The organism is Cobetia sp. MMG027, assembly GCF_027947415.1.
Taxonomy (GTDB): Bacteria; Pseudomonadota; Gammaproteobacteria; order Pseudomonadales; family Halomonadaceae; genus Cobetia; species Cobetia marina.
Map to the genome: position 1 here is coordinate 57,149 of NZ_JAQJIO010000010.1, position 115,343 is coordinate 172,491.

Genomic DNA, 115,343 nt, shown 5'->3' on the forward strand with positions numbered 1-115,343 from the left:
GGTGCCGGCGGCCTCTCGCTGTTCATGCCTGCGCGACGCGTCAGCCGCGCTCGCCGACCTGGAGCACTTCGGTCAGGGCATCACGCAGGCGCGTCTGGCGCTCTGGGTCGGTGATCGGCTCACCGGCGCGGTCGGTGATGAAGAAGATATCCTCGACGCGCTCGCCCAGGGTGACGATCTTGGCGGCATCGATGGCGATCTCGTGCTCCATGAACACGCGGCCGATGCGCGCCAGCAGACCCGGGCGGTCAGAGGCGATCACTTCCAGCACGCTGCGGCCATTGGTGTAGTCCTGGCTGAGCGTGATGCGTGGCGCGATGCGGAAATGCTTGAGCTGACGCGGCGTATGGCGATTGACGATCACCGAGTAGTCATCCGGATCATCCAGCTCTTCGACCAGATGGGTGCGGATGTCGGCGAGACGTGCGGCATCGCGGATCGGCTCACCGTCGTCATCGAGCAGGATGAAGGTGTTGAGCGTCCAGTTGTGGCTCGAGGTGGCGATGCGTGCATCGTGGATCGAGAGCCCCAGCTGCTCCAGTGCCGCCGCCGTGGCGGCAAACAGGTTGTCCACCGAGCGGGTATGGATGAAGACCTTGGTGCCGCCTTCGGTCATCTCTTCGGTGGGTGCACTGGTCAGCACCAGCGGCAGAGGTTCGCCATGCTCGTCCAGCTGGGGCGATGCCTGACGTGCCAGGATGCCCTGTGTGTGCCAGGCCACCTCGCTGGGCGCGTAGCGTACGAAGTAGTCGTCACCGAGGCTGGCCCACAGCGCTTCGGCGTCGCTGCGTGAGGTGCCCATGCCGGCCAGCAGTGACAGGGCTTCCTCCCGGGTCTCGGCGATCCATTCGTGGCGTTCCGGCGGATGCTCCAGGCCCCGTCGCAGCGCCCGGCGCGTCTCCATGTGCAGCTGACGCAGCAGCGCCGCTCGCCAGCCATTCCACAGCGAGGGGTTGGTGGCATTGATGTCGGCCACCGTCAGCACGTAGAGGTAGTCGAGATGCGTCTCGTCGCCGACGATCTCGGCGAAGCGCGTGATGATCTCGGGGTCGGCGATGTCCTGCTTCTGCGCGGTCATCGACATCAGCAGATGGTGACGCACCAGCCAGCTCAGGGTGCGAGTGTCGCGCTGACTGAGATCGTGACGGCGGGCGAAGTCCTCGATTTCCAGTGCGCCGATCTCGGAGTGATCGCCGCCGCGTCCCTTGCCGATGTCATGATAGAGCCCCGCGATCCACAGCAATTCCAGCTTGGGCAGTTCACGGATCAAGGCGGCGGCGACGGGGAATTCCTCTTCCGCGTCAGGGGCGCGGAATTCCTGGGCGACCTTGAGCAGGCGCAGGGTGTGGGCATCGACGGTGTAGACGTGGAACAGGTCATGCTGCATCAGGCCGACGGCACGACCGAAGGCCGGCAGGTACTTGCCGAGGATGCCGTAGCGCGCCATGCGCTTGAGGACGCGTGGCACGTTGCCGCCGGAGCGCATCAGCTCCATGAACAGGCTCTGGTGACGGACGTCGTCACGGAAGGCGTCATCGATCTGGTGACGATGATCACGCAGTGCGCGGATGGTGTCGGCGCGCACGCCCTCGATCTCGGGGTGCTGGGCCATGAGCAGGAACAGCTCCAGCAGCGCGGCGGGGCGACGGCGGAACACGCCTTCCTCGCGCAGGCTGATGTAGCCGCTGCGAATCTCGAAGCGCGGATTGAGCGGCACGATGTTGACCGGCTCGTCATGGCGCAGGATGGCCTCATCGAAGTGCTGCAGCAGCATGTCGTTGAGGCCCGCCAGGGCGGTGACGTGACGATAGTAGCGCTTCATGAACTGCTCGACCGCCAGGTGCTCGGGCGTGTCCTGGAAGCCGAACAGCTCGGCGATGGTGCGCTGGTGGTCGAACAGCAGCCGGTCCTCGGCGCGCCCGGCCAGCATGTGCAGCGCGAAGCGCACCTGCCACAGGAAGGCCTGGCCCTGGCTGAGGATGCGCAGCTCGGCGTCATTCATGAAGCCCAGCTCGACGAGGTTGTCGTAGCGCTCGACCCCGAAGTGACGCTTGGCGACCCAGCCGATCATCTGGATATCGCGCAGGCCACCGGGGGATGACTTGATGTTGGGTTCGAGGTGATATTCGGTATTGGCGAACTTGTGGTGGCGAGCGATCTGCTCCTGCCACTTGGCCTCGAAGAAGGCCTCGGCCGGCCACAGACGGTCGGTACCCAGGCGCTCGCGCATGGCCTCGCGCAGCCGCTGCGGGCCGGCGATGACACGGGATTCCAGCAGGTTGGTGATCACGGTGACGTCGGCACGGGCCTCACGTTCGCAGTCACTCAGCGAGCGCACCGACTGGCCGATCTCGAGCCCGATGTCCCACAGGAAGGTGATGAAGGCGGACAGCGCCTCACGGTAGGGCATGTCATCGTCCTGCTCCAGCAACAGCAGCAGGTCGATGTCGGAGTGCGGGTGCAGCTCACCGCGGCCATAGCCGCCCACGGCGAGCAGGGCGATGCCATCATCCGGCCAGGCCTGGCGTTGCCAGGCGATGGCCAGCAGGCGATCGATGGCGCGGGCACGGCCATGGATGAGGTCGCGGATGTCGGCACCCGCCTTGAAGCGGGCCTCGAGACGCTCCTGTACCTGTGCCAGAGCCCGCTTGAACAGCGGGATGGGCGTCTTCGTCGTGGCCAGCTCGCCGTCGAAGGTGACGGCATCGTAGAGCGCTTCACGCTCGACGAAGTGGTAGTGGTGCAGGAGCATCGTGATCAACCCTCGAGGAAGGAGAGGTCCTCTTCCGTGCGACGTGTCAGCACCTCGACGCCGGTGGCGGTGACCAGCAGGGTGTGCTCCCACTGCGCGGACAGGCTCTTGTCCTTGGTCACGGCTGTCCAGTCGTCCTTGAGTACCTTCACCTTGTAACCACCGACATTGACCATCGGCTCGATGGTCAGGCACATGCCTTCCAGGAGCTCGGCGTCGGCACGGGCTTCGTAGCCGTCATAGTGCAGCACCTGCGGGTCCTCATGGAAGCCGGCGCCGATACCGTGGCCGCAGAAGTCACGCACGACACTGTAACCTGCCGCTTCGGCATGCTTCTGGATGGCGCGACCGATCTCGGAAAGACGCACGCCCGGGCGTACCAGCTCGATGCCCTTGTAGAGACATTCCTGGGTGATGCGGCACAGGCGCTCCGCCTGGATGGTCGGTTCCCCGACGATGTACATCTTCGAGGTGTCGCCGTGATAGCCGTCCTTGATCACGGTGATGTCGATGTTGAGGATGTCACCCTTCTTGAGCTTCTTGTTGTCATCGGGAATGCCGTGACAGACCACGTGATTGATCGAGGTGCAGATCGATTTCGGGAAGCCGTGGTAGTTGAGCGGTGCCGGAATGCAGCCCTGAACCTCGGTGATGTGATGGTGAGCGATGCGATTGAGCTCGCCCGTGGTGACACCGGGACGGACGTGCTCGTCGAGCAGCTCCAGCACTTCAGCCGCCAGACGGCCGGCGACGCGCATCTTGTCGATTTCTTCAGCTGTCTTGATGGGAATGTTCATGAGGACTCGAGGCAGGAGATAAGAGGGATGAAACGCCGCCAGGCCGCGCGTGGCGGGGGAATGGCGCGACGCATCGCGTGCCGTGTCGGGCAGTCGCGACTTCATATCGTGGTCGAGCTATGGTATAAAGCCGCGCGCTTTCCTGCAAATTCTCCTCGATCGGCCACCTCCGGGCATCTGGCCGAGGCGACATTGAAAGGACTGACGTACATAACCCCAATCCACACACGTTCCGTCACATGGTCCCGGGTGCCGCGCAAGCGGTCGGATCCATGGGGGACGTGGAGGCCCAACCCGATATCCAGGAGATATTCACATGGCGCAAGTCAACATGCGCGATCTGCTCAAGGCAGGCGCACACTTCGGTCACCAGACCAAGTACTGGAACCCGAAGATGTCCAAGTTCATCTTCGGCGCTCGCAACAAGATCCACATCATCAACCTCGAGCACACCCTGCCGGCGCTGAACGAAGCCGTGTCAGTGGTCGAGAAGATGGCTGCCAATGGCAACAAGATCATGTTCGTGGGCACCAAGCGCGCTGCCGGCAAGATCATCAAGGAAGAAGCTCGCAAGGCTGGCCAGCCGTACGTCAACCATCGCTGGTTGGGCGGCATGCTGACCAACTTCAAGACCATCCGTCAGTCCATCAAGCGCCTGCGCGAAATCGAGCAGATGCATGAAGACGGTACCTTCGCGAAGCTGACCAAGAAAGAAGTCCTGATGGCCACTCGTGAGCAGGACAAGCTCGAGCGTTCCATCGGCGGTATCAAGGAAATGGGCGGCCTGCCGGACGCCATGTTCGTGATCGACGTTGACCACGAGCGCATCGCGATCAACGAAGCCAACAAGCTGGGCATCCCGGTCATCGGCGTCGTCGATACCAACTCCAACCCGGACGGCGTGGACTACGTCATCCCGGGTAACGATGACTCCATCCGTGCCATCCAGATCTATGTCCAGGCAATTGCAGGCGCCTGTGGCAAGAACAAGGAAGAAGAGCTGGCCGGTGAGTTCGTCGAAACTGCGGCTGAAGAAGACGCAGCAGAGTGATCCTGGCGGCTTGATCTGACTGTCACACACGCTGCGCTACACTAAGTGCGGCATGGCCTAGCCAAGCGGCAGTCAGGTCAGGCAATGAGGGGGCCACGGCCCCCTCATTTGCGACCGCTCAAGCGGTCGTGACCGAATTCCCGTATTCAAAGACGTCGACACGACAGAGGTTTCATCCCATGGCAGCTATCAGCGCATCTATGGTCAAGGAACTGCGTGAGCGTACTGCGCTCGGCATGATGGAATGCAAGAAGGCTCTTACCGAAGCCGGTGGCGACATCGAGCTCGCGATCGAGAACCTGCGCAAGAACTCCGGCCTGAAGGCCGCCAAGAAAGCTGGCCGTGTGGCCGCTGAAGGCGCCATCGTCATCAAGGTCGCCGACGATGCCAGCTATGGCGTGATGGTCGAAGTCAACTCCGAGACCGACTTCGTCGCTCGCGATGACAACTTCCAGGCCTTCACCAAGCTGATCGCCGACCGCGTGTTCGAGACCAAGAACACCGATATCGCTTCCCTGATGGAAGGCGAGCTGGAAGACACTCGTGGTCAGCTGGTTCAGAAGATCGGTGAGAACATCTCCGTGCGTCGCGCCGAGCTGGTCGAAGCGCCGGCCGGTGGTGTCGTCGGTGGTTACGTCCACGGCGGTCGCATCGCGGCTCTGACCCTGCTGCAGGGCGGCACCGCTGACGCGGCCAAGGACGTCTCCATGCACGTCGCAGCCGTGAACCCGGTCTGTGCACGTCCGGCAGACATGCCGCAGGAACAGATGGACGCCGAGAAGGCCATCATCCTTGCTCAGCCGGACATGGCTGGCAAGCCGGCGGAAATCGCCGAGAAGATGTCCCAGGGCCGTCTGAAGAAGTACCTGGCTGAAAACAGCCTGACCGAACAGCCGTTCGTCAAGGACCCGAACCAGACCGTCGCCGAGTTCGTCAAGGCTGCCGGCGGTGAAGTGGTATCCTTCGTGCGCATGGAAGTCGGTGAAGGTATCGAGAAGGAAGAAGTGGACTTCGCAGCTGAAGTCCGTGAGCAGGCCAGCCGCGCGTAAGGGCTGACTGTTTTCGCTTCTCACGATGGCGTGCGCTTAGTCGCACGCCATCGTGTATCTGGCCCCCGCCTTCGGGCCGCCCCGTCCCCGTATGTCAGTATCAGGAGAAATTCGCATGGCCACCATTTCCGCTGAACGCAATGCCAAGTACAAGCGCATACTGCTCAAGCTTTCCGGTGAGGCCCTGATGGGCGATGGCGAGTTCGGCATCGACCCCAAGGTGCTGGATCGCATGGCGCTGGAAATCGGTCAGCTGGTGGGCATCGGTGTCCAGGTCGGCATCGTGATCGGCGGCGGTAACCTGTTCCGTGGCGCGGCCCTGCAGGAAGCCGGCATGGAACGCGTGACCGGCGACCACATGGGCATGCTGGCCACCGTCATGAACGGTCTGGCGCTGCGTGATGCACTGGAGCGTTCCAACATCCGCTCTCGCGTCATGTCTGCCATCCCGATGAGTGGCGTGGTAGAACATTACGACCGCCGTACCGCGATCCGTTATCTGACCTCGGGTGACGTCGTCATCTTCTCCGCCGGCACCGGCAACCCGTTCTTCACCACGGATTCCGCCGCCTGTCTGCGTGGCATCGAGATCGATGCCGATGCCGTCATCAAGGCGACCAAGGTGGATGGTGTCTACGACAAGGACCCGGTCAAGTTCCCGGATGCCGTGAAGTACGAGAGCCTCAGTTATGACGACGCGCTGGAGCAGAAGCTCGGCGTGATGGATTTGACCGCCATCTGCCTGGTGCGTGACCATGACATGCCGGTACGGGTGTTCAACATGAACAAGGTAGGCGCGCTGCTCAACCTGGTGGTGGGTGGCAAGGAAGGCACGCTGATTGATAGAGGGTAAGATTGTGATCAACGATATCAAGAAAGACGTCGAAGCACGCATGAAGAAGACCATCGAGTCCCTCGGTGCCGCCTTCAGCAAGATTCGTACCGGTCGTGCGCATCCGAGCATTCTCGATGCCGTGACGGTCGACTACTACGGTAGCCAGGTGCCGCTGAATCAGGTGGCCAACATCACCACCGAAGATGCGCGCACCCTGACTGTCGTGCCGTGGGAAAAGCCCATGGTGCCGAAGGTCGAGAAGGCCATCATGACTTCTGACCTGGGTCTCAACCCGTCCACCGCCGGTGACGTGATTCGCGTGCCGATGCCGATGCTGACGGAAGAGACGCGTCGTGGTTACACCAAGCAGGCGCGTGCAGAAGCGGAAAACGCCCGCGTGGCGCTTCGCAATGTGCGTCGTGACGCCAATGGCGACATCAAGAGCCTGCTCAAGGACAAGGACATCTCCGAAGACGATGCACGTCGCGGAGAAGACGAGATCCAGAAGCTGACCGACAAGTATGTGGCGGAAGTCGACAGTGCTCTGGAGCACAAGGAAACTGACCTGATGCAGGTCTGATCGGGTCTGCCGCCGGCACCCTGTCGGCGGCATCCGGTGCTCGTAGCGAGACCCCATGACGTCACCGAATTCCCTCTCCACGCCACGCCATGTGGCGATCATCATGGACGGCAACAACCGCTGGGCGAAATCCCGCGGCTGGGCTGGTATCCGTGGCCATCGTGCCGGTGCCGAGACCGTCCGCAGTACCATCCGTCGCGCTGCCGAGCAGGGCGTCGAGGTACTGACCCTGTTTGCTTTCTCCAGCGAGAACTGGAAGCGTCCGGCCAATGAGGTCAGTGCGCTGATGGAGCTGTTCCTCATGGCGCTCAAGCGTGAGGTCAAGAAGCTTCATCGACACGACATACGCCTCTCCGTGATCGGGGAGCGCAGCCGCTTCTCAAGCTCCATCCAGAAACATATCCGCAGTGCCGAAGAGATGACGCGCGACAATCGCGGCATGCATGTGGTCATCTGCGCCAACTACGGTGGCCGCTGGGACATTGCCGAGGCTGCCCGACGTCTGGCGACGCAGGTCGAGCGAGGCGAGCTCAAGGCCGCGGATATCGACGAGTCCCGCCTCGGGGCCGAGGTCTGTCTGAGTTCGCTCCCGGAAGTGGATCTGTGCATTCGCACCAGTGGCGAGCAGCGTATCTCCAACTTCCTGCTCTGGCAGCTGGCCTACGCCGAGTTCTACTTCTCGCCGGTGCTGTGGCCTGATTTCGACTCGGCGGCCTTCGATGAGGCGCTCGATGCCTATGCCCAGCGTCAACGGCGCTACGGCATGACCAGCGAACAACTCGACGCCGAGGGGCTCTAGTGCTCAAACAACGAATCATCACCGCGCTCATTCTCGCCCCGCTGGCGCTGTGGGGGCTGTTTGGCCTCGACGGTGCCGCCTTTGCGGTCATGACCGGGGGCGTGGTGGCACTGGCCGCCTGGGAATGGGCCAATCTTGCCGGCGTGCGTGCCGGCGCGGCGCGTCTGCTGTTTCCTGCCTGCATGGCGCTGGCGATGCTGCTGGTGTGGTGGGCGGATGCCTCCCAGGCTCGCTGGCCGCTCTATCTGGCGGCGCTGGCATGGGCCGTAAATCTGCGCTGGGTGATGCATTACCCCGAAAAGCGTCAGGAATGGCATGCCACCGGCATGCGACTGGGTGTCGGGGTCCTGGCACTGTTGCCGACCTGGTTCGGCTTTCTCCAGCTCAAGACCAGCGGTGGCGAGTGGCTGCTGTACGTGCTGCTGATGGTGTGGGCGGCGGATATCGGTGCCTATTTCTCCGGCAAGCGATTCGGCAAGCGCAAGCTGGCGCCACGTGTCAGCCCGGGCAAGTCCTGGGAAGGTGTCTACGGCGGGCTGGTCGCCACCGGATTGCTGGCCACCGGCTATGCGCTGGCAGGGCAGGCCGACTGGCTGCCGCTGCTGCTGGTCACGCTGGGCGTCACTGGCGTTTCGGTGCTGGGAGACCTGCTGGAAAGCATGTTCAAGCGCGAGCGTGAGATGAAGGACTCCAGTCAGCTGTTGCCGGGGCACGGCGGCATCATGGACCGCATCGATAGTCTGACGGCGGCCGTGCCGTTGTTTGCGCTACTGTTGCCCTGGGTGCTGGGAGGTGGTGCGTGATGGCGGGTGACATGTCCTCCAATGCGCCGGTGCAGCGCATCACGATTCTGGGGGCCACCGGCTCCATCGGCTCCAGCACGCTGGATGTGATCTCGCGCCATCCGGAGCGCTATGTGGTGCATGCATTGAGTGCCGCCACGCGCCATGAGGCGTTGCTGGAGCTGTGCCTGGCCCATCGACCTCAGGTGGCGGTGATCGCCTCCGCCGAGGCGGCGCTGTGGCTCGGTAAGGCGCTCGAGGGCGTCGAGAGCTATCAGGGCACGCCCATCGAGGTACGTCACGGTGAGCAGGCGCTGGTGGACATCAGCGAGGCCCCCGAGGTCGACAGCGTGATGGCGGCCATCGTGGGTGCTGCCGGGCTGCTGCCGACTCTGGCCGCGGTGCGTGCGGGAAAGCGCGTCCTGCTGGCCAACAAGGAGGCGCTGGTGTGTGCCGGCCAGTTGTTCATGGATGCGGTGAAGCAGCACGGTGCGACGCTGCTGCCCATCGATTCCGAGCACAACGCCATCTTCCAGTGCCTGCCGCCCGAGCATCGCGATGGGCTGGCCCCCATCGGGGTCGAGAAGCTGCTGTTGACTGCCTCGGGTGGCCCGTTCCGTGACGAGGCCGAGTGGCCTGCCGAGCGCCTGGCGACGGTGACGCCGGCCGAGGCCTGCGCGCATCCCAACTGGTCGATGGGGCGCAAGATCTCCGTCGACAGTGCCACCCTGATGAACAAGGGGCTGGAACTGATCGAGGCCTGCTGGCTGTTCGCCTGTGGGCCCAACGACATCCAGGTCGTCGTGCATCCCCAGAGTGTCATTCACTCGATGGCGGCTTACAGTGATGGTTCGGTGCTGGCCCAGATGGGCAATCCCGACATGCGCACGCCCATCGCCTACGCGCTGGCCTGGCCGGAGCGCATCGATGCCGGCGTCGAGCCGCTGGATCTTTTCCAGGTGGCGCGACTCGACTTCCGTGCCGCTGATGAGACGCGCTTCCCGTGTCTGCGTCTGGCGCGTGAAGCCATCGCGGCAGGCGGTACCTGGCCTGCAGTGATGAATGCCGCCAATGAGGTGGCAGTGGCAGCCTTTCTCGAGGGCCGCCTGGCCTTCGATCGTATCCCGGTGGTGGTGGAAGCCGTCATGCAGGCTCGCCCGCCCCTGGCGGTGGATGGTCTCGAGGTGATCCTGTCCGAAGATGCCGCGGCACGTGAGTTGGCAGCCGCCCAATTGGCCCTCGTCGGGCCCTGAAATCCTATCTTGCACTGTCTTGTCACTTTCCTTGTGGGCGTGACAGGGCAGGCTGCCCATCTCGGGCACCAATTTCCAGGAGCGCGTGATGGGTGTGATCCAGAATATTCTTGCCGTGATCGTCGTGCTGGGGGTGTTGATCACCATCCATGAGTACGGTCATTTCTGGGTCGCGCGTCGTTGCGGCATCAAGGTGCTGCGCTTCTCCATCGGTTTCGGCAAGCCGTTCTGGTCGTGGACGGACCGCCACGGCACGGAATACGGTGTCGCGGCCATTCCATTGGGCGGCTACGTCAAGATGCTGGATGAGCGCGAGGGGCCAGTCGACCCGTCGGAGCGCCATCTGGCCTTCAATACCAAGTCCGTCTGGAAGCGCATCGCCGTCGTCTCGGCAGGGCCGCTGGCCAATTTCCTGCTGGCGATTCTGGCGTACTGGGCGCTGTTCGTCGCCGGTACCACGACCGTGGTGCCGATGGTCGGAGCGGTGGCGCCGGACTCTCCTGCAGGGCGTGCCGGGCTGACGCCCGATGCGGAAATCGTCGCCATCAATGATCAGCCGACACCAAGCTGGGAGGCGATCAATCTGCGCCTCATCGGCGCGATAGGGGACGACCAGCTGACGATCACCACCCGTGCTCCGGGCGCCAGTGCCTCGCGTGAACAGACACTGGATGTCGAGCGCTTCCTGGTGGATCAGGATCCGCCGCGTCCGCTGGTCACGCTGGGCATCACCGCCTGGCGGCCCCAGCTGCCGGCGGTGCTGGGGCGAGTGCTGGAGGACGGTGCGGCGCAGGCTGCCGGCTTGAAGGCGGGAGACCGTATCGTCAGCATTGATGGCGTGCTGGTGGTGGACTGGATCGACTTCGTCGAGCGGGTGCGCGGTGCGCCGGGCGAGACGCTGTCCGTGCTGGTGGCGCGTGATGGCAAGGAAGAGACGCTGTCACTGACGCCCGCGAGCAATGCGCTCGATGACGGGCGTGTCGTGGGGCAGGTCGGCGCCGGTGTCGAGAATGTCAGCTGGCCGGAAGAGTATCAGCGTGAGCTCAGTTATGGGCCCCTGGCTGCCGTAGGGCAGGCGGTGAGCAAGACCGGCGAGATGACGGTGCTGACGCTGGACTCCATCCGCAAGATGCTGGTGGGCCTGATCGCGCCCTCCAATCTGTCCGGACCGATCACCATCGCGCGGATCGCCGGTGATACGGCTCGCTCCGGGCTTGAAGCCTTCCTGGGCTTCATGGCGTATCTGTCCATCAGTCTCGGGGTATTGAATCTGCTGCCGATTCCGGTGCTGGATGGCGGGCATCTGCTGTTCTATCTGGTCGAGGCGGTGCGCGGCAAGCCACTGTCCGAGAAGGTGCAGAATGCCGGGCTCAGGATCGGCATGGCGCTGGTCGGGTCGTTGATGTTCATGGCGATCTATTTCGACCTCATGCGTCTGTGGTAACCACCAGGATGGCGAAGACGGGGTGCCTCAGGATTGCCTCGCGTTTCCTGCAAGATGAACCAGAGCTGAACTGTCGCCCCTCATGAGGGTCAATTCATTGCACGGGCTGGCCAACATGGCCAACTCCCGTCATCATGCCCACACGACTTCGGCCCCGATTGCCGACCCCCAGGGGTGCTGTCTTGTCAGTAGCCAGGGGTTGTGTATAAGGTGCCTGTTTATCCAAGCGGGCGGAATCCAGAGAAGCGAAGCGACTGCATGAAACTCAAGACCATTGGATTGGCAGCTGCGCTGCTCGGGGCCAGTCAAGGCGCCTTGGCCGCGTCTTTCAAAGTATCCGACATCCGGGTAGAAGGCCTTCAGCGCGTGTCTGCGGGCACCGTGTTCAACGCCTTCCCCGTCTCCGCTGATCAGACCGTCGAGGATGATGATCTGTCCTCCGCGGCGCGCCAGCTGTTCGACACTGGCCTGTTTGATGATATCCGCCTCAAGCGTGATGGCGATGTGTTGATCATCGACGTGGTCGAGCGCCCGACGATCTCCAAGATCGAGATCGACGGCAACTCGCAGATTCCCGACGAGGACCTGCGCAAGGGCCTCAAGGAAGCCGGGCTGGCCGAAGGTCAGGTGTTGCAGCGCTCCACGCTGGAAGAGATGCAGCGTGAGCTGGAGCGCGTCTACCAGGCGCAGGGCCGCTACAGCGCTCGCATCGAGACCTCGGTGGAAACCCTCGAGCGCAACCGTGTTCAGGTCAATATCGACGTCAAGGAAGGTGCGGTCGCCAAGATCCACCAGATCAACATCGTCGGCAACTCCGCCTTCGATGACGAGACCCTGCGTGAACAGCTCGAGCTGGAAGACCGCCCGAGCTGGTTCTTCGGCTGGTTCTCCGACGACGAATACTCGCGCGAGAAGCTGACCGGGGACATCGAGACGCTCAAGTCCTGGTATCTGGATCGTGGTTACGTGAACTTCCAGGTGCGCTCGACCCAGGTGTCCATCTCGCCGGACAAGTCCGAGATCTTCGTCACCATCAATGTCGACGAAGGCAAGCCGTACAAGATCGGTGAGATCGGTTTCGCCGGCGACATCAAGATGAAGGAAGAGCGGGCGCGTGATCTGGTCAAGCTCGCTCCGGATGCCCTCTATTCCCAGCGTGATGTGACGGCTTCTAGCGAGGCCCTGCGTCAGGCATTGGGAGCCGACGGCTTCGCCTTCGCCAAGGTCAACGCCGTGCCTGAGGTCAATGAAGAGAGCGAGACGGTGGATCTGACCTTTGCGGTCGACCCCGGCAAGCGCGCCTACGTGCGTCGCATCAACTTCAAGGGCAATACCACGACGGCCGACGAGGTGCTGCGTCGTGAGATGACCCAGCTCGAGGGTGCGCCTGCCTCGACGGACAAGATCAAGCAATCCAAGCAGAAGCTCGAGCGCCTCGGCTTCTTCAAGCAGGTCGATGTGGACACGCGTCCGGTCGCCGGCGAGCCGGATCAGCTGGACGTCAACTACAACGTCGAGGAACAGCCGTCGGGCTCGATCTCGGCGTCGGTCGGCTTCTCTCAGGGTGACGGGGTCATCTACGGGGTGGGGCTGTCGCAGAAGAACTTCCTGGGCACCGGCAACGAAGTCAACATCAATGCCCAGAAGTCCGATGACTACACCAATGTCAGCTTCGGCTATACCGACCCGTACTGGACACTGGATGGCATCTCGCGTGGCTACAACCTGTTCTACCGCAAGGTGGATTACGACGATGATGACGATGTCGCCAGCTACGCGACCGACAGCTTCGGCGGTGGCATCAACTTCGGTTACCCGATCAACGAACTGTCGCGCCTGAATTTCGGTGCCGGTTACGAGTTCGTGCGCGTCAAGGACTTCGATGACAGCCCCGCCGAGGTCACGCAGTACATCAGTGATGAGGGCGAGGATTTCAACCTCTACAAGCTGACCGCCAGCTGGTCGCGCAACAATCTCAACCGCGGCATCCTGCCCACGGCGGGCAGCTCGCAGCTGCTGTCACTGGAAGTGGCAGTGCCCGGCTCCGATGCGGACTATTACAAGTTCCGCTACAAGGGGCAGAAGCTGTTCGAACTGCATGATGACTGGTCGCTCAAGTTCCGGACCGAACTTGGCTATGCCAATTCGTTCTCCGGCGATACCTACCCGTTCTTCAAGAACTTCTATGCGGGTGGTCTGGGCAGCGTGCGTGGTTACAGCTCCAACACCCTGGGTCAGGCATCCACCGAGGTCGATGACGGTGATGACGATACCCTGGGCGGCAACATCCTGGTCGAGGGCGGGATCGATTTGATCTTCCCGATGCCTTTCATTAAGGACAAGCGCAGCGTCCAGCCGTCGTTCTTCGTGGATGCGGGGAATACCTATCTGACGTCCTGCTACGATGTCGGCTCCAGCTATTCCAGTTCCTGCGAGAGTGGCGTGGACCTCGGCGATCTGAATTACAGCGCCGGTATCGGCCTGTCATGGATCACGCCGGTTGGCCCGCTGACCTTCAGTGTTGCGCAGCCCATCGGTGACGATGACGACGACGACACCGAGATCTTCCAGTTCTCACTGGGCCAGACCTTCTAAGGCGGACATGACGCCACACCGGTGGGCAACCGATGTGGCGTCATGTCCCCGCTGCCGGCGCCGCCGTTCCTGTTCTGGCGTCGGTCACCGAACAACAGGCCTACAAGGAGTTTTATGATGCGTAAATTGACCCGCGCACTGTGTCTGGCAGGCGGCCTCGCAGCCTTTGCGACCCCGATGATGGCCCAGGCCACGGAAGTGGCGGTCATGGACTGGCGCCAGGCGCTGTTGAGCTCCGATGCTGCCCAGCGTTCCATGAATCAGCTCAAGAATCAGCTGGCTGGCAAGCAGGATCAGGCCAAGGCGCTGGCCAAGGAGCTTGAGACCATGCAGAACAAGCTGCAGAAGGATGGTGCGGTGATGTCGGATTCCGAGCGCCAGTCACTGCAGCAGCAACTGCGCCAGAAGGGCGGGCAGTTCCAGCAGCTGCGCGGCCAGGTCCAGCAGCAGCAGCAGCAGGCCGAGCAGGCATTCCTCAAGCAATCCAAGCCCAAGCTGGACAAGGCCATTCAGCAGGTCGTCGACAAGCACGGTGTCGAGCTGCTGGTGGACCGCAGTGCCACGGTCTACAGCAAGGATGGTCTCGACCTGACCGATGAGGTCACCCAGGTCTTCAACTCGCTCAACTGATGTCGTCGCGCGTCACGGCGCGCGATGCCAGCATTGAGCATGCCTACGCGAATGCGAGCCAGCGGCGCCCGACGCCTAGAGACAGCATGAAAAAGCAACAATTCTCCTACACTCTCGAGGATCTGGCTCAGCGGCTGGGTGCTCGACTCGTTGGCGACCCGAACGTTCGGGTCTCTGGTCTGTCGACGCTGGTGGACGCGGCGCCAGGCGATATCGCCTTCCTCGCCAATCGCGCCTACCTCAAGTATCTCGCGGACTCTCAGGCCACGGCGGTGCTGCTGCACGAGAGTCATCTCGACGAGTGCAAGAGCCATGCGCTGGTGCTGGACAATCCTTACCTGGCCTATGCCGAGCTGTCACGGTTGTTCGATCCCATGGCACAGGCACCGCAGGCCAGCGTGCATCCCAGTGCGGTCGTCGATGAGACGGCCACGCTGGGCGCGAATGTCGAGATCGGCCCGCAGGTGGTGGTCGGCCCCGGTGTCAGTATCGGGGATGGCTCCCGTCTCCAGGCCGGGTGCGTCATTGGCGCTGACAGCGTGCTGGGCGAAGGGTGTCTGCTGCATCCCAATGTCACGCTCTATCACGGGGTGGTCATCGGGGCGCGGGCAGTCCTGCACAGTGGCTGCGTGATCGGTGCCGACGGCTTCGGTTTCGCCCACGACGGCAAGGGCTGGCACAAGATCGCCCAGCTGGGTGGCGTGATGATCGGTGATGATGTCGAGGTCGGCAGCTGCACCAGCATTGACCGAGGAGCACTCGGCGACACCATCATCGGCAATGACGTCAAGATCGACTCCCAGGTCCAGATCGCGCACAACGTGCAGATCGGAGATCACTCGGCGCTGGCCGGCTGTGTCGGTATCGCCGGTTCCACCAAGGTGGGTCGCTACTGTCTGATGGGCGGTGGCGTGGGGCTTGCCGGGCATCTGGAAATCTGTGATGGCGTGCAGGTCACCGGCATGAGTCTGGTGACCAATTCCATCACCAAGCCGGGCGTGTACTCGTCGGGTACCGGGGCGATGGACAATGGCCTGTGGCGCCGCAATGCCGTGCGTTTCAAGCAGCTGGATCAGCTCGCACGACGTCTGAACCAGGTCGAGAAGGACTTGAAGGACAGGTAGCGCTGCTCTGGCACCGCGGCAGGTGCCAGCAGGCGTTGTCCATGAGGCAGTGGTCGCTGGTTTTGTGCCTTGTGCCGAGCGCCTGTCCAGGCAGGTCATCTCGTCAGCCCGGCGACTCTGGGCAATGAGCGGCTGCCAGTCGCGCGCAAGGACGCTATAATGCGCGCCATTGCCAGAACGGCGGTCCGGACCGTCATTACATGCCTGCCCGAGTGCGGCAGGCATTTCGTTATTTCAGAGGTTGCAAGCCAATGGTTATGGACGTCAACGAGATCCGTGAGTATCTCCCGCACCGCTATCCTTTCCTGCTGATCGATCGGGTCATGGAACTGTCCCTTGGCGAGTTCATCGTCGCGCGCAAGAATGTGAGCATCAATGAGCCGTTCTTCAATGGCCACTTCCCGGGACACCCGATCATGCCGGGTGTGCTGATCGTTGAGGCCATGGCTCAGGCGGCAGGTATTCTGGGTTTCAAGACGGTCGACAAGCGTCCTGCCGATGGTTACATCTATTACCTCGTGGGCAGTGACAACGTGCGCTTCAAGCGTCCGGTCATGCCGGGCGACCAGCTCGAGATCAGCGCCCGCGTGCTGCGCGAGAAGCGTGGTATCTGGAAGTTCGCCTGTCAGGCCAAGGTCGACGGTGACGTGGTCTGTGAAGCCGAAATCATCTGTGCCGAGAGGAAGGTCGCTTGATACATCCTACTGCCATTGTCGATCCCGGCGCCCGCCTGGCCGACGATGTCGAGGTCGGTCCGTTTTGCGTGATCGGTGCCGACGTCGAGATCGGCGCTGGCACGGTGGTGGGGCCGCACGTCGTCATCAAGGGTACGACGGTCATCGGTGAGCGTAACCGCATCTTCCAGTTCGCCTCGGTCGGTGAGGATTGCCAGGACAAGAAGTACGCCGGTGAGCCGACACGCCTGGAGATCGGGGATGACAACGTCATTCGCGAGGGTGTGACCCTGCACCGGGGTACCGTCCAGGATGCCAGCCTGACACGCATCGGCAGTCGCAACCTGTTCATGGCCTACTCGCACGTGGGCCATGATTGCATCATCGGGGATGACTGCATCATGGCCAATCAGGCGACGCTGGGGGGGCATGTCCATCTGGGCAATCACGTCATTCTTGGCGGACTGTCGGCGGTGCACCAGTTCTGTCATGTCGGCGAGCACGCCATGGCGGGCGGTGGCTCCATCATCACCAAGGACATCGCGGCCTTCGTGATGGTCAATGGGCACCCTGCCGAGGCGCATGGCCTCAACAGCGTCGGCCTCAAGCGCCGTGGTTTCAGTCGCGAGACCATCTCCGCCCTGAACGCGGCCTACAAGACGGTCTTCCGTCAGGGGCTGACACTGGCGCAGGCACTCGAGAAGCTGGAAGGTGAGCCGCCTCTCGCCGAGCGCGATGTCTTCATCGCCTCGCTCAAGGCGTCCACTCGTGGCCTGACACGCTGAGCATGCGCATCTACCTGGTAGCCGGAGAGCTCTCCGGTGACATCCTCGGTGCCAGCTTGATGCGCGCGCTCAAGGCGCGTCATCCCGATGTCGAGTTTCGTGGCATCGGGGGGCCGCGCATGCAGGCCGAAGGCTTCGACAGCCTCTATCCGCTGGAAACTCTCTCCATCATGGGGCTGGTCGAGGTGCTCAAGCATCTGCCGGAGTTGATCAAGGTGCGTCGCCATCTGTTGCGCGACGCGCTTGAGTGGCAGCCTGACGTGATGATCGGTATCGATGCTCCCGACTTCAATCTGGGGCTCGAGCTGCGCCTGCGCAAGCGGGGCATCACCACGGCGCACTATGTCAGTCCCTCCGTCTGGGCCTGGCGTCAGGGCAGGGTGAAGACCATCCGCCGTGCCGTCGATCGCATGCTGACCTTCCTGCCCTTCGAGGCGGCCTTCTATCGCGAACATCAGGTGCCGGTGACCTTCGTCGGCCATCCGCTGGCGGATGAGTTGCCGCTCGAGGATGATCGCGCTGCTGCCCGCCTGCAGCTGGGGATTGCCCCCGACGTGCAGTTGCTGGCGGTGTTGCCGGGATCCCGTGGCAACGAGATCCGTTTCCTCGGCGAGACCTTCCTGGCCTCCATTGAGCGCCTTTGCCAGCGTTACCCTGCGCTTGAAGTGGTGATTCCGGCCGCCACGCCGCTGCGGCGTAGCGAGCTTGAGTCACTGATGCAGGGGCGCGAGGCGCTGGATCGCAGTCGCATTCACCTCATCGATGGCCAGTCGCGTGAAGCGATGACTGCCGCCGATGCCGTGCTGCTGGCCTCCGGTACGGCAGCGCTCGAATGTCTGCTGTGTCATCGTCCGATGGTGGTGGCCTATCGCATGGCGCCGATGACCCACCGCATCGCACGGCACATGGTCAAGACCGATTGGATTTCGCTTCCCAACCTGATTGCCCGCGAGACATTGGTGCCGGAGCTGATCCAGGACGCAGCCACGCCGGAGTCCATCGAGGAAAGCCTCGCTCCCTTGCTGTCGCGTGCCGCCGGCGATGTCTGTCGCCAGCGTGAGCTGCGTGAGCGCTTCGTCGCCATGCATCGTGAGTTGACCTGTGATGCCAGCGCCGCGGCCGCCATTGCCATCGGTGAGCTGGCGGGGCGCTGATCACGGCCGCCCGTGATGCCTTTACTGACTGATACCCCCTGATCGGCAGGCCGCAACAGTGGTCTGTCGGTTGTCTGACGCCCCGAGATACCATGACCGACTCTGCCGATCGACCCGCCACTCTGCCCGCCAGCCGCAAGCGCAAACCCGCCGATGATTTCCCGGCGCTGGTGATCCCCTATCACGGGGAGCTGCTGGCAGGTATCGATGAGGTCGGGCGTGGACCGCTGGTCGGGCCCGTAGTGGCGGCAGCGGTGATTCTTGACCCGAATGACCCTATCGAGGGCATCACCGACTCCAAGAAACTCAGCGAGAAGAAGCGCCTGGCACTGTACGAGCAGATTCGTGCGCGTGCCTGGGCCTGGGCGATCGCCGAGGCTACCAGTGAAGAGATCGATGAGCTGAACATCTATCAGGCCACGCACCTGGCGATGCGGCGTGCTGTCGATGCCCTGGGCGTACGCCCGGAATATCTGCTGGTGGATGGCAACCGCTTGCCGGGGCACGAGATTCCCGGCATGGCAGTGGTGAAGGGCGACCTGCGCCACGCCGCCATCGGCGCGGCTTCCATACTGGCCAAGGTATACCGCGATGCCCAGATGGCAGCGCTGGATGCCTGCTTCCCCGCCTACGGTTTCGCGCGTCACAAGGGCTACCCGACCCGCGAGCATCAGGCTGCCATCGAGACGCATGGCATCCTTACCCTGCATCGCAAAAGCTTCGGGCCGGTCAAGCGGCTTTACATGGCCGGGCATGTGCCGCAGGCCGTGCCGGAAGATGCATTGATCGCGCTGCCAGCACCGGTTGAGCCAACCGCTGAGCCGGACAAGGCTGTCGAGTCATCAGGGCAATCGTCGGGGCCGTCAGAGCAATCGTCGGGGCCGTCAGAGCAGGAAGCGGCCCTGGCGACGAGTGAGCCGAGCCAGTCTCCCGCTGCAAAAAAGCCGCCAGCCGTGGTCTGACTGATGCCAGTGAGACCACGGCATCCCCGTCAGTCGAGGTCGTCCTGACAGGCGAGGCGCCTTCAGACGCTGCCCCCGACGCGCTATCCTTGGCAGCGGAGTCCCCGCCTTCAGCGTCCGAGGCGCCGGCAGCGTCAGCGCGGCCATCGTCACCCGCCGCGACTGAATCCTTTACCGTCACGCAGACTTCACGAGCCGATTCCATGACCACGCCCTTTGTTCACCTGCGCGTTCACACCGAGTTCTCTCTCGTCGATGGTCTGCCCGGCGTCAAGCCGCTGATCAAGGCGACCGCCACGGCAGGCCAGCCGGCTGTCGCGGTCACCGACGAGGCCAACCTGTTCGGGCTGGTCAAGTTCTACTCCAATGCCCGAGGTGCCGGGATCAAGCCGATCATCGGTTCCGATCTGTGGATGACCAATCCGCAGGACGTCACACGTCCCTACCGCATCACGCTGCTGGCGATGAATGACATCGGCTATCGCCATCTGACCGAGCTGATCTCGCGTGGTTGGACCGACGGCCAGAAGCAGGGGCGTGCCTATCTCGAGAAGCAGTGGATCTTCGAGCAGGCCGAGGGGCTGATCGTGCTGTCCGGGGGGCGCGAGGGCGAGATCGGGCGTCATTTGCTCTCGGATCACGAAGACACCGCACGGACCCTGCTGAGCGAATGGAAGGCGGTCTTCGGGGATCGCTTCTATCTGGAGCTGACCCGTACCCAGCGCCAGTACGAGGAAGAGTGCCTGCACCTGTCGGTGGCGTTGGCGGAGGCGACCGATACCCCGGTGGTCGCCACCAATGACGTGCGCTTCCTCAAGCGTGAGGACTACTGGGCCCACGAGACACGCGTGGCCATCGGGGAAGGCAAGGCGCTGGATGACCCGCGCCGCGAGACCCGCTACAGCGATGAGCAGTACCTGAAGACCGCCGAGGAAATGCACGAGCTGTTCGCCGACATTCCCGAAGCGCTCGAGAACAGCGTGCTGATCGCGGCGCGCTGTTCCGTGACGGTTCAGTTGGGGACCTACTTCCTGCCCGAGTTCCCGGTGCCGGAAGGCATGACGATGGATGAGTTCTTCCGCAAGGTTTCCCATGATGGCCTGACGGAACGCCTCGAGAAGCTCTATCCGCGCGACAGGCATCCCCGCGACAGCGAAGCCTGGGCTGACACCGAACAGCGCTATCGTTCCCGCCTGGACTTCGAGCTCGACATCATCCTGCAGATGGGCTTCCCCGGGTACTTCCTGATCGTCATGGACTTCATCCAGTGGGGCAAGGACAACGGCGTGCCGGTCGGCCCGGGGCGTGGTTCCGGTGCCGGCTCACTGGTGGCCTATGCCCAGAAGATCACCGATCTGGATCCGCTGGAATACGACCTGCTGTTCGAGCGCTTCCTGAACCCGGAACGTGTCTCCATGCCCGACTTCGACGTCGACTTCTGCATGGAGAAGCGCGATCGCGTCATCGATTACGTGGCCGAGCGCTACGGGCGCAATGCGGTCTCGCAGATCGTCACCTTCGGCACCATGGCCGCCAAGGCGGTGGTGCGTGACGTGGCGCGTGCCCAGGGGCGTCCCTACTCGCTGGGCGACAAGCTCTCCAAGCTGATTCCCTTTGAAGTCGGCATGACGCTGGAGAAGGCCATCGAGCAGGAGCCTCAGCTCAAGGAATTCATCGAGAACGATGAAGAGGCCCAGGAAATCTGGGAGATGGCGCTCAAGCTCGAGGGCACCACCCGCGGTACCGGCAAGCACGCCGGGGGCGTGGTGATCGCTCCCACCAAGCTGACCGATTTCTCGCCGCTGCTGTGTGAAGAGGATGGCAGCGGTCTGGTGGTGCAGTTCGACAAGAACGATGTCGAGGAAGCCGGGCTGGTCAAGTTCGACTTCCTGGGGCTGCGTACCCTGACCATCATCGACTGGGCGACCGAGATGGTCGACAAGGTCCGTGAGCGTGAAGGGCTGCCGCCGCTGGAGATCGATGACATTCCGCTGGACGACGCCAAGACCTTCGACATGCTGCAGAAGGCGGAGACGACGGCGGTCTTCCAGCTGGAATCCCGCGGCATGAAGGAGCTGATCAAGAAGCTCAAGCCTGACTGCCTGGAAGACATGATCGCCCTGGTGGCCCTGTTCCGTCCGGGCCCGCTGCAGTCCGGCATGGTGGATGACTTCATCAACCGCAAGCACGGTCGCTCAGAAGTGTCTTATCCACACCCGGATTATCAGCACGAGCTGCTCAAGCCGGTACTGGAGCCGACCTACGGCATCATCCTGTACCAGGAGCAGGTCATGCAGATCGCGCAGGTGCTGGCCGGCTACACGCTGGGCCAGGCCGACATGCTGCGCCGCGCGATGGGCAAGAAGAAGCCGGAAGAGATGGCCAAGCAGCGTGCCGGCTTCATGGAAGGGTGTGCCGAGAAGGGCATCGACAAGGACCTGGCGGGCAACATCTTCGACCTGGTGGAAAAGTTCGCCGGTTACGGCTTCAACAAGTCCCACTCGGCGGCCTATGGCCTCGTCTCCTACCAGACGGGCTGGCTGAAGGCGCACTATCCGGGACCGTTCATGGCCGCGGTGATCTCGACCGAGATGCAGACCATCGAGAAGGTGGTACCGCTGATCGAGGAATGCCGCCATATCGGCCTGACGGTCACGCCACCGGACGTCAACATCGGTGGCTACAAGTTCACCGTCGACCTCGAAGGGCGCGTCGTCTACGGGCTGGGCGCGATCCGTGGCGTGGGCGAGGGCCCGATCGAGGCGATCGTCAGCGCACGTGCCGAGGGTGGGCCGTTCAGCGACATCTTCGACTTCTGCAAGCGCATCGATGCCAAGAAGATCAACAAGCGCACCCTGGAGGCGTTGATCCGCTCCGGGGCGCTGGACAACATCGGCCCGTCCCGTGCGGTGCTGATGCTGGCGGTGGAGGATGCGCTCAAGGCCGCCTCCCAGAATCATGCCAACAACGATGTCGGCATCACCGACATGTTCGGCGATGCCTTCAGCGAGCCGGAAACGGATGTCTACGCCGGCTATCGCAAGGCGCGTGAGTGGACCGACAAGGAGCGCCTCACCGGCGAGAAGGACACCCTGGGGCTCTATCTGACCGGCCATCCCATCGATGAATACGAAGGTGAGCTCAAGCGCTTCATCAATGCGCGCATCAGCGACCTGAAGCCGTCGCGGGAGCCGCAGCGCATCGCCGGGCTGGTGATCGCCATGCGCACCATGAAGTCCAAGCGTGGCGATACCATGGCCTTCGTGACCCTGGATGATCGCACCGGACGCATCGAGGCCTCGATGTTCGGCGAACTCTACGACCAGGTACGCAACAAGCTGGTACCTGACAGCGTGGTGATCGTCGAGGGGGAGGTCAGTCAGGATGATTATTCCGGCGGCCTGCGCCTGCGTGGCAAGGATGTCACGCCGATCATCGATGCGCGGGCGCGCTTCGGTGAGGCCGTCGAGATGAGCATCGCCGCCGAGGATATCGGCGGACGCTTCACCCAGCAGCTATCCACGCTGTTGACGCCGCACCTGGCCAGCGAAGGCCTGCCGATGCGGCTACGCTATCGCAATGCCGCCGCGGAGGCCTGGCTGGAGCTTGGTGAGCAATGGCGCGTCGCCCCCAGCGATGAACTGCTGATCCAGCTGGGTGAGGTGGAAGGCCAGCGCGGCGTGCGACTCAAGTACCGTGAGTGATTGTTGATCAAGGGGAAGGGACGCCATCCCTTCCCCTTGATGATGCAAGTGAAACGAGGTGGTGAAGGGCGTGGGGGAGAGGCAATCCCTCGCCGAACGGGCGGGCAAGGTTTGCACCTGTCGAACAGGGTGCGATAATGCCCCCCTATCTTTTCCGTACCCAATTCCATGCCGACTGTGACCGCCGTGAGCCACAGATCGCCTGAGCGCTTGCTCAGGGGGAGTGACCCGGCCGACTCGCTTTCCTGGCTGCCCGAGACGACGAACGAAACGCCTTATGAATCCCAATTATCTGGACTTTGAACAGCCGATCGCCGAGCTGCAGGCCAAGATCGAGGAACTCCGTCTGGTCGGTAACGACTCCCAGGTCAACCTGTCTGACGAGATCGCTCGTCTGCAGGACAAGAGCACCAAGCTCACCGAGTCCATCTTCAAGGACCTCGGTGCCTGGCAGGTATCTCAGCTGGCGCGTCATCCGCAGCGTCCGTATACCCTCGACTACCTCGAGAACCTGTTCACGGATTTCGATGAGCTGCACGGTGACCGTCACTACGCGGACGATGAAGCCCTGGTCGGTGGCATCGCGCGTCTCGACGACAAGCCGGTGATGGTGATCGGTCACCAGAAAGGCCGTGACGTGAAGGAAAAGGTGCGTCGCAACTTCGGCATGCCGCGTCCGGAAGGCTACCGCAAGGCCTGCCGTCTGATGGAGATGGCCGAGCGCTTCAAGATGCCGATCCTGACCTTCATCGACACCCCGGGTGCCTATCCGGGCATCGGTGCCGAGGAGCGCGGTCAGTCCGAGGCCATCGCCTACAATCTGGCAGTGATGTCGCGTCTCAAGACCCCGATCATCTCCACCGTCATCGGTGAGGGCGGTTCCGGTGGTGCACTGGCCATCGGCGTGTGTGACGAGCTCAACATGCTGCAGTACTCCACCTACTCGGTGATCTCGCCGGAAGGTTGTGCCTCCATCCTGTGGAAGAGCGCAGAGCGTGCCGCCGATGCCGCTGATGCCATGGGCATCACGGCCTCGCGCCTCAAGGAGCTGGGCTTCGTCGACAACCTGATCAAGGAGCCGCTGGGTGGCGCGCACCGCAACCCGCAAGCTGCTGCCGACAGCATCAAGGCCGCGCTGGGTGAAGGCCTGGAGCGTCTTGGCGCGCTGGATACCGACGCCCTGCTGGAGCGTCGTTACCAGCGCCTGATGAGCTACGGCGCACCGGCATGATCTCTGCACATCACGCTTGATGCGCATGCAGTTCACGCCTGAGTGACCAGGACGCCTCCGGAATCTTCCGGGGGCGTCCTTGCGTTCAGGGCCGCTTTTTCTCCGCTCACTCCATCCATCTACTTTCGCGACGGGAGCCCGGCATGTCTCTGTCTTCCTCACTGGACTCGATGTCCTCGTCTCCGCAGTCTCTTGGCGAGATGGCGGAATCGCGCGCACTCGTTGCCGTCCGTGCGGCGTTGGCAGCAACGGATTCAAGGCACACGGTATGGATCGCACTCTCGGGCGGACTGGATTCGGTGATGCTGGCGAGGCTGGTGGCGCGAGCGGCGCAGGAGTGCCCGCGACGGCTGCGCTTGGTGCATGTGCACCATGGCCTGCAGGCGGCCAATGATGATTTCGAGCGTCTGGCGCGCAGGCTGGCCTCGCGGTTGGGGCTGCCGTTGAGTGTGCGCCATCTGGCGCTGGATGAGGCCGCATTCAAGTCGCGAGGCGTGGAGGCTGCCGCACGTGAGGCGCGGCTGGCGGCACTGACGGCCTGTCTGGCGGCGGGCGATAGCCTGTGGCTGGCGCAGCATCAGGATGATCAGGCCGAGACACTATTGCTCAACGCGCTGCGCGGCAGTGGCGGGCGCGGGCTGGCGGCCATGCCGCCTGAGCGGGCGCTGACCGTGGGCAACTTGTCCACTGGGCGAGATCTGCCCCCCCATGCGCGTGCACGACTGGTACGCCCGCTGCTGGATGTCTCTCGACGTGATCTCGAGACTCTGGCGAGTCAGCAAGGGCTATGTGTCTCACGAGACTGGTGCGAGGACCCCAGCAATCTCAGTCAGCGTTTCGATCGCAATTATCTGCGTCACACGGTGCTGCCGGCACTCGAAGGGCGTTGGCCACAGGCTGCGGGCAGCCTTGCGCGCTCAGCGCAGCAGCTCCAGGAAGAGCAGTCATTGCTGGATGAGCTGGCGGCCGAGCTGCTGGCGAAGGTACGGCTGTCAGGCGCGGAGCGCGTCACGCCGGGGCAGGAGCTGGAGCAAGGGCAGGAGCAAGAGCAAGAGGTGCAGCTGTCGCTGGCACGTCTGGGCGAGTTGAGTGAGCCACGTCAGCGTCTGGTCCTGCGCCACCTGTGCCAATCACGCGGCTGGCCGGTGCCGCCGCGCGGGCGCCTGGCCAGTCTGCAGCAGTGGATCGTCACGCCGCCGGACTCGGTGGCGGAGGTGCGCTGGCACAGTCCGGTCTCAAGTCTGGTGGTGCGCCTCTGGCGCGGTCAGCTGTGGTGGCAGGTGAGTGATACCGTTACAAGGCATGGTCTTGGTGATGGGGTCAGTGACTGCCAACGGCGTGAACTGGATGATCGGGCGAGACAGAGCTGGCAGGCATTGGCCGCGCAGGAGGACGAAGTCGTGATCGGTCAGCGTCAGCCGGGTGATGTCATGCGTCTGGCTGACAGGGGCCGGCGGGACCTCAAGCGCCTGCTGCAGGAAGCCGACATCCCACCCTGGCAGCGCCACCAGCTGCGGGTAGCGCGACGTGTCCGCGATCAAGCCATCGTGGCGCTATGGCATCCCGCGTGCGGGTGGTGGTTGCGAGCAAAGCCGAGTGGCTGACTGTGGGCCTCAGAAGTCGGCCCCGGGAGTCAGTCTCGACAGAGAGTCTCACGGGGCCCTGGGCGTAGTGGCGGGACAGCACGAGGCCAGGGCGGCGTCCGTTCTCAGTCGACGTCTTCGAGGGTGAGCGTCATGTCGGCGGCCTTCTGCAGACTGCTTTCCTGGGTCAGGTCATCACAGATCAGACTGTGATCCCGATATTCTTCTGCCAGGCTCAGTCGCAATTCGTCGCCCTTGGCGCTCAATTGCGTGCCGAGGACAGGCTGTTCAGGGCGTGAATGATTGAGCATCACGGCGATGCGCAGCAGGCGCGCCAGGCGGGCGAGGCGTGGCTGGAGCGTCAGCGGCAGATTGGCAAGCTCCCGGCTGGCGAACTTGCGACGATGGGCGCGTACCAGGAAGGCGAGCGCCTTCTGCTCCGGTCGCGAGAACCCCTGCAGGTCGGAATGCTCGATCAGGTAGGCGCCATGACGATGGAACTGGCTATGCGAGATGGCCAGCCCGACTTCATGCAGTTCGGCCCCCCAGGCCAGCATCTGACGGGAGGTTGCCCCCAGTGACCACGCATCCGCGACCTGGTCGAACAGCGCCAGCGCGGTATCGCGCACGTTGGCCGCATGGCGGGTGTCGATACCATAGCGACGACGCAGCAGATCGATGGCCGCGATGCGCGAGTCTTCCGCCGTATTGCGACCGATCAGATCAAACAGCACGCCTTCGCGCAACGCGCCATCGGAGTAGCGGATCTGCTCGAGTTCCAGGGCTTCGAAGATACCGCACAGGATCGCGACCCCGGCCGGGAAGACGCTGGCGCGGTCACTTTTCAGGCCTGGCAGGCTGACCTTGTCGAGACGCTTGAATCCCAAGAGAGCGGTGCGCAGCCGATGGAGTCCCTCGCGAGTCACCAGGCCGTGTGCTGCCCAGCCATGGGCTTCCATCACGCTGGCGGCTGCCTTGATGGTGCCGGAGGAGCCGACGGGGTCGTCCCAGCCCAGCTCGCGATAGCTGCGCTGTATGCTGGCCAGCTCCGAGCGAGCGGCCAGTTCGGCACGGCGCATGCGTTTCTCGCTGATCTCGCCGTCAGAGAAGAATGTCTTGGTATAGGCCACGCAGCCCATGTGCAGACTTTCCAGCAACAGCGGCTCGAACTGTTCACCGATGATGAATTCCGTCGAGCCGCCGCCGATGTCGATGATCAGGCGCTTGCCATGCACATCGGCCAGGGCATGGGCGGCCCCCAGATAGATCAGGCGCGCTTCTTCACGGCCGGCGATGATCTCGATGGGATGCCCCAGCAATTCCTCGGCGCGATCGATCAATGTCTGGCTGTTGTGCGCGGCACGCAGCGCGTTGGTGCCGACGATGCGCAGATGCTCCGCCTCGATGCCATCCAGGAAGGGCGCGAACTGTGCAAGGCAGTTGAGCGCACGCTCCATGGCATCTTCACTGAGCATGCCGTCTTCATCCAGGCCAGCTGCCAGCTGGATCTTCTCGCCCTGCTTGGCCACGACCTGCAATTGTCCGGCCTGATGATTGGCCAGCAGCAGATGGAAACTGTTGGAGCCGAGATCGATGGCGGCCAGCTTCAACAGTGGTGCATCGTCACTGGTGTCCGTGGCAGCGGGGGGGCTGTCAGGTAGAGAGGAGGCTGAATCACTCAAATGCATGGTCCTTGTGGCAGGTCCTGCTGGCAGGCCTTGCGCGAACGGGCGCTGCTACATGCGCTGTCCTCGAGGGCAGGGCGCCATGTGCCAAGCCGTCCACGCTGCGGAGTATCACGGTAAAGAATGCAATGTCAGTCTGGATCAAGGTTGCGGCGACTTGTGTGAGGTGTCAAACCTCATGGCATGTCGTCGGCAGGATCGGTCGAGAGTGGGGCATGTCAGAGACAGGGCGTGGTAGTCTACTGGTGCGACATGACAGTCGTGCGAAGCGCCAGAGAGCGATGCCTCTCGTGCAAGGCGCTCGCGTGACACCGCTCGTCCCGGGGCTTGCCGTCATCGTCGTCACGCTGAAGCATCATCATTTACCTGCAGGAAGATCAGCAAGGCCGATGTGGCCTGGGAGATAACGTCGCGATGAGCGAACGTGTGGCACCGATTTCAGAAAGAGACTTTGAATCCGTGGTGTTGGAGAGCGAGCAGCCGGTACTGGTGGATTTCTGGGCCTCCTGGTGTGGGCCGTGCAAGACGGTGGCCCCGACACTCGAGTCGCTGGCGGAGGAATATGAAGGGCGGTTGAAGATCGTCAAGGTCGATGTCGATGAGGCCCCTGAACTGGCGTCCCGTTTCGGCGTTCGTGGCGTGCCGACCCTGATGCTGTTCCTGTCCGGAAATGTCGAGGCCAGCAAGGTCGGGGCGATGCCTCGTGCGCAATTGGCCGCCTTCCTGGATGCCAACCTGTGATGGGGGATGACGCCGTCAGTTGAGCGGCGGCCCCGTCCCCCGGGCTGCGCTGGCATGGCCTCTGAGCACGGGACTTGCGTTCGAGGTGAAGCTTGACTACCATCGAGGCGTTCGCCTGATTACACGCTCTCTGATTGCGTCATGTCGACCGTCCCACGGTCCCCCAGTTGTCAGCCAGCCCTCTGGTAATTCTGTCCTTCTATTCACAGGTCAGCCACCAGGCGATTCATACCGCTAGATTCCATATCGAGAAGACTTTTACGTCAGGAAGCACGACGCCCCATGTCCTTGCGGACGGGCTGCAGTCGCTCGACACTCCGTTGCCGAATCCGTTGTACGGCCGTGGTGAGTGATCTTTCCTGAACCTTTGGCACCTGTATTCTTTCCACTCAGGCGCTTGCCCCCGGGAATGCTGTCGAGATCAGCCTGCACTCACACAGTACAGTGTCAGTCTCTGCCTCCTGCTCGTCTTCTCGATTCCCTTCTTATCTTCAGCCCTGCTGACACGAGCTACGTTCAAACAAGCCGATGAATCTTACCCAACTCAAGCAAAATACCGTCCCGGAACTGCTGGAACTCGCCCAGACCATGGGGATCGACAACCTGGCACGTTCGCGCAAGCAGGACATCATCTTCGCCATCCTCAAGAAGCACGCGAAAAGCGGCGAGGATATCTATGGTGATGGTGTGCTGGAAATCCTGCAGGACGGCTTCGGCTTCCTGCGCAGTGCGGATTCTTCCTACCTTGCTGGCCCCGACGACATCTACGTTTCCCCGTCCCAGATTCGCCGCTTCAATCTGCGCAAGGGCGATACCATTTCCGGCAAGATTCGTCCGCCGAAGGAAGGGGAACGTTACTTCGCGCTGCTCAAGGTCAATCAGATCAACTTTGACCGTCCCGAGAACGCCAAGCACAAGATCCTGTTCGAGAACCTGACGCCGCTGTTCCCGCAATCGCGTCTGCTGATGGAAATCGGCAACGGTTCCACCGAGGACATCACCTCGCGCATCCTGGATCTCACGGCCCCGATCGGCAAGGGACAGCGTGGTCTGATCGTGTCACCGCCCAAGGCGGGCAAGACGATGATGCTGCAGAACATCGCCGCCTCCATCACTCGCAACAACCCCGAGTGTCACCTCATCGTGCTGCTGATCGATGAGCGTCCTGAGGAAGTCACCGAAATGTCGCGCACCGTGCGCGGCGAAGTCGTGGCCTCCACCTTCGATGAGCCGCCGGCCCGTCACGTCCAGGTCGCCGAGATGGTGATCGAGAAGGCCAAGCGTCTGGTCGAGCACAAGAAGGATGTCGTCATCCTGCTCGATTCCATCACGCGTCTGGCACGTGCCTACAACACCGTGGTGCCGTCCTCCGGCAAGGTGTTGACCGGTGGTGTCGATGCGCATGCCCTCGAGAAGCCGAAGCGCTTCTTCGGTGCCGCGCGCAACATCGAGGAAGGCGGCAGTCTGACCATCCTCGCCACGGCACTGGTCGACACCGGTTCCAAGATGGACGAAGTCATCTTCGAGGAGTTCAAGGGCACCGGTAACATGGAAGCGCACCTCGACCGCAAGCTGGCCGAGCGTCGTGTCTTCCCGGCACTCAACATCCGTCGTTCCGGTACGCGTCGTGAAGACCTGATCGCGTCTGAAGATGAAATGCAGCGCATGTGGATCCTGCGCAAGCTGCTCAATCCGATGGAAGACGTGGCCGCGACCGAATTCCTGATCGACCGCCTGAAAGATACCAAGACCAACCTCGAGTTCTTCGAGGCCATGAAGCGCCGCTGAGCCGATGTCCTGAGTTGACGAGGCAATGCCATGGATTCCCCACGTGATTCCGTTCAATGACGGAATCACGTGGGGAATCCGCACTTCCCGAGACGCCCATCTCCTGATCAGGAGATGGGCGTCTTGCGTTGTCGGCCTGCCGACTATCGGCTGGCAATGGTATGCTCGGAACCTGATCAAGCCGACCGGAAACTCCCATGCAGTATCGAGACTTGCGCGATTTCATCGCGGCGCTGGAAGAGAAGGGCGAACTCAAGCGCATTCGTGCCGAGGTGGACCCTTACCTGGAGATGACCGAGATCTGCGATCGCACCCTGAAGGCGGGTGGTCCGGCGTTGCTGTTCGAGAACGTCAAGGGCCACAGCATGCCGGTGCTGGGCAATCTGTTCGGCACACCGCGTCGTGTGGCGCTGGGCATGGGGCAGGAATCGGTCGAGGCACTGCGCGAAGTCGGCGAGCTGCTCGCCTTCCTCAAGGAGCCGGAGCCGCCCAGAGGCTTCCGTGATGCCTGGGACAAGCTGCCGATCTTCAAGCAGGTGATGAGCATGGGCCCCAAGCGGGTCAAGCGTGCGCCCTGTCAGGAGGTCGTACTGGAGGGGGATGATGTCGATCTCGACATGATTCCGATTCAGCACTGCTGGCCCGGAGATGCCGCGCCGCTGGTGACCTGGCCGCTGGTGATTACCCGCGGGCCGCACAAGGAGCGTCAGAACCTCGGCATCTACCGTCAGCAGAAGCTTGGCAGGAATCGGCTGATCATGCGCTGGCTGGCGCACCGTGGCGGGGCTCTGGATTTCCGTGAGTGGCAGAAGGCCCATCCGGGTGAGCCCTTCCCGGTCGCCGTGGCGCTGGGGGCTGACCCGGCGACGATTCTGGGCGCTGTCACTCCGGTGCCGGATACGCTGTCCGAGTACGCCTTCGCGGGGCTGCTGCGCGGCTCGCGCACCGAGCTGGTCAAATGTGGCCTGTCGGAGCTCGAGGTGCCGGCCAGCGCCGAGATCATCCTCGAGGGCTATCTGTATCCGGATGACATGGCACCGGAAGGCCCCTACGGCGATCACACCGGCTATTACAACGAGGTCGAGAGCTTCCCCGTCTTCACCATCGAGCGCATCACCCATCGTCGCGATCCGATCTATCACTCGACCTATACCGGGCGTCCACCGGATGAGCCGGCGATTCTCGGTCTGGCCCTCAATGAGGTCTTCGTGCCGATTCTGCGCAAGCAGTTCCCGGAGATCGTCGACTTCTATCTGCCGCCGGAGGGATGCTCCTACCGCATGGCGGTGGTGACGATGAAGAAGCAGTACCCCGGCCACGCCAAGCGCGTGATGATGGGAGTCTGGAGCTTCCTGCGCCAGTTCATGTATACCAAGTTCGTGATCGTGCTGGATGATGATGTCGATGCCCGCAAGTGGGAAGATGTCATCTGGGCCATCACCACGCGGATGGACCCGAGCCGTGATACCGTTCTGGTCGACAATACGCCGATCGACTATCTCGATTTCGCCTCGCCAACGGCGGGGCTCGGCTCCAAGATGGGCATGGATGCCACCAACAAGTGGCCCGGCGAGACCGACCGCGAATGGGGCGAGCCCATCGTGATGAGCGACGAGATCGTCTCGCGGGTCGATGAGCGCTGGGACAGTCTGGGCATTCTGGATTGAGTCTCACCTGACCATCACCACTCATGCATTTACCCTGCCTCGGCGCCAGGCGTCGCGGCAGGCTTCAGACAACAAGAGGATACGATGACGGCGCGGACCCTGACCTGTCATGTCGAGAGTGTGGAAGACCTGACCCCGGACGTGTTTCGTGTGCGCTTTGCCGCACGTCCCGAGGCCCTGGCGCATGCGCCGGGCCAGTATCTCGAGATGAAGCTCGACGACACCACCTGGGTACCGTTCTCCATCGCCAACGCTGCCAAGGGAGATGGCGTGCTTGAGCTGCATATCCAGCACTGGCCGGAGCGCAGCAACTCGGCGCGTCTGCGCAGCCTGCTGGTCGCGGCCAATCAGCTGGAGTTGCGCCTGCCGAATGGCGAATGCGTGCTCGATCTCGACGACCCCAGTCCCATCGTGCTGATCTGTGCCGGTACCGGATTCTCGCAGATGCATGCCATGTTGCAGGCAGCGTTTGCACACGGCCTCAATCAGCCCATCGAACTGTGGTGGGCCGCGCGTGAGCGTCGGGATCTGTATCTGGAAAGCGCCGCGCTCCACTGGGCCGCCAGTCAGCCCAATTTCCGCTACGTGCCGGTACTGGAAGAAGCGCCTGAGGCGGGTGATGCCCACCATCAGGCACTGGAAGCGGCTGGGGTCGAGGCAAGCTTCAATGGCCATATCGGACGTATCGATGATGCGCTGCGAGCGCATGCGGAGAGCATGGCAGGCAAGCGCGTCTATCTGTCGGGCTCGCCCGGCATGGTCTATGCCTGTGTCGATGCGCTGACGCCGTTGGGGGTCGAGGCCAGCGCGCTGAGCTCCGATGTCTTCAGTTATGCACCACGCGAGCCGCTGCTGGATCCGGCGCTGGTATCCGGCTGAAGCTGCCTGACGTTGCCTGAAGGAGTCGAGTGAATGAGTCAGTCCCCCATCCTGATCACCGGTGGCGCCCAGCGACTGGGGCGCTACTGCGCCGAACGTCTGGTGGATGATGGCCATCCCGTCATCATCAGCTACCGACGTGAGCGCGAAGAGCTCGATGCCCTGCGGGCGTTGGGTATCCGCACCGTCCAGGCGGATTTCTCCAGTGAGGCGGGCATCCAGGCCTTCATCGCGACGATTCGTGAGATGACGCCGACGTTGAGGGCCATCGTGCACAATGCCAGCGACTGGGCGGCGGATGGTGGGGCGGAGGAGCGCGGCGAGATGTTCGAGCATCTGTTTCGCGTCCACATGCAGGCGCCGTATCTGATCAATCTGGCGCTGCGTGATCTGCTGGAGGCAGGTATCGAGACTCAGGCCGACATCGTTCACATGAGTGATTTCGTGGTCCAGAAAGGCTCGCGCAAGCATGCGGCCTACGCGGCCAGCAAGGCGGGGCTCGAGAATCTGACGCTGTCATTCGCGGCGCTGTTCGCCCCTCGCATCCAGGTCAACACCATCGCGCCGGCGCTGATCATGCTGCGCCCGGACGACGATGATGACTACGCCGAGCGAGCGCGGGCCAAGTCTGCGATGCAGAGTGTGCCGGGCCCAGGGGTGATCTGGCAGGCGCTGCGTTATCTGCTGGACAGTCCCTATGTCACGGGCACGACACTGCCGGTGGATGGCGGACGTCATCTCACGTGACGGGTGTTTCCTGCCGGTGTCCGGGGAGCCTCCAGGGGTCGAGACCCGGCAGAGCAGCATGAAAAAAGCCCCCGCTGAGAAGCGGGGGCTTTTTCGTTGATGCGACGTCGTGTGGTGACGCAGCGTTTGCCGTCAGTGCTTGCAGGCAGTGCCTACAGAATGTGGCGGCCTTCGACGGCGGTGAACTGGCCTTTCTTGAGCGTTGGGCCCATGTTCTGACCGGAGGGAGCACCGCCCGGATTTTCCAGCGTGATCACCAGGTCGCTGTCGGGGAAGGCGGCCAGATATTCCTTCGGCACTTCCACCTTCATGGTGCCGGAGTGCGGCAGGATGCCCAGTGACATCGGCTCCTTGCCATCCTTGGCCATCAGCCACAGCTCGCAGACCTTGCCGGGGGCCGGGGCGTTGGGGCTGACGGCCTGGACCATCATCTCACCCGAGTGGGAGGCATTGACGATCCAGCCGGGGCTGCTGTCAGGGTTGCTGACCACGAACACGTAGTCGCTCTCCATGCTCTCGTTCTGACCCAGACTGAAGGTCAGGCTGACGGCGAGTGCGAGGCTGAACGCCGTGGCCGTCATGCCTTGCCACAGGCCCAGGCGACGCCACCACGGCTGCCGGGCGGTGCCCGTCGCCTCGGCGATGCCTTGCCAGACATCGGCGGGCGGCGCGACAGGGGGCAGCTGTTCATTGAACACGTTCAGGTGTTCGCGCCAGCGCTCCACATCGCGCTGCAGATCGTGACTCACGGAGAGCAGCGACTCGAAAGCGGCGCGCTCACTGCGTGTCAGGGTTCCGAGCGCGTACTCGCCCGCTGCGGTTTCGCGCAGTTCGGGATCGCTCAGATCAAATGACTCATGCATGTCTTTAACCTCTCGAGTCCACGTCGGACCCAGCTCTTGACAGTGCCCAAGGGCTGGTCCAGTTGGTTGGCCAGATCCTGGTGGGTGAGGCCTTCGAAGTAGGCCAGTTCCAGGGCGCGGCGTTGATCGTCATTCAGCTCGGCCAGACACTGGTGGAGTTCACCACTGTGCTGGGCCAGGTCGACATCTGCCTCGATATCACTTCGACCGGGCATGGCAGCGATCAATTCGTCGCTGTCGTGCTCGCTGGGTCGCTGTCGACGTATCCAGTCGATGGCGATGTTGCGGGTCATGGTGCCGAGCCAGGTCATCGGGCGGGCGCGGCCGGCGTCATACTGGCCGGCGGCGGCCCATACCCGGATGTAGACCTGCTGAAGACAATCCTGCGCGGATGCCTCATGCCTCAAGATACGCAGCAACTGAGCGTATAGATGCGCACTGGTTGCGCGATAAAGTCGATCCAGTGCCTTGGCATCCTGCCGGGCACATCCCGACAGATACTCTATCAGTGCTTCATTTCGGGAATCCTGCATGCATGCATTCCAAGCTGTGGGCGCGGTGTCAGGCACCGCTGGACGAATGCGCGTTGCCGATCATGTCGTTCGACAACCAAAGGTTATACTGATGCCACTCCGGGCTGATAGTCCTTCTTTATACGTGCAGGCAACGGTTTGTTGCCCGATCACGCTTGCGTGCGACGTTTCGTAGTGCAAGGATAGAGTCATCGACGCTTCATCGTCATCACTGGACACCGGCCCGACCCATGAATCAATCCTCAAGCTCCCGCCTTCGCACTGCCGCTGCCTGCCCTTCGGGTCAGCTGGCGTCGGCTGCGTGTGCGGCTGGCTATTGGTATTGGTTTACACAGGGGCGCGCCTGAGGTTACGGCGTGCCTGTCTCGTACGGGCTGCCACCACCTTGAAGAACCCCCGGTCGCAGCCACGACCGGGGGTTCTTGCGTTTGGGCCCGGCAATCTCTCATGACGAGAGAGGCGTGCCACCCTAACGTGCCAACGATGATTGCAGCATGAATGACTGGAGGAATGACCATGCGTACCACGATCCCGACTACCCGCTTCTCTTTCGCTTCCGCTCGGGTCGTGCATGGTTATTGGCGCTGGCGATTTAGCGGCGTCCTGCCTCTTTCCGCTGTCACCGCGGGGCAGGGCGAGCAACATCGGGGTGACGATTCGCGAAGTCCCTGTCTGTCAGAGTGAATATTGCGTGATGAAGCCGAAGCTTCGTCACAGGAGAGAAGACCATGAACGCCAGCCTTGAACGCGTGTTGACGAATGACCCGCACACAGCCGATACCACTGTCGACACCATGACCGCCGAGACTACCCCCGTGACCCGCTTCGATGCCGCCCAGACACCGACCACTCCCGGACGCATCAGTCGTGAAGCCCTGCCCAGCGCCAGCGAATTGCGCGCGCAGCTGCCGGTGGATGCTGACCTGGCCGGCCAGATTCGCCAGCACCGCGCTGAGATCAACGCGATTCTTGCCGGGGAGGATGATCGTCTGCTGGTGGTGGTCGGCCCGTGTTCCATCCATGATCTCAAGGCCGCGCGTGAATACGCCCAGCGCCTTGCGGTGATCGAACCGCAGGTCAGTGATCGCCTCAAGCTGGTGATGCGTGTCTATGTCGAGAAGCCGCGCACGACGGTGGGCTGGAAGGGGCTGGCCTATGATCCGCATCTGGATGGCAGTGATGACATGGCCAGCGGCCTGCGTCAGGCGCGCGAGCTGATGCGCGAGATCAACCAGCTGGGCCTGCCGGTCGCGACCGAGCTGCTGCAGCCGCTGACCGCCGCCTACCTGGAAGACCTGCTCGGCTGGGCGGCCATCGGGGCACGCACCACCGAGTCACAGATCCACCGCGAGATGGCCTCCGGCCTTGGCTGCGCCGTAGGCTTCAAGAATGGAACCGATGGTGGGGTCGAGGTCGCCGTGCAGGCGATCGGTGCGGCAGCTCACGGGCATCGTCACTTCGGCATGGATGACAGCGGGCGCCCGGCGCTGATCGAGACCGCGGGCAATCCCCACACCCATGTGGTGCTGCGGGGCGGCCATGGTCAGCCCAACTACGATGCAGACTCGGTGGCCGCCTGCCGGCGAGAGCTGGAAGGGGCCGGTCTGACACCGCGACTGATGGTCGACTGCAGTCATGCCAACTCGCGCAAGGACCACCGTCGTCAGAGCGAAGTGATGCTGGATGTGCTCTCCCAGCGTCTGGCCGGTGATGACGCCTTGATCGGCGTGATGCTGGAAAGCCATCTCAACGAGGGCAAGCAGGCATTGCCGGCAGCGGACAAGCTCTCGCAGCTGCGCCATGGCGTTTCCGTGACCGATGCCTGTCTCGGGTGGGAGACGACGGAGCATCTGCTGAGTCTGGCGGCAGAGCGTCTGCGAGACGCCTGACCCAGACACCACCCTGCTGGTGAAGCCCTCTTTCCTCACGGCTGACGGAGCAGGTCTCGCGCTTGTGAATTCCCCGCGCCCGATGGTCATGCGACCGTCGGGCGCTGTCGTTTGCATGAGGCGTATCGTTCGCGTCATACGACTGTCATTTGGTTCGCGTATCACTCTTGTTGCCCTTGGCGGCCCCACAGGGGCCAGGCCTGAAAAGAACAACCCGCAACCTGACTACGGGGAAGCAGCATGAGCAAGGAAATTGAAGATCATCGCCTACTGAATGCCAGTCACAACGAGACATTCTCTTCCATCATCGACAAGCACCTTTCCCGTCGTCGCGTGTTGCAGGGTGGTCTGGGTATGGCGGCTGCCAGCATGCTGGGCGGCTTCGGGCTGGCGGGCCTGAGCGGTGCGGCCAATGCCGACAGCGGCAAGACCACAGGGACTCCGGCGAAGACACCGCTGGCGCTGGCCTTCGAGTCCATCAAGGGCTCTCGCACGGATGCCTTCGTGGTACCTGCAGGGTATACCGCCCATGTCCTGGCACCGTGGGGCACTCCGCTCAACGACAAGGCACCGCAGTGGAGTGAATCGCTGGCGATGACGTCGGAGGCCCAGCTCAACAGCATCGGCATGCATCACGACGGCATGCACAACTTCGCGCTGAGCGAAGACACCGCCTCCAGCAATTTCCTGCTGGTGATGAACAATGAGTACATCGATCAGGATGCCCTGTGGGCGCCCAAGGGCGGCGCGACCAATGCGGAGTCCGGCAAGCGCCCGGCCGATGAAGTGCGTACCGAGATCAATGCCCACGGCGTGACCGTCGTCGAAGTCAAGAAGGATGCCGGCGGCAAGTGGGATGTGGTGATCAACTCCGGCTACAACCGTCGCTATACCAGCGCCAGCGAGATGGTGTTGAGTGGCCCGGTGGCAGGCAGTGATTACGTCAAGACTGCCTTCTCTCCGGATGGCACGCGCACGCGTGGTACCAACAACAACTGCGCCAACGGCTATACCCCCTGGGGCACCTACCTGACCTGTGAGGAGAACTGGCCGGGGTACTTCGTCAAGCGCAGTGATCGTCAGAGCGATGATGATCGCATCGGCATCGAGACCGAGCGTGGCCGCTACGGCTGGGAAACCGCCGCGGGAGATGCCAGCGAAGTCGATGGCGAATTCGCGCGCTTCGACAATACGCCGACGGCGGACAGTGCCGACAAGGATTATCGCAATGAGCCGCGTACCTTCGGCTACATCGTCGAGATCGACCCCTACACCGGTGAGAAGGCCGTCAAGCGCACCGCGCTGGGACGTTTCCGCCATGAAGGTTGCTGGCCGGGCAAGCTGGTCGAAGGCGAGCCGGTGGTGTTCTATTCAGGCCATGACTCGCGCAACGAATACATCTACAAGTTCGTCTCCGATGCCAGATGGGAGGCCGCCGATGCGCATGTGCCGGGAGCCGACAAGAATCGCCTGGCGATCGGTGACAAGTATCTGGACAAGGGCACGTTGTATGTTGCCCAGTTCTCCGCCGACGGCACTGGCAAGTGGCTGAAGCTGACGCCGGACGCCGTGACCAAGGATGGCCGGACGCTTGCCGCTGCACTGGGCCTGGCGGCCGATGATCTGGCCGGTGTCATCATCCATACCGCGGACGCGGCGGATCTGATGGGCGCCACGCCGATGGACCGCCCGGAGTGGGGTGCCGTCGACCCGGCTTCCGGTGAGGTCTACATGACACTGACCAACAACTCCAAGCGCACCAAAGAGGGTACGGCGGCGGCCTTCACCAATGACGGCAAGGCCATCGAGGAGCTGGGAGTCGGTTACAAGACGGCGCCGACCAATGCCGCCAACCCGCGCGGTGACAACGAGGCAGGACAGATCATCCGCTGGCGCGAGGCGGGAGATCACACCGCCTTCGATTGGGAGATCTTCGTGTTCGGCGCGGCGGCCAGTGATGCCGACAACCTGTCCGGCCTGACCGAGATGAATGAATTCGCCAGTCCGGATGGCCTCTACTTCGACGAACGTGAGGACGAGCAGGGTATCCTGTGGATCCAGACGGACAACGGCTATGCCGGTGTGGCGGACGTCACCAATGACCAGCTACTGGCCGTCGTGCCGGCCGCGCTTCAGCAGGCCGAAGGGGATGCTGCCGTGATCGGTGCCGATAACCAGGCACAGCTCAAGCGCTTCGCGGTTGGCCCGAACGGCTGTGAAGTGACCGGCATCTTCGCGACACCTGACAGGACGGCGTTGTTCGTCAATATCCAGCATCCCGGCAACTGGCCGCAGAGTGTGGATGCGACTGCCGAAACTGACGGCAGTGTGCGCCCGCGCGCCGCGACCGTCGTCATCCAGCGTGAAGATGGTGGTCAGATCGGTGTCTGATCCGTTGAGCGCTTGATCCGATCGTCAGCTGCCAGGCCCCCGCATCCAGGATGCGGGGGCCTTTTCATGGTCTGGTGGGGGCAGGCGTCATGGGCGGGTGATGTCGGCAATCAGGCGAAGGCAGAAGGGGGAGCGCAGAAGGAAAGAGTGGGGCAGAAGGATCGGGACAGGAGGACTGGGACAAGGCTTGTCTGCTCAACGCAGACGGCCCCCACGCAAGCGTGAGGGCCGAGAGTCAGGTGAATGGACTGCGCCGGATGAGGCGGGCCCGAGCGGGGCGCGATCAGGCCTTGGCGGCGTAGGCGAACAGCAGGGTTTCCTGCACGCTGATCGGCTCTGCATCGCCGGCATCCAGCTGGGTGTAGTGACCATCGCTTTCCAGGCGCCAGCTCTGGCAGTTGTCAACCAGATAGGTGTCCAGGTCCTTGCGGATGCGCTGTGCCAGCTTCTTGTCGAGCAACGGGAAGCAGGTCTCGACGCGATGGAACATATTGCGCTCCATGAAGTCCGCGCTGGAACACCAGGTCTCCGGCTGGCCGGCATTGTGGAAGTGGAAGGTGCGAGTATGTTCCAGGAAGCGACCGATCACCGAGCGGACGCGGATATTGTCGGAGATGCCCGGAACGCCCGGACGCAGACAGCAGACCCCGCGGATGATCAGATCGCACTGCACGCCCGCGCGTGAGGCGCGATACAGCGCGCGGATCAGCTTGGGTTCGGTCAGTGAGTTGCACTTGATGATGATGTGGGCGCGCTTGCCCTTCTCGGCGTTGCGCGCTTCCCGGTCGATCATCTCCACCAGTCGCTCATGCAGTGTGAAGGGGGCATGCAGCAACTTCTCGATATTGCGTTGCTTGCCCATGCCAGTCAGCTGCTGGAAGACCTTGTGCACGTCCTCGCACAAGGTCTCGTTGGACGTCAGCAGGCTGTAATCGGTGTACAGGCGCGCCGTCTTGGCGTGGTAGTTGCCGGTGCCGAGGTGCGCATAGTGGCGCAGCTCGCCATTTTCTCGCCGCACGATGTGCAGCATCTTGGCATGGGTCTTGTAGGCCATCACCCCGTAGATGACGATGGCGCCTGCCTCCTGAAGGCGGGAGGCCAGCTGCAGGTTGTCGGCTTCATCGAAGCGGGCACGCAGCTCGATCACCACGGTGATCTCCTTGCCCTGGCGTGCAGCTTCCACCAGCGAGGAGACGATGTTGGAATCGGCTCCGGTGCGATAGAGCGTCTGCTTGATGGCCAGCACGTTCGGGTCGCGCGCTGCCTCGGCCAGCAGACTCTCGACCGGCGAGAACGACTGGAAGGGGTGATGCAGCAGGATGTCCTCGCGGCGAATGGCATCGAACAGGCTGTTGTCACTCTTGAGTGCCTTGGGCGTGCCGGGAGTGAACGGTGCGTAGAGCAGGTCCTCGCGGCCCACGTCGCCGATGACTTCCATCAGGCGATTGAGATTGACCGGTCCCTTCACCTGATACAGGTCTCGCTTCTCCAGCTCGAACTGCTTGAGCAGGAAGGTGTAGAGCGCCTCCGGACAGTTGTCCGCCACTTCCAGGCGCACGCCATCGCCGTAACGCCGCGCCAGCAGCTCGCCGCGCAGCGCCGAGGCCAGATCCGAGACATCCTCGGCATCCACCGAGAGGTCGGCGTTGCGCGTCAGCCGGAACTGGTAGCAGCCCTTGATCTTCATCCCCGGGAACAGCTCCTGGGCATGGGCATGAATCATCGAGGACAGGAAGACGTACTCGGTATAGCCGCTCTCTGCGAGCGCTTCCGGCACGCGAATCAAGCGCGGCAGCGAGCGCGGAGCCGGAAGAATGGCCAGGCCGCCCTCGCGCCCGAAGGCGTCCTTGCCTTCCAGCTCGACGATGAAGTTGAGGCTCTTGTTGACCAGGCGCGGGAAGGGATGTGATGGATCAAGCCCGATCGGGCTGATGACCGGCTGAATCTCTTCCTCGAAGTATTCGCGAACCCAGGCTTTCTGGGCGTCGTTCCACTGATTGCGGCGACGGAAGCGGATGTGTTGCTCTTCAAGCGCCGGAATCAGTTCTTCGTTGAGGATGCGGTACTGGCGCTCCACCTGCTCGTGGGTGATGCGCGAGATCTCGTCGAGCACCTTGCCGGGCAGCATGCCATCCGGGCCGGGCTCGGTGCGGTCGAAGGCGATCTGATGCTTGAGACCCGCCACGCGGATCTCGAAGAACTCGTCCATGTTGGACGTGAAGATCAGCAGGAACATCAGCCGGTTGAGCAGCGGATGCGAAGTGTCCTGCGCCTGCTCCAGTACCCGGATGTTGAACTGCAGATTCGACAGCTCACGGTTGAAATACAGGGCGGGGTCGGCCAGGTCGGCTTCGGGGGAGGGCGTGACCTTGGCGTGAATGCCCTTGCGCGTACGATTGACGCGCAGGGGCGGAGGTTCAAGGGCTGGCGGCTCGTCGGTGACCAGCTCCATGTCGCCCTCTTTCACCCGGGACGCCGCCGGGGCGGCAGCGTCCTGATGCGGTTGGGGAGCGGTGTCCAGCGAGGTGTCTGACGCGTCATCTATGGCGTTCTTGTGGGTCTGTTCCATCATCAACTCCATGACCCCGGTCAGACACGGTCGCCGGGGTAGTCAAAGGCGATTCTTCTCCGCCAGCAGTTCCGCGGCCCGGCGGGCAAAATAGGTGAGAATGCCGTCGGCACCCGCACGCTTGAAGCACATCAATGATTCGAGAATGACCTTGTCGGCATCCAGCCAGCCGTTCTGGAAGGCGGCCATGTGCATGGCGTACTCGCCGCTGACCTGGTAGGCGAAGGTCGGCACTTCCAGTTCACGCTTCACGCGGGACACCACATCCAGGTAGGGCATGCCCGGCTTGACCATCACCATGTCGGCGCCCTCGGCGAGATCCATGGCCACTTCATGCAGCGCTTCGTCGCTGTTGGCCGGATCCATCTGGTAGGTCTGCTTGTCGGCCTTGCCCAGATTGCCGCTCGAGCCCACCGCATCACGGAACGGGCCGTAGTAGTTGGAGGCGTACTTGGCCGAATAGGCCATGATGCGGGTATTAATCAGGCCTTCCTGTTCCAGCATGGCACGGATGGAGCCGATGCGGCCGTCCATCATGTCAGAAGGGGCCACGACATCGGCGCCCGCTTCCGCGTGTGACAGTGCCTGCTTGATCAGGGTGTCCACGGTGCGGTCGTTGAGCACGTAGCCGTCATCATCGAGGATGCCGTCCTGGCCATGCACGGTGTAGGGATCCAGCGCCACATCGGTGATCACGCCCAGCGTCGGGATGGCTTCCTTGAGGGCACGCACCGCGCGCTGCACCAGGCCATTGGCGTTGTAGGACTCCTCGGCCAGCAGGCTCTTGGCCTCGGCATCGATCACCGGGAACAGCGCGATGGCCGGCACGCCCAGCGCATGGACCTCACGGCATTCCTCGACCAGCAGGTCGATGGACAGGCGCTCGACCCCGGGCATGCTGGTCACGGCTTCACGACGCTGCGAACCTTCCAGCACGAAGACCGGCAGGATCAGATCATCGGCCGTCAGCTGGTTCTCGCGCATCAGGCGGCGAGAGAAATCATCCTTGCGCATGCGGCGCATGCGAATCGCAGGAAACTGGCGTGGGGTACGTTGACTCAAGAGAGGCTCTCCGGATCTAAGGCTCCGGTTCCGTGAGGGACGCTGGAAGTCTAGGTCTATAATATTTCAATGATATTACAGGTCAGACGGCGCCCATACGACCGAAGGAGATGGGATTGGCCGAGCAAGCTGTCGGCACGATGCTTTCGAGTATATCAGTGCATGCAGGTCGGAACAGGGGCGCGGCATGGGGCAGGGTGTCGCGTCGTGTGCACTGTCATCCTGCCCGCCGAACCGCGAGGGGCGCCCTTGAGATGTGGTCATGCCGCCCATAGTCTTGGGGCATCGGAGTGACGAATACCCAGGTGCTGCAGGCCGCCGGCATCATCTGTCCTTTCCAGCCGGTACCTCTTCACATGGTGCTTGCCTGTAGCGGATTCCTGTACGAATCTGTCACTTCTGACCTGTCGGCAGCCGCCGAGCAGTTCACCGTCAATGGAGTAACACATGACCAAGCAGGTAGCCCTGATCCTATCCGGTTGCGGTGTCTATGATGGCTCCGAGATCTACGAAACGACCCTGACCATGCTTCGGCTTGATCAGCTGGGCATCCGCTACGAGTGCTTCGCTCCGGACATCGATCAGCATCATGTGCTCAACCACGCCACCGGCGAGGAAATGGACGAGACACGCAATGTGCTGACCGAGTCGGCTCGCCTGGCGCGTGGCAAGGTGCGTCCGTTGCCGGAGCTGTCCGCCGAGGACTTCGACGCGCTGATTCTGCCCGGTGGCTTCGGTGCCGCCAAGAATCTCAGCAACTTTGCCGTCAAGGGCGCGGATCTGACGCTGGTGGATGGTCTGCGCGAGGTGGTGCAGCCCTTCCATGCGGTCGGCAAGCCGATCGGCGTGATGTGCATCGCGCCGGTGATGGTGCCGAAGCTGCTGGGCGGGGGGATCTCGGTCACCATCGGCACGGACCCTGAAGTCTCCGGCGCCATCAGTGCCCAGGGCGGTCTGCACAAGAGTTGTGAGGTGACGGATATCGTGATTGATGCCGCCAATCGCGTGATCACGACGCCAGCCTACATGCAGGCAGAGCGCATCTCCGAGGCTGCCGAAGGCATCTTCAAGCTGGTGGAGCGTCTGAACGGCTGGATCGAGGAAGACCAGGCCAAGGCCAGTCAACAGGATTGACACGGTCGCACGGCACCCAGCAGGAAACGACGAAGCCCCCGCCATTGGCGGGGGCTTCGTCGTTTCCTGCGTCATGATTCTTGCGCGTCATCGTTCAGGCGCTGTCTGCTCGAGTCTTCGCGTCAGGGGGCCTGCTGCGAGGCCTCATCATCGCTCGCCGGACGGCGGCGCTTGAAGGCGCGTGCGGCGAGAATCCCGACCTCGAACAGCAGCCACATCGGAATCGCCAGCAATGACTGCGAGATGACGTCAGGCGGTGTCAGCAGCATGCCGACCACGAAGCAGGCGATCACGATGTAGGGGCGTTTCTTGCTCAGCACCTCCACGGACGTGGCCCCCGTCCAGATCAGCAGGAAGGTGGCGATGGGAATCTCGAAGGCCACACCGAAGGCGAAGAACAGCTTGAGGACAAAATTCAGGTACTGATTGATGTCCGTCATGATCGCCACGTTCTCGGGGCCCGTGGTGGTGAAGAACTGGAACAGCAGCGGGAAGACGACATAGTAGGCAAACGCCGCGCCCGCATAGAACAGCAGGATGCTGGAGGCCAGCAGCGGCAACGCCAACGCCTTCTCGTTCTCGTAGAGTCCCGGCGCGATGAAGGCCCAAGCCTGATAGAGCACCGCCGGAATCGCCAGGAACAGCGCCACCACCAGTGTCAGCTTGAAGGGGGCCAGGAAGGGCGAGGCCACCTCGGTGGCGATCATCTGAGAGCCGGGAGGCAGCAGGGCCATCAGCGGCTCGGCCACATACAGATAGATCTGATTGGAGAAGCCATACAGCGCCGCGAATACCACGAGGACCACGACAGTCGCACGCAGCAGGCGGGAGCGCAGTTCGATCAGATGCTCGATGAGCGGGGCGTGGGCAGCCTCGCCGGAGGCGGAGGGCTGCGGGTCATGCGGATCACTCATCAGGAACGCGGCTCCCGTGACTCACTGGTGGGGGTGGCGGAGGTCTCTTGCTCGCCTGAGGTCGTCTCCGTGGTCGAGCGAGCACTGTCGGCGGCAGGCGAGGCGTTGGCATCCTCCTGTGACGCGGGCGAGGAACGCGTGATGGTGGTTTCCACCTCACGCGCCTCATTGCGGGCATGTGCCAGGGTCTCGTCGAGCTGCTTCTTCTGCTCATTGAGCGTCTGACGCAGTTCTTCGGCTTCCAGCTGGGCGCTGATTTCCTGCTGGATCCCCGAGACGCTGCGCTTGATGCGCCCCAGCCACAATCCCGCCGTACGCGCCGCCCGGGGCAGACGCTCCGGGCCGAGCACGATCAATGCCAGCAGCGAGATCAGTGCCAGTTCAAAAAAGCCGATGTCGAACATGCGGCTTACGAGCGCTTGTCAGCGGTATCGCGGCGCTCGGCCTCGACATCGATGGTATCGCCGCGGGATTCACCGTGGGAGACCTTCTGCTGAGGAGCCGTGTCTTCGGGGGCCTTTTCCTCTTCCTTCATGGCGCCCTTGAAGCCTTTGACCGCGCCACCGAGGTCTGATCCGACGTTGCGGAGCTTCTTGGTGCCGAAGATCAGGATGATGATGCCGAGCACGATGAGGAGCTGCCAGATACTGATGCCACCTAACATGGGAAGTTCTCCATTTTGGCCGATGGGACTAGGTCACGAGGCCTTGAGTCTTGCAGGGTGAGAGCACCACTGCCAGGGAAATCGGCTTGCGCTGCAAGTCGTCTGCTTGATCATCACTGACCGCGAGCGGCCTTTTCATCATGGCCGGAGACGCCGAAGCGTCGCGCCAGCTCATCCAGCACGTCCTGATGGTCCAGCCCGAGGTGAGAAAGCATCACCAGCGAGTGGAACCACAGGTCGGCGGTCTCACCGATCACTGCACGGTGGGAGTCCACGTCGTCCTGAGTGAAATCCTTGGCGGCCAGTACCGTTTCCGTGGCCTCTTCGCCAATCTTCTCCAATACCTTGTTGAGGCCCTTGTGATGCAGGCTCGCGACATAGGAGGACGTCGGATCAGCGTCGCGCCGCTCTGCCAGTACGTCTGACAGGCGGTTGAGAATATCACTCATGAATCATCATTCCTGAAAGCATGGGGTCTGGCATGAAAACATTATCTGCATGAGAACCGTTGCATGAGAACCGTTGCATGAGAGCCGTTGCAGGAGCGTCGCGGCCAGCCGGACAACCGGGCCCGAGCGAAGGCAGCGAGTCCAGCCCGAGGCTCCTGCCTCATCGAGCACTGCCGCGAGGCAAGGCCCGGCGACTCAGGATGCAAGGGTTACATGACAATCATATTGCACTGCGCCCCGAGGGGCGGCAAGTTTCGGTCAGCGCCGCGAGCGAAGCAGGGGCGCGGCTAGCGCCACAGCAACAGCACGATGCCCAGCCCCGCGCCGACCAGCACCATCATCGGTTGCGTCTCGGCCCAGGCGATCAGCGGTTGCCAGCCGAAGGCCACGGCGATCAGCAGTCCACCTGCGCGCAAGCGCCAGCCGGTGCTGGACGCATGATTGACACGATCGCGCAGCGTGGCGAGTGCCTCGGTCTGACGCTGTCGAGCGCGGTGTTCATCATCGATGCGCTGCATGGCCTGGAAGGCCATCACCGGCAGCTGCGGCAGCTGATGTGACAGCTCCGGAGCCTGCTTGACCATCTCGGCCCAGAACGCCTTGGGGCCGGCGCGCTCCTTCATCCAGCGCTCCAGATAGGGGCGGGCGGTGGCCCACAGGTCGAGATCCGGATACAGCTGACGGCCGAGCCCCTCGATGTTGAGCAGCGTCTTCTGCAGCAGGACCAGCTGCGGCTGGACTTCCATGTTGAAGCGGCGCGCGGTCTGGAACAGGCCCAGCAGCACCTGGCCGAAGCTGATGTCCTTGAGCGGCTTCTCGAGAATCGGCTCGCAGACGGCTCGGATGGCCGCGGCGAACTCGTTGGCGCGCGTGCCCTCCCCGACCCAGCCGGACTCGATGTGCAGCGCCGCGACCTCGTAGTAATCCTGACGGAAGAAGGCCAGCAGATTGCGCGCCAGATAGTCCTGGTCCTCGCGGGTCAGGCTGCCGACGATACCGCAGTCGATGGCGATGAACTGCGGGTCATGGGCGTTCTCTCGCGAGACGAAGATGTTGCCGGGGTGCATGTCGGCGTGGAAGAAGTTGTCGCGGAACACCTGGGTGAAGAAGATCTCCACGCCGCGCTCGGCCAGCTTCTTCAAGTCGGTGCCCTGGGCTTCCAGCTCGTCGATGTCGGCGACCGGGATGCCGCGGATGCGCTCCTGCACCATTACCCGGCGCCGCGTCAGCGGCCAGTGGATGGTCGGCACGTAGAGCAGGGGCGAATCGAGGAAGTTGCGCTTGAGCTGGGAGGTGTTGGCGGCCTCCTTGTGCATGTCCAGCTCGTCGAACAGCGTGGCCTCGTAATCGGAGACCACTTCCACGGGGCGCAGACGCCGTGCTTCCGGCGAGAGCTTCATCAGCAGACGCGCGAGCAGATACAGCAGGCCGATATCCTTGCGCATCACCTCTTCGATGCGCGGGCGGATCACCTTGACCACCACGTCGGAACCATCGTGCAGGCGTGCCGCATGGACCTGGGCGATGGAGGCCGAGGCCAGCGGTTGCGCCTCGAATTCGGCGAAGGCTTCCTCGACCGGCATGCCCAGCTCCTGCTCGACCAGTTCGCGCGCCACCTCGTTCTCGAAGGGCGGCACCTGGTCCTGCAGGCGCTTGAGCTCATCGGCGACGTCCGGTGGCAGCAGGTCACGACGAGTCGAGAGCATCTGGCCGAACTTGATGAAGATCGGGCCCAGCGCTTCGAGTGCCAGCCGCAGGCGCTCACCACGCGAGCGCTTGCCGACAGGCAGCAGGCGCAGCGGTGAGAGCTTGACCAGCGGCCGCAGCAGCGCAGGTACGCGAGACAGCGGGATCAGATCATCCAGTCGATAGCGGGCGATGACCCACAGGATGCTCAGCAGGCGATAGAGTCTCACGACGGCTGGCACTCCCGATCAGCGGACCGTGGCGTGGTGACGGCCTCCAGATGGCGTCGCAGGCGCGCCAGGCGTGCCTCGGTGCGATCCAGGCACTGGGTCAGCTCGGTCAGCTCGTCCCGCGCGACCTGCAGCTGGGCATGGCCGGGCAGCCAGCGTGCTTCCTCGGTCAGATACTCGCGCAGATCCAGCTCCAGCTCACGACGGCTGGTCAGCCCGAAGCGACCGAGGCTGCGCAGGCCGGTGGCCAGACTATGACCGGGGGTCTCGCCGAACCATTCGCTCAAGGCCCCTTCCCAGTCGAGATCGAGATCCATCACCAGGTCCCGTGCGCTTTCCAGCAGGTGCAGACGGCCACGCACGGCCAGGCGGCCCTCGAACATCAAGCGCTCGATGGGCTCACCGGACAGCAGTGCCGCGGCAGTTTCCATGTCCAGCTCCACCACCACGTCGCCGTCGCTCTCGTTGGCCTCGGGCAGGCGCAGCAGATGCAGCCCCTGCAGGTCGAAGTGCACCAGCAGGTCGAAGGCGGGGCGCTCCAGGCGCAGCAGCAGGCGTCTGCCGGCAAGCGCATTCAGGCGCATGGCGGAGGCGGGGTCACGGGCGAGCAGGCGGTTGAGCGTGCGTTCCGCCGTCGCCACCAGCAGGGGGGTCAGCAATGCCATGACAGCCTCAAAGCTTGATACCACGGTGCAGCGCGACGATGCCACCGGTGAGATTGGTGAACTCGACACGCTCGAGACCTGCCTCTTCCATCATGCCGGCCAGGGTCTTCTGGTCGGGGTGCATGCGAATGGATTCGGCCAGATAGCGGTAGGAATCGGCGTCGCCGGCGACCATCTCGCCCATCTTCGGCAGCAGGCGGAAGCTGTACTGATCGTAGGCGGTGGAGAGCAGCGGATTGACCGGCTTGGAGAACTCCAGCACCAGCAGACGGCCTCCGGGCTTGAGGATGCGCTGCATGGAGCGCAGGGCCTTGGCCTGGTCGGTGACGTTGCGCAGCCCGAAGGCGATGGTGATGATGTCGAAGGTGTTGTCAGGGAAGGGCAGCGCCTCGGCATTGGCCTGCACATACTCGACATTGCCACCCACGCCGCGGTCGAGCAGCTTGTCACGCCCGACGTTGAGCATCGAGGCGTTGATGTCGGCGAGCACCACGCGACCCTTCGGGCCGACCAGACGCGAGAACTTCAGCGTCAGATCCCCGGTGCCACCGGCAATGTCCAGCACCGTCTGGCCCGGACGGGCACCGGCACGCTCCAGGGTAATGCGCTTCCACAGACGGTGGATGCCGAAGGACATCAGGTCATTCATCACGTCGTACTTGGCGGCGACACTGTGGAAGACATCCGCGACGCGGCCTGCCTTCTCGTCCACGGCAACTTCCTGATAACCGAAGTGAGTCGTACGCTTGTCCATGACTTCCCCTGTTGTGACGCCACCCATGGGGGACGTCAGCGCAATATGGTGAGCTTTCGCAGTGGCTCGATTGTAACCGCTGGCCAGCGGGCTGTCTTTTGACAAGACGTCGAGTCGGACATCTTGCCGCGCCCCATTGGCATCAGTGGCTTACAGCTGATTGAGCGGAATGCCCAGCGGCTCACGCGAGGCACCGGCCTCTTCCAGCTGGCGCAGGTAGTAGGCCCACATGGCATCGCGGCGGTTGGCCAGTTCCCACAGGTATTCCCAGGTGTAGAGGCCGCTGTCGTGGCCATCATCGAAATGCAGCTTCAGCGCGTAGCGACCGCTCTGGGTGATGTTGGCCAGACCGACATGGCGCATGCCGACCTGCAGCGTTTCCTGGCCGACACCGTGACCGCGCACTTCCGCGGAGGGGGACATCACGCGCAGGAATTCGGTGCTGAGGCGGAAGGTCTGGCCATCCGCATAGCCCAGTTCCAGTTCACGCTCCGACTTGTGGTAGTGCACGCGCGTCGGTACCGGGGCCTCGTCGGCGTCACGGGCGTGGCGCTCATTGAGGCGGTAGTCGCGCTGCTGGCTGCGGGGTTCGTCCTGCTCGGCAGCGTGGTCTTCAGGAGTGTCGTGGCTCATCAGGGCATCCTCGTGTCAGCCCGCCGTCCAGCATGACACCACGCTGTAAGGCGACCGAAGGAACAGGGGCGTCGAGCGACATCTCGGGCGCGTCGACGTATCTATGTCGCATGATGCACTGACGCCCGAACCGGGCCAAGCCGGATCGGGCGTCAGTAGCATCTCTCAGGGTGGCGATTGCCGCCATGAGGGCTTCTCGCGGGTCAGGCGCTGACGCCAGACGTCAGAGAATGTAGCGCGACAGGTCTTCGTCACACGCCAGGTCGCCCAGGCGAGCATCGACATAGGCGGCATCGACCTTGAGCTCACCCGCCTGATCGGCACCTTCGTAGGAAATCTCTTCCAGCAGGCGTTCCATCACGGTATGCAGACGACGCGCGCCGATGTTCTCGGTGCCTTCGTTGACCTGATAGGCGATCTGGGCGATACGCTCGATGGCGTCATCCGCGAAGCTCAGCTCGACGCCTTCGGTGGCCAGCAGCGCCTTGTACTGACGGATCAACGCCGCGGACGGCTCGGTCAGGATGCGCTTGAAGTCGTCCGGGGTCAGGGCATTGAGCTCGACGCGGATCGGCAGACGGCCCTGCAGCTCCGGAATCATGTCCGAAGGCTTGGACAGGTGGAAGGCGCCGGAAGCGATGAACAGGATGTGGTCCGTCTTGACCATGCCGTGCTTGGTGGACACGGTGGAGCCCTCGATCAGCGGCAGCAGATCGCGCTGCACGCCTTCACGGGACACGTCGCCACCACTGCCGGACTCGCCACGCTTGGCGACCTTGTCGATCTCGTCGAGGAAGACGATACCGTTCTGTTCGACGGCCTCGATGGCACGGCTCTTGAGGTCTTCATCGCTGACCATTCTGGCCGCTTCTTCCTCGTGAACCAGCTTGAGGGCTTCCTTGACGCTGATGCGACGGCTTTCCTTCTGCTGCTTGCCCATGCTGGAGAACATGGACTGCAGCTGACTGGTCATCTCTTCCATCCCCGGCGGGGTGGCGAAATCCAGGCTCTGGCTGGCCGGGCTCAGCTCGATGTCGATTTCCTTGTCATCCAGCTGACCTTCGCGCAGCTTCTTGCGGAACATCTGACGCGTGCTGCTGTTGTTGGCCGCCGCATCATATTCCTCGCCACGGGCGCGCGGCAGCAGCGCATCGAGGATGCGATCCTCGGCGGCATCCTCGGCCTTGTCGCGCACTTCCTTCATGGCCTCTTCACGCACCAGCTTCATGGCGACCTCGACCAGGTCACGGATGATCGATTCCACGTCACGTCCGACGTAGCCGACCTCGGTGAACTTGGTCGCCTCGATCTTCAGGAAGGGCGCGCCGGCCAGCTTGGCCAGACGACGGGCGATCTCGGTCTTGCCGACACCGGTCGGGCCGATCATCAGGATGTTCTTCGGGGTGACTTCCGGGCGCAGATCATCGTTGAGCTGCATGCGACGCCAGCGATTGCGCATGGCCACGGCCACGGCACGCTTGGCTTCCGGCTGACCGACGATGTGCTGATCGAGGGCGTTGACGATTTCCTTCGGGGTCATCTGGGACATCTCAGGACAGCTCCTCGATGATGGCATTGTGGTTGGTGAAGACGCAGATGTCGGCCGCGATGGAGATGGACTTCTCGGTGATCTCGCGGGCGGACAGCTCGGTGTTCTCGATCAGGGCGCGGGCGGCAGCTTCGGCGAAGTTGCCGCCGGAGCCGATGGCCAGCACGCCGTGTTCGGGCTCGACCACGTCACCGTTGCCGGTGATGATCAGCGAGGCATGCTTGTCGGCCACCACCAGCATGGCTTCCAGCTTGCGCAGGGCGCGGTCGGAGCGCCACTCCTTGGCCAGTTCCACGGCGGATTTCACCAGCTGGCCCTGATACTTCTCGAGCTGCGCTTCGAAGCGTTCGAACAGGGTGAAGGCATCGGCGGTACCGCCAGCGAAGCCGGCCAGCACCTGATTGCGATACAGGCGACGCACCTTGGCGGCGTTGCCTTTCATGACAGTGTTGCCAAGGGATACCTGGCCGTCACCAGCCAGGGCGACCTGGCCGTTGCGACGCACGGAGACGATCGTGGTCATGGATAACTCCTGAGAGAGCATGCCGGCGATTGGAATAAGGTGAACGGGGCCGGGCATGGCATTTCGGGGCAGACGAGGCCAGGGCCTCGTCGCGTAAAACGGGTGGTGGTCGTCAGTCTGGCAATTGCCACTGCTTGCCGCGACGTGTCACTGCCACCGTGGCGGATCGCGGTCTGATATCTCACCGGAATGCTGTAAATGGGGGCGCTGATGCGGGTTTCAAGTCATCGGCGACTCAGCGTTGACGCCCGTTGTGCAGAGGGCTGGCGCCCTTTACGCAACGGGCCCGCTCAACATGTGAGCGGGCCCGTTGGCCTGTGGCGTCATGCCGAGGTCATTGCAGCTTGATCAGCAGAGGCTCGATGCCCTGGGTGTTCATCAGATCCTGTGCGCGGTTGAGCTCGCGGGTGTCCTTGTACGGGCCGACCTGCACCCGGTGCCAGACGGTACCGCCAGAAGCATTGACGTCACTGACCTTGGCCAGCAGGCCGAGATCCTTGAGCTTGCCGGCCAGTTTCCTGGCATCGGACATCTCGCGGAAGGAGGCCGCCTGCAGCATGTAGTTGGTCAGCGAAGCCTCGGACTTCTTGGTGCTCTCGGCGCTGCCCGGACGCGGAGTGGACTTGTACTCATCCACCTTGGGGGCGATCACCTCGGTTTCCGGCAACAGGGTGTAGAACTCGAAGGTCGGCATGCTGCCGCCGCTCTCTTCGGGAGTGTCCTTCTGCGATGCCTTGTCCTGCTGGCTACCCTGTTGTGCGGCCTGCTGACCATTCTGCTGAGTGTTGGCCTTGGGCACGATGGCAGCCACCGGCAGACGCGGCGCCTGTTGCTGGAAATACTGAGCCAGCACGAAGCCGGCGACCAGACCGACGATCCCCCACAGCCACCCCGGGAAGCCGCGGCTCTGACTGGCGGCGGGCTGCCGGCGGGGGCTGGCTCCCTGACGGGAAGCGGGCTTCTTGCTGGCGGGGCGGCGAGCAGCCATGGCTTACATCTCCTCGGGAGCGCTGACACCCAGCAGGGCCAGGCCGTTGCGGATGACCTGAGCGGTCGCCAGACCCAGCGCCAGGCGCGCGTTGCGGGTCGCGTCGTCCTCGACCATCACCTTCACCGCGTTGTAGCAGGTGTGGAAGTCAGAGGAGAGGTCCTGCAGATACTGAGCGACCTGCTGCGGTTCCCGCACCTTGGCGGCGTGGGTGACGACGTCCGGGAACTGGGCCATGCGATTCATCACGGCCTTTTCCTGATCGCTGGTCAGCAAGGACAGTTGCGCCATGGCCAGAGATTCATCGAAGGCCTTGTCTTCACGGCTGGCCTTGCGCAGCACGCTGTGCACGCGGGCGTGGGCATACTGGATGTAGTAGACCGGGTTGTCGTTGGACTGGGAGCGGGCCAGGTCGATGTCGAAGGTCAGCTGGGAGTCGGCACGTCGCGCCGCCAGGAAGTAGCGGGTCGCGTCGCGGCCGACTTCCTCGATCAGGTCACGCAGGGTCACGTAGCTGCCGGCACGCTTGGAGAGCTTCACTTCCTCACCGGAGCGCATCACGGTGACCATCTGGTGCAGCACGTAGTCCGGCCAGCCTTCCGGGATGCCGGCCTTGAGGGCCTGCAGGCCCGCACGCACGCGAGTCACGGTGGAGTGGTGGTCGGCACCCTGTTCATTGATGACCTGGGTGAAACCACGCTGCCATTTGTCCAGGTGGTAGGCGACGTCCGGCAGGAAGTAGGTGTAACCGCCGTCACGCTTGCGCATCACGCGGTCCTTGTCATCCCCGAAGTCGGTGGTGCGCAGCCACATGGCGCCATCGTCTTCGTAGGTATAGCCGTTGTCGACCAGGCGCTTGACGGTGTCTTCGACCTTGCCGTCACGGTAGAGCGAGGATTCGAGGAAGTAGACATCGAATTCGACGCCGAAGGCCTTGAGGTCCAGATCCTGTTCATGGCGCAGGTAGGCGACGGCGAAGACGCGGATGGCGTCGAGATCGTCAGGTTCCGCGGCGCCCGTGACCTGCTTGCCATCGGCTTCGACGGTATCGCCGGCCATGTAGGAGGCGGCCAGTTCGCGGATGTAGTCACCGCGATAGCCATCAGCCGGCCAGCTGGCGTCATCCGGGCCCAGGCCCTTGGCGCGTGCCTGAACGGAGAGCGCCAGATTGTTGATCTGGGCGCCGGCGTCGTTGTAGTAGAACTCGCGCGTGACGTCGTGGCCGGTGGCGGCCAGCAGGCGGCACAGCACGTCGCCGACCGCAGCGCCACGCCCGTGACCGACATGCAGCGGCCCGGTCGGATTGGCGGAGACGAACTCGACCTGGACCTTCTCACCGGCGCCCACGTCGCTGTGCCCGAAGCGGTCGCCTTCGCTGAAGACGCGGCGCACGATGTCGGCCACCGCCCCGGTCTCGGCGAAGAAGTTCAGGAAGCCGGGGCCGGCGATCTCGACCTTGGAGACCGCGTCGGAGGCCGGCAGGGCGGCGACCAGCTTCTCGGCCAGCTCACGCGGCTTCATGCCGGCAGCCTTGGACGTCATCATCGCCAGGTTGCTGGCGTAGTCGCCGTGGGTCTTGTCCTTGGTCGGGTCGACCTTGATCTGCGGGCTGGCGTCGGCGGGCAGGGTGCCGTCGGCCTTGAGGGAATCCAGGGCCTGGCCCAGCAGTTCGATGATCGTCTCTTTCATGGAATATCGGTCTCTTCACGGCTCAGGTCGCACCGCGTGCTCTGGAGCAGGCGGTTGCAGGCATCAGGCCTGCGGGCAATGGGGGAGTGCGGATGTCGCTGCACGATGGCGGGCATTATCACCGATCCTGCGGCTTGCATAAACCATCGTGATCAATCACGGCGCAATCCGTGTCCTGGCGGGATAGTGGTCAGTTCAGTATCGGGGCTGGCGACACCTGCCTGAGTCCCCCTGCCAGACTCAGGCCATGCCGATGGGATCGACATCCAGTGACCAGCGCAGGCGGCGCGCGTCACGATCCTGCTCGCAGAGCGTCACCAGCCAGGCGGCGGCTTCATGCAGCGGGCCGCGTTTCGCCGCGCGCAACAGCAATTGGGCGTGATAGCGATTCTGGCGGCGCTCCATCGGCGCCGGTACCGGGCCGAGGCAGTCCACCTTGAGGTCGGCGCTGTCGATGTGCTGACGCAGGGCGCTTCCTACCTTCAACAGCCACTGCTCGACCTGCTGCTGATCGGTGGCTTCGGCGCGCAGCAAGGCCAGATGACTGAACGGCGGCAACTGCGCGATGCGGCGCTCCTCCAACAGCTCGCCGGCCAGCTGTGGGTAGCCGGCCTGGATCAGTGTCAGCAGGTTGGGGTCTTCCGGATGGCGGGTCTGGATCAGCACCTCACCGGGGCGTTCGGCGCGTCCGGCACGCCCCGCGACCTGCACCAGCAGCTGGGCGGATTGCTCCAGCGCACGGAAGTCGGCGGCGTAGAGTCCGCTGTCGGCATTGACCACCACCACCAGCGTGACGTGGGGGAAGTGGTGGCCCTTGGCCAGCATCTGGGTGCCGACCAGCAGGCAGGGTTCGCCACGGCGGATCACTGCCAGCGCTTCACTCATGGCGTCCTTGCGCTGGGTGCTGTCGCGGTCGATGCGCAGCACCGGCACGTCTGGGAATTTCTCGCCGAGCAGCTCTTCGGTGCGCTCGGTGCCCGCGCCTTGCGGACGAACATCGCCGCTGCCGCAGGCCGGGCAGGCATCCGGCAGCGGGCGGGTGCGTTCGCAGTGATGGCAGGTCAGCTGCGGGGGATGGCGATGCAGGGTCATGCGTGCGTCGCAGTTGTCACATTCGGCGATCCAGCCGCAGGCATGGCAGGTCAGCGTCGGGGCGAAGCCGCGCCGATTGATGAATACCAGCACCTGATCGCCCTGGGCGAGGCGCTTCTCGATGGCGTCCAGACTCTGGGTGGAGAGTCCGCCCAGCGTCATGCGGCCGCGCAGGTCGATCGGGTGCAGGCGTGCCGGTTGGCTGCGCCCGGCACGCTGATGCAGATGCAGGTGAGTGAAGCGCCCTTCGCGGGCATGGCGCAGGCTTTCCAGAGACGGCGTGGCGCTGCCGAGCACTACCGGGATGCCTTCCTGCTTGCCACGTACCAGCGCCAGATCCCGGGCGTGATAGCGCAGGCCATCCTGTTGCTTGAAGGAGCCGTCGTGCTCCTCGTCGACGATGATCACCCCGAGCTTTGCCATCGGCGTGAAGATGGCGGAGCGCGTGCCGATCACGATGCGCGCGCGGCCGCTGCGTGCCGCCTCGAAGCCATCGAGGCGCTCGCCATCGCTGACGCCGGAATGCAGCATCACCTGGGGGACGCGGAAACGTCTGCGGAAGCGCTCCAGCGTCTGGGGCGTCAGGCCGATCTCGGGCACCAGCACCAGAGCCTGGCCGCCGCGATCCAGCACCGCCTCGATCAGTTGCAGGTAGACCTCGGTCTTGCCGGAGCCGGTCACGCCCTCCAGCAGCGTGGGGGAGAAGCGACTCAGGCCTTCATGCAGGCGCGAGAGCGCGCGGCCCTGCTCGTCATTGAGTGCCAGGCTGGGCTCGGCCAGCACGCCCTTGCTGGCCTGCTCCGGGGTGGCGCCGGTGACAGGCTCTTCACGTGATTCGATGAAGCCACGACCGCGCAGGGTTTCCAGCTGCTGGCGGGTGAAGCCCTGGGCGGTGATCGCGCTGTGTACCAGGCCATGACGGTGCTGAGCGAGCAGCTCGAGCAGTGCGATCTGGCGGGTCGCGCGGCCGAGGCTGGCCGGCACCGTGATACGCCCCTTGTCGGTGAGTGACCAGCGCTCACGGGTGCGTGCCTCGAGGGCACGTCCCTGGCGCAGCAGCGATGGCATCGCCTGCGCGAAGGTGTCGCCGAGTGAGTGCTGGTAATAGCGTGCGGTGAACTGACATATCCACAGCCAGTCGGCCGGCAATGGCGCTTCGTCGATCACCTCGCTGACGGGCTTGAGCTTCTCGATGGGAAAGGCTGAGTCGCTGCGCAGCTCCGCGATCACCCCGACCAGCTGGCGACGGCCGAACTCGACGCGCACGCGCAGACCGACCTGCCAGCCATGGCGAGGTGGCTGGCGTGCTGGCAGATAGTCAAACAGGTCGCGCAGGGGGCCGGGAATCGCGATGCCCAGTACACGTCCGGGCAGGTGAGTCGCAGTCTTGTCGCTGGTGTCAGGCACGCAAGGCATCCGAGGAAGAGAGAATGAGAAGACGAGAGGAAAACGCCACGCAGTCTACAGAGTGTTGCCGGCAATAAACGTCACAAAGTTTGGTCTTGTCGCAGATGGCTGGTAAAATGCGTCGCCTTCCGTCGGAGTCGGCGGAATGACCGGTTACATCCAAAACCCGTGTACGGTGCCTGGCAATCGATCAGGTGGCGGTGCACAGCGACCTGAGGTTACACACCATGAAACAGGGTATCCATCCGGACTACCAGCGCCAGACCGCAACCTGCTCCTGCGGCGCGCAGCACGAAATCGGTTCCACTTCCAAGCAGACCTTCGCGCTGGACGTGTGCTCCGAGTGCCACCCGTTCTACACCGGCAAGCAGAAGCAGGCTACCACCGGTGGCCGCGTCGAGCGCTTCAACAAGCGTTTCGGTGCTGCCATCAAGCGCTGATACCTTCAGCTGCTTGTCGCTTGCATGGCGCTGTGCATCGCGCAGCGCCATCAACGAAAAAACCCGCTTGCGAGCGGGTTTTTTTGTGTCTGTCATTCGATGCAGGTGAGGGGATTGGTGCCGAGCTGGCACTATTCCAGCGCCACCAACGCATCACCCCTCTACGCAGGAGGCATTTCCATTTCCGGCGCCGGATGCGCGCAGTCATTGCGCGGATTTTCATGAGATACGCGGGGCGAAACGCCACGCCGACCCGTCAGTGATAAGGAAAGGTTTATGACTGAGTGGGGCATCCATAACGTTAGACGAATGGCTAAAACAGTTTTTAAACATCCGTATTAATTCCTTTCATAACAACAAGTTGCGTTGGTTGTTCGCGAGGGGGTTTTTCTATATTCTGGTCACAGCCAACCCCCGCTAAAATACCGGATGACACGCATGTCTGATGCCATGAAGAAAGCAGCACTGCAATATCACGCCGAACCGATTCCCGGAAAGCTGTCCATCGAGCTGACCAAGCCGACAGAAACTGCCAAGGACCTCGCGCTGGCCTACAGCCCGGGTGTAGCCGAGCCGTGCCGCGAGATTGCTGCCGATCCGGAAAATGCCTACCTGTATACCGGCAAGGGCAACCTGGTCGCCGTCATCTCCGATGGCACCGCCATCCTGGGGCTGGGCAATCTCGGGCCGCTGGCTTCCAAGCCGGTCATGGAAGGCAAGGGCGTGCTGTTCAAGCGCTTCGCTGGCATCAACTCCGTCGACGTCGAGATCGATGCGGAAAGCCCGCAGGCCTTCATCGATACCGTGCGTCGCATCCACACCACCTACGGTGGCATCAACCTGGAAGACATCAAGGCACCGGAGTGCTTCGAAGTCGAGCAGGCGTTGATCGAACAGTGCAACATCCCGGTCTTCCATGATGACCAGCACGGCACGGCCATCGTCACCGCTGCCGGCATGCTCAACGCACTCGATATCGCCGGCAAGTCCCTGGAAGACGCGCGTATCGTCTGCCTGGGCGCCGGTGCTGCCGCGATTGCCTGCATGAAGCTGCTGGTCTCCAGTGGTGCCAAGGTCGAGAACATCTTCATGCTCGATCGCAAGGGCGTGATCCACAGCGGCCGTGATGACCTGAATCAGTACAAGGCGATGTTCGCCACCGAGACCGAGCTGCGTACGCTGGATGATGTCATCGAAGGTGCGGATGTCTTCGTCGGCCTGTCCGGCCCCAATCTCTTGAAGGCCGAGCAGCTCAAGAAGATGGCTGACACGCCGATCGTGTTCGCGTGCTCCAACCCGGATCCGGAAATCCATCCGGATACCGCTCGCGAAGCGCGTCCGGACGTCATCATGGCGACGGGGCGCTCCGATTACCCGAACCAGGTCAACAACGTGCTGGGCTTCCCGTTCATCTTCCGCGGTGCGCTGGACGTGCGAGCCACACGCATCAATGAAGAGATGAAGCTGGCGGCCGTTCACGCGCTGAAGGACCTTGCTCGCGAGCCGGTCAGCCAGGACGTGCTGGATGCCTACGAGATCGACAGCCTCGAATTCGGTCCGGGGTACATCATCCCGACGCCGATGGATGCGCGTCTGCTCGAGCGTCTGCCGGCTGCCGTGGCGCAAGCCGCTATCGATTCCGGTGTCGCGCGCAAGCCCTATCCGGCGCATTACCCGCTGACCAATGCGGATCAGGTCTACGGCTAAGCGTCATCGGGCCCCGCTTGCGGGGTGCTGAAGAAAAAGCCCTCGTCGGAGATGTCCGGCGAGGGCTTTTTGCTGTCTGTCCAACAACTTTCAGTGGCGCACTAGAAGCTGTAGAGAATCGAGGCGGCGGTGGTGGTGTCGGTCTTGGCGTCCGTGTCATCCGGCGGGCTGGTGTTGTTCTTGATCTCGTGGGAGAGCTTCAAGGCCAGGCTGGAGTTGATGGAGACGGTCAGTGCGGTATAGCTGCGGCTGATGATGTTGTCCCGGGTACCTTCCACCGAGAACTGCTGCTCGAAATTCGAGGTATCAGACAGCTGCCAACGATAATCCATGGCCGTGTAACCGAGGAGATAGTTCTCGTGATCCCCCTCGGTGATATTGTCGTAGCGATAGCCCGGACCCGCCTCGACAGAGAGATTGTGCTCAGGGCCTGACAGCAGGCGAATCCCGTACCCCCCGATGGAGGTGACTTGATCGTCATAGCCGGAGAAGCGCTCCTTCTCCCAGCGCAGCAGCCCGAAGGCATAGCGATCACGCCCCAGGTCATAGCGCTCACGCTGACCGATCAGGTACTGCTCGGTGGTGGTCTCGCCGCTGCTGGACACATGCTTGGCTTCCATGCGGAAGGTGTGGGTCCAGGGCTTGAGGTGCCAGGACAGGCGGGCCTTGCCCAGCAAGGTTTCGCTGTTCGAGTTGCCGGAGAGCTTGGTAAAGCCCAGCTCGGCCTGACCGCTGAATGGCTCGGAATCCTCGCTGGCGGCGGGGGGAGCGTAGAAGAGGTCATCATCGGCACTGGCCTCGCGAAGCGGGCTCAGGGCCAGACACAGCAGCAGGGTCATGCGCAGTGTGGGCAATGGGTGAAGCATGCAGACTCCGGGCATGGTGAAAGGGGGCATTGAAGGACAGCGAGGCCAGATGGATGAAAGAAGAGCGACCATGGGTCGCTCTTCTTTCACCTCACTGCGCGCGGTGTGGACGGGCGCAGGTGACCTGCTTCAGATCAGAAGATGGCCTCGAAAGTTCCGGTGCCTTCTGAGCCGCTCTGTTGCTCCAGCTCCTTGCGGATGGTGCGTTCCTTGTAGGGCGGCAGATTGTCCTTGCGGAACAGCTCGCTGACGCCGCCGGATTGACCACTGTGCAGGCGCTTGCCGGACTCCGGGTCGATGGTCGCGCTCACGATGTCATCGGGGCGCTCCATCCTGGCGGATGGCATGCCCTTGAGGGCGCCACGCATGTAGTCGACCCAGATGGGCAGCGCGGCCTGGGCACCGTACTCGGCGAGGGTGTCATTGGAGTCCTTGCCGACCCAGACGGTCGCGACCAGCTTGCTGTTGAAGCCGGAGAACCAGGCATCACGCTGGTCATTGGTGGTCCCTGTCTTGCCGGCCAGGTCATCGCGACCAAGCGTCAGGGCCCCACGGCCGGTGCCGCGCTTGATGACGTCTTCCATCATGTCACGGATCAGGTACATGGATTCCGGCGAGGCGATGCGCTCGGCCAGCGGATACTGACGGCCATCACGATTGACGGTCACCATGCCCGGCGTGCAGTTGGCGCAGGCGACGGCCGGATGAGCTTCGTAGTCGGTCTCGTCGTCACCGCGCGTGACGGTGTCGATGTACCAGGGTTCGACACGGAAGCCGCCGTTCGAGAGTACGGCGTAGGCACGGGCCATTTCCAGCGGTGTCAGTGAGGCGCTGCCCAGTGCCAGTGACAGACCGTTGGGCAGCTCTTCGCGCTTGAAGCCCACCTTGACGAGGAAGTCGAGCGTCTTCTCGAGACCGACGGTCTGCAGCAGTCGCACGGACACCAGGTTCAGGGAGCGATAGAGACCAACGCGGATCCGGGTCGGGCCAGTGAACTTGCCGCCGGCGTTCTCCGGGCGCCATACCTTGTTGCCATCCTGCATGACCACCGGAGCATTGTTGATGATGGTCGCCGGTGACATGCCGCCCTGCTCGAGCCCCGAGAGGTAGATGAACGGCTTGAAGATGGAGCCGGCCTGACGACGTGCCTGAATCGCTCGATTGAACTTGCTGGCGGAATAGCTGAAGCCGCCCTGGAGTGCGAGGATGGCGCCACTTTCCGGGTCCAGTGAAACGATGGCCGACTGGGCATCCGGCAGCTGACCCAGGCGATAGCCATCATCTTCCTTGATGACGCGTACCAGATCGCCGACCTGGGCGATCTCGGCGGCAGAGCCGGGTACACCACCGCGCCAGCGGGAGCTCTTGTACTCGCGAGCCCATTTCAGGCCGTCCCAGCCAATCGTGGCCAGGCTGGCGTCTGCCAGCAGGACCTTCATCTGCTTGCCATCATTTTCCACCACGATGGCGGCTTCGAGCGGGCCATAGTCCGGCGTGCGATCCAGCACTTTCAGCCAGTTGGAGACATCGCGGTCGATGCCCTCGATGCGCTTCTCGCTCTTCTGGGCGGCCTGTCTGGCCGTTTCCAGCACTTCGGGAGAGCGAGAGATCTCTTCTTCGAGGCCGGCCTGATCGGTCTGGTCCTGAGCTTCCGCCAGTGACGCCGCGATACCGGATTCCTCCACGCCACGCCAGCCATGGCGGGTGTCATAGTCGATCAGGCCCTTGATCAAGGCATCGCGAGCCTGCGGCTGCAGCTTGCTGTCCAGCGTCGTGGTGATACGCACATTGTCGGTATATGCCTTGTCACCGAAACGATCGACCGCGAAGCTTCTGGCCATCTCTGCGACGTAGGGCGCCTCGACTTCCGGGCGCGTGTAATGGCGTGCCGCGGTGATCGGTGCCTTGACGGCCTCGTCATAGGCCTGAGGCTCGATATAGCCCAGTTCCTTCATGCGCAGCAGGATCCAGTTGCGACGGATCAGGGCGCGCTGAGGGTTGGTGAGCGGGTTGAAGCTGGAGGGGGCCTTGGGCAGGCCTGCCAGCATGGCCTGCTCGGCCAGGGTCAGTTCATCGAGAGACTTGTCATAGTAGGTGCGTGCCGCAGCCGCGATCCCGTAGGCGCGATGGCCCAGGAAGATCTTGTTGACGTAGAGCTCGAGGATCTCCTGCTTGGAGAGGATCTGCTCCATCTGCAGTGACAGCAGGATTTCGCGAATCTTGCGCGTGAACGTCTGATCCAGCGTCAGCAGGTAGTTGCGCGCGACCTGCATGGTGATGGTGCTGCCGCCCGATTGGATGCTGCCGCTGGAAGCCAGCTGGACGGCGGCACGCGCGAGGCCCTTGGGGTCGATGCCCGGGTGCGAGAAGAAATTGCTGTCCTCGGCCGCGAGCAGGGCGTCCACAAACGTCTCGGGGATCTCGTCGAAGGTGACCGGGATGCGGCGCTGGTCACCGTATTCGCCGATCAGCTTGCCGTCACGGGTGTAGATGCGCAGCGGCGTCTGCAGCTTGGTATCCTGCAATTGGTGAACATCGGGCAGGCCAGGTGCGAAATACAGGGAGGCGCCGACGATGGCCAGCAATCCCGCAGCACACAGTGACAGCAGCAGCCAGAACACTGGCGAAAATAGTCGTCTCAATAGCTTCATGGGCAAGACAGGGTCCGTGGGTAATGAAAGGCGGGTGGCTGCGGGGGATTGGCAATTCCATTGCTGGGGCATTATAAGTAGCGGGTCCAGATGCGGCCAGCGTTGAACCCTGTCTTGCGCGTCTGTTGTGTTATTCTGCGAAACATAATGTAACCTCTCAGCAGAAGAGGGTGCCGCGGCGGTGCCGCACGGGAAGCGGCGGCCCGCCAGTCAGACGGGGTCGTCATCAGAGCAGGGGAATGCCAATTGCTGGGACTCAAATCCGCCGGCAAGGGACTGATTGGCGTCGATATCACATCGGCGACCGTCAAGCTCCTGGAGCTGTCCAGACACGGAAATCGATACCAGATCGATAGCTACGCGGTGCGCCCCTTGAAGGAAGGCGCAGTCGTCGAGCGGCGCATCCGCGACATGGATGAAGTCGTGCTGGCGATCAAGCGCGCGGTCGAGCAGGCCCAGCCGCGCTCGCGACGAGCCGTCGTGGCGGTGCCGGCCAGTGCCGCCATCACCAAGACATTGAGTTTTCCGACCAATCTGGCCGATGACGAGATCGAGCAGCGCATCGCGCTCGAATCCGAGAAGCATTTTCCCTTCCCGCTCAATGATGTGGCGTTCGACTTCCAGCATCTGGGGGTCAATGCCCGCAATCCTGATCAGCAGGATCTGCTGCTGGTGGCCTGTCGCAGCCTGGATGTCGATCAGCTCACCTCCGCGCTCGAGCAGGCCGGCCTTGAGCCGTCAGCGGTCGATGTCGAGACCTTTTCGCTGGAGCGTGCCTTCGGTGAATTGCGCCATCAGCTCCCCCCTACCTACGACAATGAAGAGTGCGTCGCGGTCGTCGATATCGGTGCCACCATGACGGCTTTTCATGTCATCCAGAATGGTCGCATCGTCTACAGCCGGGATGCCGTGTTCGGGGGGCGTCAGCTGACCGACGAGATCATGAACCGTTTCGATCTTTCCAATGACGAAGCGGGTCTGGCCAAGAAGCGCGGTGGTCTGCCGGATACCTATGACAGTGAAGTGCTGGATCCGTTCCGTGACACGCTCGTGCAGCAGATCGCGCGCTCCCTGCAGCTCTATTACACCGCCGGCAAGCGTCGTGAGGTCCAGCGCATTCTGCTGGGAGGAGGGACCGCCGCCATTCCCGGATTACGTGAGTCGCTGGCAGGGCACACCGGACTGGAAGTGATCATGGCCAATCCCTTCACGCACATGAGCGTCAACCCTCGAGTCGACATCCAGGCGCTGGCCGGTGATGCCCCTGCGATGTTGACGGCCTGCGGGCTTGCGATGAGGAAGCGCTCATGACCATCGAGATCAATCTGCTGTCGTGGCGTGAGGAGCGTCGCGAGAAGCGCAGCAAGCGCTTCTTCGGCATTCTGGCGCTGGCCGCCGTGGTGGGGGTGGGAGCCGGGTTTGGCATGAGCGAGTATTACCAGAGCCAGCTCGAGGCGCAGAAGCAGCGGCATGCCTTCATCGAGAAGGAAATGGCGCGACTGAATCGCGATATCAAGGAAGTCGAGGATATCGAGAGTCGGCGTGACCAGATGCTGGCGCAGATCGAGCTGATTCGCAGTCTGCAGTTCTCGCGCCCGGAAACGGTACGTGTCTTCAATCAGCTCGTTGCGACGCTGGTCGAGGGTGCCTGGTACCAGAGCATCAGTCGCAGCGGACGTCAGATCAAGGCCAACGGCATCGCGGAGAATACGCGTCAGGTGTCCGGTCTGATGCGCACGCTTGCGGCATCGGATGTCTTCGGTACGCCGACACTGTCCGACGTACAGAGCAGCGACGATGATCGTCGCAGCTTCAATATCATGATTCCCGAGACACCGACGGCTGTCGCTACCAGTGCTGCCGATACGAAGGCCGCCAGGCAGGGAGGTCGGAAATGAGTTTCCTCAATGCCGAAGTGCGTCGTCTCAAGTCGACGGACTTCCAGGATCTCGACCTCAAGGAGGCGGGTATCTGGCCCGTCACCTTGCAGGTGGTATTGGTGCTGATCGTCTTTGGTGCCCTGTTCTGGGCGTCCCACTGGTTCCTTGCGGCGCCCAAGGCCGAGGATCTTGAGCGCCTGCAGGCCAAGGAGCGTCAGCTGCTGAGCCAGTTCGAGACCAAGGCCTTCAAGGCGGCCAATCTGCCCGTGATGCGTGAGCAGATGGCCGAGCTGGAGACGCGCATGGAACAGCTGCTCGAGATGCTCCCGACCGATGCCGAAGTGCCGGCTCTGCTCGATGACATCAGCGAGACGGCCATCAACAACCAGCTGGAGGTGGAATACATTCGCCTCAAGCCGGCCCAGAATCGCGATTTCTACGTCGAACAGCCCTTCGATATCAAGGTGCGCGGCGATTACCACCGCATTGCCGCCTTCGTGTCAGGGGTCGCCGGGCTTTCGCGTATCGTGACGTTGCATGACTTCGTGCTGACACCGGTCTCGCAGGGCGAAGACCTGGAATTGTCGCTGCTGGCCAAGACTTACAACTACCGCCAAGGCGCACCGTTGCCATCGGGAGGTAAATGATGAGTCTGACGACACGTCGCAAGCATGTCGTGCTGGGTGGTGCGGTGTTGCTGACACTGCTGGCCGGTTGTGGTGACCCGCAGCTGCCTGCGCTGGAGAGCGAGCTCGAGTCGCTCAGAGGGCGGCCGACGGGGCAGGTCAAGGACCTGCCGCCTCAGCCCGAGTATCATCCCGTGACGTACGACATGGCAGATGCTCGCAGTCCTTTCCAGTCGCGACTGCCGGAGCCGGAGGAGGAGCTCGCCATGGTGGATAATGGCGTGCGGCCGGATCTGGATCGCCCCCGCGAGCCTCTTGAGGCCTGGCCGATGGAGCAGCTCAGCATGGTGGGGACCCTGGATGTGGACGGAAGTCGCTCGGCGTTGATCTTGACGCCGGAGCAGGAGGTGCAGCGTGTGAGTGTTGGCGGACACATGGGGAGCAATTTCGGCCGCATCATTCGCATCGGTGATACTCAGCTGGACCTGGTGGAAATCGTGCCCAACGGTCAGGGCGGTTGGATCGAACGAACCCGCGCCATGGCATTGACTCAACCGGCAGATGCCAGCGGTTAGCGCGTGCTGGCGGCGCTGTCTGCAGAATCGTCACGGAAGATGAGCGGTCGATGACCGACACCATAATGCTTCGACAAGAATAAGGCGCGATCAGCTTCAATGGCTGGGCGGAGCCGCAGCGAGACAGGGGACAAGGGAACATGACGCGATTGCAACGAATGAGTCTGCTGGGGTTGGCGGCTTTCGGCAGCCTGATGGCGAGTGTGGCGCAGGCGGCCTCCACGCTGCAGGATCTGGAATTCACTTCGCTGGGTGGCGATCGGATGGAGCTCAAGCTCGATTTCGCCGGCGGGGTGCCTGAGGTCAAGGGATACCGGATCGAGACACCGCCGCGTATCACCATCGATCTCATGGATACCAGCAGTCAGCTGGACAAGCGCCGCTTCGAGCTCGGCCTCAATGGGGTCGAGGAGCTGGTGGCGCTGGAGGCCGGCTCGCGTACGCGCCTGGTCATGAAGCTCAGCCAGACCCGTCCCTATGTGACGCGTACCGAAGGCAATAGCCTCTATGTCATCGTCGGTGAGCAGGGCGGTCCGGTGGCCGCCGCCGCATCAGGCCAGTCCGCGCAGCCGCAGCAGCAGGGTGGCGGACTGGAAGTCGCGGCGGAGCCTTCCGTCAGTGGTATCGATTTCCGTCGGGGCAGTGAGGGGGAAGGGCGTGTCGTGGTCAACTTCAATCGCGCCAATGTCGAGTCTCGTGTGACCGAGCGTGGCCGCAAGATCTATATCGATCTCAAGGGTGTCGCCCTGCCGCCAGAGCTGAATCAGGTGCTGGATGTCGGTGATTTCGCGACTCCGGTCTCGAGGATCGACCCGCAGCGTACTCGTGATGGTGTGCGCCTGGTGGTGGATGCCAATGGCTACTACACCCAGTTGGCCACCCAGGCCGGCAACGAGCTGGTGCTTGAGGTCAAGCCGCTGACACGGGAAGAGCAGGCGGAGCGGATCAAGGACAAGTTCCCGTACACCGGCAAGAAGATCTCGCTGAACTTCCAGAATATCGAAGTGCGCTCGGTGCTGCAGATCATCGCGGACTTCACTGGGCTCAATCTGGTGGCCAGTGACAACGTCACCGGCAACGTGACCCTGAACCTCAAGGAAGTGCCCTGGGATCAGGCGCTGGACCTGGTGCTCAAGTCGAATGGCCTGGCCAGTCGCCGCATGGGCAACGTGCTGATGGTCGCGCCGGCGGAAGAGCTGGCGGCACTTGAGCGCAAGGAGCTGGAAGCCAATCAGCAGGTCAAGGAGCTGGCGCCCCTGACGACGGAGTACATTCAGGTGCGTTATGCCAAGGCGGCGGACCTGGCGGCATTGCTGCGCGGTGAAGGCGGTATCGGCCTGCTCTCCGAGCGCGGTCGTGTCATGGTGGATGAGCGTACCAACACCATGTTGATCCAGGACACGCGCGACACCCTGGAGTCCATTCGCGGTACCCTCGAGTATCTCGACATTCCGGTGCGTCAGGTCCAGATCGAGGCGCGCATCGTGATCGCGCGCAGCAGCGTGTCGAGTGAAATCGGTGTCAACTGGGGGCTTTCCAACAGCAGCAACGGCAAGTTCGGCCTGGAAGGTGCGTCGACCGGCACGACCAGTGACGGTGGCCTGAGCGTCAATCTGGGTGACGACAGTGATCCGGGCAGCACCTTCAGCTTCGGTTACCTGTCCGGCGACATCCTGCTGGATCTGGAGCTTTCGGCGCTGGAAAGCGAAGGCAAGAGCCAGACCATCTCCCAGCCCAAGATCATCACCGCCAACCAGAAGAAGGCCGTCATCAAGCAGGGTCAGGAAATCCCTTACGAGGAGGCGACCTCCAGCGGCGCGACCAACATCGAGTTCAAGGAGGCGGTGCTGGCGCTGGAGGTCACGCCGCAGATCACGCCGGACAACCGCATCATCATGGATCTGTTGATCAACAATGACGACGTGTCCGATGACAGCTTCAATGGCGAGCCGGCCATCGATACCAATGAAATCGAGACTCAGGTGCTGGTCAATGATGGCGAGACGGTGGTGCTGGGCGGTATTCTGACCTCTGAACAGATACGCAGCGTCTTCAAGACACCTTTCCTGGGGGATCTGCCGGTGATCGGGAATCTCTTCCGCTATACCGAAGAGTCCAACGAGAAGGTAGAATTGCTGGTATTCATTACCCCGAAGATCATCGAGGACGGCCTGGCGGTGCGCTGATGCATGTGATTCCCAACGTATTCCTTGTCGGCCCCATGGGGGCCGGCAAGAGCACTATCGGCCGCCTGCTGGCGGCCGACTTGCATCGTGAATTTTGCGATAGCGACCACGTGATCGAAGATCGCTGCGGTGCCAGCATCCCCTGGATCTTCGATGTCGAGGGCGAGGCAGGCTTTCGCGGGCGCGAGCAGGCCGTGATTGACGAGCTGACCTCGCTGTCCGATGTCGTGATGGCCACCGGTGGTGGTGCCATCATGGCCGAGGCCAACCGGCGCGTGCTGCGAGAGCGCGGCACGGTGGTCTATCTCTATGCTCCGGTCGAGCAGCAGCTCAAGCGTGCCGGACGTGACCGCAATCGTCCTCTGCTCCAGCAGGATGACCCGGGGAGGGTGCTCAAGCGTCTCTTCGAGCTGCGAGACCCTCTTTATCGCGACACCGCGGATATCATCGTGCGTACCGATCGACGCAGCCCGCGTGCGGTCACCAACGAGATCCGGCGCCGGCTCAAGGCATTGTCAGACCCGCTCCACGTGCATGGCTAGACTCCCCTGGGGAGTCTGGCTCTCGCTTACATTCAGGCGCCGTCATTCGTTTCGCCGCAAGGAGAATCATCATGTCCCTGGCTCCCGCTCATCGTCTCGATGTCGCACTTGGCGAGCGTAGTTACCCCATTCACATCGGCCCGGGCCTGACGGCGCGAGGAGACCTCATTCGTGAGCATCTCGCCGGTCGTCAGGTGATGATCGTCACCAACACCGTGGTGGCGCCACTGTATCTGGAGGCGCTCAAGGCATCACTTGGCGATGGTCTGGATATTCGAGAGGTGATTCTCGAGGATGGCGAACAGACCAAGCACATGGCCAGTATCGGTCTGATCTGGGATGCCCTGCTCGAGGCCGGCTTCAATCGTCGTTGCACCTTGATCGCCCTCGGTGGGGGAGTCATCGGCGACATGACCGGTTTTGCCGCCGCCTGTTATCAGCGGGGGGCGGCCTTCATCCAGGTGCCGACCACGCTGCTGTCGCAGGTGGATTCCTCGGTGGGTGGCAAGACCGGCGTCAATCATCCGCGCGGCAAGAACATGCTGGGTGCCTTCTGGCAGCCGAGACTGGTGTTGATCGATACCTCAAGCCTCAGGACATTGCCGCAGCGTGAGCTGTCGGCGGGCATGGCCGAGGTCATCAAGTATGGCCTGCTGTGGGATGAAAGCTTCCTGAGCTGGCTGGAAGACAACATGCAGGCCTTGATGGCGCTGGATGAAACCTTGCTCGGAGAGGCCATCCGCCGCAGTTGTGCGATCAAGGCGGATGTCGTGGCGCAGGACGAGACCGAGCAGGGCGTGCGCGCACTGCTCAACCTCGGCCACACCTTCGGGCATGCCATCGAGACGGACCAGGGCTATGGCGTCTGGCTGCACGGTGAAGCCGTCGGCACCGGCATGCTGATGGCCGCTGAACTTTCGGCGCGCATGGGGTGGCTGTCGAGTGCCGATGTTGAGCGTATCGCCAAGGTGATCGGCAAGGCCGGTCTGCCGCTGCAAGCGCCGGAGGACATGGGGGTCGAGGACTTCCTGCGTCACATGCAGCTGGACAAGAAGAATGTCGATGGCCGTCTGCGTCTGATCCTGCTCGAGCGTATCGGGCGTGCGGTGATTACCGAAGAGGCGCCTGCCGGCCTGCTGGCGGACATGCTGGAGCACTGGTCGCGCAGCAGCCACTGATCCCTCGACCAGCCGTTGGCTGGTGCACGGAATCTGCTGCAGAAGAAAAGCCGTCACCTCAGGGTGGCGGCTTTTCTTTTTGTCGAGCGTCAGTGGGCACTTCAGGTGGACGTGCCCAGGGCGCATGTCCGATGTACGGGTCGGCTGTGCCGGTGAGTGTGCAGGACAAGTGCATTAGCGGGGCGTGATTCCTGAATTGGTATGCCGTATGCGTAATCGGTATGGGGAGAATTGAATAAAAACGCTGTTTTTTATTCATCCAAGACTAAAGTTGCAAGGCGAAACCCGCGAGGCATGTCTACCCGCTAAGCGCTTGAGCCTACAGGGTTTTTTGGAATGAGGTGTCTCTAACCTTCGGTTTTGTCAGGTTTTTTTGCCCGATGGGCGACCTGTGGAGAATTGCGCGGTGGGGAAGCGCGGGGATATGCTCGAGGGAAATCTGGCGTCGTGTTGCGACACTGATGGCGCCACTATCGGCAGGCATAAAAATAAAGATAACCGATAACTATAACCTCGAAAATGCTTGTTGAAAAGCATCTGGACACATGATTTCTCCGTGAGGCACGCCCATGAATAAAGGTCTCCACCAACCGGGAGAGTTCCGCGACAACTGCGGCTTCGGCTTGATCGCCCATATGGAAGGGCAGGCAAGCCATGAGCTGCTGCAGACTGCCATTGAATCCCTGACGTGCATGACTCACCGCGGTGGTATCGCTGCCGACGGCAAGACCGGTGATGGCTGCGGCTTGCTGCTCAAGATGCCGGATGGCTTCATGCGCCAGATCGCCCGAGAGACGCTCGGGCTCGAGCTGGGCGAGCGCTATGCCGTCGGTACGCTCTTCCTGCCGAATGATGACGCGCGTGAACAGGCCGCGCGTGATGCTTTCGAGTCCGCTCTGACGGCACGCAACCTCGAGGTGCTCGGCTGGCGTGACATGCCGGTGGATGACAGCGTGTGCGGCCCGATGGCCCGCGACTGCCTGCCGCGCATTCGTCAGGTCTTCGTTGCAGCTTCCAGTGAACGTACCGATATCGCCTTCAATGTCGACCTGTTCATGGCGCGCAGATACGCCGAGCAGGCGCTGAAGGGCGAAGAGGACTTCTACGTCTGCTCGCTGTCCGGCAAGGTCATCTCCTTCAAGGGTCTGGTGATGCCGGAAGACCTTCCGCGCTTCTACAAGGACCTGGGCGACCCGCGCCTCGAGACCGCGATCTGTGTCTTCCACCAGCGCTTCTCGACCAACACCGCGCCGCGCTGGCCGCTGGCCCAGCCGTTCCGCTTCCTCGCCCACAACGGCGAGATCAACACCATCGAGGCCAACCGTGGCTGGGCAAACGCGCGCAAGGAGAACTTCGTCTCCGAGCAGCTGCCCGAGATCGCCGAGCTGGACGAGATCGTCAACACGGTCGGCTCCGATTCCTCCAGCATGGACAACATGCTGGAAGTGCTGCTGACCGGTGGCATGGATATCTATCGCGCCATCCGCATGATGGTGCCGCCGGCCTGGCAGAACGTCGAGCAGATGGATTCCGACCTGCGGGCCTTCTACGAATACAATTCCATGCACATGGAAGCCTGGGATGGTCCGGCGGGCATCGTGCTCACCGACGGTCGCCACGCCGTGTGCATGCTGGACCGCAACGGTCTGCGTCCGGCGCGTTGGGTCATCACCCGCAATGGCTTCATCACGCTGGCCTCCGAGATCGGTACCTACGATTACAAGCCGGAAGATGTCGTCGCCAAGGGGCGTGTCGGGCCGGGGCAGGTGCTGGGTGTCGATACCGAGACCGGTGAAGTGCTGCACACCGATCAGGTCAGCGAGCGCCTCAAGGGGGCCCATCCCTACAAGCGCTGGTTGCGTGAAAATGCCAATTACCTCGAGTCCGCGCTGACCGAGCTGGCGCGTTTCCAGCCGATGGAAGCGGACACGCTGGACGTCTATCAGAAGATGTTCCAGGTCAGCTTTGAAGAGCGTGATCAGCTGCTGCGCCCGCTGGCCGAGAGCGGTCAGGAGGCGGTCGGTTCCATGGGGGATGACACCCCGATGGCCGTGCTGTCGCGCCAGAACCGCGTACTGACCGACTACTTCCGTCAGAAGTTCGCCCAGGTCACCAATCCGCCGATCGATCCGCTGCGCGAAGCGATCGTGATGTCGCTGGAGACCTGCTGTGGCGCCGAACTCAACATCTTCGACGCGACGCCGGAACACGCGCATCGTCTGATCCTGACCACGCCGGTGCTGTCACCGCGCAAGTTCAATGCGCTGGTCAATCATGAGGACCCGGCGTTCACCTCCCAGACGCTCAAGCTGCACTATGACCCGAGTCAGGACTCTCTGAAGCAGGCGCTTCAGGGCATCTGTCAGCAGGCCGAGGAAGCGGCGCGCAATGGCAAGGTGATCCTGGTGCTCAGCGACTGCGGGCTCGCCAAGGGACAATTGCCGATTCACGCGGCGCTGGCGACCGGTGCCATTCACCATCACCTCGGAGCACTGGCACTGCGTCCGCGCGTCAATCTGGTCATCGAGACCGGCTATGCGCGTGATGCACACCAGATGGCAGTGCTGTTCGGGGTGGGCGCCACGGCGGTCTACCCCTACCTTGCCTATCAGGTGATGGCCGACATGCATCGCACCGGCGAGCTGTCCGGCAACCCGGCCGATGCTCGCGAGAACTATCGCAAGGGCATGCAGAAGGGCCTCTACAAGATCCTGTCCAAGATGGGCATCTCGCACATCGGCTCCTACCGTGGTTCGCAGCTGTTCGAGGCCGTAGGGCTCAACAGTGAAGTCATGGACATGTGCTTCACCGGCATGGCCTCGCGCATCGAAGGCGCCGGCTTCGCCGAACTGCAGTTCCAGCAGGAGCTGCTGGCGCGTGAAGCCTGGCTGCCGCGCAAGCGCATCAAGCAGGGCGGTCTGGTCAAGTATGTGCACGGTGGTGAGTACCACGCCTACAACCCTGACGTGGTGATGAAGCTGCAGCAGGCCGTGCAGCAGGGGGACTACGGCAAGTGGAAGGAATTCGCGCGCCTGGTCAACGAGCGCCCGGTCGCGACCATTCGCGATCTGTTGAGCCTCAAGCCCGTGGCCGAGCCGCTGCCGCTTGAGGAAGTCGAGTCCGTCGAATCACTGCTGCCGCGCTTCGACAGCGCCGGCATGTCTCTCGGCGCGCTGTCTCCCGAGGCACATGAGGCGCTGGCGCAGGCCATGAACGAGGCCGGCGGGCGCTCCAACTCCGGTGAGGGCGGTGAAGACCCGGCACGCTACGGCACCGTGCGCTCCTCCAAGATCAAGCAGATCGCGTCCGGGCGTTTCGGTGTCACGCCGGCGTACCTGGTCAATGCCGAGGTACTGCAGATCAAGGTCGCACAGGGCGCCAAGCCCGGTGAGGGCGGTCAGCTGCCGGGCGGCAAGGTCAACGACCTGATCGCACGTCTGCGCTACGCCGTGCCGGGGGTGACACTGATCTCGCCGCCGCCGCACCATGACATCTATTCCATCGAGGATCTGGCACAGCTGATCTTTGACCTGAAACAGGTCAATCCGTCAGCGCAGGTCTCGGTCAAGCTGGTCTCCGAGCCCGGTATCGGCACCATCGCCACCGGTGTCGCCAAGGCCTATGCCGACCTGATCACCGTCTCCGGCTACGACGGTGGCACCGCGGCCAGCCCGATTACCTCGATCAAGCATGCCGGTTCCCCGTGGGAGCTGGGGCTGCCCGAGGTGCACCAGGCGCTGCGCATCAATCAGTTGCGTCACAAGATTCGTCTGCAGACGGATGGCGGTCTCAAGACCGGTCTGGATGTGGTCAAGGCGGCGATTCTGGGGGCCGAGAGCTTCGGCTTCGGGACGGCACCGATGGTGGCGCTGGGCTGCAAGTACCTGCGTATCTGTCACCTGAACAACTGTGCCACCGGTGTCGCGACCCAGCACCAGGCGCTGCGTGATGAGCATTTCCGCGGCACCGTCGAGATGGTCAAGCACTACTTCCGCTTCATCGCTGAAGAGGTGCGCGAGCTGATGGCGCTGCTGGGCGTGCGCCAGATCACCGACCTGATCGGTCGTACCGATCTGCTCGAAGTGCTGGAAGGCGAGACCAACGCGCAGCGTCGTCTCGACCTCACGCCGTTGCTGGGCAATGACTTCGTGCCCGAGGACGCGCCGCAGTTCTGCCAGGTCAGCCGCAACGAGCCGCATGACCCCGGCGCCAAGAACCTCGAGATGCTGGCGGCGATGGAGTCGGCGATCGACAGCCGCAGCGGTGGCGAGTTCAGCTTCCATGTCACCAACTGCGATCGCTCCATCGGGGCGCGTGTCTCCGGTGAGATCGCCAAGCGGTATGGCGAGGCAGGACTGGCGGGCTCGCCGCTCAAGGTCAGCCTGACCGGCGTGGCAGGGCAGAGCTTCGGGGTCTGGAATGCGCATGGCCTCGAGATGCATCTGGAAGGCGATGCCAACGATTACGTCGGCAAGGGCATGAATGGCGGCAAGCTGACCATCGTGCCGCCGCGCGGCTCGCGCTTCGAGAGCCACAAGACGGCCATCATCGGCAACACCTGCCTGTATGGGGCGACCGGCGGCAAGTTGTACGCCGCGGGAACTGCCGGCGAGCGCTTCGCGGTGCGCAACTCCGGTGCGCATGCCGTCATCGAAGGGGCGGGCGATCACTGCTGTGAGTACATGACCGGCGGGCTGGTCTGCGTGCTGGGCGAAACCGGCGTCAACTTCGGTGCAGGCATGACCGGCGGCTTCGCCTATGTACTGGACGAGAGTCGAGACTTCGTCGACAAGTACAACCACGAGCTGGTGGAAATCCACCGTATCAATACCGAAGCCATGGAGGCCTATCGTCGCCATCTGCGCGAAGTGATCGAGGAATACGTGGCCGAGACCGGCTCCGAGCGCGGTCGCAACATCCTGCGTGATTTCCCTGACTTCGTGCGTCACTTCTGGTTGGTCAAGCCCAAGGCGGCAAGCCTGGGGGGATTGCTCGATCAGTCCCGGCGTCAGCCGGAGTGACCGCATCCCTCACCCTGGCAAGCCCCGGGTGAGGGCCCGCACCGCGACGGTGCCCGGATTTTGAGAGAGGATTCATCATGGCCAATCAGCTCGCCAACGACTTCCAGTTCATCGATGTGGGTCGTCAGGACCCGCAGAAGAAAGATGCTCGCGTGCGTGCCCGCGAGTTCAACGAGATATATGCCGAGTTCAAGCCGGTGGAAGCGGCCAGTCAGGCGCATCGCTGCCTGGGTTGCGGCAACCCTTACTGTGAGTGGAAGTGTCCGGTACACAACTACATCCCCAACTGGCTGAAGCTGGTCTCCGAGGGCAACATCCTCGAGGCTGCGGAGCTTTCGCACCAGACCAACTCGCTGCCCGAAGTCTGTGGGCGCGTCTGCCCGCAGGATCGTCTCTGTGAAGGCGACTGCACCCTGAATGATGGCTTCGGTGCCGTCACCATCGGTTCTGTCGAGAAGTACATCACCGACACCGCCTTCGCGATGGGTTGGCGCCCTGACATGTCCAAGGTCAGCTGGACGGACAAGCGCGTCGCCATCATCGGTGCCGGCCCGGCGGGTCTGGGGGCAGCCGATATCCTGGTGCGCAACGGTGTGCGTCCGGTGATCTATGATCGTCACCCGGAGATCGGTGGGTTGCTGACCTTCGGTATCCCGGAGTTCAAGCTCGAGAAGGGCGTGATGACGCGCCGCCGCGAGATCTTCGAAGAGATGGGCATGGAGTTCCGTCTCAATGTCGAGGTCGGTCGTGACATCGGCTTCGATGCGCTGCTTGAGGAATACGATGCCGTCTTCCTGGGGATGGGCACCTACAACGCCATGAGCGGCGGTTTCCCGGGCGAGGATCTTCCGGGAGTTCACAAGGCGCTCGACTTCCTGATTGCCAACGTCAATCACTGCCTGGGCTTCGAGAAGGACCCGGCCGATTACGTCTCGATGGAAGGCAAGAAGGTCGTGGTGCTCGGCGGTGGTGATACCGCGATGGACTGCAACCGCACCTCCATCCGTCAGGGCGCCGATACCGTGACCTGTGCCTACCGTCGCGACGAGGCCAACATGCCGGGCTCGCGTCGTGAGGTGACCAATGCTCGTGAGGAAGGCGTCGACTTCCTGTTCAATCGCCAGCCGGTGGCGGTGGTCGGTGAGGGCAAGGTCGAGGGCGTCAAGGTCGTGCGTACCCGCATGGGTGAACCGGACGCCAACGGGCGCCAGCGCCCGGAAGTGGTGCCGGGTTCCGAAGAGATCCTGCCGGCGGATGCCGTCATCGTCGCCTTCGGCTTCCAGGCCAGTCCTGCCCCGTGGTTCACCGATTTTGATATCGGGGTCGATGAGCGTGGGCGCATCGCGACCAGTGCCGAGCGACTCGCCTTCCAGACCACCAATCCCAAGGTGTTCGCCGGTGGTGACATGGTGCGCGGTTCCGATCTGGTGGTGACCGCCATTGATGAAGGTCGCCGGGCCGCAGAAGGGATTCTCGATTTCCTGGAAGTGTAAGGAGATCGCAGTATCACGTATCAGGCCCGCCACGGCGGGCCTGATACGTTGGGCGGGTGCCCGTGGCGGCGTCACCAAGGATGGATGGAGTGGCAATCAAATTGAGCCGGAGCAGCCTTTCCGCTAGACTGGCGACCCATCCTGATCCGTTCCCCCGGATCTCTCCTACAGCTCACGTTTTCGGCAGGTTTCCATGACACGATTTATCTTCGTGACGGGCGGCGTTGTGTCCTCGCTTGGCAAGGGCATCGCATCCGCTTCGCTGGCGGCTATTCTCGAGGCCCGTGGCCTCAAGGTCACCATTCTCAAGCTGGATCCGTACATCAACGTCGATCCGGGCACCATGAGCCCGTTCCAGCACGGCGAAGTCTTTGTCACTGAAGATGGCGCGGAAACCGATCTGGACCTCGGTCACTACGAGCGTTTCATCCGCTCGCGCATGACCCAGGGCAACAACTTCACCACCGGCCGTGTCTACGAGCACGTGCTGCGCAAGGAGCGCCGCGGCGACTACCTGGGTGGAACGGTTCAGGTCATCCCGCACATCACCGACGAGATCAAGCGTCGCGTGATCGCTGGCGGTGAAGGCTATGACGTCGCGCTGGTCGAGATCGGTGGCACCGTCGGTGACATCGAGTCCCTGCCATTCCTGGAGTCGATCCGTCAGTTGCGCGCCCAGCTGGGTAGCGAGCGTGCCATCTTCATGCACCTCACGCTGGTGCCGTACATCAAGACGGCTGGTGAGACCAAGACCAAGCCGACCCAGCACAGCGTCAAGGAGCTGCGCTCCATCGGTATCCAGCCGGATATCCTGATCTGCCGCAGCGAAGTCGAGATCGAAGAAAGCGAGCGTCGCAAGATCTCGCTGTTTACCAATGTCGAGGAACGTGCTGTCGTGTCGCTGCAGGATGCCGACACCATCTATCGTATTCCGCTGATGTTGCATGAAGCCGGTCTCGATGAGATTGTCTGCGACAAGCTGCGCCTGGAGGCCAAAGAGGCCGACATGTCCGAGTGGGTGTCGGTACTGGATGCCAAGCTCAACCCGCTCAAGACCATCAACATCGCGATGGTCGGCAAGTACATGGAGCTGCTGGACGCCTACAAGTCCCTGAACGAGGCACTGATTCATGCCGGTATCCAGGGACGTGTGAAGGTCAACGTCGACTTCATAGATTCCGAAGAGATCGAGCGCAACGGTACCGATCGTCTAATCGGCAAGGACGCGGTGCTGGTGCCGGGCGGTTTCGGCGAGCGTGGTGTGGAAGGCAAGATCGCCACCGCACGCTTCGCACGTGAGAACAAGGTGCCGTATCTGGGTATCTGTCTGGGCATGCAGGTCGCGGTCATCGAGTTTGCCCGCAACGTGGCCGGCTGGACTGATGCGAACTCCACCGAGTTCACTCACGACACCCAGCACCCGGTGGTCGGTCTGATCACTGAATGGCTGACGCCGGAAGGCAAGATCGAGACCCGTGACGCGGCATCCGACCTGGGCGGCACCATGCGTCTGGGCGGCCAGGCCTGTCGTCTGCTCAACGGCTCCAAGGCGCATCAGGCCTATGGCAGCGATGAGATCGTCGAGCGTCACCGCCACCGCTATGAGGTCAACGACCAGTTCGTGCCGGCGCTGGAAGAGGCCGGTCTGATCTTCTCGGGCCGCAGCGTCGACAACTCGCTGGTCGAGATGGTCGAGCTGCCGGACCACCCGTGGTTCGTGGCGTGTCAGTTCCACCCGGAGTTCACTTCCACCCCGCGTGATGGTCACCCGCTGTTCTCCGGCTTCGTGAATGCGGCGCTCAATCACAAGGCGGCGCGGACTCGCGGCGAGTGATAGGGTGATCGCCGGGCGTCACGCCAGAGTGGCGCCCGGAGGTCTTTTCCGCGGCGGCTCATCAAGAATGTCCGGCAGGCAAGGGCATCACGGCTGAGCCGCCGGTGGGCAACGTTTTTGATGGGCGGTGCAGTGATGAGCAACGAACAACGCGTGATCGAATTTGCAGGCCTGCAAGTCGCCAATGATCGGCCGATGACGCTTTTCGGTGGCATGAACGTGCTGGAATCGCATGAGCTGGCACTGGAAGTCGCCGAGCAATACGTCGAGGTGACATCGCGCCTCGGCATGCCGTACGTCTTCAAGGCCAGCTTCGACAAGGCCAATCGCAGCTCCATGCACTCCTATCGCGGGCCGGGGATGGAGAAGGGTCTCGAGATCCTCGCCGAGATCAAGTCGCGCTTTGGCGTGCCGATCATCACTGACGTCCACGAGCCTCATCAGGCAGCTGCCGTGGCCGAAGTGGCCGATGTCATCCAATTGCCCGCCTTCCTGGCGCGCCAGACGGATCTGGTCGTGGCCATGGCGCGCACCGGTGCCGTCATCAACGTCAAGAAGCCGCAGTTCCTGGCCCCGCACGAAATGCGCCATATCGTCGCCAAGTGCGGTGAAGCGGGCAATGACCGGATTCTGCTGTGCGAGCGCGGCTCCAGCTTCGGCTACAACAATCTGGTGGTCGACATGCTCGGCATGGCCGAGATGAAGGATACGGGGCTGCCGGTGCTGTTCGATGTCACCCACTCGCTGCAACGCCCGGGTGGGCGGGCCGATTCTGCCGGTGGTCGTCGTGAGCAGGTCTTCGATCTGGCCCGTTCCGGCGTGGCGCTGGGGCTGGCAGGCCTGTTCCTCGAGGCACATCCGGACCCGGACAATGCCAAGTGTGACGGCCCCTGCGCATTGCCGCTGGATCAGCTCGAACCCTTCCTGCGCCAGCTGCAATCGCTGGATTCGCTGGTGAAGGGCTTTGCGCCGCTGGATATTCGCTGAACATGACTACTGGCCGTTCACTACCCTGTGAGCGGCCTTTTTGCGCTATGGGCAAGATGCCCGTCGTGGTGTTTCAATCCCCCGTGTAGAGGACGACACAAGATGGCCAATATCGTCGAAATCCGCGCCCTTGAGGTGCTCGATTCCCGTGGTAACCCGACCGTACAGGCCGAGGTCGTGCTGGAAGGTGGACAACGTGCCAGCGCCTGCGCGCCTTCCGGTGCCTCCACCGGTTCGCGCGAAGCGCTGGAATTGCGTGATGGCGACAAGAGTCGTTATCTGGGCAAGGGTGTGCTGAAGGCAGTCGAAGCCGTCAATGGCCCGATCCGCGAGCGTCTCGTGGGCATGGATGCACTGGACCAGCGTGCGCTGGATGACGCCATGCTGGCGCTGGATGGCACCGAGAACAAGGAATCGCTGGGTGCCAATGCGATCCTCGCGGTCTCCCTGGCCGCTGCCAAGGCAGCTGCCCAGGCCAAGGGCATCGAGCTCTACGCTCACATCGCCGAGCTCTACGGTCAGCCGGGCAAGTACTCCATGCCGGTGCCGATGATGAACATCATCAATGGCGGCGAGCATGCCGACAACAATGTCGACATCCAGGAGTTCATGGTCCAGCCGGTCGGCGCGCCGACCTTCCGTGAAGCGCTGCGCACCGGCGCCGAGATCTTCCACGCGCTCAAGAAGGTCCTGCAGGGCCGCGATCTGAGCACTTCCGTGGGCGACGAAGGTGGTTTCGCACCGAACCTTGCCTCCAATGCCGAAGCGCTGGCGGTCATCAAGCAGGCGGTCAGCGATGCGGGCTACACGCTGGGCACTGACGTGACCCTGGCGCTGGATTGTGCCTCCTCCGAGTTCTACAAGGATGGCCAGTACAATCTGTCTGGTGAAGGCAAGAGCTTCGATGCACGTGGTTTCGTCGACTACCTGGCCGAGCTGGCGGACGAATACCCCATCGTGTCCATCGAAGACGGCATGGACGAGTCTGACTGGGAAGGCTGGAAACTGCTGACCGACAAGCTCGGCGACAAGGTGCAGCTGGTCGGTGATGACCTGTTCGTCACCAACACGCGCATCCTGAGCCGTGGTATCGATGAAGGCATCGGCAACTCCATCCTGATCAAGTTCAACCAGATCGGTTCACTGTCCGAGACCCTGGATGCGATCAAGATGGCGCAGGCCGCTGGCTTCACTGCGGTCATCTCCCACCGCAGTGGCGAGACCGAAGACACCACCATCGCCGACCTCGCCGTGGGTACCTGTGCCGGGCAGATCAAGACCGGTTCTCTGTGCCGCTCTGACCGTGTCGCCAAGTACAACCGCCTGCTGGTGATCGAGCAGCAGCTGGGCGATGTCGCCTACAATGGCCTGAAAGAGATCAAGGGCCAGTAAGCAGGCGACAGGCTTGTGGATGCCGTCTTGGTCGTCGGCATCCACAACGCTTCCACATGACGGGGTCGTACCTTCGGGTACGGCCCCGTCGTGCGTTACACGTGCTGTCCGCGCAGGTTGCGTCTCAAGTACGTGGACTTTCCCCATCTCTGCAGTCAGTTCATGTAAGCCTTTTCCTACAAGATATGCAGGACATAGAGGATAACTGCTGCACTCCGGATACGTGTTCAATCGTATGTTTTTCTATAGATCACTGTTTTACAACAGTTTTATCTAAAAGCTTCCTTGTTTGTCCCGATTCGTCTGAGCGGTTTGGCTAGTTGCCTGATGACGGCTTGCTGACCAGAATAGCGTCATGGAAGCGGGATGCGGCGGGACACCGCACCCTTGAGCAGGATGCTCTTGATGATCTTCCAGGGAGTATGTCGGGCAGGATGCCCGACTCGTCTGAACAGGATGTTCAGCGAACAGGAACCGTCAAGGATGACGGAAGCAGCAGCACTGCATGGCATCTTGCCCGTGGAGCGGGCAGGAAATGGCCAGGGACCACGGATGAATGGCCAGGTACAGGAAGTATCGGATCAGGAAGATCCAGAGTGACGGTATCGTCATTGGCAGCGGACGCGCAATCACGACAGGGATGGTTGATGGGTCTCGACCCGATATGCAGTCAGGAAGCTCGCCTTCACAGGAGTGACGGATGACGGGACATCATCCGTGTCAGGCAGACGAGGCAATCAGCGGCAGAATCTCGACGGCAGGATGCCGAGGCAAGGATGTCAGATCACGGAACATCATGAGACTGTCAGCTGAGGTAGGTCAGGAGCGGCACGGGCAGGATGCCGGGCAATGCATCTGCGATGCAGTTGCATGAGCAGGACAGCAGGGCAGGCAATAAGCAGAAACGGGCATTGTGGTGGGACAGCTGCGCAAGCAGTGCCACAATGCCCCATGCGTGACGGTGCGCTCTGAATGGCAGGATGCCATGACGGGCAGGGACAGCACCCAGGAACACGATCCAGGACGGATCGACAGGGACACGCTTGGAGCGGGCGACCTTTCGGGGTTGCCCTTTTTTGTGCCTTTTTTTCGGCCCCACCCGCCGGGCTGGCTGACCATGAGCGCTCAAGACGAAGACGGCAGCCACCCCTGAGGGAGTGGCTGCCGTCTTGATGAGAACCTGGTGCTTGCCCGGTCAGGTCGGGCAGAGCATTTACTGCTCCAGGTATTCGAGCTTGCCTTCGACACCATCCCACTTCTCGGCGTCTTCCATGGCGTCCTTCTTCTCGCTGATGTTCGGCCACACTTCGGCCAGATCGGCATTCAGCTCGATGAATTCCTTCTGATTCTCCGGCACTTCGTCCTCGGAGAAGATGGCTTCCGCGGGACACTCCGGCTCGCACAGAGCGCAGTCGATGCACTCGTCCGGGTTGATGACCAGGAAGTTGGGGCCTTCATAGAAGCAATCGACCGGGCAGACCTCCACGCAGTCAGTGTATTTGCAGCGGATGCAGTTCTCGGTGACGATGAATGCCATCTGGGTCTCCTGACGCGGGTCGGCGTCTCTCGTAGGTCGTGGTCCAGCGCCACTCTGTGCCGTCTGAGCGGCATCTTGAGTTTCAGGTTATAAGCGGCGCGAGTGTTATAAGGCGTTATTCTAGTGGCGCTCTGCCGCCCTCGCAATCAGCGTGGGCGGATCGTTTTGGAATGGTGCTATGCCCATCGCGCACTGTCGAGTGTCGGCAGGCGCATGGTGTCATGCGACTTGTCAGTCGACTCACTCCGCCGCTTACTGGATCTTGCGCCATTCATAGATGAGTTCCAGTGCCCGCTTGGGGCTCAGGTCATCCGGGTCCAGCTGGGTCAAGGCTTCGACGATCGGGTGAGGCGGTGCCGCGAAGAGGTCATTCTGCTGCGGCACTGGCTGGCCGAGTGCATCTTCACGGGCAACCTGCGGACGATCGACCTCCTGCTGCTCGAGACTGGTCAATTTCTCACGTGCACGCAGGATGACGTTCTGCGGGACTCCGGCCAGCTGGGCAACCTGCAGGCCATAACTCTGGCTTGCCGGCCCCTCCTCGACACGGTGCATGAAGACGATGCCATCGCCATGCTCTGCGGCGGTCAGGTGAACGTTGGCCACGCCATCGACGTGCTCGGGGAGTGCCGTCATCTCGAAATAATGGGTCGCGAACAGCGTGAAGGCGCGCGTGCGGGCCAGGTGCTCGGCGCTTGCCCAGGCCAATGACAGGCCATCGAAGGTCGAGGTGCCGCGACCGATCTCATCCATCAGCACCAGACTCTCGTCGGTGGCGTTGTGCAGGATGCTGGCAGTCTCGGTCATCTCGACCATGAAGGTCGAGCGGCCACCGGCCAGGTCATCCGAGGAGCCGATACGCGTGAAGATGCGATCCAGCGGGCCGATGCAGGCGCGAGCGGCGGGTACGAAGCTGCCGGTATGCGCGAGCAGTGCGATCAGCGCGGTCTGACGCATGTAGGTGGATTTACCGCCCATGTTGGGGCCGGTGATCACCAGCATGCGGCGCGCATCGTCAAAGCGCACGTCGTTGGGCACGAAGGGGTGGTCGCTGACATGTTCCACCACAGGGTGGCGGCCGCCTTCGATGTCGATTCCCGGCGTGTCGCTGAGCTGCGGGCGGACGAAGTCCAGTGCGGCGGCGCGATCAGCAAAGGCGGTGAGCACATCCAGTGACGCCAGGGCGCGTGCCGTCTGCTGCAGGCCATCCAGTTCGGTATTCAGGTCATCCAGAAGGTGTTCATACAGCAGCTTCTCGCGGGCCAGCGACTTGGACTTGGCCGACAGCGCCTTGTCCTCGAATTCCTTGAGTTCCGGGATGATGAAGCGCTCGGCATTCTTGAGCGTCTGGCGGCGGATGTATTCCGGCGGAGCTTCCGCTGACTGGGAACGCGGCAGCTCGATGAAGTAACCATGCACGCGGTTGTAGCCGACCTTGAGGTTGCTGATGCCGGTGCGCTCACGCTCACGAGTCTCGAGGGCCACCAGATACTGACCGGCGTTCTCGGAGAGGCCGCGATACTCGTCCAGCTCATCGTCGTAGCCATCGGCGATCACCCCGCCATCGCGCAGCACGACCGGCGGATTCTCGATCAGCGCTTCGCTGAGCATGGCCGAGAGGGCGGGGAACAGGCGGATGCCATCGCGCAGGTCATCGATGGCACTGCCTTTCTCGACGCTGGCGAGCACGGCACGCAGCTCTGGCAGTGTATTGAGGCCATCACGCAGGCGCGCCATGTCCCGCGGGCGGGCGCTGCGCAGTGCAACACGCGCCAGGATGCGCTCCACATCGCCGATCCGCTTGAGCAGGCCTTGCAGTTCGAAGGGGTAGTCACCCTCCATCAAGCGCTGCACTGCCGCCTGGCGCTGGCCGATCTGGGTCTGATCGCGCAGCGGGCGGTTGAGCCAGCGCTTGAGCAGGCGTGAGCCCATCGCGGTAGCAGTCACGTCCAATACGCTGGCCAGCGTGTTGTCGCTGCTGCCGCCAAGATTGGTGTCGATCTCGAGGTTGCGACGGCTGGCGGCATCGATCACGACCGAATCGTCGCGACTCTCCACGGCCAGCGCCGTCACGTGGGGCAGACCGGTGCGCTGCGTGTCACGCGCGTAGTCGAGCAGGGCACCAGCAGCGGTGACCGCGCAGGTCAGATGACTGCAACCGAAACCATTGAGGTCCTGGACGCCGAACTGATCGCACAGCAGGCGCAACGCGGTCTCATGGTCGAAATGCCAGTCGCTCTGACGGGTCAGGCCCGGGCGTGAGGCAAGACTGCTTGGCAGTTCACGACTCTCGCCGACCATCAGCTCGGCGGGTGACAGACGCTGGATCTCGGCCAGCAGTTCTTCATCGCCATTGACTTCCAGTACGCTGAAGCGTCCTGAGGAAAGCTCCAGTGCCGCCAGGCCCCAGGTCTCACCGTCTCGATGCAGCGCCACCAGCAGATTGTCACGGCTGGCATCCAGAAGCGCCTCGTCATGCAGGGTGCCCGGTGTGACGATGCGCACCACCTTGCGCTCGACGGGGCCCTTGGTGGTCGCGGGATCGCCGATCTGCTCGCAGATGGCCACGGATTCGCCCATTTTCACCAGGCGTGCCAGGTAACCCTCGGCGCTGTGATAAGGCACCCCTGCCATGGGAATGGGGGAGCCGCCGGAGCTGCCACGTGCCGTCAGGGTGATGTCGAGCAGTTGCGCGGCTCGCTTGGCGTCCTCATGGAACAGCTCATAGAAGTCGCCCATGCGATAGAACAGCAGCACACCGGGGTGCTCGCGTTTGATCTTCATGTACTGCGCCATCATCGGCGTCATCTGGGGCGCGCTGTTCTTGGCCATGGCCATGGACTTCCTTGACTGCACTGCAATGGGAAAAAGACGCACATGCGAGAACACGGCATGCGGGATGCGCGATATTCTACGGACTGGCGCGGCCGGCTCCAATGCCTGTGATGCCTCCTGCTCGCTTCCCTTTTCCTCAGACCACTTCTAGAAAGGAGTTCGTTCATGGCCCGATTGACGGATACGACGTCCGAGGCACCGGATGCGAATGCACTGGCCGAGCAGCTGCAGGCGCTGGCATTGGCGCGCGGAGTCCAGATCACTGCTGCAGAGTCATGCACCGGGGGTGGCGTGAGTGCCGCGATCACGGCGATTTCCGGTAGCTCCGGCTATTTCGAGGCGGGCTATGTGACGTACTCGAATGCGGCCAAGCGGCGTCTGCTCGGCGTCAGCGAAGCATCGCTCGCGGACTTCGGGGCAGTCTCCGAGGCCGTCGTGCGCGAGATGGTCAGGGGGGCGTGTCGTGACAGCGGTGCCGAACTGGGGGTGGCAATCAGTGGGGTGGCGGGTCCGGGAGGCGGCAGTGAAGAAAAGCCCGTGGGGACGGTGTGGCTGGCATGGGGCAGTGAGGCGCGACAGCAGGCGCGGTGTTTCCACTTTCCGGGAGACCGGCAGGCCGTGCGCGACGCCGCCGTGAGGGTGGCATTGCAAGGCTTGATCGAATGCGTGGAAGCCTGGCAGGGCTGAACTGGTGAGGCTCGAGACGCATGCAACCCTCTGCGTTGAGACTACTGCCTGAAAAAGCGCATCACCGGACTGGCAGAACGATGAAACATGCGGCATCATACTGTCCATGTATACAGGGTTTTGCCATGACAGCCCAGCCGCTAGGCTGACAGTCTCTGCATCACCCGAAGCTTGAGAATTTCCTATTTCAGGTGGTTGCCCATGCGGCGCCGCCGTTCGACAGGAGGCCACATGGCACAGGACGACAATCGTACCAAGGCGCTGAACGCGGCGCTGTCCCAGATTGAGCGCCAGTTCGGCAAGGGCGCCGTCATGCGCATGGGCGATGCCCCGCGTGTGGCCATCCCGTCGGTATCCACCGGGTCTCTGGGCCTGGATATCGCGCTCGGCATCGGTGGCCTGCCTTTCGGTCGAGTGGTCGAGATCTACGGTCCGGAATCCTCGGGCAAGACGACACTGACGCTCTCGGTCATCGCCCAGGCCCAGAAGCAGGGCAAGGTGTGTGCCTTCATCGATGCCGAGCACGCGCTGGATCCGTCCTACGCCGAGAAGCTGGGCGTCAATCTGGACGAGATGCTGGTCTCCCAGCCGGATACCGGTGAGCAGGCACTCGAGATCGTCGACATGCTGGTGCGTTCCGGTGGTGTCGACGTCATCATCGTCGATTCCGTGGCAGCCCTGACGCCGCGTGCCGAGATCGAGGGTGAGATGGGTGACTCCCACGTCGGCCTGCAGGCGCGTCTGATGTCCCAGGCGCTGCGCAAGGTGACGGGTCACATCAAGAATGCCAACTGCATGGTAGTGTTCATCAACCAGATCCGCATGAAGATCGGGGTGATGTTCGGTAGCCCGGAAACCACCACCGGTGGTAACGCGCTGAAGTTCTACTCGAGTGTCCGTCTCGACATCCGTCGTACCGGCTCCGTGAAGTCCGGCGATGAAGTCACCGGTAACGAGACTCGCGTCAAGGTCGTGAAGAACAAGGTCGCGCCGCCGTTCCGCCAGGCCGAGTTCCAGATTCTCTACGGCAAGGGCATCTACCACGCCGGTGAGGTCATTGATCTGGGCGTGCAGTGTGGTCTGGTCGGCAAGGCAGGTGCCTGGTACAGCTACCAGGGCAGCAAGATCGGTCAGGGCAAGGCCAACTCCGCCCAGTATCTGGAGGACAACCCCGCGATCATGGAAGAGATCGAGAGCCAGATTCGCGCCCAGCTGCTGGCTTCTCCGGAAACCAAGGAAGAGGCCAAGGAAGAAGTGGTCGCCGAAAATGAAGATGATCTGGATCTCGATTGAGACCTGCTCGAGAACGTGTTCATTGAGCGCTGATTTCAGCGCCTTTCAGTGATCTGCAGCGCCCGCCCCGTTTTCGGTGGCGGGCGCTGTGCGTTTTGCACCGGGGATTTCGCCATCTCGGGTGCCTCTCCAGAAAGGAGCGCCAACATGCACGATGAGGAAAGAGAGACCGCCGGGCCAGACTATCAGCCCCTCGATGTCGGCGCGATGACGCCGCAACGGCGTGCCCGCAATGACGCCATCGCACGTCTGGCACGCCGCGAGCACAGCCGTCGCGAGCTGCACGACTATCTCAAGGAGCGCGACTACCTGCAGACCGTCAGCGATGATGCGCTGGCGGAGCAGTCCGCGAGTGGCGAGGAGGGCGCCGAGACGCGCTTGAGTCGTGATGAGGTCGAGCTGCTGATCGAGGAAGTGCTGGAGCGTCTGGTCGAGGAAGGCCTGCAATCCGATGAGCGCTTCGCCGCCAGCTTCCTGCGGACACGGGTGCTGAGGGGGCAGGGCCCCAGGCGCATCCAGCAGGAGTTGCGCCAGCGTGGCATCGACAACGAGACGTCAGGTGCCGTGATGCGTGCTGCCTGTGATCCGGTGCCTGATGCCTTCGGACATGTTGATGCGGTGGACTTCTTCGAGCTGGCGCGCGAGACGTTGGCAAGGCGCTTTTCCTCAGCGGGCGAGGGTCACAAGGAGCGTGCGCGCCGAGAGCGCTTCCTGCTCCAGCGCGGCTTCGAATACGAGCAGTTGCGCTACGCCATGGAGTCCGCCTGGACGGAAGACGAGGCGTGAGGCCAGCCATTGCCCGGGCAATGGCTCGGAACGCGCAAACCGGTCACTCAAGCCATTTCCCCCCCTTTAGCTTGCGCGAACAGGCGTTATACTAGGTCGTCTTGCGACGGCACGGGGCAGGCGCCTTCTTTCATGCTTTTCATTGCACCTCCATGCATTCCCACATGGATGAACATGCAGAAACCATGCGGAAGTCATGCAGAAGAAGACCCCCGGAGCGTCTTTACGCACATCGCTACGGAACCTCTATGAAAAGCGCAGAAATCAGAAACGCCTTCCTGACCTATTTCGAGAAGCAGGGGCATACCATCGTTCCCACCAGTTCTCTGGTGCCGAACAACGACCCGACCCTGCTGTTCACCAACGCCGGCATGGTGCCCTTCAAGGATGTCTTCCTGGGCCGTGATCCGCGTGGCTACAGCCGTGCCACCTCGGCACAGCGCTGCGTGCGCGCCGGCGGCAAGCACAATGACCTGGACAACGTCGGTTACACCGCACGTCACCACACCTTCTTCGAGATGCTGGGCAACTTCAGCTTCGGTGACTACTTCAAGCGCGAAGCCATCCAGTTCGCCTGGAAGTTCCTGACCGAAGAGCTGGGCCTGCCGAAGGAGAAGCTGTGGGTCACCGTGCACGTCAGCGATGACGAAGCCCGTGACATCTGGTTCAACGAGGTCGGCATCGATCAGAACCGCTTCTCGCGTCTCGACGAGGACAATTTCTGGCAGATGGGCGACACCGGCCCCTGTGGCCCGTCTTCCGAGATCTTCTATGATCACGGTGAAGACGTCGCCGGTGGCCCGCCGGGCAGCCCGGACGAAGATGGCGATCGCTACATCGAGATCTGGAACCTGGTCTTCATGCAGTTCGATCGTGATGCCGAAGGCACGCTGAACCCGCTGCCCAAGCCGTCCATCGATACCGGCATGGGCCTGGAGCGCGTCGCGGCCGTGATGCAGGGCGTGCACTCCAACTACGAGATCGACCTGTTCCAGAATCTGCTGGCGGCGGCGGCCGAGATCATCGGTCATGACAACATCACCACTCCCTCGCTGCGCGTGGTGGCGGATCACATCCGTTCGTGTGCCTTCCTGATCGCCGATGGCGTGCTGCCGTCCAACGAAGGGCGTGGCTACGTGCTGCGTCGCATCATCCGCCGTGCCGTGCGTCACGGTCACAAGCTGGGCGCGCGCGGCAGCTTCTTCTACAAGCTGGTCGCGGCGCTGGATGCTGAGATGGGCGATGCCTATCCGGAACTGCGCTCTGCGCGTGAGCAGATCGAGCGTGTGCTGCTCAAGGAAGAGGAGCAGTTCGCGCGTACGCTGGAGCACGGCATGAAGCTGCTCGAGGAGGCCATCGCCGAGCTGGATGGCAATACCCTCGACGGCGAAACCATCTTCAAGCTCTACGATACCTACGGCTTCCCCTACGACCTGACCGCCGACATCTGCCGCGAGCGCGAACTGATCCTCGATGAGGCCGGTTTCGAGGCCGCGCTGGAAGCTCAGCGTGAACGCGCGCGTGCTGCCAGCAATTTCGGGGGCGACTATTCCGCCAACCTGACGCTGGAAGGCGAGACGCAATTCACCGGCTATGATCACCTCGAGGGTGAGGCGACCGTCACCGCGCTGTTCGACAGCGAAGGCAATACGCTCGAGCGTCTCGAGGCCGATACCAAGGGCATCGTGGTACTCGATACCACGCCGTTCTATGGCGAGTCCGGTGGTCAGGCGGGCGATACCGGTTATCTGCATCTGGAGGGCGGCCGTTTCCAGGTCAGTGATACCCAGAAGCAGGCCGGACATCATCTGCATCACGGTGTGCTGATCGAAGGTTCGCTCGCGGTGGGCGACGCGGTGCGTCCGCAGGTCGATGCAGATCTGCGTGCTGCCTCCGTGCGCAACCACTCCGCCACGCACCTGCTGCATGAAGCGCTGCGCCAGGTGCTGGGTGAGCACGTCCAGCAGAAGGGCTCGCTGGTGACGGCCGAGCGCCTGCGCTTCGACTTCAGTCACTTTGAGGCGATGACCGCAGAACAGCTCTCCGAAGTCGAGCGCATCGTCAATGCGCAGATTCTCGCCAACGCCGAGACCACCATCGAGTTCATGACTCTCGATGAAGCCAAGGCGCGCGGCGCGGCGGCACTCTTCGATGCCAAGTATGGTGAGCAGGTCCGCGTGCTGACCATCGGTCAGGATGCCTTCTCCATCGAGCTGTGTGGCGGGACTCACGTCAAGCGCAGTGGTGATATCGGTCAGATGCACATCATCGCCGAGACTGGCATCGCCTCCGGCGTGCGCCGCATCGAAGCCATCACTGGCCGTGCGGCACGTGATTTCCTGCTGGCGCAGGAAGCGACCCTGACTCGTCTGGGTGAGCGCCTCAAGGCCAAGCCGGAGCAGGTCGAGGAGCGTGTCACCAGTCTGCTTGAGCGCAACCGCGGTCTCGAGAAGGAGCTTGAGCGTCTGAAGGCCAAGCTGGCGTCCGCCTCTGCCAGTGACATGCTGAGCGACATCGCGGATGTCCAGGGGCTCAAGGTGCTGGCCAAGCAGGTCGAAGGCGTCTCCGGCAAGGAGTTGCGTGGCCTGATGGATGACCTGAAATCCAAGCTGGGTTCCGGCATTCTGGTGCTTGGCGTCGCGGATGGTGACAAGGTCAGCCTGATTGCGGGCGTCACCGATGATCTGACCTCGCGCATCAAGGCGGGTGATCTGGTGCGTCACGTGGCTGAGCAGGTCGGTGGCAAGGGCGGTGGTCGTGCTGACATGGCGCAGGCCGGTGGCAGTGATGCCGCATCGCTTCCCGGGGCACTGGCCGGCGTGCCAGCCTGGGTAGACGCCCAGCTGGGGTAAGAAGACAAGATGAAGGCCGGGCTTCTCGTGAGGAGACCCGGCCTCTTTTTGGGCCCGCATGAGTCTCATGTGGGGACAACGCAAACGGACACGGATAACGGAAACGCACATGGCGCTATACGTTCAGAAGTTCGGAGGCACTTCGGTCGGCTCGGTGGAGCGGATCAAGGCCGTCGCCGAGAAGGTCAAGCGATTCCGCGACGAAGGCCATCAGGTTGTCGTGGTCGTCTCAGCCATGAGTGGCGAGACGAACCGACTGATCGGTCTCGCCAGCGAGATCAACGATGACCCGACGCCGCGCGAAATGGACATGCTGGTCTCTACCGGTGAGCAGGTGACCATCTCCCTGCTGGCCATGGCACTGCAGAAGATCGGTGTCGACGCGACCTCCTATACCGGCGCTCAGGTAGGCATTCGTACCGATAGCGCGCACACCAAGGCGCGTATCCAGCGCATCGACACCGATGACCTGCGCGAAGACCTCGATGCTGGCAAGGTCGTGGTAGTCGCTGGCTTCCAGGGGGTCGATGATGAAGGCAATATCACGACACTGGGGCGCGGTGGCTCCGATACCACCGGCGTCGCCCTGGCGGCAGCCCTCAAGGCGGACGAGTGTCAGATCTATACCGATGTCGATGGTGTCTACACCACTGATCCACGTGTGTGCTCCAAGGCACGTCGTCTGGAAACGGTGACCGTCGAGGAAATGCTGGAAATGGCGAGCCTTGGCTCCAAGATCCTGCAGATCCGTTCGGTGGAATTCGCCGGCAAGTACAATGTTCCCCTGCGTGTGCTGTCTTCCTTCGAGGATGGCCCGGGTACCCTGATCGTCGCTGAGGAAGAAGACAACATGGAAGAACCGCTGATCTCCGGCATTGCCTTCAATGTCAACGAAGCCAAACTGACCCTGCTCAACACGCCGGACATTCCGGGTGTCGCCTCCAAGATTCTGGGCCCGATCGCCGATTCCAACATCGAGATCGACATGATCGTCCAGAACGTCTCCCCGGACGGCAATACGACCGACTTCTCCTTCACGGTGGCCAAGAGCGACTTCAAGGCGACCCAACGCATCCTCAACGAGACGGTCATTCCGTCCGTCGGCGGTGGTGAGCTCAGAGGCGATGACAATATCGCCAAGGTCTCGCTGGTCGGTGTCGGCATGCGTTCCCATGCCGGTGTCGCCTCCAAGATGTTCCGCGTGCTGGCGGAAGAGGGCATCAACATCCGCATGGTGTCCACGTCCGAGATCAAGATCTCCGTTCTGATCGACGAGAAGTTCATGGAGCTGGCCGTGCGTGCACTGCACACCGCCTTCGGCCTGGATGCGGAAGCCGTCAGCGACGAGACTGCCTGATTTGCATTGAATGATCAGCACAATGGTGCTCAGATGAAGTGACTTGCCACCCGTGGGTGGCTCGTCCTTCCGCCAGGGACTGCACTGCATGGAAGTGAGGCCCGGCAAGGAGCGCCAGGGGCCCTGCCTCATGCACCCGATACATTGGCGATCGCACCTTCTGGGGGAGAGCCGGTGTGTCGGGTGCTTTCATTCAACGAGTCATTCAGTTGATATGAAGGGGTGGTGTTGGCCGTCGGAGCATGCATGACGCATAATCTCCAAGCCTCATGCACCTCGGTGGCCGGCTCGTCCCTGCCGGTCGCTGACTTCGAATCCTGTTGCCGTCCCGGCTGTATGAATTACTGACAAGGAGATCAGTCATGCTCATCCTGACCCGTAGAGTAGGTGAAACGCTGATGATTGGTGATGACATCACCGTCACCGTGCTCGGTGTGAAGGGAAATCAGGTGCGAATCGGTGTCAACGCACCCAAGGACGTCGCCGTCCATCGTGAAGAGATCTATCAGCGTATCCAGCGCGAGAAGGAAGACAATGGTGATGCCATCGCCTGATGGCATGTCATGCCCACCAGATGGCTCCGGATACTCTCGAGAGCACCACACGAACGCCAACCACGCTGTCCACCTGGTTGGCGTTCGTGTTTCTGGCATATGGTCTGTGCGGTCTGGGCGTTGCCCGGTCCTGGCGGCCTGAGTGACTCGATCCGTTCAGGCTCAGATGCATGCGTCGGAGGCATCAGGCAGAGCTGAATGGGCGGCTGAGCGTCAAGTCAGTGTTCCATAAGGAAAAAATTCACTTTTTTCCTGGAAAGGGGGAGACAGACGACTTCTTCTTGGGTATTATTCCCGCTCCCTCGAACGAGACGCGACGACAGGCTAGCCATCGTCATGTTCTGGTTCATGCGGGGAGATTGCTTGGGGGCGCGCAGCCTCGAGCCTGTCGTCGAGTGGTGATGAGATGTTCAGCATCGAAGCCAAAAAATCGACACAGGGGCTGGACAAAGCCCAATCAAATGAGTAAGATATGCGCCGTACCTGATGAGGAGAGGTGGCCGAGTGGCTGAAGGCGCTCCCCTGCTAAGGGAGTATAGGGTTTATAGCCCTATCGAGGGTTCGAATCCCTCTCTCTCCGCCATTAGGTACAAATGCAGTAAGATGCGCCCTTAGCTCAGCTGGATAGAGTACCTGACTACGAATCAGGCGGTCGGAGGTTCGAATCCTCCAGGGCGCGCCACTGCAATGCAAGACAGTGTTGGAAAGACACAACACTCGCAAGTCAAGTCCTGAAGACATTTGAAATGCTCAGGCCACAGATTTCAAGGTTTATGCGCCCTTAGCTCAGCTGGATAGAGTACCTGACTACGAATCAGGCGGTCGGAGGTTCGAATCCTCCAGGGCGCGCCAATTGAAAAACCCGCTTCACTGAAGCGGGTTTTTCTTCGTCTGAAGAAAAGTCAGGCATCTGCGATCTCAGTCGGCATGGCCTCGATCCTTGCCTTCATGTCATGTCTGACAGTTCCCCGTTTTCCTTGACTGTGATGTCACGCCTTCGGGCGGACGATCGCTAGGGCGCCCTTTTCGCGAGGGGCGCCTTTTTTTGTTTCGGGCGGATCAGGCGAGGGCGGGCAAGTCGGTGGATTCCGGCATGCGGGTCACCGATGTCAACAGACTCGGCGCCAATGCCAGCGAGGTACCTGCAACCAGACCGGTGAAGAATTCGGCGCGCCCCTTGTGGCGCTTGATGGCCTGGAAGCGACGTTCCGCTTCCTCGTTGCCGCTCTGGCGCATCATGTTCATCCACTGCTTGAGCAGCGGCACCATCACCTTGTCAGGCAGATGGGCGCAGCGTTCGGCGTGGGAGAGCAGCACCTGTGCACGCTGCGTCCAGTCCGTCTCGGGCAGCAACTCCCCGGTCATCTGCCAGTGCTTGATGCGCGCCGCGAGGAAGGGGTCGGCCAGGGCGGCACGCCCCAGCATCACATCGCGACAGCCGGACAGTGAGCGAGCCCGCCAGTAGCAGGGCATGTCCCAGATGTCCCCATTGGCAACGACCGGAATGGAGAGCTCGGACGTGATCTTGCCGATCCATTCCCAGTGCGCTGGCGGACGATAGCCTTCCTGTTTGGTGCGCCCATGCACGACCAGCTGCGTGGCGCCCCCGGCCTGGGCTGCCTGAGCGCATGCCAGTGCCAGGCGACGGTCGTTGAAGCCGAGGCGAATCTTGGCCGTGACGGGTACCCCGGTGCCCTTGAGGGCATTGCGCACGCCCTCCACCGCACGAAAGACGCGGTCCGGCGAGCGCAGCAGGGCTGCGCCTCCGTCGTGACGGTTGACGGTCTTGGCCGGGCAGCCGAAGTTGATGTCGACGCTGGGTGCCCCCAGGCGTGCCGCGACGCGAGCGTTGATGCCCAGCGCCTCGGGGTCGGCACCCAACAGCTGCAATGCGACCGGTGTGTCGTGTCGTGTGCGTGCCGTCCGTGTCGGGGAGGCTTCCAGCAGCTCCGGGCAGATACGCTTGAAGACGCGAGGCGGTAGCTTGACATGCGTCACGCGCACGAATTCCGTCACACACCAGTCATAGCCGCCAAGGCCGGTGAGACATTCGCGCGTGATGTCATCAATCACGCCTTCCATCGGCGCGATGCCGATGCGGCCAGCCCGCGCGAGGGCTTGTGGGGTCAACGATGGTGTCATTGCAATTGCCGTGGAATCAGGCACTTTAAAGCGATCAACAAGCACTGAATGCCGCTGCATGGGGTGTCGACAGTGGCCAGCGACGCAACGGCGTGAACGCTTGGACGTGTCGAGCATCATCGAAGGCATGGGCAATCATCGCTCATGCCGCACCCTGATTGGCGCGATGACGAGAATGACTCGAGGACACTGGCATGCAAGAGAATGATCTGCTCGGTGAAGGCTTGAACCTGATGGTGTTCGGGATGGGGTTCGTGTTCGTGTTTCTAAGTCTGCTGGTAGTCGCCATGATGGCGATGGCCAAGCTGGTGGACCGTTTTGCGCCCGCGCCGCTACCGGCTGCACCGCGCACGACGCGCGCGCCTGTCTCGGCGGCACCTGCAGCAGAGGATGACAGCGAACTGACGGCTGTCATGGCGGCGGCGATTCACCGCTTTCGCCAGGATCATCACAAGCACTGAGATGTCGCGGAAGTCGTCGGTGCTGCTGGTACTCTCGGAGCGCCGGAGCGACACCGCAGCGAGAAAGCGGCGATTCTATCATGAGCCGTCCGGTGGGGAGACCACCTCTCGAGTGCAATATTCTGTGTGGCAGGCGCGGTGAAAGGCAAGCCTGCCACCACGGCAGAACCCGATATCCACATTATAAAGAACAAGGGATCACTCATGGACAAGCAACCGCTGGGCATCACGGATGTGGTACTGCGCGACGCGCATCAGTCATTGCTGGCCACGCGCATGCGCCTCGATGACATGCTGCCGATCGCCGCCAAGCTGGACGACATCGGCTTCTGGTCGCTGGAGAGCTGGGGCGGCGCGACCTTCGACGCCTGCATCCGCTACCTGGGCGAAGACCCCTGGGCGCGCATTCGTGCCTTGAAGGAAGCGATGCCCAAGACTCAGCAGCAGATGCTGCTGCGCGCCCAGAACCTGCTCGGCTATCGTCATTACGCCGATGACGTGGTGGATGCCTTCGTCAAGCGTGCCGCGACCAGCGGTGTCGATGTCTTCCGTGTCTTCGACGCGATGAATGACCCGCGCAACCTCGAGCGTCCGCTCAAGGCGGTGCTGGATCAGGGCAAGCATGCCCAGGGCACCATCTCCTACACCGTGAGCCCCGTGCACACGCTGGAGATGTGGGTGGAGCTGGCGCAGAAGATCGAGTCCATGGGGGCCCAGTCGCTGGCGATCAAGGACATGGCTGGCCTGCTGACGCCGTATACCGCCTTCGAGCTGGTCTCGCGCCTCAAGGCGAGCCTGTCGATCCCGATCCACATGCAGTGCCATGCCACCACCGGGCTTTCCACCGCCACGGCTCTCAAGGCCATCGAGGCGGGCATCGACAACGTCGACACCTCCATTTCCTCGATGTCGATGACCTACGGCCACAGCCCGACCGAATCGGTCGTCGCGATGCTGGCAGGCACCGAGCGCGATACCGGACTGGACCTCGAGAAGCTCGAGGATATCGCGGCCTACTTCCGCGAAGTGCGCAAGAAATACGCGGCATTCGAGGGCAGTCTGCGCGGTATCGACTCGCGCATTCTGGTTGCCCAGGTGCCGGGTGGCATGCTCACCAACATGGAAGGCCAGCTCAAGGAGCAGGGCGCCGGTGACAAGCTGGATGACGTGCTCGCCGAGATTCCGCGCGTACGCAAGGACCTGGGCTATATCCCGCTGGTGACCCCGACCTCACAGATCGTCGGCACCCAGTCGGTGATGAACGTGATGATGGGTGAGCGCTACAAGTCGATCTCCAAGGAAGTGCAGGCGTTGCTCAAGGGGGAATATGGCGCGGCGCCGGCACCCTTCGACAGCGAACTTCAGTCCCGCGTGCTGGAAGGCGCCGAGCCGATCACCTGCCGCCCGGCAGACAACCTGACGCCGGAGATGGAGCGTCTGCGTGAGGAGCTCAAGGGCAAGGCCAGGGAGGAAGGTATCGCGCTGGAGAGCGGCGAACGCGAGACCGATGACGTGCTGACCTATGCACTCTTCCCGCAGATCGGCCTCAAGTTCCTGCGCAACCGTGGCAACCCGGATGCCTTCGAGCCCGCCCCGCAGGCTGTCGATGACAAGGCATCCAAGGCCGCCGCAGCGCCGGTCTCTGGTGCTCCGGCCGTCAGTGCTCAAGGCGCGTCGAGCGGCCCGCAGACCTACACCCTGAACGTCAACGGCAAGCAGTATGTCGTCGAGGTTGCCGAAGGCGGAGACATCACCCAGGTGCAGGCCAGCGAGCCTGCGGCATCGGCTCCGGCAGCCGCGGCACCTGCCGCCCAGGCCGCCTCCGGTGAGCCGGTGAATGCGCCGTTGGCGGGCAACATCTTCAAGGTCAATGTCGCCGTCGGTGACAGCGTGGCGGAAGGAGATGTCGTGATCATTCTCGAGGCCATGAAGATGGAGACCGAGATCCGTGCCCACCAGGCCGGTACCGTCTCTGCGGTGAAGGTCAAGGAAGGCGACAGTGTCAGTGTCGGCGACGTTCTGATCACCCTCTGAGCCGGTGTGTCCGGCCCGTCGGCATGTACGACGGGCCGGTCGGTGATGCTCCTCTGCAAGGCGACACGACATGGACAAGATACTCAACCTCTGGCACGGCTCGGGGCTTTACAACATGAGCTTCGGCCAGCTGGCGATGATCGTCATCGGCCTTGGCCTGCTTTATCTGGCGATCCGCAAGAACTTCGAACCCCTGCTGCTGGTACCGATCGGCTTCGGCGGCATTCTGGCCAACATTCCGGAAGCCGGACTGGCGCTGTCTGCTGCCGAGCAGGCGGCGCATCTCGGCAAGCCGGAGCTGCTGGCTTCGATGGCCAATCTGCTCAACGTCAACATCGCCAGCCTGCCGCTGGATGAGGCGCGCCACGCGGTGGAGCAGGCACTGCATGGCGAGATTCCCGCAGTGCTCAAGCAGCAGGCCAGCAACATGGCGCTGGATGGTGGCTTCTCCAACGGCATGCTGTACAGCTTCTACAGCGTGGCGATCGCTTCCGGCATCGCGCCGTTGGTGATCTTCATGGGCGTTGGGGCGATGACGGATTTCGGTCCGTTGCTGGCCAACCCCAAGACCCTGTTCCTCGGGGCGGCGGCGCAGTTCGGCATCTTCGCGACGCTGCTGGGCGCGGTGGCGTTGACCTCGATGGGGCTGATGGACTTCAGCCTGCAGCAATCGGCGGCCATCGGCATCATCGGCGGTGCGGACGGCCCGACCTCCATCTACGTCGCCAGTCTGCTGGCACCGGAGCTGCTGGGGGCGATCGCCGTGGCGTCCTACTCCTACATGGCACTGGTGCCGATGATCCAGCCGCCGATCATGCGCGCGCTGACCACCGCCAAGGAACGCAGCCTGGTGATGACGCAGCTGCGTCCGGTCTCCAAGACCGAGAAGATCCTGTTCCCGCTGGTGCTGTTGATCATGGTGGCGATGCTGCTGCCGGACGCCGCACCGCTGCTGGGCATGTTCTGCTTCGGTAACCTGATGCGCGAGTGCGGTGTGGTGGAGCGTCTGTCGGATACCGCCCAGAACGCGCTGATCAACATCACTACCATCTTCCTGGGACTGTCGGTGGGCTCCAAGCTGCAGGCCGACAAGTTTCTGGCGGTGGAGACGCTGGGCATTCTGGCCCTCGGCGTGGTCGCCTTCGGCATCGGCACGGCCTGCGGTGTCTTGATGGCCAAGCTGATGAACAAGGTCTCGAAGACGCCGATCAATCCGCTGATCGGGTCGGCCGGTGTCTCGGCGGTACCGATGGCGGCACGTGTCTCCAACAAGGTCGGGCTTGAGTACAACCCGCACAACTTCCTGCTGATGCATGCGATGGGGCCGAACGTGGCCGGTGTGATCGGCTCGGCGGTGGCCGCTGGGGTGATGATCAAGTACCTCGGCTGATCCTGTCCGCAGTACTGATACGATAACGCCCGCCATGGCTTCCATGGCGGGCGTTGTCGTCTCTCGGGCCTTCATCAGCGGCGCTTTATCTTGTCTCGGCCGAGGGGCTGGAGGGCGTGGCAGAGACGGTGCGCTGGCCTGGCTGCATGCGGGATGCCGGGTCATGGATGGCTTGCCAGAGGCTCAGCAAGGCAGTGCGATCGACACGCTGACTGGGCAGTCGCTGGCTGTCGTCCAGAGAATGCCATTCACGTGTGCTGGTCTGGCGGGCCAGCGCGAAACGGAAGGGGTGATAGCCGGGCGAGCCCAGGCGGGTGTCGGTCACCGCCAGCAGCGTCTCACCCTCTGATGTCCGCTCGCGGGTTGCCCGCAAGTAGGGCGCGGCGAACCAGCGCAGACGCTGTCCATCCTCAAGCTTCCCGACCTCGGCATCCAGCGCTGGCTGGCGCGGGAAATCCCGTCGCGCCAGTGCCATCAGTTGCTCGTCGGAATCGAAGACGCCGACCATCCACTCGTGATCCGCCAGTGGCGTGACCACGCTGACCCGCCATAGCAGGCTGTTGAAGGGCGTGGGCTGCACCATGCGAGGGGCGTCCGCGAACCCCTGACTGGCCAATACCGGCGCCATGCGATGTTCCACCCAGCTCTTGGCGGCCAGCCCCCAGCCGAGATAGAGGCTCGAGAGCATCAGGCCAGTGGCCAGCAATCGTCCTGCGTGGCCGCGTATGGCGACCCACAGGCCGGTGATCAGCAGCGGCAGGGTGTAGAGCGGGTCGATGATGAAGATGCTGGCCAGGCTCACCGGTCGGCTTGGCCATGGCCACAGCAGCTGGGTGCCATAGGTAGTGAAGGCATCCAGCAGCGGGTGCGTGATCAGGCACAGCAGGCAGTAGGCGATCAGGCGGCCACGCCCCAATGGTGCCAGGCGTGGAAGATGGGCGAGCAACCAGCCGAGCAGAATGCCCAGCAGCCCCAGCACCGGCAGGGAATGGCTGAAGCCGCGATGATGGGTGTAATTGGCGACGGCGTCGCCGTAATCGATCATCACGTCGAGATCGGGCAGGGTGCCGAGTGCCGCTCCACCGAGCAATGCATAACGGATGGCAGCGCCGCGTCTTTCGACGGGCAAGTGTCGGATGGCGGGCGCCATGACGGCACCGCCCACGGCGGCTCCGAGGCAGATCTGGGTAAGGGAGTCCATCGGCGGGCTACCTGCGAGAGGGAAGGGGGAGTGAAGAGGACGAGCTGGTGTCAGGCATCCGCATGGATCGCCTCCAGGGCACCCGGCTCGGCCCAGCGCGGGCCGGCGTCCAGCACGCGAGCCTGTACCGGACAGTCGTCACGATGACAGCCCGGCAGATAGCCGCAGCTCATCAGCAGCTCGTTGACGATCTCGGGACCAGTGAAGCGGAAGGTCTTCTTGAACAGCTTGACCCAGGCGGACAAGGGTTGCGGATGATGGGCATCCAGCCATTGGAGAAAGCTGCCGTGCGAGTCCTTCATCTGCAGTACCACGCCCGCGTTGTGGATCACGGCATTGACCTTGAGGCGGTTGCGGATGATGCCGGCATCGCTCAACAGGCGCGCGCGCTCTTCATCTCCATAGGCGGCGATACGCGCGATATCGTAATTCTCGTAGGCCTCGCGAAAGGCCTCGCGCTTCTTGAGTACCGTCAGCCAGGAGAGGCCGGCCTGGTTGATCTCCAGCACGAAACGCTCGAACAGTACCCGGTCATCGCTGACCGGGAAGCCGTATTCGTGATCATGATAGGGACCATGAATCGGGTGCTGGGGAGCATTCTCGCAATAGGTGCTGGCAGTGACGACGTCGGCCATCAGTCCTCCTGCACCGCGAAGCGGCCACTGCCGAGAAAGACGACGGCCAGTGCGCTGGCGAGGAAGAAGCCTTGCAGTTCCAATGCCCAGCCACCGGACGATGACAGGCTCAGCAGCTGCCCCATGTGAGCCACCGCAATGGCGAACAGCATGTTGGCGACGACGATCAGGCCGGCGATGCGGGCGTGCACGCCGAGGATGAGCATGATGGGCGCAATGATCTCGCCGATGTAGACCCCATAGGCCACCACGCCTGGTATCCCCATCTTCTCCAGCTCGCCGGCGATCCAGCTCAACGTGCCGCCATCACCGAGCAGTTTCGAGAGGCCATGGAACAGCAACAGCAGTCCCAGAGTCAGGCGCAGGATCAACTTGCCGAGGTCATCATTTTCGAGAAATTGCACGTCAGAGCTCCTTGCTCAGCGAGGGTTGCGGGAAATCAGCGAGAGAGGTCAGGCGTTGGGGTCGTCCACCAGCAGGCGCGAGAAGCGCACGATCTCGGCATTGCGATTCGCCCAGCCCAGACGCTCCCAGAAGCGGTGGGCCTCATGATTGTCATGCAGGGTATCCAGGTGCACCTTGTCGATGCCTTCCTGTGCCAGGGCGTCCAGGCAGCGCTCGACCAATGTTCTCGCGATCCCCTGGCCTCGCATGTCCGGGGCCGTCATCACATGTTGCAGGTAGCCGCGCTTGCCATCATGCCCGGACATGGCACATCCCACCAGCCGCACGCCGGAGAAGGCCAAGTGGCTCATGCCGGGGTTGCGGATCAGATAGCGCTCGACGGCGGCATACTCATCCGCCTTGCGGATCACCACCCCCGGGGTGGCCTCCATCATGTGCATGAAGGCCGAGTGGTCGGCGGGTGTCATGGGGCGATAGGTGACGGGTAGCATCGACGAGCCTGTCATGGAAGGTGAGCCGGTGGTCGCTGGGGCTGCCAGCTGGAGAGGATATCAGTCGCGCGGGATATCGAAATGGCCCGGGCGCGCCGCGACACGTGCCAGCCACGCCTGTATGGCAGGATAATCATCCAGCGCGAAACCGCCTTCATCAGCGACATGCGTATAAGCATAAAGGGAAATGTCGGCGATCGTGAACTGATCCCCTACCAGCCAGTCATGTTCGGCGAGATGGTGCTCCATCACCCGCAGGGCACGCTTGCCGCCCTCCTGCTTGGCGGCGTACTCGTCACGGCGTTCCTCGGGCAGGCCGAGGTAGCGATTGATGAAGCGGGCAGTGGCGATGTAGGGCTCATGGCTGTATTGCTCGAAGAACTGCCACTGCAGCACCTTGGCACGCAGGAAGGGGTCACTCGGCAGATAATCGCTGCCATCGGCGAGGTAGTTCAGGATGGCGTTGGACTCTGACAGTGTCTCACCGCGATGCAGCTCCAGCAGCGGGATCTTGCCATTGACGTTGCGGGTCAGGAATTCCGGCGTGCGAGTATCGCCGGCCAGAATGTCGACTTCGATGTAATGGTGATGGCGTTCGAGAAGGTGCAGCAGCAGCTCGACCTTGTAGCAGTTACCGGAGCGGCGATCACCATAGAGCGTCAGCATGGAGGAGCATCCTGTGCAGGCGTGTAAAAAGCGTCCTGACAGTCTAGCGAACATCGCGAGGGAAAACAGTGGTGATGCGAACAGTGTTCGATATCCGTGATGTGCTGCCGTCCCTCGCAGGCCAGCGACGATCAGCCCAGGATGAAGATGACGCAGGAGGCCGTCAGTGCCCCCATCACGCGGTTGAAGATCCTCCAGGCGCGATCGGTATTCAGCAGACGCCCGATGGCGGTGCCGAAGCCTGCCCACAGGGAGATGCAGGGCAGCGCCACCAGTTCCGCGAAGCTCGCCAGCAGGATCGCGTTGAGCCACACCGGCCCGTCTTCCGGGAGAAAGCCCGCCATCAGCGCGATACCCATGACCCAGGCCTTGGGGTTGGCGAACTGGAATAGCGCGGCTGCCAGAAAGCTCATCGGCCGTGCATCCTGTCGGCTCGACAGGTCGGGTGGTGGGGCCATGGCAATCTTCCAGGCCAGATAGAGCAGATAGCCACTCCCCAACACCTTGAGCAGTGTCTGCACGATGGGGTAGCGCTCGAAGACCAGTCCCAGTCCCAGCGCGATGCCGATGAACAGCACCAGGCAGCCGATCATGATGCCGAAGATATGCGGCAGGGTGCGCCAATAGCCATGATTGGCTCCGGAAGCCGTCAGCATGACGTTGTTGGGCCCCGGTGTCAGGGTCATCGACAGCATGTAGAGCGTGGCTGGGGCAAGAAAGGCGAGGGATTCCATGGGTGTCCTTCAGCGTGTGGGGCGTTGGCGTGATGCCGCATTATTGTATGGGTGCAATTGTGATGGATGTCGGCACGTTCCAGCATTTTATGGCTTGTTGGTGCCATGTTTTGAGCATAATCTGATGACAATTACCGTCAACAGGTTTTTTGTCACCATGACAATATGGACTCCGACACTTGATCCCACCCTGCCGCGCTATCGTGCGCTGGCGGAGGCCATCCGCCTCGATATCGCCTCAGGCCTGCTCAAGGAGGATGAGCGACTGCCGCCGCAACGCCGACTTGCGGATGCGCTGGGCGTGACGATCGGTACCGTGACACGCGGCTATGCCGAGGCCGAGCGACATGGGTTGGTCAGGGCGCGTGTGGGGAGCGGAACCTACGTCAATGCGCCGGTCAGCGCGGGGCCTGTGCCCGACAGGCGCTTCGGACATGCCTTGCATGCCAGGCCATCATTCGGGATCGCGGCGGAGTCGGATGACTCCCTTTCGGCATCCTCTGGTGTGATGGATCTCACCATGAGCCTGCCACCGCCGCATCCGGCGCGGCAGCAGGGGATGGCGGCGGCGCTGACCGCGATCAGCCACTCCCCCGAGGCATTGGTGCGGAGTGTCGAATACCAGAATGAATTCGGGGTGGGCAGTCATCGCCAATTGCTGGCGAGCTGGATGAGCGAGCTCGGCATGCCGGTCGACCCCGAGGAGCTGATGCTGACGCAGGGAGGGCAGAATGGCATTACTCTCGCGCTGTCGGCCTTGCTGGCCCCCGGAGAGGCGGTGGTCACGGGAGCGCTGACCTACCCCGGACTGATCGCCGCGAGTGCTGAGCGGGGCCTGAAGCTGCTGCGAGTACCGCTGGATGAGGAGGGCATGGATGTCGAGGCTCTGGCGCGGCTGTGTCGCCAGCAGGTGCCCAGGATGGTCTACGTGATGGCCGAGCAGAACAATCCGGGCGCGGCGCAGTTGTCTCATGCACGGCGCGAGGCCCTGGTCGCCCTCGCGCGCCATCATGACTTCTGGATTCTGGAAGATGGGGTGCAATATCTGCCCAACGAGGAGTGCGGCACGCGGCTCTATCAGATGGCTCCTGAGCGCACCCTGTATGTCTTCAGTACCTCCAAACTGCTGGCTGGCGGTCTGCGTCTGGGCGTATTGCGCGCCCCGGTGGAAGTGCTGTCCCGGATTGGCGCGGTGCTGCGCAGTCACAGCTGGATGGTGGCACCGCTGTTGATGGAAACGGTCTGCGCCTGGCTGACCAGTGGCAATGCGACACAACTGGTGGACTGGCAGGTGGAGGAGATGCGGGCGCGCCAGCGACTGGCACGTACTCTGCTGGGGGAGTGGACGCTCTCTTCGCGGCCTTCATCGTTCGATCTGTGGCTGGTGCTACCCGAAGGGCAGCGTAGCCAGGCTGTGGTCGAGTCATTGGCTCGGCGCGGGGTACATGTCACCAGTGCCGAGCCTTTCTGTGTCGGCAATGAACCTCCACCACAGGCATTGCGGCTGTGCCTGAGTGCCGCCGAGAGTCGTGAGGTCCTGACGCGGGCCCTGGAGATCGTCCGTGAGGTGCTGCATGCCCCGCCGCCGTTGCGTTGCACGACGCTCTAGCCGCTGTGCGCTGGCGGGCCTCATGATCTGTCGGAGGATTCGGCCTCCTGAGCCAGCCTTGCCTGCTTGAGTTCCACTCCCCAGCGATAGCCACCGAGACCACCATCGCCACGCACCACACGGTGGCAGGGCGTCAGCAGGGCGAGGGGGTTGGCGCCGCAGGCATTGGCGACGGCGCGGCTGGCAGTGGGTCGCCCCAGAGCTTCAGCCAGTTGCCGGTAGGTCAGGGTCTCGCCGCTCAGGGTGGTATTCAGTTGCTGCCAGACACGCAGCTGAAATGCGGTACCGCGGACATCCAGCGGCAGCTCGATGAAGAGCGCCTGGCTCGTCTGTGGAGTCTCGCAGAGTGCCAGCAGGCGCGCACCGAGCATTGCATGCAGTGATTGCCCTGCCTCGTCGTCGGGTGTCACCTGTTGCCAGTCAGCCTCTGGCAGACGAGCTTCCAGAGCACTCTGCCCAGCATCACGGCTATCCGTCAGCTGGATGGCCACCACTCCACGTTCACTGAGCGCGGCGCTCAGCCAGCAGTGATGCTCGGGCATACCGAAACTGCATGGCCAGTGCATCGCCAATAGTGTCTCGCCACTGCCTCCTTTCGAACGAGCGCTGGGCGTCATGCCGCCGGCGCGTGCATGGGCACGGCTGGTGGAGCGATAGCCTGCCGTGAGGATGGCGTCGGTGACACCGCGCCCTTGTTCGAGCAGATCATGAAAGCGCAGCTGGCGCAGTCCGCTGGCATAGTCGCTGGGCGACAGGCCGAGCCAGGCCTTGAAGCGGCGCTGAAGGTGAGAGCTGCCAAGGCCCGTGAGGATGGCCAGACGGCTCAGTGACGGTGTCGGCCGGCTCTCGGCGACGGCGGCTTCCAGTTGCCGACAGACGGCGATGAGCCAGTGTGGCATGTCGGGGATATCGCGGTTGTCCGAGGATGAATCCGTCTCTGGGTGACAGCGACGGCACGCACGCAGCCCGGCTGCATGCGCGGCGCGGGTGTCAGGGAAGAACCTGACATTGTCACGCCGTGGAGGCGGTGAGGGACAGCCGATACGGCAGAAGATGCCGGTGGTGATCACGCCATAGCGCAATGACTCACCGGCAATCGACTGGCGAGCCAGCAGGCGTTGCCAGATGGCGTCTTGTGCCGCTCGTGAAGGAGTCATCGTTCGTCTCGCGGTGACGGAGTTCCGCCCAGTATCGCCACGTGGCGACTACCTCGCACTCCGCATCTTGCACTGGCTTTCGAGATCGGTGTCTCAGAATTCCATCGATTCCTGGCGCTTTTCCTCTTCCTCGGCCTGCTTGCGCAGCTTCTTGCGAATCGCGGCCTTATGGAAGCGCAGTTTCTGCTCCTGGGTTTCCAGGTTCAGTGGCGGCACCGGAACCGGATTGCCGTCCGGATCCACCGCGACCATGGTCAGGTAGCAGCTGTTGGTATGACGAATCAGGCGACCCTGGATGGACTCGGCGACGACCTTGATGCCGATTTCCATCGAGGAGCGGCCGACATGATTGACGGAGGCCAGGAAGGTCACCAGCTCGCCGACGTGAATCGGCTGCTTGAAGCGCACCTGGTCCACCGACAGAGTGACGACGTAGCTGCCGCTGTAGCGGCTGGCACAGGCGTAGGCGACTTCATCCAGCTTCTTGAGAATGGCGCCACCGTGCACCTTGCCGCTGAAGTTGGCCATGTCCGGTGTCATCAACTCGGTCATGATCAACTGGTGCTGACCGGGGAGGGCGTCATTGAGGGTGGCCTGATCAGGCTGGGTGTCATTCATGCAGGAATCCTTGATGAGCGAGTCAGGGTCAGAAAGGCTCGAGTGACCCTGGGGACGGGTATCGGAGCGGGATGATTCTTGTCCCTGACAGTCTGAGGGATTCGGCGTCACTTGGCACCCTGTGAGCGGCATATCAGCACTCTCTGAACGACCTGGCCCCCGAAGAATCACTCCCCGGGGGCCAGGTGGCATGACGTTGCGAGGGGCCGGGAGTCGTGGCATTCGAACGTCTCGTCAGAGATATTTCGTCACGGCGACCTTCTCATAGAAGGGTCAGCCCCAGTGAGATGATGATACCGGTCACCAGCAGCTGCACCAGACAGAACCCCATGATGTCCTTGGCCTTCAGGCCCGCGATGGCCAGGACAGGCAGTGCCCAGAAAGGCTGCAGCATGTTGGTCCAGGCATCGCCCCAGGCGACGGCCATCGCGACGCGTGGCAGGTCGGCACCCAGTGCCTGGGCGGCAGGAATCATGACCGGTGCCTGAACCGCCCACTGCCCACCACCGGAAGGTACGAACAGATTGACGATACCGGCACTGATGAAGGACCAGAACGGCAGGCTCTCGGCGCTGGCGATCGACACGAATCCCTCGGAGAGGGTAGTCGCCAGTCCGGACTGCACCATGATCGCCATGATGCCGGCATAGAAGGGGAACTGGATGACGATACCGGCGCCGCCCTTGATGGCCTCGTTCAGACTGTCCAGCAGCTTGCGCGGCGTGCCATGCAGCACGATGGCCAGGAACAGGAAGCTGAAGTTGATCACGTTGAGATTCAGGCCACCGCCACGAATCACGAAGTGATCCACCAGCCAGGCGAGGCCGAACAGCCCCACGACCCAGGCGAGGATCGGTGAGTTCTCGAGACGCTCGGCGGGACGAGGCTGGTCGCTGATCTCGGTGGGCTTTTCCTCCAGCAGGGCCGGATCCACGTACACGCTTTCCTTCTCGAAGGGCATCATGGCGCGATTGACCAGCGGCATGATGATCAGCAGCGCCGCGACGATGGCGATATTGAAGAAGGCAAAGATGGTGTCCGAGGTGGGCACGATGCCGATGCTCTCCTCGGTGAAGTGGCCCGCGGTGGCGATGGTCAGCGGAATCGAGCCCGAGATGCCCGCATGCCAGATCACGAAACCTGAGTAGGCGCTGGCGATCAGCAGCCGGTAATCCACCTTGATCATCTTGGCCAGCTGCTTGGCGAACAGTGCACCGATCACCAGTCCGAAGCCCCAGTTGATCCAGCTGGCGATCAGCGAGACGAAGGTGACCAGCATGATGGCACTGCCAGGCGTTCTGGCCAGCGAGGCGATGCTGGCCAGGCCCTTCTTCACCGGCGGCGTATTGGCGAGCATGAACCCCGAGATCAATACCAGCAGCATCTGCATGGAGAAGGTCAGCAGATTCCAGAAGCCATCGCCCCAGTAGCGCATTACCTCGGCGGGGGAGCGTTGCTCGATCAGCATGGCGGCTGCGGCCGCGACGACGGTCAACAGCAATACGAAGATATAGGGGTCAGGTAGATAGCGCTCGACCAGCTTGACGGCTGGCCGGGATAGCGATTGCAGCATGTGATGCTCCCTGTGGCTTTTTATCGGTATGGGAGTTGGGTTGGCATGCTCACATTAGTCTATCCGATAGCAGTAGAGTATCGCGCGATGGTCGAGGGGTAGGGCTCCGATGCGCCTGGCGAGCACTTCATCGCTGGATCAACCCAGGGCGTGCTCTGCTCGATAGGGTTCAGCGCCAGTGGTGACGGCGATGATGCAGATAGTAGCCGCCGAGCACGACAGAACGAACGCTGGTAAACAGCAGGAACGCCAGCCACAGGCCATGATTTCCGAAGCTCTCGAGCAGGGGCCACAGTCCGATGAATGCCAGCAGGGAGACCACCAGCGTATTGCGCATTTCACGTGTCGCCGTGGCACCGATGAAGATCCCGTCCAGCAGGTAGCTCCATACGGCCACCAACGGCATGGCGACCATCCAGGGCAGATAGGTGATTGCCAGTTGTCGTACCTCGGGCAGGTCCGTCAGCAGGGCGATCATCTGCGGGCCAAGGAGCCATAGCAGCAGGCTTGCGGCGGCGGCAGTGACCAACGAGAAGCGCGTAGCCGCCCTGACGCTGCGAGTGAAGCGCTGCCAGTCTCCCCGTCCCACGGCGCGGCCGACCTCGGATTCAGCAGCCTGCGCGAAACCATCGAGCCCGTAGGACGTGATCATCACGAATTGCAGCAGCACGGCATTGGCCGCCAGAGTCTCGTCCCCGAAGCTGGCTCCCTGGGACGTGAAATAGGCCGTGGCGCCCAATAGACACAGGGTGCGCACGAAGAGGTGCTGATTGACGCGGATCAGTACGCTCCAGGCGGACAGTGATAACAGGGCGGCGCGATCACTGTGACCCGGCATGCGGGAGAGTTGACGTGACACCAGCCACAGGCCGGCCGCCAACCCGCAGTAATCCGCGATCACACTGGCCAGGGCCACGCCATCACTGGTCATCCCCAGGCCTGGGACGAAGGCGAGATCCAGCACGATATTGAGCACATTGGTCAGCACCAGGATACCCAGCGTCACCTGTGAATTCCCCAGGCCCAGAAACCAGCCCAGTATCACGTAATTGATCAGTACGGCGGGTGCCGACCACAGGCGAATGCTGGCGTAGTCATGGGCCAGTGCGCGAGTGGTCTCGCTGGCCTCCATCAAGCCCAGGCCCAGCGAAATGAGCGGTGAGCCGAGCAGCATCAGCAGCATGCCGATGGCCAGTGCCAGCAGAATGCCCTGTCCGAGCAGCGTTCGCAGCCGGTCGTGATCACCACGGCCATGTGCCTGGGCCGTCATGCCGGTCGTGCCCATGCGCAGGAAGCCGAAGCCCCAGTAAAGGAAGCTGAACAGCACCGCGCCCAGCGTGACGGCACCCAGATAGATCGCATCTTCCAGATGCCCGACCACGGCGGTATCCACCAGTCCGAGCAACGGCACCGAGATATTGGAAAGGATGATCGGCCAGGCGAGCTGCCAGAGATGGCGGTCGGTGCGAGCGGCCGATGGAGAAGAGGGGGCGGCTTGTCGTGAAGAATCGGTCATTGGCGCTCCATTCAGGTGGTACAAGCCTACCCTTGCGAAAGAAGTCGTCAATGGCTTTGCGGAGCTCTGGATATGATGATGCCCTGCAAAAACTCTGCAGGGCATCAACAACAGGCGATGATTCTTGAATGACTATTTAAAGAAAAGGAAGCGCCGTTTAGAAATACATGCCAGCACTCAAGCTCCAAAGGTCAATGTCGACATCTTCGTCGGAGCTGCCACTGTCCACATCGAGCATATAACGCGTGTATTCAGCACGGGCGAAAAGGGATTGATTGCTGTACTCAAGGCCGCCACCGAAAATGGGGTCAGTACCGTTGTCCTTTTCCTTGTCGTTGAGAAGCTTGGCCTCGGAGTCCCATTTGATGGCGCCGATGCGCCCGATTACGCTCAAGCCTCCGTCGATTGGCAAGCGACCCAGCAATGAAGCCGATACGCCATCGACCTCGAAAGACGCGACCTGACCAACGCCGCTGACCTTGCCCGTTGCCTCCCCCAGGTTGACGTAGGCGACTTCCATGCTGAAATTCGGGTTGAATCGATAACCGCCGAACAGCGTATAAGCGGCATCCCTTTCATCGGCATTCGCGCCTTCGTAGGAGTCGATATCGTCGAGAGTATCGGCATGATAAACAGCCTGACCGGCGCCCCCACCCAGATAGAACTTGTCAGATGGCGCGCTATCGCCTGCGGCATGAGCCTGTGCTGCCGAGAAAAGCAGAGCGCCGGTGAATAGCATCCTTGCAAACATGATCGTTATCCTTGCACGTGTTATTGATTATGATGGTTCCGTACGAGTTATATAATATCACCGCAGGTCTACTATATCGTCATATTGTATTATAAGCATCCTCGCAACGGTATCCTTGATGCGACGCACCATCAACGTTGACCACCCGGAATGCACACTCTCCAGTCGGAATGTCTTCACCTGATACACTTGAGTGGAGTCGTGCGCCTACAGGCCACCATCCTGGTGGGGACGCGAGTGCATCCATGCAGCCTACAGGGAGTTAGGGGAATGAAAACAAGACAAGAAGGGTGGTTGGGACTCGTGGCGGGTGGGGTGATGACCCTTGCCATGGCCATGCCCGCTCAGGCGCTGGACCTGCCTGGCGAGCCGGAGCAGTCAGGCCCCGGAGCCGGTGCCATGGTGGCAGATGCCTTGATCGGGCGTCCTCTGTTGTTGTTGACGACAGTCGCGGGTACGGCAGTCTTCTTGGTGTCAGCGCCTTTTGCGGCTCTCGGGGGCAATCTGGACGCCACTGCAGAGACGTTGGTCAAGACGCCAGCCGAAGCTACGTTCCGACGCTGTCTGGGATGTGAGATGAGTCGGCGGGCCGAGGAAATGTGAGATCTGCCTTGGCATGGTGCAAGGAGAGTCGTGCCATGAAGCAATGACCCCGCACACGACACCGCCGGCCATCATGGCCGGCGGTGTCGTCTTTGAGGTCAGCGGAAAGAGGCTGAACTCGAGCGCTGCAATATCACGAGGCCTCATCTGGGAGAGGACGTGACTCGATGGTCTTCGGTGGGGGGCAGATTGTTGAAGCACAGAACGCGTTGACGGCCCGAGCGCTTGGCCTGATAGAGCGCGTTGTCGGCCATGCTGAACAACGTGTCGGTCGACTGACTGTCGTGGGGGGCATTGGCGACGCCGGCGGAGAAGCTCAGCCCTGTCAGCTGTCCCAGGGTGTCATGCTCGAAACTTTCTTCCCGGAAGGCTTCAAGGATGGCTTCGACGCGTGCGCGTGTCACGGCAGCGCTGGCCCCCGGCATCAGAATGACGAACTCTTCCCCACCATAACGGCAGGCTTCATCCGAGCTGCGCAGCGACTCGCGGATGATGCTGGCGAGGCGAGACAGAACCTGGTCCCCCATCTCATGACCGTAGGTATCGTTGACCTGCTTGAAGTTGTCCAGATCCAGTACTACCAGTGAAAGGGGGTTGCCGATGCTGGCTTCTGCCAGTTTCTGTGGCAGCACTTCATCCAGATGCCGGCGATTGTAGAGTCGAGTGAGGGTGTCCCGACGTGCCTCATGGGCCAGCCCCTGTTTCAATTGCAGGTCAGCCAGCGCCAGCATGATCAATTGACAGACGTCCTCTGCCAGCGGGCGGAGGTGCTCCTGACTCTCGCTGTCAGAGGGGATCTGCAGCGTGAAGTTGCCGATCACCGTATCCCCGACGCTCAGTGAGTGATTGAGTACGCAGACTTCCGTGGGAGCCGTCCCCCACTGGATATGTGTCTTCTGCTGGTGATCCGCCGGATCTGCCAGTTGCAGCGTGCCCTCGCAGCCGGCGAACAGGCTGGGCAGGCGCACATTGAGCTGGGTGACGATCTCGTCCAGTCGTGAGCAGGTCAGCAGGCGTTCCGAAAGATGATGGATCTGGGTGCGGCTCTCCGAGAGGCGCGACAGCTTGAGATTGGCGATCTGGAGGTCTCGTTGCGCGCGTTTGCGATCCGTGATGTCGTGCACGATCGAAAACAGCAGTGTGCGGCCATTGAGGTCAACCGGGCCTGTGAAGATCTCGACGTCACGCAGTTCGCCGTTGGCCAGCTGATGGCTGGCTTCAAAGTGGTTGTCAGTACGGTTGACCACCGAACGGATGCGCTTCGAGAGCGTCTGGCTTGCCAGCACGTTGATGCGTCCCAGGGGCATGCCACACATCTCACCGATGCTGTAGCCGTAGAAATCGGCGGCGACCGGGTTGGCATCGATGATTTCAGCCAGTTCCGGGTCGATCAGCAGCTTGATGGCGTTGCCGGTACTGAAGACTTCTTGGTAGAGCGTCGCGTTCTCCTCCAGCAATTCGATGGCGCGGCGACGGTCCTCGATGTTGTTGACCAGCACCAGGGTGCGATCCTCGCCTTCAAGCGGAGTAAGGGTGACTTCCGCCCAGAACAAATGCCCGCGCGCGGTCTGCATGTGGTATTCGTCCTGGAAGTTGCCGCCCTCGCGCTGGAGCTGCCCCCAGGCACGCTTCAGGCGACTGACTTCCTCGAGGGAGAACAGCCCCCAGAGGGACTGCTGGAAGAGCTCGGCTTCACCTCTGCCCAACAGGTTGTGCATGGCGGAGTTGGCATCGACGATGGTGCCGCTGCGATCTGCCACGATGATGCCCACGGGGGCCGAATGGTAGATGGAGCGCAGCCGTGCCCGACTGGTGATCAGGCGTTGCTGCTGTTCCTTGATCCAGTCGATATCGCTGTGGGTGCCGATCATGCGCAATGGCCGACCGTCCGGTGAGCGTTCGACGACTCTTCCCTGATCCAGAATCCACTTCCATTCGCCGCTGCGGGTCAGCATGCGATGCTCGTTGCGGTACTCGACGCTGTGCCCCTCGAAGTGTTGCTTGAGATCTTCCAGCGTCCGCTGCATGTCGTCAGGGTGTATGCGCGATTTCCATTCGTCGAAGCTGCTGCCGATGTCCTCTTCTTCATAGCCCAGCGTCGCTTTCCACTGCGGAGAGTAGAAGACCTGATCGCTGTCCTGCTTCCAGTCCCAGACACCGGCGCCTGAACCTTCCAGCGCGAACTGCCAGCGCTGTTCCGCTTCTGCCAGCGCACTGCTCATGTCCTTGAGTCGCTGGTAGGGGTAGACCAGGCGTGAGGAATAGATGGCGTGGTAGAGCATGCCGTAGGCGGCCACCTTGTACAGGTGCCCCAGGAGATTGAAGACGTCGTGGGCAGTGGCATACAGGGTGAAGCAGAGCTCCGAGAGGCCAGTGGCAAGCGCGGCGACGGCCAGCCAGCTGATGTTGGTGCCCTCGGGCAGACGTCGGGAGCTGAGCAGCAGGATCGCGGCGATCAGGGATCCGATCGCCAGTACCCATTCGTAACCGATCTTCCACGCCGTCAGGCCGCTTCCGGGGATGAAGGTCGCGGGGAGGTAGTCAAGATGATAGAGCCCTACCCAGCTGACCAGCAGGCCAATGACAAGCGTCAAGACGAACGCCAGTGGCAGCCGGCGGTGCGTCATCGGGCGTGAGGTGATCAGGCAGGGTGCCAGCAGCGCCACGACGAAGGCCGTCCGCCCCGCCAGCCAGAAGTGGATGGCTTTCTGTACCGATGCATCACTGACGAAGTTCGGCATGCCGTCATAGCTGAAGATATGAATCAGGTCGAAGAAGGCCGAGAGCAGAAAGGCACAGCCCATCACCACGAAGCTGACGGGGACCGTGCTGCGATGGCCCTGGAAGATGGAGATGGCCGCCATCGAGGCGACCAGTACCGCACCGATCTCAAGCAGTGAATGCGGGATGAGGTATTGCGCGACTGACGTGAAGATATCGGGGCGTGGCAGCAGGATCAGCAGCACCATCAAAACCAGCATTCCGGCCAGACCGACCAATCCCGAGGCGGGAAGTGGAGTATGGGCTTTGAAGGCTGGCATTTTCAGGGCTGACGGCAGTTGGCGTGATGACATGTGCATTCCGTGCGCGTGAAGGGCGATCGGTGACTGTATCCCTACAGGATAGAATACTTCTGTTACTGTGTACTAACAGAAATTAACCGATAGTCTCGCTATCAACCATCATATTCTTTATCGCTGATGAAAGTGCGAGGCGCCTGCCTCCCGGTGAGTCGCGCAAGCCGAGCCGTCCTGCACGGTGTCAGCGGCTGACCGTTGGCACTGAGACTCGTGCGGTCATCGCGCATCGCGAAGCACGCAGGATGGAAGAGGTTGAAAAGAGAGAATAGAGAAGAGAGAAAACAATAGAAGAGAGACGAGCAAGCGGGAGGAGAAAGGAGAGGCGACAGGACAGGAGGGAGAGGAACGCTGCCAAGGAGGGAGTCAGGACATGGCTTCTACCGGCGTTGCAGGAGTGCCAGGCCACCACGAGCGCCTGACAGGGGCAGGCGCTCGTGGTGGCGGGCAGGTGCAGGTCAGTTGCCCAGCGCTGCCGTGATGATCTGATACTTCTCCATCAACTCTTCCTGGCTTTCCTTGTTGGCCGGGTCGAGCGGGATGCAGTCAACCGGGCAGACCTGCTGGCATTGCGGCTCATCGAAGTGGCCGACGCACTCGGTGCACAGGTCCGGGTCGATGACATAGATCTCTTCACCCGGCGAGATGGCGCCATTGGGACATTCCGGCTCGCAGACGTCGCAGTTGATGCACTCATCAGTGATGATCAGGGCCATGGTGGTGTCCTCAGCTTGTGGCGGTGTCGGCGCCGGGCGGATTGAAGTGGCTGGCAAGAGCCTCGGCCACTATCGGGTGCACCAGACGCGACACATCACCCCCGTGTCGCGAGATTTCGCGCACGATGGTCGATGAAATATAGGAGTTCTGCAGTTCCGGGGTCAGGAACAGGCTGTCGACGTGCGGCGCCTGTGCCCGGTTCATGTTGGCCAGCTGCAGCTCGTACTCGAAGTCGGATACCGCGCGCAGGCCGCGCAGAATGATACGCGCATTCTGCTGTTCCAGCAGCTCCGTCAGCAGACAACTGAAACCGATGACCTCGACATTGTCGAGATGCGAGAGAATCTGTCGGGCAAGCTCGATGCGCAGTTCCAGTGGAAGGGTGGGTTGCTTGCTCGGGCTGTAGGCGACCGCGACGATGACCTTGTCGAACAGGCGAGCACCACGCTCGATCAGGTCGGTATGGCCATTGGTGATCGGATCAAAGGTGCCAGGGTAGACGGCAATGTTCTTGGGCATGACGAACTCGTGCTCTGTCAGCGGGCCATCGCGGACGGCCTTGCTGCAATGGACGACGAAGGGTGAGATGCCTGCGCTCTGGTCTTGGTGCAAGACACCTGCGGGCAACGAGCGAAAGCTGGTGGCCAGTCCGAGTGTAGAACCCCCAGCCTTGCTGTGGCCAGCAGGCTGGGGGAGCGCTCTTCACGGCAGTCGCTCACGAGGTGTCGCTAGAGTGACCCGAAGGGGTTGTCGACCTTGAGAGAGACGGCTTTCGCGTATCCTGGAATGCGGATCTCGCGATCAGTGATCTCAAGCTCCGGCCCTTCCAGCACACCCTCGCCGAAGCGGTAGGTCGGCGTGAATTCACCGCGCTGCGCCTTGTCCAGATAGTCCGCCCGACGCTGTTCACAGAGGCCGCTGCGCTCACGCCAGGCCGCCAGGGCGTCGTCACCATGTCGCGCTGTCAGCAGCTTCAGCGTGACATCGGCCGACAGCACCACGCCGCTGGCGTTGTTGCCACCGAATCCCTTGGCATTGATGAAGGCGACATCGGCCGAGAATTCGCGAGCTTCGCGTCGGATGTCGAGATGGCTGTGATGGACGTCATCGGCGATGGCATCCAGCGTCGGAATGCCCGGCAGAATGCCGGTGGTCATGCTGCCGAGTGCCGAGACCGTCTGATCACCCGCCGCGCTGCCCTGGCTGTGGCCGACGAAGGTCTTCACCGCCACGACAGGCCATGCTTCGATACCGTTGGCCCGCGCCACTTCGTTGAGCACATGAGATTCGGTCGTGCGGTTCTTCGGTG

Annotated in this window: 90 protein-coding genes, 3 tRNA genes and 1 pseudogene (1 of these 94 cut by a window edge); 54 read left to right on the forward strand and 40 right to left on the reverse strand. The window is 62.5% G+C overall.

Annotated elements, in window-relative coordinates; all coding sequences use genetic code 11:
• Nucleotides 1–40: 40 nt before the first annotated feature.
• Entirely contained in the window at nt 41–2,752 is a 2,712-nt protein-coding gene (locus PJK54_RS14300; RefSeq protein WP_077377823.1) for a [protein-PII] uridylyltransferase, read from the reverse strand.
• Nucleotides 2,753–2,757: 5 nt separating this feature from the next.
• Complete coding sequence (gene map, locus PJK54_RS14305; protein ID WP_077378170.1) at nt 2,758–3,549, reverse strand: type I methionyl aminopeptidase; 792 nt, start codon at nt 3,547–3,549, stop codon at nt 2,758–2,760.
• A gap of 316 nt (nt 3,550–3,865) precedes the next feature.
• Here map and rpsB point away from each other — a divergent pair, with 316 nt between their 5' ends.
• From rpsB to tilS, 18 genes and pseudogenes are all read left to right on the forward strand, one after another.
• Entirely contained in the window at nt 3,866–4,600 is a 735-nt protein-coding gene (gene rpsB, locus PJK54_RS14310) for a 30S ribosomal protein S2 (RefSeq protein ID WP_065392491.1), read from the forward strand.
• Nucleotides 4,601–4,779: 179 nt separating this feature from the next.
• Nucleotides 4,780–5,649, forward strand: coding sequence for a translation elongation factor Ts (gene tsf, locus PJK54_RS14315; RefSeq protein WP_065392492.1), 870 nt, complete (start codon nt 4,780–4,782; stop codon nt 5,647–5,649).
• Between the two features lie 115 nt (nt 5,650–5,764).
• On the forward strand, nt 5,765–6,502 hold the full coding sequence (gene pyrH / locus PJK54_RS14320; RefSeq protein WP_240499639.1) for a UMP kinase: 738 nt from the start codon (nt 5,765–5,767) through the stop codon (nt 6,500–6,502).
• 4 nt (nt 6,503–6,506) lie between these two features.
• Nucleotides 6,507–7,064 carry a ribosome recycling factor gene (gene frr, locus PJK54_RS14325; protein WP_077377825.1) on the forward strand — a complete coding sequence of 186 codons (558 nt, stop codon included), beginning with the start codon at nt 6,507–6,509 and terminating at the stop codon, nt 7,062–7,064.
• 55 nt (nt 7,065–7,119) lie between these two features.
• Nucleotides 7,120–7,863 carry a polyprenyl diphosphate synthase gene (uppS, locus tag PJK54_RS14330; RefSeq protein ID WP_084207816.1) on the forward strand — a complete coding sequence of 248 codons (744 nt, stop codon included), beginning with the start codon at nt 7,120–7,122 and terminating at the stop codon, nt 7,861–7,863.
• Nucleotides 7,863–8,666, forward strand: a complete 804-nt coding sequence (locus PJK54_RS14335) for a phosphatidate cytidylyltransferase (protein WP_084207817.1) — start codon at nt 7,863–7,865, stop codon at nt 8,664–8,666. The genes uppS and PJK54_RS14335 overlap by 1 nt, the downstream gene beginning before the upstream one ends.
• 11 nt (nt 8,667–8,677) lie before the next feature.
• Entirely contained in the window at nt 8,678–9,898 is a 1,221-nt protein-coding gene (gene ispC / locus PJK54_RS14340) for a 1-deoxy-D-xylulose-5-phosphate reductoisomerase (protein ID WP_271303220.1), read from the forward strand.
• A gap of 88 nt (nt 9,899–9,986) precedes the next feature.
• Nucleotides 9,987–11,342 (forward strand): sigma E protease regulator RseP, encoded by a 1,356-nt coding sequence (gene rseP / locus PJK54_RS14345; RefSeq protein ID WP_084207818.1) that lies wholly within the window; start codon nt 9,987–9,989, stop codon nt 11,340–11,342.
• A 258-nt stretch (nt 11,343–11,600) separates the two neighbouring features.
• Nucleotides 11,601–13,937, forward strand: coding sequence for an outer membrane protein assembly factor BamA (gene bamA, locus PJK54_RS14350; protein ID WP_271303221.1), 2,337 nt, complete (start codon nt 11,601–11,603; stop codon nt 13,935–13,937).
• Between the two features lie 117 nt (nt 13,938–14,054).
• Nucleotides 14,055–14,567 (forward strand): OmpH family outer membrane protein, encoded by a 513-nt coding sequence (locus PJK54_RS14355; RefSeq protein ID WP_077377836.1) that lies wholly within the window; start codon nt 14,055–14,057, stop codon nt 14,565–14,567.
• 86 nt (nt 14,568–14,653) lie between these two features.
• A complete protein-coding gene (gene lpxD / locus PJK54_RS14360; RefSeq protein ID WP_077378183.1) occupies nt 14,654–15,691 on the forward strand; it encodes a UDP-3-O-(3-hydroxymyristoyl)glucosamine N-acyltransferase in 1,038 nt (345 codons plus the stop codon).
• A gap of 251 nt (nt 15,692–15,942) precedes the next feature.
• Nucleotides 15,943–16,386 carry a 3-hydroxyacyl-ACP dehydratase FabZ gene (gene fabZ / locus PJK54_RS14365; protein ID WP_077377839.1) on the forward strand — a complete coding sequence of 148 codons (444 nt, stop codon included), beginning with the start codon at nt 15,943–15,945 and terminating at the stop codon, nt 16,384–16,386.
• A complete protein-coding gene (lpxA, locus tag PJK54_RS14370) occupies nt 16,383–17,150 on the forward strand; it encodes an acyl-ACP--UDP-N-acetylglucosamine O-acyltransferase (RefSeq protein ID WP_077377842.1) in 768 nt (255 codons plus the stop codon). Before fabZ ends, lpxA begins: the two co-directional genes overlap by 4 nt.
• Nucleotides 17,151–17,152: 2 nt before the next feature.
• Entirely contained in the window at nt 17,153–18,304 is a 1,152-nt protein-coding gene (gene lpxB / locus PJK54_RS14375) for a lipid-A-disaccharide synthase (protein ID WP_271303222.1), read from the forward strand.
• A 92-nt stretch (nt 18,305–18,396) separates the two neighbouring features.
• Nucleotides 18,397–19,041, forward strand: a pseudogene (gene rnhB, locus PJK54_RS14380) (ribonuclease HII); the annotation flags it as partial.
• Nucleotides 19,042–19,469: 428 nt separating this feature from the next.
• Nucleotides 19,470–22,970 carry a DNA polymerase III subunit alpha gene (gene dnaE, locus PJK54_RS14385; RefSeq protein WP_077377851.1) on the forward strand — a complete coding sequence of 1,167 codons (3,501 nt, stop codon included), beginning with the start codon at nt 19,470–19,472 and terminating at the stop codon, nt 22,968–22,970.
• A 277-nt stretch (nt 22,971–23,247) separates the two neighbouring features.
• The gene (gene accA, locus PJK54_RS14390; RefSeq protein WP_084207821.1) at nt 23,248–24,201 is read left to right on the forward strand and encodes an acetyl-CoA carboxylase carboxyl transferase subunit alpha; all 954 of its coding nucleotides are present in this window, start codon (nt 23,248–23,250) and stop codon (nt 24,199–24,201) included.
• A 143-nt stretch (nt 24,202–24,344) separates the two neighbouring features.
• On the forward strand, nt 24,345–25,805 hold the full coding sequence (gene tilS, locus PJK54_RS14395) for a tRNA lysidine(34) synthetase TilS (RefSeq protein WP_271303223.1): 1,461 nt from the start codon (nt 24,345–24,347) through the stop codon (nt 25,803–25,805).
• Between the two features lie 104 nt (nt 25,806–25,909).
• On the opposite strand, the gene ppx is transcribed toward tilS, so the two are convergent.
• Nucleotides 25,910–27,472 (reverse strand): exopolyphosphatase, encoded by a 1,563-nt coding sequence (ppx, locus tag PJK54_RS14400; RefSeq protein WP_442870685.1) that lies wholly within the window; start codon nt 27,470–27,472, stop codon nt 25,910–25,912.
• A gap of 411 nt (nt 27,473–27,883) precedes the next feature.
• Here ppx and trxA point away from each other — a divergent pair, with 411 nt between their 5' ends.
• From trxA to folM, 5 genes are all read left to right on the forward strand, one after another.
• Nucleotides 27,884–28,210, forward strand: coding sequence for a thioredoxin (gene trxA / locus PJK54_RS14405; protein ID WP_077377859.1), 327 nt, complete (start codon nt 27,884–27,886; stop codon nt 28,208–28,210).
• A 528-nt stretch (nt 28,211–28,738) separates the two neighbouring features.
• Complete coding sequence (gene rho, locus PJK54_RS14410) at nt 28,739–29,998, forward strand: transcription termination factor Rho (protein ID WP_077377862.1); 1,260 nt, start codon at nt 28,739–28,741, stop codon at nt 29,996–29,998.
• Nucleotides 29,999–30,195: 197 nt separating this feature from the next.
• Entirely contained in the window at nt 30,196–31,665 is a 1,470-nt protein-coding gene (gene ubiD / locus PJK54_RS14415; protein WP_271303224.1) for a 4-hydroxy-3-polyprenylbenzoate decarboxylase, read from the forward strand.
• 84 nt (nt 31,666–31,749) lie between these two features.
• Complete coding sequence (locus PJK54_RS14420; RefSeq protein ID WP_176494248.1) at nt 31,750–32,544, forward strand: FAD-binding oxidoreductase; 795 nt, start codon at nt 31,750–31,752, stop codon at nt 32,542–32,544.
• Between the two features lie 33 nt (nt 32,545–32,577).
• Nucleotides 32,578–33,291 carry a dihydromonapterin reductase gene (gene folM, locus PJK54_RS14425; protein WP_271303225.1) on the forward strand — a complete coding sequence of 238 codons (714 nt, stop codon included), beginning with the start codon at nt 32,578–32,580 and terminating at the stop codon, nt 33,289–33,291.
• Nucleotides 33,292–33,443: 152 nt separating this feature from the next.
• Here the strand turns inward: folM and PJK54_RS14430 are convergent, their stop codons facing one another.
• A complete protein-coding gene (locus PJK54_RS14430; protein ID WP_077377873.1) occupies nt 33,444–34,154 on the reverse strand; it encodes an anti-sigma factor in 711 nt (236 codons plus the stop codon).
• Nucleotides 34,133–34,687, reverse strand: a complete 555-nt coding sequence (locus PJK54_RS14435; RefSeq protein ID WP_077377876.1) for a sigma-70 family RNA polymerase sigma factor — start codon at nt 34,685–34,687, stop codon at nt 34,133–34,135. Before PJK54_RS14435 ends, PJK54_RS14430 begins: the two co-directional genes overlap by 22 nt.
• Nucleotides 34,688–35,481: 794 nt before the next feature.
• Here PJK54_RS14435 and PJK54_RS14440 point away from each other — a divergent pair.
• A complete protein-coding gene (locus PJK54_RS14440; protein WP_442870687.1) occupies nt 35,482–36,576 on the forward strand; it encodes a 3-deoxy-7-phosphoheptulonate synthase in 1,095 nt (364 codons plus the stop codon).
• Nucleotides 36,577–36,816: 240 nt separating this feature from the next.
• Complete coding sequence (locus PJK54_RS14445; protein WP_271303227.1) at nt 36,817–38,967, forward strand: PhoX family protein; 2,151 nt, start codon at nt 36,817–36,819, stop codon at nt 38,965–38,967.
• 283 nt (nt 38,968–39,250) lie between these two features.
• On the opposite strand, the gene ppk1 is transcribed toward PJK54_RS14445, so the two are convergent.
• Nucleotides 39,251–41,419 carry a polyphosphate kinase 1 gene (gene ppk1, locus PJK54_RS14450; protein WP_077377882.1) on the reverse strand — a complete coding sequence of 723 codons (2,169 nt, stop codon included), beginning with the start codon at nt 41,417–41,419 and terminating at the stop codon, nt 39,251–39,253.
• A 159-nt stretch (nt 41,420–41,578) separates the two neighbouring features.
• A complete protein-coding gene (gene hemB / locus PJK54_RS14455) occupies nt 41,579–42,598 on the reverse strand; it encodes a porphobilinogen synthase (protein WP_136939602.1) in 1,020 nt (339 codons plus the stop codon).
• A 447-nt stretch (nt 42,599–43,045) separates the two neighbouring features.
• Between hemB and elbB the strand changes: the two genes are divergently transcribed.
• Nucleotides 43,046–43,732: an isoprenoid biosynthesis glyoxalase ElbB gene (gene elbB, locus PJK54_RS14460; RefSeq protein WP_271303228.1), complete on the forward strand. Its 687-nt coding sequence runs from the start codon at nt 43,046–43,048 to the stop codon at nt 43,730–43,732.
• Between the two features lie 122 nt (nt 43,733–43,854).
• On the opposite strand, the gene tatC is transcribed toward elbB, so the two are convergent.
• From tatC to PJK54_RS14525, 13 genes are all read right to left on the reverse strand, one after another.
• Nucleotides 43,855–44,646, reverse strand: a complete 792-nt coding sequence (gene tatC, locus PJK54_RS14465; RefSeq protein ID WP_077377891.1) for a twin-arginine translocase subunit TatC — start codon at nt 44,644–44,646, stop codon at nt 43,855–43,857.
• Nucleotides 44,646–45,050: a Sec-independent protein translocase protein TatB gene (gene tatB / locus PJK54_RS14470; RefSeq protein ID WP_077377894.1), complete on the reverse strand. Its 405-nt coding sequence runs from the start codon at nt 45,048–45,050 to the stop codon at nt 44,646–44,648. The genes tatC and tatB overlap by 1 nt, the downstream gene beginning before the upstream one ends.
• A gap of 5 nt (nt 45,051–45,055) precedes the next feature.
• Entirely contained in the window at nt 45,056–45,310 is a 255-nt protein-coding gene (tatA, locus tag PJK54_RS14475) for a Sec-independent protein translocase subunit TatA (protein WP_084207831.1), read from the reverse strand.
• Between the two features lie 113 nt (nt 45,311–45,423).
• The gene (locus PJK54_RS14480) at nt 45,424–45,759 is read right to left on the reverse strand and encodes a phosphoribosyl-ATP diphosphatase (protein WP_077377900.1); all 336 of its coding nucleotides are present in this window, start codon (nt 45,757–45,759) and stop codon (nt 45,424–45,426) included.
• 287 nt (nt 45,760–46,046) lie between these two features.
• Nucleotides 46,047–47,675 (reverse strand): ubiquinone biosynthesis regulatory protein kinase UbiB, encoded by a 1,629-nt coding sequence (gene ubiB, locus PJK54_RS14485; protein ID WP_077377903.1) that lies wholly within the window; start codon nt 47,673–47,675, stop codon nt 46,047–46,049.
• Nucleotides 47,672–48,340: a ubiquinone biosynthesis accessory factor UbiJ gene (locus tag PJK54_RS14490; protein ID WP_084207833.1), complete on the reverse strand. Its 669-nt coding sequence runs from the start codon at nt 48,338–48,340 to the stop codon at nt 47,672–47,674. The genes ubiB and PJK54_RS14490 overlap by 4 nt, the downstream gene beginning before the upstream one ends.
• 7 nt (nt 48,341–48,347) lie before the next feature.
• Nucleotides 48,348–49,094: a bifunctional demethylmenaquinone methyltransferase/2-methoxy-6-polyprenyl-1,4-benzoquinol methylase UbiE gene (ubiE, locus tag PJK54_RS14495; protein ID WP_077377909.1), complete on the reverse strand. Its 747-nt coding sequence runs from the start codon at nt 49,092–49,094 to the stop codon at nt 48,348–48,350.
• A gap of 150 nt (nt 49,095–49,244) precedes the next feature.
• Nucleotides 49,245–49,604: a gamma-butyrobetaine hydroxylase-like domain-containing protein gene (locus PJK54_RS14500; protein ID WP_240499733.1), complete on the reverse strand. Its 360-nt coding sequence runs from the start codon at nt 49,602–49,604 to the stop codon at nt 49,245–49,247.
• Nucleotides 49,605–49,950: 346 nt separating this feature from the next.
• Nucleotides 49,951–51,276, reverse strand: coding sequence for an ATP-dependent protease ATPase subunit HslU (hslU, locus tag PJK54_RS14505; RefSeq protein WP_077377915.1), 1,326 nt, complete (start codon nt 51,274–51,276; stop codon nt 49,951–49,953).
• A 1-nt stretch (nt 51,277) separates the two neighbouring features.
• Nucleotides 51,278–51,799, reverse strand: a complete 522-nt coding sequence (gene hslV / locus PJK54_RS14510; protein WP_077377918.1) for an ATP-dependent protease subunit HslV — start codon at nt 51,797–51,799, stop codon at nt 51,278–51,280.
• 334 nt (nt 51,800–52,133) lie between these two features.
• Nucleotides 52,134–52,787, reverse strand: coding sequence for an SPOR domain-containing protein (locus PJK54_RS14515; RefSeq protein ID WP_077377921.1), 654 nt, complete (start codon nt 52,785–52,787; stop codon nt 52,134–52,136).
• A 3-nt stretch (nt 52,788–52,790) separates the two neighbouring features.
• A complete protein-coding gene (gene argS, locus PJK54_RS14520; protein WP_077377924.1) occupies nt 52,791–54,476 on the reverse strand; it encodes an arginine--tRNA ligase in 1,686 nt (561 codons plus the stop codon).
• A gap of 240 nt (nt 54,477–54,716) precedes the next feature.
• Nucleotides 54,717–56,984, reverse strand: coding sequence for a primosomal protein N' (locus PJK54_RS14525; RefSeq protein ID WP_442870686.1), 2,268 nt, complete (start codon nt 56,982–56,984; stop codon nt 54,717–54,719).
• 218 nt (nt 56,985–57,202) lie between these two features.
• On the opposite strand from PJK54_RS14525, the gene rpmE reads away from it, so the two are divergent.
• Together rpmE and PJK54_RS14535 are read left to right on the forward strand one after the other, a co-directional pair.
• Nucleotides 57,203–57,415 carry a 50S ribosomal protein L31 gene (gene rpmE, locus PJK54_RS14530; protein ID WP_077377930.1) on the forward strand — a complete coding sequence of 71 codons (213 nt, stop codon included), beginning with the start codon at nt 57,203–57,205 and terminating at the stop codon, nt 57,413–57,415.
• A 438-nt stretch (nt 57,416–57,853) separates the two neighbouring features.
• A complete protein-coding gene (locus tag PJK54_RS14535) occupies nt 57,854–59,122 on the forward strand; it encodes a malic enzyme-like NAD(P)-binding protein (protein ID WP_077377933.1) in 1,269 nt (422 codons plus the stop codon).
• A 101-nt stretch (nt 59,123–59,223) separates the two neighbouring features.
• Here PJK54_RS14535 and PJK54_RS14540 read toward each other — a convergent pair whose 3' ends face one another.
• Both PJK54_RS14540 and PJK54_RS14545 read right to left on the reverse strand, forming a co-directional pair.
• A complete protein-coding gene (locus PJK54_RS14540; protein WP_103751453.1) occupies nt 59,224–59,988 on the reverse strand; it encodes a DUF481 domain-containing protein in 765 nt (254 codons plus the stop codon).
• 134 nt (nt 59,989–60,122) lie between these two features.
• Nucleotides 60,123–62,639: a penicillin-binding protein 1A gene (locus PJK54_RS14545; protein WP_271303230.1), complete on the reverse strand. Its 2,517-nt coding sequence runs from the start codon at nt 62,637–62,639 to the stop codon at nt 60,123–60,125.
• A 246-nt stretch (nt 62,640–62,885) separates the two neighbouring features.
• Here PJK54_RS14545 and pilM point away from each other — a divergent pair, with 246 nt between their 5' ends.
• The 12 genes from pilM (at nt 62,886) to eno (ending at nt 80,353) form a co-directional block, all read left to right on the forward strand.
• Nucleotides 62,886–63,950 carry a type IV pilus assembly protein PilM gene (pilM, locus tag PJK54_RS14550; RefSeq protein WP_103751454.1) on the forward strand — a complete coding sequence of 355 codons (1,065 nt, stop codon included), beginning with the start codon at nt 62,886–62,888 and terminating at the stop codon, nt 63,948–63,950.
• Nucleotides 63,947–64,537, forward strand: a complete 591-nt coding sequence (locus tag PJK54_RS14555) for a PilN domain-containing protein (protein ID WP_271303231.1) — start codon at nt 63,947–63,949, stop codon at nt 64,535–64,537. Before pilM ends, PJK54_RS14555 begins: the two co-directional genes overlap by 4 nt.
• Complete coding sequence (locus PJK54_RS14560; protein WP_077377942.1) at nt 64,534–65,166, forward strand: type 4a pilus biogenesis protein PilO; 633 nt, start codon at nt 64,534–64,536, stop codon at nt 65,164–65,166. Before PJK54_RS14555 ends, PJK54_RS14560 begins: the two co-directional genes overlap by 4 nt.
• Entirely contained in the window at nt 65,166–65,720 is a 555-nt protein-coding gene (locus tag PJK54_RS14565) for a pilus assembly protein PilP (protein WP_170212622.1), read from the forward strand. Before PJK54_RS14560 ends, PJK54_RS14565 begins: the two co-directional genes overlap by 1 nt.
• 140 nt (nt 65,721–65,860) lie before the next feature.
• Entirely contained in the window at nt 65,861–67,906 is a 2,046-nt protein-coding gene (locus PJK54_RS14570) for a type IV pilus secretin PilQ (RefSeq protein WP_077377948.1), read from the forward strand.
• A complete protein-coding gene (gene aroK, locus PJK54_RS14575; RefSeq protein WP_077377951.1) occupies nt 67,906–68,448 on the forward strand; it encodes a shikimate kinase AroK in 543 nt (180 codons plus the stop codon). Before PJK54_RS14570 ends, aroK begins: the two co-directional genes overlap by 1 nt.
• Before the next feature lie 71 nt (nt 68,449–68,519).
• Complete coding sequence (aroB, locus tag PJK54_RS14580; protein WP_271303232.1) at nt 68,520–69,626, forward strand: 3-dehydroquinate synthase; 1,107 nt, start codon at nt 68,520–68,522, stop codon at nt 69,624–69,626.
• A 569-nt stretch (nt 69,627–70,195) separates the two neighbouring features.
• The gene (gene gltB / locus PJK54_RS14585) at nt 70,196–74,647 is read left to right on the forward strand and encodes a glutamate synthase large subunit (protein WP_176494257.1); all 4,452 of its coding nucleotides are present in this window, start codon (nt 70,196–70,198) and stop codon (nt 74,645–74,647) included.
• Nucleotides 74,648–74,724: 77 nt separating this feature from the next.
• On the forward strand, nt 74,725–76,140 hold the full coding sequence (locus tag PJK54_RS14590; RefSeq protein WP_084207840.1) for an FAD-dependent oxidoreductase: 1,416 nt from the start codon (nt 74,725–74,727) through the stop codon (nt 76,138–76,140).
• 193 nt (nt 76,141–76,333) lie between these two features.
• Nucleotides 76,334–77,974, forward strand: coding sequence for a CTP synthase (locus PJK54_RS14595; RefSeq protein ID WP_077377963.1), 1,641 nt, complete (start codon nt 76,334–76,336; stop codon nt 77,972–77,974).
• Nucleotides 77,975–78,109: 135 nt separating this feature from the next.
• Nucleotides 78,110–78,961, forward strand: coding sequence for a 3-deoxy-8-phosphooctulonate synthase (gene kdsA / locus PJK54_RS14600; RefSeq protein WP_271303233.1), 852 nt, complete (start codon nt 78,110–78,112; stop codon nt 78,959–78,961).
• 102 nt (nt 78,962–79,063) lie between these two features.
• Nucleotides 79,064–80,353 (forward strand): phosphopyruvate hydratase, encoded by a 1,290-nt coding sequence (eno, locus tag PJK54_RS14605; RefSeq protein WP_077377968.1) that lies wholly within the window; start codon nt 79,064–79,066, stop codon nt 80,351–80,353.
• A 1,213-nt stretch (nt 80,354–81,566) separates the two neighbouring features.
• On the opposite strand, the gene fdxA is transcribed toward eno, so the two are convergent.
• Nucleotides 81,567–81,890 (reverse strand): ferredoxin FdxA, encoded by a 324-nt coding sequence (fdxA, locus tag PJK54_RS14610; protein WP_077377971.1) that lies wholly within the window; start codon nt 81,888–81,890, stop codon nt 81,567–81,569.
• A gap of 252 nt (nt 81,891–82,142) precedes the next feature.
• Nucleotides 82,143–84,722 carry a DNA mismatch repair protein MutS gene (gene mutS, locus PJK54_RS14615; RefSeq protein WP_077378198.1) on the reverse strand — a complete coding sequence of 860 codons (2,580 nt, stop codon included), beginning with the start codon at nt 84,720–84,722 and terminating at the stop codon, nt 82,143–82,145.
• Between the two features lie 168 nt (nt 84,723–84,890).
• On the opposite strand from mutS, the gene PJK54_RS14620 reads away from it, so the two are divergent.
• The 9 genes from PJK54_RS14620 to PJK54_RS14660 all read left to right on the forward strand — a co-directional run bounded on the left by PJK54_RS14620 (nt 84,891) and on the right by PJK54_RS14660 (nt 93,106).
• Nucleotides 84,891–85,412, forward strand: coding sequence for a CinA family protein (locus PJK54_RS14620; protein ID WP_271303234.1), 522 nt, complete (start codon nt 84,891–84,893; stop codon nt 85,410–85,412).
• Nucleotides 85,413–85,643: 231 nt separating this feature from the next.
• Complete coding sequence (gene recA / locus PJK54_RS14625) at nt 85,644–86,705, forward strand: recombinase RecA (protein ID WP_077377977.1); 1,062 nt, start codon at nt 85,644–85,646, stop codon at nt 86,703–86,705.
• Between the two features lie 147 nt (nt 86,706–86,852).
• Nucleotides 86,853–87,491, forward strand: coding sequence for a regulatory protein RecX (locus PJK54_RS14630; protein WP_271303235.1), 639 nt, complete (start codon nt 86,853–86,855; stop codon nt 87,489–87,491).
• A 248-nt stretch (nt 87,492–87,739) separates the two neighbouring features.
• A complete protein-coding gene (alaS, locus tag PJK54_RS14635) occupies nt 87,740–90,343 on the forward strand; it encodes an alanine--tRNA ligase (protein WP_084207844.1) in 2,604 nt (867 codons plus the stop codon).
• 109 nt (nt 90,344–90,452) lie between these two features.
• Complete coding sequence (locus PJK54_RS14640; protein ID WP_077377982.1) at nt 90,453–91,700, forward strand: aspartate kinase; 1,248 nt, start codon at nt 90,453–90,455, stop codon at nt 91,698–91,700.
• Between the two features lie 362 nt (nt 91,701–92,062).
• A complete protein-coding gene (gene csrA, locus PJK54_RS14645) occupies nt 92,063–92,254 on the forward strand; it encodes a carbon storage regulator CsrA (RefSeq protein ID WP_043332937.1) in 192 nt (63 codons plus the stop codon).
• A gap of 490 nt (nt 92,255–92,744) precedes the next feature.
• Nucleotides 92,745–92,837 (forward strand) — tRNA-Ser (locus PJK54_RS14650).
• 22 nt (nt 92,838–92,859) lie between these two features.
• A tRNA-Arg gene (locus PJK54_RS14655) sits at nt 92,860–92,936 on the forward strand.
• 93 nt (nt 92,937–93,029) lie between these two features.
• A tRNA-Arg gene (locus PJK54_RS14660) sits at nt 93,030–93,106 on the forward strand.
• A 207-nt stretch (nt 93,107–93,313) separates the two neighbouring features.
• On the opposite strand, the gene PJK54_RS14665 is transcribed toward PJK54_RS14660, so the two are convergent.
• Nucleotides 93,314–94,336, reverse strand: a complete 1,023-nt coding sequence (locus tag PJK54_RS14665; RefSeq protein WP_271303259.1) for a tRNA dihydrouridine synthase — start codon at nt 94,334–94,336, stop codon at nt 93,314–93,316.
• Between the two features lie 254 nt (nt 94,337–94,590).
• On the opposite strand from PJK54_RS14665, the gene PJK54_RS14670 reads away from it, so the two are divergent.
• From PJK54_RS14670 to PJK54_RS14680, 3 genes are all read left to right on the forward strand, one after another.
• Complete coding sequence (locus PJK54_RS14670; protein ID WP_084207845.1) at nt 94,591–94,857, forward strand: OadG family protein; 267 nt, start codon at nt 94,591–94,593, stop codon at nt 94,855–94,857.
• Nucleotides 94,858–95,061: 204 nt separating this feature from the next.
• Entirely contained in the window at nt 95,062–96,891 is a 1,830-nt protein-coding gene (oadA, locus tag PJK54_RS14675; protein ID WP_077377989.1) for a sodium-extruding oxaloacetate decarboxylase subunit alpha, read from the forward strand.
• A gap of 70 nt (nt 96,892–96,961) precedes the next feature.
• Nucleotides 96,962–98,281 carry a sodium ion-translocating decarboxylase subunit beta gene (locus tag PJK54_RS14680; RefSeq protein ID WP_077377992.1) on the forward strand — a complete coding sequence of 440 codons (1,320 nt, stop codon included), beginning with the start codon at nt 96,962–96,964 and terminating at the stop codon, nt 98,279–98,281.
• An 85-nt stretch (nt 98,282–98,366) separates the two neighbouring features.
• Here PJK54_RS14680 and PJK54_RS14685 read toward each other — a convergent pair whose 3' ends face one another.
• The 6 genes from PJK54_RS14685 to PJK54_RS14710 form a co-directional block, all read right to left on the reverse strand.
• Nucleotides 98,367–99,482: a metal-dependent hydrolase gene (locus PJK54_RS14685; RefSeq protein ID WP_271303236.1), complete on the reverse strand. Its 1,116-nt coding sequence runs from the start codon at nt 99,480–99,482 to the stop codon at nt 98,367–98,369.
• 50 nt (nt 99,483–99,532) lie between these two features.
• A complete protein-coding gene (locus PJK54_RS14690; protein ID WP_084207848.1) occupies nt 99,533–100,117 on the reverse strand; it encodes a DNA-3-methyladenine glycosylase I in 585 nt (194 codons plus the stop codon).
• The gene (locus PJK54_RS14695) at nt 100,117–100,521 is read right to left on the reverse strand and encodes a DoxX family protein (protein WP_077378001.1); all 405 of its coding nucleotides are present in this window, start codon (nt 100,519–100,521) and stop codon (nt 100,117–100,119) included. The genes PJK54_RS14690 and PJK54_RS14695 overlap by 1 nt, the downstream gene beginning before the upstream one ends.
• 48 nt (nt 100,522–100,569) lie before the next feature.
• Nucleotides 100,570–101,013, reverse strand: coding sequence for a GNAT family N-acetyltransferase (locus tag PJK54_RS14700; protein WP_205632723.1), 444 nt, complete (start codon nt 101,011–101,013; stop codon nt 100,570–100,572).
• Nucleotides 101,014–101,073: 60 nt separating this feature from the next.
• Nucleotides 101,074–101,679, reverse strand: a complete 606-nt coding sequence (locus PJK54_RS14705) for a glutathione S-transferase family protein (RefSeq protein WP_077378004.1) — start codon at nt 101,677–101,679, stop codon at nt 101,074–101,076.
• A 131-nt stretch (nt 101,680–101,810) separates the two neighbouring features.
• On the reverse strand, nt 101,811–102,413 hold the full coding sequence (locus PJK54_RS14710) for a LysE family translocator (RefSeq protein WP_077378007.1): 603 nt from the start codon (nt 102,411–102,413) through the stop codon (nt 101,811–101,813).
• Between the two features lie 157 nt (nt 102,414–102,570).
• On the opposite strand from PJK54_RS14710, the gene PJK54_RS14715 reads away from it, so the two are divergent.
• On the forward strand, nt 102,571–104,022 hold the full coding sequence (locus tag PJK54_RS14715; RefSeq protein WP_271303237.1) for an aminotransferase-like domain-containing protein: 1,452 nt from the start codon (nt 102,571–102,573) through the stop codon (nt 104,020–104,022).
• A 20-nt stretch (nt 104,023–104,042) separates the two neighbouring features.
• Here PJK54_RS14715 and PJK54_RS14720 read toward each other — a convergent pair whose 3' ends face one another.
• The 5 genes from PJK54_RS14720 to PJK54_RS14740 form a co-directional block, all read right to left on the reverse strand.
• A complete protein-coding gene (locus tag PJK54_RS14720; RefSeq protein WP_271303238.1) occupies nt 104,043–105,179 on the reverse strand; it encodes a bifunctional transcriptional activator/DNA repair enzyme AdaA in 1,137 nt (378 codons plus the stop codon).
• A gap of 93 nt (nt 105,180–105,272) precedes the next feature.
• On the reverse strand, nt 105,273–105,797 hold the full coding sequence (locus PJK54_RS14725) for an acyl-CoA thioesterase (RefSeq protein WP_077378016.1): 525 nt from the start codon (nt 105,795–105,797) through the stop codon (nt 105,273–105,275).
• A 262-nt stretch (nt 105,798–106,059) separates the two neighbouring features.
• Nucleotides 106,060–107,370 (reverse strand): short-chain fatty acid transporter, encoded by a 1,311-nt coding sequence (locus PJK54_RS14730; protein WP_077378019.1) that lies wholly within the window; start codon nt 107,368–107,370, stop codon nt 106,060–106,062.
• A gap of 169 nt (nt 107,371–107,539) precedes the next feature.
• Nucleotides 107,540–108,886 (reverse strand): MATE family efflux transporter, encoded by a 1,347-nt coding sequence (locus PJK54_RS14735; protein ID WP_271303239.1) that lies wholly within the window; start codon nt 108,884–108,886, stop codon nt 107,540–107,542.
• A gap of 157 nt (nt 108,887–109,043) precedes the next feature.
• A complete protein-coding gene (locus PJK54_RS14740; protein WP_271303240.1) occupies nt 109,044–109,637 on the reverse strand; it encodes an outer membrane beta-barrel protein in 594 nt (197 codons plus the stop codon).
• Between the two features lie 270 nt (nt 109,638–109,907).
• Between PJK54_RS14740 and PJK54_RS14745 the strand changes: the two genes are divergently transcribed.
• The gene (locus PJK54_RS14745) at nt 109,908–110,240 is read left to right on the forward strand and encodes a hypothetical protein (RefSeq protein WP_205700539.1); all 333 of its coding nucleotides are present in this window, start codon (nt 109,908–109,910) and stop codon (nt 110,238–110,240) included.
• 143 nt (nt 110,241–110,383) lie between these two features.
• Here PJK54_RS14745 and PJK54_RS14750 read toward each other — a convergent pair whose 3' ends face one another.
• From PJK54_RS14750 to PJK54_RS14765, 4 genes are all read right to left on the reverse strand, one after another.
• The gene (locus PJK54_RS14750) at nt 110,384–113,314 is read right to left on the reverse strand and encodes a sensor domain-containing diguanylate cyclase (protein ID WP_271303241.1); all 2,931 of its coding nucleotides are present in this window, start codon (nt 113,312–113,314) and stop codon (nt 110,384–110,386) included.
• Between the two features lie 461 nt (nt 113,315–113,775).
• Nucleotides 113,776–114,033 carry a YfhL family 4Fe-4S dicluster ferredoxin gene (locus PJK54_RS14755; protein WP_077378030.1) on the reverse strand — a complete coding sequence of 86 codons (258 nt, stop codon included), beginning with the start codon at nt 114,031–114,033 and terminating at the stop codon, nt 113,776–113,778.
• A gap of 10 nt (nt 114,034–114,043) precedes the next feature.
• Nucleotides 114,044–114,553 (reverse strand): pantetheine-phosphate adenylyltransferase, encoded by a 510-nt coding sequence (coaD, locus tag PJK54_RS14760; protein ID WP_271303242.1) that lies wholly within the window; start codon nt 114,551–114,553, stop codon nt 114,044–114,046.
• A gap of 209 nt (nt 114,554–114,762) precedes the next feature.
• On the reverse strand, nt 114,763–115,343 hold the end of the coding sequence (locus tag PJK54_RS14765) for a beta-ketoacyl synthase (RefSeq protein ID WP_271303260.1). 1,294 nt of this gene lie beyond the right edge of the window; 581 of the gene's 1,875 nt are visible here — the last part of the coding sequence; the start codon falls outside the window, past its right edge; the stop codon is at nt 114,763–114,765.

Bases quoted from the DNA above. Each gene is read 5' to 3' on its own strand.
- tsf (WP_065392492.1), top strand. From the start codon at position 4,780: ATGGCAGCTATCAGCGCATCTATGGTCAAGGAACTGCGTGAGCGTACT.
- eno (WP_077377968.1), top strand. From the start codon at position 79,064: ATGGCCAATATCGTCGAAATCCGCGCCCTTGAGGTGCTCGATTCCCGT.
- PJK54_RS14535 (WP_077377933.1), top strand. From the start codon at position 57,854: ATGTCTGATGCCATGAAGAAAGCAGCACTGCAATATCACGCCGAACCG.
- coaD (WP_271303242.1), bottom strand. From the start codon at position 114,553: ATGCCCAAGAACATTGCCGTCTACCCTGGCACCTTTGATCCGATCACC.
- ppk1 (WP_077377882.1), bottom strand. From the start codon at position 41,419: ATGGAGCTGGTCACCGACGAGCCGCCAGCCCTTGAACCTCCGCCCCTG.
- bamA (WP_271303221.1), top strand. From the start codon at position 11,601: ATGAAACTCAAGACCATTGGATTGGCAGCTGCGCTGCTCGGGGCCAGT.
- PJK54_RS14720 (WP_271303238.1), bottom strand. From the start codon at position 105,179: ATGACTCCTTCACGAGCGGCACAAGACGCCATCTGGCAACGCCTGCTG.
- PJK54_RS14730 (WP_077378019.1), bottom strand. From the start codon at position 107,370: ATGCTGCAATCGCTATCCCGGCCAGCCGTCAAGCTGGTCGAGCGCTAT.
- PJK54_RS14740 (WP_271303240.1), bottom strand. From the start codon at position 109,637: ATGTTTGCAAGGATGCTATTCACCGGCGCTCTGCTTTTCTCGGCAGCA.
- PJK54_RS14750 (WP_271303241.1), bottom strand. From the start codon at position 113,314: ATGTCATCACGCCAACTGCCGTCAGCCCTGAAAATGCCAGCCTTCAAA.
- PJK54_RS14480 (WP_077377900.1), bottom strand. From the start codon at position 45,759: ATGAGTGATATTCTCAACCGCCTGTCAGACGTACTGGCAGAGCGGCGC.
- PJK54_RS14725 (WP_077378016.1), bottom strand. From the start codon at position 105,797: ATGAATGACACCCAGCCTGATCAGGCCACCCTCAATGACGCCCTCCCC.
- PJK54_RS14515 (WP_077377921.1), bottom strand. From the start codon at position 52,787: ATGGCTGCTCGCCGCCCCGCCAGCAAGAAGCCCGCTTCCCGTCAGGGA.
- PJK54_RS14555 (WP_271303231.1), top strand. From the start codon at position 63,947: ATGACCATCGAGATCAATCTGCTGTCGTGGCGTGAGGAGCGTCGCGAG.
- PJK54_RS14355 (WP_077377836.1), top strand. From the start codon at position 14,055: ATGCGTAAATTGACCCGCGCACTGTGTCTGGCAGGCGGCCTCGCAGCC.
- folM (WP_271303225.1), top strand. From the start codon at position 32,578: ATGAGTCAGTCCCCCATCCTGATCACCGGTGGCGCCCAGCGACTGGGG.
- PJK54_RS14590 (WP_084207840.1), top strand. From the start codon at position 74,725: ATGGCCAATCAGCTCGCCAACGACTTCCAGTTCATCGATGTGGGTCGT.
- PJK54_RS14710 (WP_077378007.1), bottom strand. From the start codon at position 102,413: ATGGAATCCCTCGCCTTTCTTGCCCCAGCCACGCTCTACATGCTGTCG.
- rseP (WP_084207818.1), top strand. From the start codon at position 9,987: ATGGGTGTGATCCAGAATATTCTTGCCGTGATCGTCGTGCTGGGGGTG.
- PJK54_RS14670 (WP_084207845.1), top strand. From the start codon at position 94,591: ATGCAAGAGAATGATCTGCTCGGTGAAGGCTTGAACCTGATGGTGTTC.
- aroB (WP_271303232.1), top strand. From the start codon at position 68,520: ATGTCCCTGGCTCCCGCTCATCGTCTCGATGTCGCACTTGGCGAGCGT.
- lpxB (WP_271303222.1), top strand. From the start codon at position 17,153: ATGCGCATCTACCTGGTAGCCGGAGAGCTCTCCGGTGACATCCTCGGT.
- accA (WP_084207821.1), top strand. From the start codon at position 23,248: ATGAATCCCAATTATCTGGACTTTGAACAGCCGATCGCCGAGCTGCAG.
- kdsA (WP_271303233.1), top strand. From the start codon at position 78,110: ATGAGCAACGAACAACGCGTGATCGAATTTGCAGGCCTGCAAGTCGCC.
- PJK54_RS14630 (WP_271303235.1), top strand. From the start codon at position 86,853: ATGCACGATGAGGAAAGAGAGACCGCCGGGCCAGACTATCAGCCCCTC.
- PJK54_RS14680 (WP_077377992.1), top strand. From the start codon at position 96,962: ATGGACAAGATACTCAACCTCTGGCACGGCTCGGGGCTTTACAACATG.
- alaS (WP_084207844.1), top strand. From the start codon at position 87,740: ATGAAAAGCGCAGAAATCAGAAACGCCTTCCTGACCTATTTCGAGAAG.
- dnaE (WP_077377851.1), top strand. From the start codon at position 19,470: ATGACCACGCCCTTTGTTCACCTGCGCGTTCACACCGAGTTCTCTCTC.
- recA (WP_077377977.1), top strand. From the start codon at position 85,644: ATGGCACAGGACGACAATCGTACCAAGGCGCTGAACGCGGCGCTGTCC.
- oadA (WP_077377989.1), top strand. From the start codon at position 95,062: ATGGACAAGCAACCGCTGGGCATCACGGATGTGGTACTGCGCGACGCG.
- PJK54_RS14570 (WP_077377948.1), top strand. From the start codon at position 65,861: ATGACGCGATTGCAACGAATGAGTCTGCTGGGGTTGGCGGCTTTCGGC.
- uppS (WP_084207816.1), top strand. From the start codon at position 7,120: ATGACGTCACCGAATTCCCTCTCCACGCCACGCCATGTGGCGATCATC.
- PJK54_RS14715 (WP_271303237.1), top strand. From the start codon at position 102,571: ATGACAATATGGACTCCGACACTTGATCCCACCCTGCCGCGCTATCGT.
- tilS (WP_271303223.1), top strand. From the start codon at position 24,345: ATGTCTCTGTCTTCCTCACTGGACTCGATGTCCTCGTCTCCGCAGTCT.
- tatB (WP_077377894.1), bottom strand. From the start codon at position 45,050: ATGTTCGACATCGGCTTTTTTGAACTGGCACTGATCTCGCTGCTGGCA.
- trxA (WP_077377859.1), top strand. From the start codon at position 27,884: ATGAGCGAACGTGTGGCACCGATTTCAGAAAGAGACTTTGAATCCGTG.
- PJK54_RS14300 (WP_077377823.1), bottom strand. From the start codon at position 2,752: ATGCTCCTGCACCACTACCACTTCGTCGAGCGTGAAGCGCTCTACGAT.
- map (WP_077378170.1), bottom strand. From the start codon at position 3,549: ATGAACATTCCCATCAAGACAGCTGAAGAAATCGACAAGATGCGCGTC.
- fabZ (WP_077377839.1), top strand. From the start codon at position 15,943: ATGGTTATGGACGTCAACGAGATCCGTGAGTATCTCCCGCACCGCTAT.
- PJK54_RS14430 (WP_077377873.1), bottom strand. From the start codon at position 34,154: ATGCATGAGTCATTTGATCTGAGCGATCCCGAACTGCGCGAAACCGCA.
- mutS (WP_077378198.1), bottom strand. From the start codon at position 84,722: ATGGCCAAGAACAGCGCGCCCCAGATGACGCCGATGATGGCGCAGTAC.
- gltB (WP_176494257.1), top strand. From the start codon at position 70,196: ATGAATAAAGGTCTCCACCAACCGGGAGAGTTCCGCGACAACTGCGGC.
- lpxD (WP_077378183.1), top strand. From the start codon at position 14,654: ATGAAAAAGCAACAATTCTCCTACACTCTCGAGGATCTGGCTCAGCGG.
- PJK54_RS14745 (WP_205700539.1), top strand. From the start codon at position 109,908: ATGAAAACAAGACAAGAAGGGTGGTTGGGACTCGTGGCGGGTGGGGTG.
- rpsB (WP_065392491.1), top strand. From the start codon at position 3,866: ATGGCGCAAGTCAACATGCGCGATCTGCTCAAGGCAGGCGCACACTTC.
- ppx (WP_442870685.1), bottom strand. From the start codon at position 27,472: ATGCATTTGAGTGATTCAGCCTCCTCTCTACCTGACAGCCCCCCCGCT.
- PJK54_RS14735 (WP_271303239.1), bottom strand. From the start codon at position 108,886: ATGACCGATTCTTCACGACAAGCCGCCCCCTCTTCTCCATCGGCCGCT.
- argS (WP_077377924.1), bottom strand. From the start codon at position 54,476: ATGAAAGAGACGATCATCGAACTGCTGGGCCAGGCCCTGGATTCCCTC.
- PJK54_RS14665 (WP_271303259.1), bottom strand. From the start codon at position 94,336: ATGGAAGGCGTGATTGATGACATCACGCGCGAATGTCTCACCGGCCTT.
- PJK54_RS14690 (WP_084207848.1), bottom strand. From the start codon at position 100,117: ATGGCCGACGTCGTCACTGCCAGCACCTATTGCGAGAATGCTCCCCAG.
- fdxA (WP_077377971.1), bottom strand. From the start codon at position 81,890: ATGGCATTCATCGTCACCGAGAACTGCATCCGCTGCAAATACACTGAC.
- PJK54_RS14565 (WP_170212622.1), top strand. From the start codon at position 65,166: ATGAGTCTGACGACACGTCGCAAGCATGTCGTGCTGGGTGGTGCGGTG.
- PJK54_RS14560 (WP_077377942.1), top strand. From the start codon at position 64,534: ATGAGTTTCCTCAATGCCGAAGTGCGTCGTCTCAAGTCGACGGACTTC.
- ubiD (WP_271303224.1), top strand. From the start codon at position 30,196: ATGCAGTATCGAGACTTGCGCGATTTCATCGCGGCGCTGGAAGAGAAG.
- PJK54_RS14640 (WP_077377982.1), top strand. From the start codon at position 90,453: ATGGCGCTATACGTTCAGAAGTTCGGAGGCACTTCGGTCGGCTCGGTG.
- tatC (WP_077377891.1), bottom strand. From the start codon at position 44,646: ATGAGTGATCCGCATGACCCGCAGCCCTCCGCCTCCGGCGAGGCTGCC.
- aroK (WP_077377951.1), top strand. From the start codon at position 67,906: ATGCATGTGATTCCCAACGTATTCCTTGTCGGCCCCATGGGGGCCGGC.
- PJK54_RS14420 (WP_176494248.1), top strand. From the start codon at position 31,750: ATGACGGCGCGGACCCTGACCTGTCATGTCGAGAGTGTGGAAGACCTG.
- PJK54_RS14435 (WP_077377876.1), bottom strand. From the start codon at position 34,687: ATGCAGGATTCCCGAAATGAAGCACTGATAGAGTATCTGTCGGGATGT.
- PJK54_RS14440 (WP_442870687.1), top strand. From the start codon at position 35,482: ATGACCGCCGAGACTACCCCCGTGACCCGCTTCGATGCCGCCCAGACA.
- PJK54_RS14705 (WP_077378004.1), bottom strand. From the start codon at position 101,679: ATGCTGACGCTCTATGGTGATCGCCGCTCCGGTAACTGCTACAAGGTC.
- rho (WP_077377862.1), top strand. From the start codon at position 28,739: ATGAATCTTACCCAACTCAAGCAAAATACCGTCCCGGAACTGCTGGAA.
- tatA (WP_084207831.1), bottom strand. From the start codon at position 45,310: ATGTTAGGTGGCATCAGTATCTGGCAGCTCCTCATCGTGCTCGGCATC.
- PJK54_RS14755 (WP_077378030.1), bottom strand. From the start codon at position 114,033: ATGGCCCTGATCATCACTGATGAGTGCATCAACTGCGACGTCTGCGAG.
- PJK54_RS14595 (WP_077377963.1), top strand. From the start codon at position 76,334: ATGACACGATTTATCTTCGTGACGGGCGGCGTTGTGTCCTCGCTTGGC.
- PJK54_RS14490 (WP_084207833.1), bottom strand. From the start codon at position 48,340: ATGGCATTGCTGACCCCCCTGCTGGTGGCGACGGCGGAACGCACGCTC.
- hslU (WP_077377915.1), bottom strand. From the start codon at position 51,276: ATGTCCCAGATGACCCCGAAGGAAATCGTCAACGCCCTCGATCAGCAC.
- pyrH (WP_240499639.1), top strand. From the start codon at position 5,765: ATGGCCACCATTTCCGCTGAACGCAATGCCAAGTACAAGCGCATACTG.
- rpmE (WP_077377930.1), top strand. From the start codon at position 57,203: ATGAAACAGGGTATCCATCCGGACTACCAGCGCCAGACCGCAACCTGC.
- ubiE (WP_077377909.1), bottom strand. From the start codon at position 49,094: ATGGACAAGCGTACGACTCACTTCGGTTATCAGGAAGTTGCCGTGGAC.
- PJK54_RS14545 (WP_271303230.1), bottom strand. From the start codon at position 62,639: ATGAAGCTATTGAGACGACTATTTTCGCCAGTGTTCTGGCTGCTGCTG.
- PJK54_RS14620 (WP_271303234.1), top strand. From the start codon at position 84,891: ATGGCCCGATTGACGGATACGACGTCCGAGGCACCGGATGCGAATGCA.
- csrA (WP_043332937.1), top strand. From the start codon at position 92,063: ATGCTCATCCTGACCCGTAGAGTAGGTGAAACGCTGATGATTGGTGAT.
- PJK54_RS14445 (WP_271303227.1), top strand. From the start codon at position 36,817: ATGAGCAAGGAAATTGAAGATCATCGCCTACTGAATGCCAGTCACAAC.
- ispC (WP_271303220.1), top strand. From the start codon at position 8,678: ATGTCCTCCAATGCGCCGGTGCAGCGCATCACGATTCTGGGGGCCACC.
- hslV (WP_077377918.1), bottom strand. From the start codon at position 51,799: ATGACCACGATCGTCTCCGTGCGTCGCAACGGCCAGGTCGCCCTGGCT.
- PJK54_RS14540 (WP_103751453.1), bottom strand. From the start codon at position 59,988: ATGCTTCACCCATTGCCCACACTGCGCATGACCCTGCTGCTGTGTCTG.
- PJK54_RS14525 (WP_442870686.1), bottom strand. From the start codon at position 56,984: ATGCCTTGCGTGCCTGACACCAGCGACAAGACTGCGACTCACCTGCCC.
- elbB (WP_271303228.1), top strand. From the start codon at position 43,046: ATGACCAAGCAGGTAGCCCTGATCCTATCCGGTTGCGGTGTCTATGAT.
- PJK54_RS14700 (WP_205632723.1), bottom strand. From the start codon at position 101,013: ATGCTACCCGTCACCTATCGCCCCATGACACCCGCCGACCACTCGGCC.
- PJK54_RS14685 (WP_271303236.1), bottom strand. From the start codon at position 99,482: ATGGACTCCCTTACCCAGATCTGCCTCGGAGCCGCCGTGGGCGGTGCC.